This window comes from Mesorhizobium sp. LNHC209A00, assembly GCF_000502915.1.
Taxonomy (GTDB): Bacteria; Pseudomonadota; Alphaproteobacteria; order Rhizobiales; family Rhizobiaceae; genus Mesorhizobium.
Genome location: NZ_AYWT01000007.1, coordinates 55722 through 168010, shown reverse-complemented (window position 1 = coordinate 168010; position 112289 = coordinate 55722). Strand labels below are relative to the sequence as shown.

Annotated in this window: 114 protein-coding genes, 2 tRNA genes and 4 pseudogenes (2 of these 120 cut by a window edge); 55 read left to right on the top strand and 65 right to left on the bottom strand. The window is 62.5% G+C overall.

Annotation, left to right across the window (positions count from 1 at the left end; translation table 11 throughout):
- The 3 genes from X739_RS147050 to X739_RS147060 all read right to left on the bottom strand — a co-directional run.
- Positions 1–708, bottom strand: the 5' portion of a protein-coding gene (locus X739_RS147050; RefSeq protein WP_023773140.1) for an undecaprenyl-diphosphate phosphatase. Its footprint begins 165 nt before the window's first position; 708 of the gene's 873 nt are visible here — the first part of the coding sequence; it begins with the start codon at positions 706–708; the stop codon falls past the left edge of the window.
- A gap of 280 nt (positions 709–988) precedes the next feature.
- Complete coding sequence (locus X739_RS147055) at positions 989–1186, bottom strand: hypothetical protein (protein WP_023773141.1); 198 nt, start codon at positions 1184–1186, stop codon at positions 989–991.
- Between the two features lie 152 nt (positions 1187–1338).
- Positions 1339–1734, bottom strand: coding sequence for a GFA family protein (locus X739_RS147060; RefSeq protein WP_023773142.1), 396 nt, complete (start codon positions 1732–1734; stop codon positions 1339–1341).
- Positions 1735–1848: 114 nt separating this feature from the next.
- Here X739_RS147060 and X739_RS147065 point away from each other — a divergent pair, with 114 nt between their 5' ends.
- Positions 1849–2877, top strand: coding sequence for a 2OG-Fe(II) oxygenase family protein (locus tag X739_RS147065; RefSeq protein WP_023773143.1), 1029 nt, complete (start codon positions 1849–1851; stop codon positions 2875–2877).
- 49 nt (positions 2878–2926) lie between these two features.
- Here X739_RS147065 and X739_RS147070 read toward each other — a convergent pair whose 3' ends face one another.
- From X739_RS147070 to X739_RS147075, 3 genes and pseudogenes are all read right to left on the bottom strand, one after another.
- On the bottom strand, positions 2927–3883 hold the full coding sequence (locus X739_RS147070) for an alpha/beta hydrolase (protein ID WP_023795113.1): 957 nt from the start codon (positions 3881–3883) through the stop codon (positions 2927–2929).
- 25 nt (positions 3884–3908) lie between these two features.
- Positions 3909–4393: pseudogene (locus tag X739_RS01000000166300) on the bottom strand (SRPBCC family protein).
- Positions 4394–4510: 117 nt separating this feature from the next.
- On the bottom strand, positions 4511–4759 hold the full coding sequence (locus X739_RS147075; protein ID WP_023773145.1) for a ParB N-terminal domain-containing protein: 249 nt from the start codon (positions 4757–4759) through the stop codon (positions 4511–4513).
- 155 nt (positions 4760–4914) lie between these two features.
- Between X739_RS147075 and X739_RS147080 the strand changes: the two genes are divergently transcribed.
- From X739_RS147080 to X739_RS147095, 4 genes are read left to right on the top strand one after another with little or no spacing between them, the layout of a single operon-like run.
- Positions 4915–6555 (top strand): N,N-dimethylformamidase beta subunit family domain-containing protein, encoded by a 1641-nt coding sequence (locus X739_RS147080; protein ID WP_031252127.1) that lies wholly within the window; start codon positions 4915–4917, stop codon positions 6553–6555.
- 1 nt (position 6556) lies between these two features.
- Positions 6557–7942 carry an aspartate aminotransferase family protein gene (locus X739_RS147085; RefSeq protein ID WP_023795111.1) on the top strand — a complete coding sequence of 462 codons (1386 nt, stop codon included), beginning with the start codon at positions 6557–6559 and terminating at the stop codon, positions 7940–7942.
- A gap of 4 nt (positions 7943–7946) precedes the next feature.
- A complete protein-coding gene (locus X739_RS147090; protein WP_023773148.1) occupies positions 7947–8876 on the top strand; it encodes a 3-keto-5-aminohexanoate cleavage protein in 930 nt (309 codons plus the stop codon).
- A gap of 37 nt (positions 8877–8913) precedes the next feature.
- Positions 8914–9417: a GNAT family N-acetyltransferase gene (locus tag X739_RS147095; protein ID WP_032922494.1), complete on the top strand. Its 504-nt coding sequence runs from the start codon at positions 8914–8916 to the stop codon at positions 9415–9417.
- 1004 nt (positions 9418–10421) lie between these two features.
- Here the strand turns inward: X739_RS147095 and X739_RS147100 are convergent.
- From X739_RS147100 to X739_RS147110, 3 genes are all read right to left on the bottom strand, one after another.
- Positions 10422–11690, bottom strand: coding sequence for a cysteine desulfurase-like protein (locus X739_RS147100; RefSeq protein WP_031252126.1), 1269 nt, complete (start codon positions 11688–11690; stop codon positions 10422–10424).
- Between the two features lie 45 nt (positions 11691–11735).
- Entirely contained in the window at positions 11736–12803 is a 1068-nt protein-coding gene (locus tag X739_RS147105; protein ID WP_023795109.1) for an aldo/keto reductase, read from the bottom strand.
- Between the two features lie 120 nt (positions 12804–12923).
- Entirely contained in the window at positions 12924–13385 is a 462-nt protein-coding gene (locus X739_RS147110; protein WP_023795108.1) for a hypothetical protein, read from the bottom strand.
- Between the two features lie 215 nt (positions 13386–13600).
- On the opposite strand from X739_RS147110, the gene X739_RS1000000169370 reads away from it, so the two are divergent.
- Both X739_RS1000000169370 and X739_RS1000000168200 read left to right on the top strand, forming a co-directional pair.
- The gene (locus tag X739_RS1000000169370) at positions 13601–13765 is read left to right on the top strand and encodes a hypothetical protein (protein WP_156939400.1); all 165 of its coding nucleotides are present in this window, start codon (positions 13601–13603) and stop codon (positions 13763–13765) included.
- A gap of 3 nt (positions 13766–13768) precedes the next feature.
- Complete coding sequence (locus X739_RS1000000168200; RefSeq protein ID WP_023795107.1) at positions 13769–13933, top strand: hypothetical protein; 165 nt, start codon at positions 13769–13771, stop codon at positions 13931–13933.
- Positions 13934–13985: 52 nt separating this feature from the next.
- On the opposite strand, the pseudogene X739_RS01000000166290 reads toward X739_RS1000000168200, so the two are convergent.
- Positions 13986–14491 (bottom strand): annotated as a pseudogene (locus tag X739_RS01000000166290) (DUF1993 family protein).
- 139 nt (positions 14492–14630) lie between these two features.
- Here X739_RS01000000166290 and X739_RS147115 point away from each other — a divergent pair.
- Complete coding sequence (locus X739_RS147115; RefSeq protein WP_023795106.1) at positions 14631–15680, top strand: DUF1176 domain-containing protein; 1050 nt, start codon at positions 14631–14633, stop codon at positions 15678–15680.
- A gap of 19 nt (positions 15681–15699) precedes the next feature.
- Here the strand turns inward: X739_RS147115 and X739_RS147120 are convergent, their stop codons facing one another.
- The 7 genes from X739_RS147120 to X739_RS147150 all read right to left on the bottom strand — a co-directional run bounded on the left by X739_RS147120 (position 15700) and on the right by X739_RS147150 (position 22038).
- Complete coding sequence (locus X739_RS147120) at positions 15700–16551, bottom strand: phospholipase (RefSeq protein WP_032924301.1); 852 nt, start codon at positions 16549–16551, stop codon at positions 15700–15702.
- Between the two features lie 73 nt (positions 16552–16624).
- On the bottom strand, positions 16625–18235 hold the full coding sequence (locus X739_RS147125) for a molybdopterin-binding/glycosyltransferase family 2 protein (protein WP_023795104.1): 1611 nt from the start codon (positions 18233–18235) through the stop codon (positions 16625–16627).
- Positions 18232–18936, bottom strand: coding sequence for an XdhC family protein (locus X739_RS147130; protein WP_023795103.1), 705 nt, complete (start codon positions 18934–18936; stop codon positions 18232–18234). The genes X739_RS147125 and X739_RS147130 overlap by 4 nt, the downstream gene beginning before the upstream one ends.
- Positions 18937–18942: 6 nt before the next feature.
- Positions 18943–19281 (bottom strand): XdhC family protein, encoded by a 339-nt coding sequence (locus X739_RS147135; protein ID WP_015318120.1) that lies wholly within the window; start codon positions 19279–19281, stop codon positions 18943–18945.
- Positions 19282–19329: 48 nt separating this feature from the next.
- Complete coding sequence (locus X739_RS147140) at positions 19330–20580, bottom strand: VWA domain-containing protein (protein WP_023795102.1); 1251 nt, start codon at positions 20578–20580, stop codon at positions 19330–19332.
- Positions 20581–20584: 4 nt separating this feature from the next.
- The gene (locus tag X739_RS147145) at positions 20585–21514 is read right to left on the bottom strand and encodes a MoxR family ATPase (RefSeq protein WP_023795101.1); all 930 of its coding nucleotides are present in this window, start codon (positions 21512–21514) and stop codon (positions 20585–20587) included.
- The gene (locus X739_RS147150; protein WP_023795100.1) at positions 21511–22038 is read right to left on the bottom strand and encodes a flavin reductase; all 528 of its coding nucleotides are present in this window, start codon (positions 22036–22038) and stop codon (positions 21511–21513) included. The genes X739_RS147145 and X739_RS147150 overlap by 4 nt, the downstream gene beginning before the upstream one ends.
- 178 nt (positions 22039–22216) lie before the next feature.
- Between X739_RS147150 and X739_RS147155 the strand changes: the two genes are divergently transcribed.
- Complete coding sequence (locus tag X739_RS147155) at positions 22217–23290, top strand: ABC transporter substrate-binding protein (RefSeq protein ID WP_023795099.1); 1074 nt, start codon at positions 22217–22219, stop codon at positions 23288–23290.
- Positions 23290–24312: a P1 family peptidase gene (locus X739_RS147160; protein ID WP_023795098.1), complete on the top strand. Its 1023-nt coding sequence runs from the start codon at positions 23290–23292 to the stop codon at positions 24310–24312. The genes X739_RS147155 and X739_RS147160 overlap by 1 nt, the downstream gene beginning before the upstream one ends.
- A 17-nt stretch (positions 24313–24329) precedes the next feature.
- On the opposite strand, the gene X739_RS147165 is transcribed toward X739_RS147160, so the two are convergent.
- Positions 24330–24584, bottom strand: a complete 255-nt coding sequence (locus tag X739_RS147165) for a DUF2171 domain-containing protein (RefSeq protein WP_023773164.1) — start codon at positions 24582–24584, stop codon at positions 24330–24332.
- Positions 24585–24730: 146 nt separating this feature from the next.
- On the opposite strand from X739_RS147165, the gene X739_RS147170 reads away from it, so the two are divergent.
- Genes X739_RS147170 through purB form a run of 3 tightly spaced genes read left to right on the top strand, consistent with a single transcriptional unit; the run spans position 24731 to position 27345 of the window.
- Positions 24731–25453, top strand: coding sequence for a DUF2259 domain-containing protein (locus X739_RS147170; RefSeq protein ID WP_023783876.1), 723 nt, complete (start codon positions 24731–24733; stop codon positions 25451–25453).
- 56 nt (positions 25454–25509) lie between these two features.
- Positions 25510–25974, top strand: coding sequence for a hypothetical protein (locus X739_RS147175; RefSeq protein WP_023783875.1), 465 nt, complete (start codon positions 25510–25512; stop codon positions 25972–25974).
- Between the two features lie 60 nt (positions 25975–26034).
- Positions 26035–27345, top strand: a complete 1311-nt coding sequence (purB, locus tag X739_RS147180; protein WP_023773167.1) for an adenylosuccinate lyase — start codon at positions 26035–26037, stop codon at positions 27343–27345.
- 56 nt (positions 27346–27401) lie between these two features.
- Here the strand turns inward: purB and X739_RS147185 are convergent, their stop codons facing one another.
- Positions 27402–28214, bottom strand: coding sequence for a VOC family protein (locus X739_RS147185; protein WP_023783874.1), 813 nt, complete (start codon positions 28212–28214; stop codon positions 27402–27404).
- 244 nt (positions 28215–28458) lie between these two features.
- On the opposite strand from X739_RS147185, the gene X739_RS147190 reads away from it, so the two are divergent.
- A complete protein-coding gene (locus X739_RS147190) occupies positions 28459–29007 on the top strand; it encodes an alpha/beta hydrolase (RefSeq protein WP_023773169.1) in 549 nt (182 codons plus the stop codon).
- Between the two features lie 172 nt (positions 29008–29179).
- Positions 29180–30478 (top strand): acyltransferase, encoded by a 1299-nt coding sequence (locus X739_RS01000000166285; RefSeq protein WP_245273893.1) that lies wholly within the window; start codon positions 29180–29182, stop codon positions 30476–30478.
- Here the strand turns inward: X739_RS01000000166285 and X739_RS147195 are convergent.
- Positions 30385–31158, bottom strand: coding sequence for an HpcH/HpaI aldolase/citrate lyase family protein (locus X739_RS147195; protein ID WP_023773170.1), 774 nt, complete (start codon positions 31156–31158; stop codon positions 30385–30387). The two genes, X739_RS01000000166285 and X739_RS147195, sit on opposite strands and share 94 nt — an antisense overlap.
- Positions 31159–31268: 110 nt before the next feature.
- Positions 31269–31589 (bottom strand): DUF1476 domain-containing protein, encoded by a 321-nt coding sequence (locus X739_RS147200; RefSeq protein ID WP_015318134.1) that lies wholly within the window; start codon positions 31587–31589, stop codon positions 31269–31271.
- A gap of 275 nt (positions 31590–31864) precedes the next feature.
- On the opposite strand from X739_RS147200, the gene purC reads away from it, so the two are divergent.
- The 7 genes and pseudogenes from purC to X739_RS01000000166280 all read left to right on the top strand — a co-directional run bounded on the left by purC (position 31865) and on the right by X739_RS01000000166280 (position 35680).
- Positions 31865–32659, top strand: a complete 795-nt coding sequence (purC, locus tag X739_RS147205) for a phosphoribosylaminoimidazolesuccinocarboxamide synthase (RefSeq protein WP_013532127.1) — start codon at positions 31865–31867, stop codon at positions 32657–32659.
- Positions 32660–32701: 42 nt separating this feature from the next.
- On the top strand, positions 32702–32944 hold the full coding sequence (purS, locus tag X739_RS147210; RefSeq protein ID WP_023773171.1) for a phosphoribosylformylglycinamidine synthase subunit PurS: 243 nt from the start codon (positions 32702–32704) through the stop codon (positions 32942–32944).
- A gap of 18 nt (positions 32945–32962) precedes the next feature.
- Positions 32963–33157: a hypothetical protein gene (locus tag X739_RS1000000168195; protein ID WP_348625760.1), complete on the top strand. Its 195-nt coding sequence runs from the start codon at positions 32963–32965 to the stop codon at positions 33155–33157.
- Between the two features lie 55 nt (positions 33158–33212).
- Positions 33213–33881 carry a phosphoribosylformylglycinamidine synthase subunit PurQ gene (gene purQ / locus X739_RS147215; RefSeq protein ID WP_023783872.1) on the top strand — a complete coding sequence of 223 codons (669 nt, stop codon included), beginning with the start codon at positions 33213–33215 and terminating at the stop codon, positions 33879–33881.
- A 64-nt stretch (positions 33882–33945) separates the two neighbouring features.
- Positions 33946–34611 (top strand): glutathione S-transferase family protein, encoded by a 666-nt coding sequence (locus X739_RS147220; protein WP_023783871.1) that lies wholly within the window; start codon positions 33946–33948, stop codon positions 34609–34611.
- Entirely contained in the window at positions 34608–35015 is a 408-nt protein-coding gene (locus X739_RS147225) for a hypothetical protein (RefSeq protein ID WP_023773174.1), read from the top strand. The genes X739_RS147220 and X739_RS147225 overlap by 4 nt, the downstream gene beginning before the upstream one ends.
- 7 nt (positions 35016–35022) lie before the next feature.
- Positions 35023–35680: pseudogene (locus X739_RS01000000166280) on the top strand (Pr6Pr family membrane protein).
- A gap of 8 nt (positions 35681–35688) precedes the next feature.
- On the opposite strand, the gene X739_RS147230 reads toward X739_RS01000000166280, so the two are convergent.
- Entirely contained in the window at positions 35689–35940 is a 252-nt protein-coding gene (locus X739_RS147230; RefSeq protein WP_023795097.1) for a DUF1127 domain-containing protein, read from the bottom strand.
- A 94-nt stretch (positions 35941–36034) separates the two neighbouring features.
- On the opposite strand from X739_RS147230, the gene X739_RS147235 reads away from it, so the two are divergent.
- A complete protein-coding gene (locus X739_RS147235) occupies positions 36035–37444 on the top strand; it encodes a PLP-dependent aminotransferase family protein (protein ID WP_023773176.1) in 1410 nt (469 codons plus the stop codon).
- 78 nt (positions 37445–37522) lie between these two features.
- Here X739_RS147235 and X739_RS1000000170005 read toward each other — a convergent pair whose 3' ends face one another.
- Complete coding sequence (locus X739_RS1000000170005) at positions 37523–37687, bottom strand: hypothetical protein (protein ID WP_015318143.1); 165 nt, start codon at positions 37685–37687, stop codon at positions 37523–37525.
- A gap of 246 nt (positions 37688–37933) precedes the next feature.
- Between X739_RS1000000170005 and purL the strand changes: the two genes are divergently transcribed.
- The 5 genes from purL (at position 37934) to X739_RS147260 (ending at position 43036) form a co-directional block, all read left to right on the top strand.
- Positions 37934–40165, top strand: coding sequence for a phosphoribosylformylglycinamidine synthase subunit PurL (purL, locus tag X739_RS147240; protein WP_023773177.1), 2232 nt, complete (start codon positions 37934–37936; stop codon positions 40163–40165).
- Between the two features lie 7 nt (positions 40166–40172).
- A complete protein-coding gene (locus X739_RS147245) occupies positions 40173–40760 on the top strand; it encodes a hypothetical protein (protein WP_031241209.1) in 588 nt (195 codons plus the stop codon).
- A 122-nt stretch (positions 40761–40882) separates the two neighbouring features.
- A complete protein-coding gene (locus X739_RS147250) occupies positions 40883–41116 on the top strand; it encodes a BolA family transcriptional regulator (RefSeq protein WP_015318146.1) in 234 nt (77 codons plus the stop codon).
- Between the two features lie 151 nt (positions 41117–41267).
- The gene (grxD, locus tag X739_RS147255) at positions 41268–41603 is read left to right on the top strand and encodes a Grx4 family monothiol glutaredoxin (protein ID WP_013895877.1); all 336 of its coding nucleotides are present in this window, start codon (positions 41268–41270) and stop codon (positions 41601–41603) included.
- Positions 41604–41812: 209 nt separating this feature from the next.
- Positions 41813–43036 (top strand): multidrug effflux MFS transporter, encoded by a 1224-nt coding sequence (locus X739_RS147260; RefSeq protein WP_181171231.1) that lies wholly within the window; start codon positions 41813–41815, stop codon positions 43034–43036.
- A 19-nt stretch (positions 43037–43055) separates the two neighbouring features.
- On the opposite strand, the gene X739_RS147265 is transcribed toward X739_RS147260, so the two are convergent.
- From X739_RS147265 to rpsD, 4 genes and pseudogenes are all read right to left on the bottom strand, one after another.
- Positions 43056–43463: a cell envelope integrity protein TolA gene (locus X739_RS147265; protein ID WP_023795096.1), complete on the bottom strand. Its 408-nt coding sequence runs from the start codon at positions 43461–43463 to the stop codon at positions 43056–43058.
- A gap of 62 nt (positions 43464–43525) precedes the next feature.
- On the bottom strand, positions 43526–44353 hold the full coding sequence (locus X739_RS147270) for an inositol monophosphatase family protein (protein WP_023795095.1): 828 nt from the start codon (positions 44351–44353) through the stop codon (positions 43526–43528).
- Positions 44343–45306, bottom strand: a pseudogene (ttcA, locus tag X739_RS01000000166275) (tRNA 2-thiocytidine(32) synthetase TtcA). Before ttcA ends, X739_RS147270 begins: the two are co-directional and overlap by 11 nt.
- Before the next feature lie 148 nt (positions 45307–45454).
- A complete protein-coding gene (gene rpsD / locus X739_RS147275; RefSeq protein ID WP_023773182.1) occupies positions 45455–46072 on the bottom strand; it encodes a 30S ribosomal protein S4 in 618 nt (205 codons plus the stop codon).
- 374 nt (positions 46073–46446) lie between these two features.
- On the opposite strand from rpsD, the gene X739_RS147280 reads away from it, so the two are divergent.
- Positions 46447–46641 carry a hypothetical protein gene (locus X739_RS147280; protein ID WP_023773183.1) on the top strand — a complete coding sequence of 65 codons (195 nt, stop codon included), beginning with the start codon at positions 46447–46449 and terminating at the stop codon, positions 46639–46641.
- A gap of 84 nt (positions 46642–46725) precedes the next feature.
- On the opposite strand, the gene X739_RS0134655 is transcribed toward X739_RS147280, so the two are convergent.
- Entirely contained in the window at positions 46726–46908 is a 183-nt protein-coding gene (locus X739_RS0134655; RefSeq protein ID WP_015318153.1) for a DUF3008 family protein, read from the bottom strand.
- Positions 46909–47067: 159 nt separating this feature from the next.
- On the opposite strand from X739_RS0134655, the gene X739_RS147285 reads away from it, so the two are divergent.
- Positions 47068–48450: an RNB domain-containing ribonuclease gene (locus tag X739_RS147285; RefSeq protein ID WP_023795094.1), complete on the top strand. Its 1383-nt coding sequence runs from the start codon at positions 47068–47070 to the stop codon at positions 48448–48450.
- Here X739_RS147285 and murI read toward each other — a convergent pair.
- Together murI and X739_RS147295 are read right to left on the bottom strand one after the other, a co-directional pair.
- Positions 48394–49263, bottom strand: a complete 870-nt coding sequence (gene murI, locus X739_RS147290; RefSeq protein ID WP_023773185.1) for a glutamate racemase — start codon at positions 49261–49263, stop codon at positions 48394–48396. The two genes, X739_RS147285 and murI, sit on opposite strands and share 57 nt — an antisense overlap.
- The gene (locus tag X739_RS147295) at positions 49256–50176 is read right to left on the bottom strand and encodes an RNA methyltransferase (RefSeq protein WP_023773186.1); all 921 of its coding nucleotides are present in this window, start codon (positions 50174–50176) and stop codon (positions 49256–49258) included. Before X739_RS147295 ends, murI begins: the two co-directional genes overlap by 8 nt.
- 211 nt (positions 50177–50387) lie before the next feature.
- Here X739_RS147295 and X739_RS147300 point away from each other — a divergent pair, with 211 nt between their 5' ends.
- Together X739_RS147300 and X739_RS147305 are read left to right on the top strand one after the other, a co-directional pair.
- On the top strand, positions 50388–51599 hold the full coding sequence (locus X739_RS147300; RefSeq protein ID WP_023783864.1) for an NADP-dependent isocitrate dehydrogenase: 1212 nt from the start codon (positions 50388–50390) through the stop codon (positions 51597–51599).
- Between the two features lie 16 nt (positions 51600–51615).
- Positions 51616–52239, top strand: coding sequence for a glutathione S-transferase family protein (locus X739_RS147305; protein ID WP_023795093.1), 624 nt, complete (start codon positions 51616–51618; stop codon positions 52237–52239).
- A 241-nt stretch (positions 52240–52480) separates the two neighbouring features.
- Here the strand turns inward: X739_RS147305 and alaS are convergent, their stop codons facing one another.
- Entirely contained in the window at positions 52481–55084 is a 2604-nt protein-coding gene (gene alaS / locus X739_RS147310) for an alanine--tRNA ligase (RefSeq protein WP_023795092.1), read from the bottom strand.
- A 271-nt stretch (positions 55085–55355) separates the two neighbouring features.
- Positions 55356–56456 (bottom strand): recombinase RecA, encoded by a 1101-nt coding sequence (gene recA / locus X739_RS147315; protein ID WP_013895892.1) that lies wholly within the window; start codon positions 56454–56456, stop codon positions 55356–55358.
- Between the two features lie 281 nt (positions 56457–56737).
- Here recA and X739_RS147320 point away from each other — a divergent pair, with 281 nt between their 5' ends.
- Both X739_RS147320 and X739_RS147325 read left to right on the top strand, forming a co-directional pair.
- Positions 56738–57682: a carbohydrate kinase family protein gene (locus X739_RS147320; RefSeq protein WP_023783862.1), complete on the top strand. Its 945-nt coding sequence runs from the start codon at positions 56738–56740 to the stop codon at positions 57680–57682.
- 77 nt (positions 57683–57759) lie between these two features.
- Entirely contained in the window at positions 57760–58677 is a 918-nt protein-coding gene (locus X739_RS147325) for a pseudouridine-5'-phosphate glycosidase (protein ID WP_023783861.1), read from the top strand.
- 186 nt (positions 58678–58863) lie between these two features.
- Here the strand turns inward: X739_RS147325 and X739_RS147330 are convergent, their stop codons facing one another.
- Positions 58864–59187, bottom strand: coding sequence for a TfoX/Sxy family protein (locus tag X739_RS147330; protein ID WP_023783860.1), 324 nt, complete (start codon positions 59185–59187; stop codon positions 58864–58866).
- Between the two features lie 90 nt (positions 59188–59277).
- On the opposite strand from X739_RS147330, the gene X739_RS147335 reads away from it, so the two are divergent.
- Positions 59278–59775 carry a GFA family protein gene (locus tag X739_RS147335; RefSeq protein WP_023773193.1) on the top strand — a complete coding sequence of 166 codons (498 nt, stop codon included), beginning with the start codon at positions 59278–59280 and terminating at the stop codon, positions 59773–59775.
- A 453-nt stretch (positions 59776–60228) separates the two neighbouring features.
- On the opposite strand, the gene sufA is transcribed toward X739_RS147335, so the two are convergent.
- From sufA to X739_RS147370, 8 genes are all read right to left on the bottom strand, one after another.
- Positions 60229–60609, bottom strand: coding sequence for a Fe-S cluster assembly scaffold SufA (sufA, locus tag X739_RS147340; protein WP_023773196.1), 381 nt, complete (start codon positions 60607–60609; stop codon positions 60229–60231).
- Positions 60610–60709: 100 nt separating this feature from the next.
- Entirely contained in the window at positions 60710–61102 is a 393-nt protein-coding gene (locus tag X739_RS147345; RefSeq protein WP_023795091.1) for an SUF system Fe-S cluster assembly protein, read from the bottom strand.
- A 5-nt stretch (positions 61103–61107) separates the two neighbouring features.
- Positions 61108–62352, bottom strand: coding sequence for a cysteine desulfurase (locus X739_RS147350; protein ID WP_023795090.1), 1245 nt, complete (start codon positions 62350–62352; stop codon positions 61108–61110).
- 5 nt (positions 62353–62357) lie between these two features.
- Positions 62358–63626 carry a Fe-S cluster assembly protein SufD gene (gene sufD, locus X739_RS147355; protein WP_023773199.1) on the bottom strand — a complete coding sequence of 423 codons (1269 nt, stop codon included), beginning with the start codon at positions 63624–63626 and terminating at the stop codon, positions 62358–62360.
- Between the two features lie 40 nt (positions 63627–63666).
- Positions 63667–64422 carry a Fe-S cluster assembly ATPase SufC gene (gene sufC / locus X739_RS147360; RefSeq protein WP_023773200.1) on the bottom strand — a complete coding sequence of 252 codons (756 nt, stop codon included), beginning with the start codon at positions 64420–64422 and terminating at the stop codon, positions 63667–63669.
- 29 nt (positions 64423–64451) lie between these two features.
- Positions 64452–65969, bottom strand: coding sequence for a Fe-S cluster assembly protein SufB (gene sufB / locus X739_RS147365; RefSeq protein WP_023773201.1), 1518 nt, complete (start codon positions 65967–65969; stop codon positions 64452–64454).
- Between the two features lie 41 nt (positions 65970–66010).
- Entirely contained in the window at positions 66011–66160 is a 150-nt protein-coding gene (locus X739_RS1000000169365; RefSeq protein WP_023783858.1) for a hypothetical protein, read from the bottom strand.
- A 24-nt stretch (positions 66161–66184) separates the two neighbouring features.
- A complete protein-coding gene (locus X739_RS147370; protein ID WP_023795089.1) occupies positions 66185–67345 on the bottom strand; it encodes a cysteine desulfurase family protein in 1161 nt (386 codons plus the stop codon).
- Positions 67346–67598: 253 nt separating this feature from the next.
- On the opposite strand from X739_RS147370, the gene X739_RS147375 reads away from it, so the two are divergent.
- Positions 67599–68273: an alpha/beta hydrolase gene (locus tag X739_RS147375; protein ID WP_015318172.1), complete on the top strand. Its 675-nt coding sequence runs from the start codon at positions 67599–67601 to the stop codon at positions 68271–68273.
- An 89-nt stretch (positions 68274–68362) separates the two neighbouring features.
- Here the strand turns inward: X739_RS147375 and X739_RS147380 are convergent, their stop codons facing one another.
- Together X739_RS147380 and X739_RS147385 are read right to left on the bottom strand one after the other, a co-directional pair.
- Entirely contained in the window at positions 68363–68974 is a 612-nt protein-coding gene (locus tag X739_RS147380) for a phosphatase PAP2 family protein (protein ID WP_245273892.1), read from the bottom strand.
- Between the two features lie 241 nt (positions 68975–69215).
- Positions 69216–70799 carry a glycosyltransferase family 39 protein gene (locus X739_RS147385; RefSeq protein WP_023795088.1) on the bottom strand — a complete coding sequence of 528 codons (1584 nt, stop codon included), beginning with the start codon at positions 70797–70799 and terminating at the stop codon, positions 69216–69218.
- A gap of 343 nt (positions 70800–71142) precedes the next feature.
- Between X739_RS147385 and tyrS the strand changes: the two genes are divergently transcribed.
- A complete protein-coding gene (tyrS, locus tag X739_RS147395) occupies positions 71143–72396 on the top strand; it encodes a tyrosine--tRNA ligase (RefSeq protein WP_023795087.1) in 1254 nt (417 codons plus the stop codon).
- Positions 72397–72489: 93 nt separating this feature from the next.
- On the opposite strand, the gene X739_RS147400 is transcribed toward tyrS, so the two are convergent.
- Positions 72490–75870, bottom strand: a complete 3381-nt coding sequence (locus X739_RS147400; protein WP_023795086.1) for a DUF3971 domain-containing protein — start codon at positions 75868–75870, stop codon at positions 72490–72492.
- A 95-nt stretch (positions 75871–75965) separates the two neighbouring features.
- Here X739_RS147400 and X739_RS147405 point away from each other — a divergent pair, with 95 nt between their 5' ends.
- Positions 75966–76433, top strand: a complete 468-nt coding sequence (locus tag X739_RS147405) for a peroxiredoxin (RefSeq protein ID WP_023773208.1) — start codon at positions 75966–75968, stop codon at positions 76431–76433.
- 39 nt (positions 76434–76472) lie between these two features.
- Here X739_RS147405 and X739_RS147410 read toward each other — a convergent pair whose 3' ends face one another.
- On the bottom strand, positions 76473–77612 hold the full coding sequence (locus tag X739_RS147410; RefSeq protein ID WP_023773209.1) for a GNAT family N-acetyltransferase: 1140 nt from the start codon (positions 77610–77612) through the stop codon (positions 76473–76475).
- Positions 77609–78610 carry a sterol desaturase family protein gene (locus X739_RS147415; RefSeq protein ID WP_023773210.1) on the bottom strand — a complete coding sequence of 334 codons (1002 nt, stop codon included), beginning with the start codon at positions 78608–78610 and terminating at the stop codon, positions 77609–77611. Before X739_RS147415 ends, X739_RS147410 begins: the two co-directional genes overlap by 4 nt.
- Before the next feature lie 300 nt (positions 78611–78910).
- On the opposite strand from X739_RS147415, the gene X739_RS147420 reads away from it, so the two are divergent.
- The 6 genes from X739_RS147420 to X739_RS147445 all read left to right on the top strand — a co-directional run bounded on the left by X739_RS147420 (position 78911) and on the right by X739_RS147445 (position 85310).
- Entirely contained in the window at positions 78911–80215 is a 1305-nt protein-coding gene (locus X739_RS147420; RefSeq protein WP_023773211.1) for a M23 family metallopeptidase, read from the top strand.
- Positions 80216–80406: 191 nt separating this feature from the next.
- Complete coding sequence (locus X739_RS147425; protein ID WP_023773212.1) at positions 80407–81573, top strand: ROK family transcriptional regulator; 1167 nt, start codon at positions 80407–80409, stop codon at positions 81571–81573.
- Positions 81570–82343, top strand: a complete 774-nt coding sequence (locus X739_RS147430; RefSeq protein WP_023773213.1) for an ATP-binding cassette domain-containing protein — start codon at positions 81570–81572, stop codon at positions 82341–82343. The genes X739_RS147425 and X739_RS147430 overlap by 4 nt, the downstream gene beginning before the upstream one ends.
- 30 nt (positions 82344–82373) lie before the next feature.
- Positions 82374–83414, top strand: coding sequence for a sugar ABC transporter substrate-binding protein (locus tag X739_RS147435; protein WP_023773214.1), 1041 nt, complete (start codon positions 82374–82376; stop codon positions 83412–83414).
- Between the two features lie 116 nt (positions 83415–83530).
- On the top strand, positions 83531–84526 hold the full coding sequence (locus X739_RS147440; protein WP_023773215.1) for an ABC transporter permease: 996 nt from the start codon (positions 83531–83533) through the stop codon (positions 84524–84526).
- Between the two features lie 13 nt (positions 84527–84539).
- Entirely contained in the window at positions 84540–85310 is a 771-nt protein-coding gene (locus X739_RS147445) for an SDR family NAD(P)-dependent oxidoreductase (protein ID WP_023773216.1), read from the top strand.
- A gap of 52 nt (positions 85311–85362) precedes the next feature.
- On the opposite strand, the gene X739_RS147450 is transcribed toward X739_RS147445, so the two are convergent.
- Positions 85363–85438: transfer RNA gene (locus X739_RS147450), tRNA-Val, on the bottom strand.
- 217 nt (positions 85439–85655) lie between these two features.
- Between X739_RS147450 and X739_RS147455 the strand changes: the two genes are divergently transcribed.
- Both X739_RS147455 and X739_RS147460 read left to right on the top strand, forming a co-directional pair.
- A tRNA-Asp gene (locus tag X739_RS147455) sits at positions 85656–85732 on the top strand.
- Between the two features lie 306 nt (positions 85733–86038).
- A complete protein-coding gene (locus X739_RS147460; RefSeq protein WP_023773217.1) occupies positions 86039–86554 on the top strand; it encodes a hypothetical protein in 516 nt (171 codons plus the stop codon).
- A gap of 77 nt (positions 86555–86631) precedes the next feature.
- Here the strand turns inward: X739_RS147460 and rbsK are convergent, their stop codons facing one another.
- The 3 genes from rbsK to ugpC are packed head-to-tail and all read right to left on the bottom strand — an operon-like array spanning position 86632 to position 89095.
- Positions 86632–87561, bottom strand: coding sequence for a ribokinase (gene rbsK, locus X739_RS147465; protein ID WP_023773218.1), 930 nt, complete (start codon positions 87559–87561; stop codon positions 86632–86634).
- A 4-nt stretch (positions 87562–87565) separates the two neighbouring features.
- Positions 87566–88018, bottom strand: a complete 453-nt coding sequence (locus tag X739_RS147470; protein WP_023773219.1) for an RbsD/FucU family protein — start codon at positions 88016–88018, stop codon at positions 87566–87568.
- A gap of 27 nt (positions 88019–88045) precedes the next feature.
- Complete coding sequence (gene ugpC, locus X739_RS147475; protein WP_023783847.1) at positions 88046–89095, bottom strand: sn-glycerol-3-phosphate ABC transporter ATP-binding protein UgpC; 1050 nt, start codon at positions 89093–89095, stop codon at positions 88046–88048.
- Between the two features lie 276 nt (positions 89096–89371).
- Here ugpC and X739_RS147480 point away from each other — a divergent pair, with 276 nt between their 5' ends.
- The 3 genes from X739_RS147480 to X739_RS147490 all read left to right on the top strand — a co-directional run bounded on the left by X739_RS147480 (position 89372) and on the right by X739_RS147490 (position 93151).
- Positions 89372–91036, top strand: a complete 1665-nt coding sequence (locus X739_RS147480; RefSeq protein WP_023795085.1) for a sugar ABC transporter substrate-binding protein — start codon at positions 89372–89374, stop codon at positions 91034–91036.
- Between the two features lie 69 nt (positions 91037–91105).
- Complete coding sequence (locus tag X739_RS147485; protein ID WP_031248099.1) at positions 91106–92227, top strand: sugar ABC transporter permease; 1122 nt, start codon at positions 91106–91108, stop codon at positions 92225–92227.
- 6 nt (positions 92228–92233) lie between these two features.
- On the top strand, positions 92234–93151 hold the full coding sequence (locus X739_RS147490; protein ID WP_015318192.1) for a carbohydrate ABC transporter permease: 918 nt from the start codon (positions 92234–92236) through the stop codon (positions 93149–93151).
- Between the two features lie 45 nt (positions 93152–93196).
- Here X739_RS147490 and X739_RS147495 read toward each other — a convergent pair whose 3' ends face one another.
- Together X739_RS147495 and X739_RS147500 are read right to left on the bottom strand one after the other, a co-directional pair.
- A complete protein-coding gene (locus X739_RS147495; protein ID WP_023795084.1) occupies positions 93197–93940 on the bottom strand; it encodes a creatininase family protein in 744 nt (247 codons plus the stop codon).
- Between the two features lie 3 nt (positions 93941–93943).
- Positions 93944–94510, bottom strand: coding sequence for an SIS domain-containing protein (locus X739_RS147500; protein ID WP_023773224.1), 567 nt, complete (start codon positions 94508–94510; stop codon positions 93944–93946).
- A gap of 190 nt (positions 94511–94700) precedes the next feature.
- On the opposite strand from X739_RS147500, the gene X739_RS147505 reads away from it, so the two are divergent.
- Entirely contained in the window at positions 94701–95723 is a 1023-nt protein-coding gene (locus tag X739_RS147505) for an aldo/keto reductase (protein ID WP_023795083.1), read from the top strand.
- A gap of 86 nt (positions 95724–95809) precedes the next feature.
- Here X739_RS147505 and X739_RS147510 read toward each other — a convergent pair whose 3' ends face one another.
- The 4 genes from X739_RS147510 to clpP form a co-directional block, all read right to left on the bottom strand.
- Entirely contained in the window at positions 95810–96082 is a 273-nt protein-coding gene (locus tag X739_RS147510) for an HU family DNA-binding protein (protein ID WP_015318196.1), read from the bottom strand.
- A 195-nt stretch (positions 96083–96277) separates the two neighbouring features.
- The gene (lon, locus tag X739_RS147515) at positions 96278–98689 is read right to left on the bottom strand and encodes an endopeptidase La (protein WP_015318197.1); all 2412 of its coding nucleotides are present in this window, start codon (positions 98687–98689) and stop codon (positions 96278–96280) included.
- 273 nt (positions 98690–98962) lie between these two features.
- Complete coding sequence (gene clpX, locus X739_RS147520; RefSeq protein WP_013532190.1) at positions 98963–100237, bottom strand: ATP-dependent Clp protease ATP-binding subunit ClpX; 1275 nt, start codon at positions 100235–100237, stop codon at positions 98963–98965.
- Between the two features lie 295 nt (positions 100238–100532).
- Positions 100533–101162, bottom strand: a complete 630-nt coding sequence (gene clpP, locus X739_RS147525) for an ATP-dependent Clp endopeptidase proteolytic subunit ClpP (RefSeq protein WP_015318198.1) — start codon at positions 101160–101162, stop codon at positions 100533–100535.
- Positions 101163–101494: 332 nt separating this feature from the next.
- Between clpP and X739_RS147530 the strand changes: the two genes are divergently transcribed.
- A complete protein-coding gene (locus tag X739_RS147530; RefSeq protein WP_023795082.1) occupies positions 101495–102088 on the top strand; it encodes a hypothetical protein in 594 nt (197 codons plus the stop codon).
- A 2-nt stretch (positions 102089–102090) separates the two neighbouring features.
- Here X739_RS147530 and X739_RS147535 read toward each other — a convergent pair whose 3' ends face one another.
- Positions 102091–103194, bottom strand: a complete 1104-nt coding sequence (locus X739_RS147535) for an FAD-binding oxidoreductase (protein WP_023773226.1) — start codon at positions 103192–103194, stop codon at positions 102091–102093.
- 104 nt (positions 103195–103298) lie between these two features.
- Here X739_RS147535 and X739_RS147540 point away from each other — a divergent pair, with 104 nt between their 5' ends.
- Entirely contained in the window at positions 103299–104552 is a 1254-nt protein-coding gene (locus X739_RS147540) for a cytochrome P450 (RefSeq protein ID WP_023773227.1), read from the top strand.
- Positions 104553–104596: 44 nt separating this feature from the next.
- Here X739_RS147540 and X739_RS147545 read toward each other — a convergent pair whose 3' ends face one another.
- The 6 genes from X739_RS147545 to X739_RS147570 all read right to left on the bottom strand — a co-directional run bounded on the left by X739_RS147545 (position 104597) and on the right by X739_RS147570 (position 108930).
- On the bottom strand, positions 104597–104941 hold the full coding sequence (locus X739_RS147545) for a cupin domain-containing protein (RefSeq protein WP_023773228.1): 345 nt from the start codon (positions 104939–104941) through the stop codon (positions 104597–104599).
- 6 nt (positions 104942–104947) lie between these two features.
- Positions 104948–106228: an O-acetylhomoserine aminocarboxypropyltransferase gene (locus X739_RS147550; protein WP_023773229.1), complete on the bottom strand. Its 1281-nt coding sequence runs from the start codon at positions 106226–106228 to the stop codon at positions 104948–104950.
- Between the two features lie 156 nt (positions 106229–106384).
- Complete coding sequence (locus X739_RS147555) at positions 106385–106906, bottom strand: CoA-binding protein (protein ID WP_023773230.1); 522 nt, start codon at positions 106904–106906, stop codon at positions 106385–106387.
- A complete protein-coding gene (locus X739_RS147560; protein WP_023773231.1) occupies positions 106903–107679 on the bottom strand; it encodes an AAA family ATPase in 777 nt (258 codons plus the stop codon). Before X739_RS147560 ends, X739_RS147555 begins: the two co-directional genes overlap by 4 nt.
- Positions 107679–108101 carry a VOC family protein gene (locus tag X739_RS147565; protein ID WP_023773232.1) on the bottom strand — a complete coding sequence of 141 codons (423 nt, stop codon included), beginning with the start codon at positions 108099–108101 and terminating at the stop codon, positions 107679–107681. The genes X739_RS147560 and X739_RS147565 overlap by 1 nt, the downstream gene beginning before the upstream one ends.
- A gap of 4 nt (positions 108102–108105) precedes the next feature.
- Positions 108106–108930 carry an enoyl-CoA hydratase gene (locus X739_RS147570; protein WP_023773233.1) on the bottom strand — a complete coding sequence of 275 codons (825 nt, stop codon included), beginning with the start codon at positions 108928–108930 and terminating at the stop codon, positions 108106–108108.
- Between the two features lie 152 nt (positions 108931–109082).
- On the opposite strand from X739_RS147570, the gene X739_RS147575 reads away from it, so the two are divergent.
- The 3 genes from X739_RS147575 (at position 109083) to rpsI (ending at position 110775) form a co-directional block, all read left to right on the top strand.
- On the top strand, positions 109083–109532 hold the full coding sequence (locus tag X739_RS147575) for a PaaI family thioesterase (protein ID WP_023773234.1): 450 nt from the start codon (positions 109083–109085) through the stop codon (positions 109530–109532).
- Positions 109533–109826: 294 nt separating this feature from the next.
- Positions 109827–110291, top strand: coding sequence for a 50S ribosomal protein L13 (rplM, locus tag X739_RS147580; RefSeq protein WP_010915638.1), 465 nt, complete (start codon positions 109827–109829; stop codon positions 110289–110291).
- 1 nt (position 110292) lies between these two features.
- On the top strand, positions 110293–110775 hold the full coding sequence (gene rpsI / locus X739_RS147585; protein WP_015318209.1) for a 30S ribosomal protein S9: 483 nt from the start codon (positions 110293–110295) through the stop codon (positions 110773–110775).
- A gap of 98 nt (positions 110776–110873) precedes the next feature.
- On the opposite strand, the gene X739_RS147590 is transcribed toward rpsI, so the two are convergent.
- The gene (locus tag X739_RS147590) at positions 110874–111932 is read right to left on the bottom strand and encodes a glycerophosphodiester phosphodiesterase family protein (protein ID WP_023773235.1); all 1059 of its coding nucleotides are present in this window, start codon (positions 111930–111932) and stop codon (positions 110874–110876) included.
- Positions 111933–112229: 297 nt separating this feature from the next.
- Positions 112230–112289, bottom strand: partial view of an acyltransferase gene (locus X739_RS147595; RefSeq protein WP_023795081.1) — the end only. 1149 nt of this gene lie beyond the right edge of the window; only the last 60 of its 1209 coding nucleotides appear in the window; the start codon falls outside the window, past its right edge; it ends in the stop codon at positions 112230–112232.

Here is a 112289-nt window from a genome sequence, read left to right as displayed (position 1 = left end):
CCATCCATGGGCATCGAGATGCACCTTGTGCAGTTCCCACAATTCCTTGAGGCCGGCGAGTGCGATCGCCGGCAGCCCCAGCAGGAACGAGAAGCGTGCCGCCTCGGCCCGCTTGAAGCCGAGCCCCAGTGCGGCCGTCAGCGTCGAGCCGGAGCGAGAGACCCCCGGGATCAGCGCGCCAACCTGGGCGACACCGACAAGTAGCGCGTCGGCTAGCGACGCTTCGCCGATGGTGCGCTTGTGGCGGGCGAAAATCTCGGCCAGGGCCAGCAGGATCGCCATGGCTATGCAGGCCCAGCCAATCACGCTCAGGCTACGCAACGGCGAATTGCAGGCGTTGAGAACACCCGAAAGTACCACGCCGGCGATGAGGATGGGGATCGTCGCCAGCACGATCCAGGAAGCCAGTTGGAAATGCCGATCGGCGAAATCGCGCCGTGTGAGAGCGTCGATCGAACCGAACAGGAGATCCCTGACATCGCCCCAGAAATAGCTGACCACGGCGGCAAGGGCGGCAAGCTGCATGGCGGCGGAGAAGGCGGAACCCGGATCCTGCCAGCCAAGCACCGCCGGCACGATGCGCATATGGGCGGTCGAGGAAATCGGCAGCAGTTCGGTGATGCCTTGCACGAGGCCGAGGAATGCGACCTTGGCAAATCCAAGGCCGACAAAGCCCGTGTCGACGCCTTGCGTGCAGATATCAGCCATGTCGGGTTCCATGCGGGAGAAATCGGAGTCGCGAAGACACGATCGGAGGAGATCGGTGCCCGGCAAGGCATACCGTCATGCGGCGGATAATCAATTTACGGATTTGTAAGCTGGCACCGCCGCGTCGGACGCGCACGGCTTCGAAAGCACGTCGCGTCGATACGGATTCAGGCTACGCGCTTCAGATTTGTTTTTTGCATGTCGTCTTCCCAAAGGGCGACATGCATTCACCGGCCCGAAGGGCCAGCGATGCTCGCATGAATCGAGGTTGGCAAGACGATTACGGGCAGAGCCAAAGTTTCTGGCAGGTCCTGGCAATCACATGCGCGGGCGGCACGACAGGCTCCTCCGCGGCTGGCCGGCGAGCCCGCTCGAGCAGCATGCGCACCTGTTCCGGGCGCACACGGTCACGTTCCATCACAAGCAGGACCATCGGATCGCTCAAAAGCTCGTCCAGGGTGCTGATGCTGTCGTTCATCCGTCGTCTCCTCGAATGCCGGGCCCGCGACGCTTAGATAGGGAGACAAAGATGGCCCGCCAATGACGTTTTGCCGGCTATCACGTGTCTCTTTGGATTAATTTTTGGTCATCCTGGGGCACGTCCTTTCCCTTCACGGGGAAGAAGGAACGCTAGGCCGGCGGAGTGCCTTCAAATTGCGGCAGGCCGTCATCCAGCATCACCCAGGGCTGTTTCGAGACGGTCCAGATGTGCATCTGCGGCCGGAACAGCGACGGGTCGTCAAGCGAACCGGTCGTCACGCCGATGATGCCGGCGGAATCGCGCCGCGAAAACAGCGTCGTGCCGCAGGCTGGACAAAACCCCCGCTTGAGGTCCGGCGAAGTGTTGACCGTGGCCAACGGGCCCTCGACCGTCACATCGTCGATGCGAAACAGAACACGCGCATTGAACGCCGCGCCGATCGCCTTCTGGCAAAGCCGGCAATGGCAGATGCGCTCGTTGATGGGGGTAGCATCGGTGCGATAGCGCACCGCCCTGCACAGGCATCCGCCCTCGTATTTTGCCATCGCCTGGATCCATTGGTGGAGTAAACAGGCGGCAAAAGTAACGGCGAGGCCGATTGGGTCAATTGAAAAGCTTTGATACAAGGTCATCGATTATGGTGATGCTGCAGGATTGTCATGACACCCGAGATCGAAACGATCGGCATCGCGGCCCTGTTCGGGCCGCCCTCGCCCGCGCGCGACCGCGCCGACGCTGAGATCATGGCGGGAGCGGCCGGCATCGGCTTTCTGGCGGTCCGGGATTTTCCCGGCGATGACTGGCTGACGCCCAACAAGCGCGCGCGATTGCTGCGCGTCTTCGCGCTTCCCGACGCCGAGAAGCAGGAGTTACTGCGCTGGAATTTCGATCACACCAAGAAGAATTTCTACCGCGGCTGGTTTCCGCTGCAGCCGCAAGCCGTTTCCTACAAGGAAGGCATCGACATGGGGCCGGACCTTGCCGATGCAGCGCGAGTAACGGCCAGCGACGATCCTTTGTGCGAGCCGACACCGTTACCCGCCGAGAATGCCCTGCCCGGCTGGCGCGCTGCCGCAGCCGACTACTATCGCGTGATGGAAACGGTCGGCACCATGCTGATGCGGTCGATCGCCCGCGGGCTTGGCCTGCCTGACATGATCTTCGATAGCTATTTCGACGGCGGCATCTCGACGCTGCGCCTGATCCGCTATCCCCTGCGCGACGCCAGTGCCGGCGTCGATACCAGCGGGCCGGAGTTTTCGGTGACCCACAAAGGCGAGACGCGCACCATCATCGGCCGGGAACACGCCGATTCAGGCTTCGTCACCCTGCTGGCGCAGGACGGCGTCGAGGGCTTGCAGGCGAAGAACCTCACCGGCGAATGGATCGACGTGCCCCCAGCCGATGGCACGCTGGCGGTCAATTTCGGCCAGTTGCTGCAACGCTGGACCGGCGGCCGCGTTCGGGCGACACGGCACCGGGTCATTGCGCCAAAAACCGTGCGGTTCTCGATCCCGTTCTTCTACGAGCCACGTGTCGACGCGGAAATCTCGCCTCTACCGTTGGACGGCTCCGAACCCTTCGCGCCGTTTCTTTACGGCGACTATCTCTGGGAGTCGGCGACGAACTTCGTTGAAATGAGCGGCATCAAGCATCTGAGGCAGCCGCGCCGGGCCAAGGCTTCCTGAACAGCACGCCGGCTGTCTCGCTGGAGACGGCCGGCGGAGATGGCAGGGGTCATTCGGCTTCGCCGACCACCTCGTCCCAGCTCTTCACCCTGGTCTCGCCATCGAGGAACGGCAGTGCGGCGGCCGTCAGTTCCGGAGCGAAGAAGACATCGTAGTGGGTGCGGTTGGGCAGGATGGCCAGCCGGTTCTGCGACAGGTTCTCGCGCATCCAGCCGGCATCCTTCAGGCCGCCGCCGAGCATCTGGTAGAACTTGATCTCGTGCTCGGGCTTGTACATGTCGCTGTCTCCGTAAGCGAGCATGACTGGCATTTTCAGCTTGGGAACGTCGGCCGAGAAGTCGTAGTTCTGGCGCATGAAATTGCCGAGAGCGTCGAGCAGTTTCGGGAAGTCCTCCGGATGCGGGGCGACGGCGACGTAGGATTTGTACATCGGCGTGTCTTTCATGTACGCCGCGGCGGCGGCACTCACCTGTGCCTGCTGCGGACGCATCTCGTCGTAGAAGCCGTCGGCGGCATAGCCGGTCGACACAAGGACCAGCCGGCGCACAGCCTCGGGATGCTGGACCGCCATGCGGAAGGCAACCCCGCCGCCCAGCGAATAGCCCATGACGTCGACCGTGTCGTAGCCGAGTGCCTTGACGATACCAGCCATGTCGTCGCCGATCGCCTGCAGGCTGAATGGCCGGTCGCCAAGGGCGGTGCGGCCATGCCCCTGCAGGTCGACCCCGATGACGGTGCGGTTTTCGGCAAGCTTGGGCAGGATCGGCGCGAACATGTCGGTGGAGCCGAGACCGCCATGCAGCAGAAGCAGCGGCTCACCCTTGCCATAGACGGCGTAATAGTAATTTACGCCGTTGATCGGCAGCAGGCCGGACTTTTGTGGCTTCGGCAGTGTTTTCGTTTCGGTGGTCATGGCAGGCTTTGTCTCCTCTGCATTGATGGTGCCCGGGCAAGCGAGAAACGCAGCGGCCAAGGCAAAAATGGCAAAAAACAGAACTTTGGATATATCGATCTCCTCCGGTGTGGCTCTGTCAGAGCGCCCTGGCGAGATCTTCGAGCTGATCGGTGCACTGGCCCCAACCGGTGTGAAAGCCCATCGCCTCGTGGTGCTCGCGGTCGGTGACGCTCCAGTGCCGGACGCGCGCGATGTAGCGGGTCTTGCCCTCGCCCTCGTCCTCGAAGGTCAGTACGACTGTCATGAACGGTTTTCCGATGGCACCCATGACTGGGTATAAGCATCGGTGAAGACGATCTTCTCGCCGGGAACGACCTCGAGGAAGACGCCGGGGTTGGGGAACTCGTTGCCGTCGGGCCCTGCCATGACGACCAGGCTGTTGCCACCGGTGCGCACATCCATCTCGGCACGCGGCGTCGTCCACGGCTTTGGCGCGAACCATTGCGTGATCAATTTCGGTTCGGTCCAGCAGCGATAGACGTCCCCGCGCGGTGCATCGATGATACGGGCGAGAACCAGTTCGCGGTTGTCGGCGGGGGCGATGTCGAGCTTGGTGGCCACGGTGGTCTCCTTGGTTTGATCTGGCTTCCGTCCCAAGGACGAGCGGACGCAAAGCAAACCGACATTGCCCGCGAGAAATTCTGGAACGGAGGCTGAAAACGGCGAGCGGAGCCCGTGTCAGTGGCGCTTGGCTTGCACCAGATAGGCGTCGATTACGGTCTCGCCCAGCCATTTGGCGGCTTCGAGCCGATGCAGACCTTCGACAAGGATGTGCCGCTTGCCATCGTGGCGGACCTGGATCGGCGTCTTCATGCCGTTCTCAAGTATGTCCTCGGCCAGATGCCGGACGGTCTCGGGGTGCAGCGTCTTCTTCCGCGCCGTGGGCACGTAGATGTCGTCGACCTTGACCTTTTGGACCCTGAGCATGCCTGTCCCCTTGGCGGAACTGCCGCCGTCGTCCTGAGATAGTCGGTTTGGCGAAGGCGGCCAAGGGTGCGGCTAACGAATGCTGGCATGATCGTTTCCATTTGACGCCTGGCGGGCGGATCGCCGAAATGGCGCCTCAGATGGGCTAGGGCTTCATGATCAATCTGCCGACCGAATTCCCCGATTTCGGGCTGACAGCCGAGCAGCGCCGCCACGCGGTGCGCGGTCACTATTACGAGTGGCCAGGCATGGACGGAGAGCGCGGCGAAATCTGGTGCTACGGCGACCGGTTTTCGTATCGCGCCGGTGAGACAGTTACCCTGTACGTCAGTTCGACCGCCCCGTACTTCGGCATGACAATCGTTCGGGACGGCGGTGCCGAGACGAGGGTGTTCGAGAAGTCTGATATCGCATCGCGCTGGCAGGACAGTCCGGAGCAGTGCTCGGTCGAAGGCTGCGGCTGGGAAGCCTCGTTCGAATTTCGCATCGGGGAGGATTGGCCCTCTGGGGCCTATCGCGTGACGCTGGCGGCGGAAGGCCGCGACGGCAGGCCGATCCAAAGTCACCACGTTTTCATCGTCTCTCCCCAGCCCGGCAAGAAAACTGGCCGTGTGCTGCAGGTGGCGGCGACGGGCACCTGGCTTGCCTACAACACCTGGGGCGGCTCCAACCATTATCAGGGCATCACCGGGCCCGACCGCGACCAGTACTCGCCCATCGTGTCGACGCAGCGCCCATGGTGCCGCGGCTTCGTCCTGCTGCCCCGGGATGCACCGCGCGTGCCTTTGGAGGTCGCGGTGCCGCCGAAGACCGTGCCGCGCTATCCGCACATGGAATGGGCGCTCGCCACCGGCCATTCGAAGAAATACGCGTCGTCGGGCTGGGCCAGCTACGATAGCCATTTTTTTCGCTTTGCCGAACGATCAGGCTACGGCGTCGACCTCGCCAGCCAGCATGACCTCCACTTCTCGCCCGAGATTCTCGACGGTTACGACTGCGCGGTCTTCGTCGGCCATGACGAATATTGGACTTGGGAGATGCGCGACGCGGTCGACTTCTATGTCGAACGCGGCGGCCATGTTGCGCGCTTTGCCGGAAATTTCATGTGGCAGACGCGGCTGGAAGATGAGGGCCGTCGGCAGGTCTGCTACAAATACCGCGCCCGCACCGAGGACCCGGCCTATCGCGGCGGCGACGTGACCCGCGCCACCAATTCCTGGGAAGCACCGGAAATCGGCCGGCCGGGTTCGGCGACCTTCGGGCTCAATGCGACACGGGGCGTCTATGCCGGCTGGGGTGGCTGCGCGCCACGCGGCGTACGCGGCTTTCCGGTCTATCGGCCGGAGCACTGGGCCTTTGCCGGCACCGGCATCTACTATGGCGACCTGCTGGGCGCCGACAGCCACGTCTATGGCTATGAGGTCGACGGGCTCGATTTCGAGATTCGCGGCGGGCTGCCCTACCCCACGCCAGACAGCGGCGCGCCTGATGGCCTGCAAGTGCTGGCCGTCGGCATGGCCAGCCAGGTCGAGGAAAGCGCCGACATTCCGGTCGAGGACCAGTTCCTCACCGACGAGGATGGCCGCTTCACCGCCGAGACCTTGTTTGGCGAGGCAAGCGACGCCAATCTTGAAAAGGTCAAACGCGGCAATGGCATGATCGTCAATTTTCCACGCGGCAAGGGCGAGGTGTTCCACGCCGGAAGCTGCGAATGGGTCGCCGGTCTGCTAAGACAAGACCCGATGGTCGAACGGGTCACCCAAAATGTCCTCGACCGCTATCTCGGAAAGTTCTGACATGTCGAAAGCCCAGACCGCCGTCCAAGACACTGATGTCCGGCGCCAATCGCATTTGTTCTACCTCTCCAGCCTGCGCCGGCCACTGATCGACCGCGCCGAAGGCATCTACATGTGGACGCAGGATGGCCGCCGTTTCATCGACGGATCGAGCGGCCCAATGGTCGCCAATATCGGCCATTCCAACCGCAATGTGCTCGATGCGATGAAGCGGCAAATGGACCGCGCCACCTTCGCCTACCGGCTGCATTTCGAGAACGAGCCGGCGGAAGAATTGGCACGCGAACTGGCTGGAAAATTGCCTGAAGGCATGGACCGCATCTTCTTCGTCTCCGGGGGCTCGGAAGCGACGGAATCCTGCATCAAGCTGGCGCGGCAATGGGCTGTGGCCACCGGCCAGGCCAGCCGCTGGAAGGTGATCACGCGGTTTCCTTCCTACCACGGCGGCACGCTCGGTTCGCTTTCGATCACCGGCGACGACGCGTTGGCCGAAACTTTTACGCCGATGATGCGGGTGATGCCGACCGTGCCGGCACCGACCGCCTGGCGCGATCGCGACAATCTCTCGATGGAGCAGCGGGGCGTCCGCTACGCCGACATGCTGGAGGAGAAGATCCTCACTGAAGGTCCCGAAAGCGTCGTCGCCTTCATCATGGAGCCGATCGGCGGCGCGGCGACCGCGGCCCTGGTGGCACCCGACAGCTATTATGCGCGCGTTCGCGAAATCTGCGATCGCCACGGCATCCTGCTCATCCACGACGAAGTGATGAGCGGTGCCGGCCGCACCGGCAAATTCCTCGGCGGCGACCACTGGAACTGCAAGCCTGATATCGTCGCGCTGTCGAAGGGCTTGGGTTCGGGCTATGCGCCGCTTGGCGCGCTGGCCGCACCGATGCGACTGGTCGAGCCGCTTCTCGCCACCGGCGGCTTCCAGCATGGCCACACCTATGCCGGCAATCCGCTCGCCTGCGCCGCCGGCCTTGCAGTGCTGGGCGAAATGGACCGGCTCGACCTGATTGCCAATGCGGCTGCCATGGGCGACGTGCTGATGGACGGATTGGAGGCACTTGCGAGGCGGTTCCCGTTCATTGCCGATGTGCGTGGCAAGGGGCTGCTTACCGGCGCCGAAATGGTCGCCGAGCCCGATACGCTGAAACCGATCGAGCAGAGCAAAAAAGCCACGCAGCGCCTGCTCGATCTCGCCTATGAGCGCGGGCTGATCATCTATGGTCGCAGGGTCAAGGGAGGCGTCGACGGCGACAATTTCATGGTCGCGCCGCCGATGATCGTCACCGGTGAGCAGGTCGGCGAGATCATCTCCATCATCGGCGACTCGCTTGAGGTTCTGGCCACCGAACTCGACCTGCCGGTCGAAGGCCGGGGGTAGCGGAATGGCACCGCGAAAAGTCATCATCACCTGCGCCGTTACAGGCTCGGTACACACGCCGTCGATGTCGCCCTATCTGCCGGTGACGCCGGACCAGATCGCCGCGGACGCCATCGCCGCGGCCGAAGCCGGCGCTTCGATCCTGCATCTACACGCCCGCGATCCCAAGGATGGCCGCCCGACCGCCGACCCCGAAGTGTTCATGCAGTTCCTGCCGCGCATCAAGCAGGCGACCGATGCGGTGATCAACATCACGACAGGCGGCTCCTCGCTGATGACGCTGGACCAGCGGCTGGCGGCGCCGCTTCGGGCTCAGCCCGAAATGTGCTCGCTCAATATGGGCTCGATGAATTTCGCGCTGTTCCCGATGCTCGACAAGCCAAGGGACTGGCAGCACGAATGGGAACCGAAGCTGCTCGAAGCCACCCGCGATACCATCTTCAAGAACACCTTCGCCGACATGGAAGGCGTGATCGAGCGGCTAGGCAAGGGCTGCGGCACCCGCTTCGAGTTCGAGTGCTACGATGTCGGCCATCTCTATTCGCTGGCGCATTTCCGCGATCGGGGGCTGGTTTCGGGGCCGCTGTTCATTCAGTTCGTGCTGGGCATCCTGGGCGGCATCGGCGCCGACCCGGACAATCTCATCCATATGAAGCGCATGGCCGACAAATTGTTCGGCGACAGCTACCAGTTTTCGGTGCTGGCCGCCGGCCGCAACCAGATGCCGCTGATCTCGATCGCCGCGGCCATGGGCGGCAATGTCCGGGTCGGACTGGAGGACAGCCTCTATGATGGCCGCCAGCTGGCGAAGTCCAACGCCGACCAGGTGCGCCGCATCCGTGGCATTCTCGATGGACTGTCGCTGGAGGTCGCGACGCCGGCCGAAGCGCGCGAGATGCTGGCGCTCAAGGGCGGCGACAGGGTGGCGTTTTGACAAGATGACAGCGCCCGGTCCTGCCCCTGTACCTGTCATGAGTGCGGTTATCCTTCGCCCCGGCACCATCGATGACGTCGAAACCATTCACGCGGCGATCCTGAAGCTTGGCACTCATATCGGTGCGCCCGAGGAAATCATCTCGACGGCGGACGATCTCAGAAGCTGGGGCTTTGGCGAAAAACCCGCGTTCACCACCCTGATTGCAGAAGTCGACGGCGAATTCGCCGGGCTGTGTCTGCATTTCCCGATCTTCTCGACCTGGATGGGGCGGCCCGGCGTCTATGTGCAGGACCTCTATGTCGAGGACCGGTTTCGCGGTCGCAAGATCGGCGAACGCCTGCTGCGACGCGTGGCTGCCGAGTGCCGCAAAGAGGGCGGCGTGTATCTGAGGCTGTCGGTCGACACCGACAATGAGGGCGCCAAGGCCTTTTACGAACGGCTAGGCATTGCCTGGTCGAGCTACGAGCAGACGCAGAAGATCATCGGCGAGGCCTTTTTCGCCTTCGCCGAAGCGCCGGAAAATGGGGAGCAGCAATGAAGGCCTTCTATGCGCAGGAGCAGAAGCGCCACAATCCCAAGGCCTTTCTTTCCAGCGGCGCGGCGCAGCCCAACCCTGAAAAACCGGAACGCGTCGAGAGGTTGTTAGGCGGCGCAAAATCCGCCGGTTGCACGATCGAGCGACCGCGCGATCACGGGCTCGGGCCGCTCTCGGCGGTGCACACACCCGAGTATCTCGACTTCCTCGAACATATTTTCGAACGCTGGCAGCGGATCGAAGGGGCGTCGGCCGAGGTCATTCCCAACATCCACCCGATCGCCCGCAACGGCTCCTATCCGGCCTCCGCCGTCGGCCAGGCCGGCTACCATATGGCCGACACCGCCTGCCCGATCTCAGGCGAAACATGGCAGAGCGCGCTGTGGAGCGCCTGGAGCGCGGTGGAGGCAGCCGNGGAGTTCAGACGTGTGCTCTTCCGATCTTTGCCGATGTCGCCGGCGGCTTCTGCTTCATCAACAACTCGGCCGTGGCGGCGCAAGTGCTGCGCAGGCAGGCGGCCCGTGTGGCCATCCTCGATGTCGACCTGCATCACGGCAACGGGACGCAAGGTATCTTCTATGCGCGGCCCGATGTGCTCACCGTTTCGCTGCATGCCGACCCCGTGCGCTTTTACCCGTTTTTCTGGGGTCACGCCGACGAGCGTGGCGAAGGCCCGGGCCTAGGCTACAATTTCAACCTGCCACTGCCGCGCAAATCCGCCGACGTGGCATTCCTCGAAGCGCTCGAGGTGGCGTTCCAGCGTATCCGGTCCTTCTCGCCCGACGCGTTGGTCGTGGCGCTCGGCCTCGACGCCTTCGAGGGCGATCCGTTCGGCGGGCTCTCGGTGACGACGCCAGGTTTTTCGCGTATTGGCGAGGCCATCGCTGGGCTCGGCTTGCCGGCGGTCATCGTCCAGGAAGGCGGCTATCTCTGCGACGAACTCGGCGACAATCTCACCGCATTCCTCACCGGCTTCGGCGGCAAGGCGCGGTGAGTTCAAACCCAAATCAGGAGCGTTGCTGCCTGAGCATGGCAATCACCCTGTGCACGCTCTCCAGCGTCTCGTCGATTTCGGACGCGGTATTGTAATGCGCGATGCCGATGCGCACGACACCTTGCTCAGCCGGAATGCCGAGCTGATGGACGATCTCCCAGGCATAGTTGTGGCCTGACCACACGAAGATGTTCTCGGCGTTCATCTGCCGCACAATCGTTTCGGGGACAATGCCATCGACGGTGAAGGAGACAGTCGGCACACGATCGCCGAGCCGTTTCGGATCGGTGATGCCTCGGACCGTCAGCCCGGAAATGTCGGACAGGCCATCGATCAGCCTTTGCGCCAGCGGGTTTTCATGGCCGATGGAGACCTGGAACGCTCTGGCGATCTTCTGTCTTCTTGAACCACCCTCACCTGCCGCCGCGCCGAGCTCGGCAAAATAGTCGACCGCGGCGGTCAAACCGGCCATCAGTTCGATCTGGGGCGTGCCGAGTTCGAACCGCTCCGGCAGGCCGTTCGAGGAGCAACGGCATTTATAGGCTTGCAGACCTTCGATGACCTCGCGCCGGCCCCACAATATGCCCATATGCGGACCGAAGAATTTATAGGCCGAGCAGATCAGGAAATCGCAGCCGAGCTCCTGCACATCGATGAGCCCATGCGGCGCGAATTGCACGGCATCGACATAAACCAGCGCGCCGGCCTGTTTTGCAAGTTGGGTCAAGGACCTGACCCGGTTGATCGAGCCGGTGAGATTGCTGGCGTAGTTCAACGCCACCAGCCTTGTCTTCCCAGACAGCAAACCGGCGAGCGTCGTCTCCTCAACCTGCCAGGTCTTTTCGTCGAACGGCAACCAGCGCACGACGAGGCCGAGGTCCTCGGCCAGTTGCAGCCAGGGCGAGACATTGCCCTCATGATCCATGCGGGTGAGGATGATCTCGTCGCCTGATTTCATCGTGCGGCCGAGCGTGCGTGACATATGATAGGTCAACGTCGTCATGTTGGCGCCGATGACAATCTCCTGCGGGGTTGCCGCGCCGAGGAAGTCGGCCATGGCCAGATGCGCCTCGTCGACGACCTGCTGCGCCGCGATCGTCGTTTCGAAATAGCCGCCCAGATTGGCGTTGGTGGTAAGCAGGCAGCGCGACACCGCGTCGGCCACGGACCGCGGCACCTGCGTGCCGGCAGGATTGTCGAGATAGATGCGCCGCCGGCCCTTGTCGGTCAGCGCGAGGGCGGGGAATTTCCCACGCACGGCCTCGATCGAAAAGTCCACCATCGTCTCCATCCCTTTGCTGCTACGACAATTCGGCCCCGGGCTCGGTCACGGGCAGGGATTGCCGACCCTCTGGTGAACGGCATCCACCGCCTTCTGCATTTCTTCAGTCCAGACGACATCCACCGACGACAGCGCCATTTTCAGTTGGGAAATGGTTGTCGCGCCAATGATGTTGGAGGTCACGAAGGGCCGGCTCGATACATAGGCATTGGCAAACAGCGCCGGCTCCAGGCCGAAAGAGCGCGCCAGTTCATTGTATTCGAGCTGCGCTTCGGCGGCATTGGGCGTCTCGTAACGCTGGCCGCGATTGAACAGCTGCGAGCGCGAGCCCTGCGGGCGGGCGCCATGATCGTATTTGCCGGTCAGATAACCCTGGGCCAATGGCGAATAGGCAAGCAGCGACACCCCTTCGCGCTCGCAGACCTCGGCGAGGTTCACCTCAAAAGTGCGGTTGAGGAGGTTGTAGGCATTCTGGATCGAGGCGACGCGCGGACCAATCCCTTTGTCGGCCTCCGCAAGGAAGCGCATCAGGCCCCAGGAACTCTCGTTCGAAAGGCCGAAATGGCGGATCTTTCCTGCCTTCACCAGGTCATCGAACACCGCCAGCGTCTCGGCGATCGGGGTTTCACCGACCGGTGCGCCGACAGAATCGGCACGCCGCGCCACGGCGCCGACGCGCGTCGGGTTAGCGCCCCAGGGAATGTCCCGCTCCGGCCAGTGGATCTGATAAAGGTCGAGATAATCCGTGCCAAGCTTCGCCAGCGACTTGTCGATGGCATCGAAGATATCGGCCCGCGCCAATTGCGAGGGCCGGTCGCCGCGAAACCAGCTGTTGGCCGTGCGGCCGACGACCTTGGAGGCCAGGATCACCTTGTCGCGGTTGCCCTTGGCCTTCAGCCAACTGCCGATGATCTTCTCGGTCCGTCCTTGCGTCTCCGCCTTGGGCGGGATCGGATAGAGTTCGGCGGTGTCGATGAAATTGACGCCGCGCGAGAAGGCCAGATCCATCTGGGCATGGCCCTCGGCCTCGGTGTTCTGCTGGCCCCAGGTCATTGAACCAAGGCAGATCTGGGTAACAAGAAGATCGGTCCGACCGAGACGACGTTTGTGCATGGAATTCTGCTCCGGAGGGCATGTATGCGCGGCTGCGCGGGGAGGAGTTCGCATCTTATAGGAAAAGCGGAGGCGCTCTCCAAGCCTTGCCAGGCCGACTTTAGCGTGAGCAGAGCGTGGTTAGCGTCGTGCGGCGGCCACGGCGCGGCGCTTGGCCTCGTCGATCAGCATGTTGGCCACCTGCATGCGGATCATGGCGCGCTGGCGCAAATGCGGGGCGACGCGATCGGGATGGTTGGCGAAAGCAAAGCTGCGGCGCATGCGGCCGAATTCGGCGGCGCTCTTGGACTGCTCCAGCCCCAGTTCGACCGCAATCGATTCGGGATCGATTGGCGGCAATGTTTCTTCCGGCTTCGGCTCTTCGCCAGCCAGCGCCAACCTTGCCTGTTCAAGCACGGCGGCAAATTCGCTGGCCAGATCAGCGCCGGCCTCGCGATATTCCGCAGCGGATACCTTGATGCGGCCGGAATGGAGTTCATCGGCGACCGAGAGATAGTCGAACGGGATGGATGGGAGCGCGCCGGTCTCTGCGCCCTCACTGCCGTTGCCCTTGTCGGTTGCAACGAAGAGGTCGTCGAGCAGTGACGCAAAATCCCGCTTGGCGCCGGTAGCGATGTCAGCCTCCCCTATGCCCGACAGTTCGAGTTGCACACCATAGAAGCGGCTCGTTAAAAATAAATAGCGCCGATCTTAACTCATTTCCGGTCAGGGAATCGTTGCCGGAAGCGCAGGCAAAAAGCCGGACTGCATATTCATGCAGTCCGGAATTTCGCCAGGAGTGGCGAGGAAAACTGGCCATGTACCAGCTTCAAAGCCTACGTTTGGCGCTGCGCAAGAGTTTCACCTTGCTGCAAAAATTTCATCGAAAACCATCCGGACATGGCAGGCATGCATATGCTGCACTGCACAATCTTCACGATTCACCTATATTGCCTGATGTGGAGGACCAATCAGGAGCCTGAATCATGGGTTTCTTCACGGAAATGTTCACCCGGCCGCGCCCGCACGAACATCTGCGGTATCGCGCGGCGCTCGCGCTGCTTTATTCGATGAGCAATGCCGAGCGCGTCGACATCGGCATCAAGCCGGCCGATTTCCCACGCATCGCCCGCGAAATGTCCATCCGCTAAGCAGCTTGCGAGATGTCCCGGATCGACCCGGGACATCTCAAAGTCTGATTTCTCAACGCGATCCGAGGAATGTCGCCTTGCCCAGCGGCACGCCATTGTGGCGCAGGATGTCGTAGGCGGTGGTCAGGTGGAAATAGAAATTGGGCATGGCCACATGCAGCAGATATTGCATGCCGCTCAGCGTCGTTTCCCGCCCGCCCAGCTTCAGTTCGATCATCCTGTCATCCGACCCGTCGATATCGGCTGCGGAAAAAGTCGCCAGATAGGCGACCGTCTTGGCGAGCCTCGCTTCGAGATCGGCGAAGCTTGCTTCATTGTCCTCATATTTAGGCACTTCGCGGCCGGCCAGCCGTGAAGGCGCGCCCTTGGCATGGTCGGTTGCGATCTGTACCTGCCTGGCGAGTGCGAACATGTCGGGCGCCAGCCGCGCCGTCAAAAACACCTGCGGGTCGATCTTTCGGTCAAGCGATTCTGTTCGGCTGCAGCCAGCACACTGGAAAGTGCTTTCAGCCTGGCCGAAAACACGGGCACGGATGCCTCATACATCGATATCGTCACGTCGGATCTCCTGTCCGGCAGGAACGCCGGCGGGAGGACGTAGCGCTCTCAGGCGCGATTCTTCAAGCGGCGGCCGCATGACGTCACCACGTCGCCGCAATCGCTGTGGTAGAATCTTCGTTATCGAGCGGAGATTCCGATGAGACGCGCCCTTTTCGCAGCGACAGCCCTTCTCTCCCTTGCCACTACAGGCCACGCGGCATTGGCCGCAGCGGACACACCCGAAGCGCCTTACGTCGACGATCGGTCGAGCGCGGATGCGGTCGTGCATTCACTCTACAGCGCCATCAACCGGCATGAATTCGCCCGCGCTTGGGGCTACTACGGCGATACAAAGCCGGCAAAGGATTTCGATACATTCGTCAAAGGCTATGACGGCACGGACAAGGTGGAGGTCAAGACCGGTCCGATTTCGGACGAGGGCGCGGCGGGCAGCATCTATTACAACGTCCCGGTCGCTATCCAGGCAATCGACAAGAAGGGCGAGGCGAAGGTTTTTGCCGGCTGCTATACGCTGCGCCAGGTCAACGCCCAAATCCAGGCGCCGCCGTTCCAGCCTATTTTCATCGACAAAGGGGCGCTGAAGCCCTCCACCGCCGATTTCGACGACGCGTTGCCGCCAAGCTGCGGCGACGGCCCGCCGCCGCCCAAAAAGGACACCGCACTGGAACAGGCCAAGAAGGCCTTTCTGGCGACCTATGGCGACCAATGCGACAAGGACCGTCTGGCCAATGAGCCGGAGGTCTTTTCGATCAAATACAAGGACAGGAATGCTCAACCGAACGATCCTGACAAGGAGACCCGGCTGTTCCACTTTTCCTGCTCGGCCGCCGCCTACAATGAAAGCTCGGTCTATTACATGACCGACGAGGTGGACGGTGTCAGGCAATTGCAGTTCGCCGAGCCGGAGACCGATATACGCTACGAGAACAACGACAGCGACGGCAAGCTGTTGAGTGTAACGGTGATCGGCTTCCGGACCACAGGGTGGGCTGTCAATTCCGATTATGACCAGGACGCTCACACCATCACCACGTTCAACAAATGGCGCGGCGTCGGCGATGCTTCGGATGCCGGGACCTATCTGTTCCGCAACGGCGATTTCTCGCTGGTCCAGTATGACGTCGACGCGTCCTATGACGGCGAGGAGAACCCGCAGACGATCGTCGACTACAACACCGCGCCTTAGATCCTCTAGCGCATCAGGCTTAGGGTGCCTTCGACAGCATCCAGTTGAGCGTGCCGCGCCAGTCTACCATGCGGATCGGCGTGCCGTGCGTGCCGGTCTCGAAGCGGACGAAGCGGGTCGGATAGTTTTTGGATTTCGCAAGGATAGAGCGGAAAAACACTTCCTGGTTGGCCACGGGAAAGACCACGTCATGGCTGCCCTGGCCGAAGAACACCGGCACGCGACGCTTGAAGGCGGGACTTGCAAGAAAGCCCTCGTCCCACAACGATCCGAGCAGCAACAGTCCATTCACGCGGCCACCAGTATCCTCGCGTGCTGCAAGTTTCCAGCACAGCGCGCCGCCCATCGAGCCGCAGGCGACGAAGATTTTCGCGTCCGGAGACTGTTCGGCATAATGGTCGATCAGGGCCGCGACCAGTGCCGCGCCCTTGTCGCCGAAATCAGGAAAATCCGGAGAAATATAGAGCCCGCCATTGCCGGCCATCAGGTTCTTGAGCCGGTTGAAATTGCCACCGAAGGTGAAATCGTCGATGCCTTGCTTGCGGCTGCCGCCCTGCCCATGCAGGTAAAGCACGATGACGGTGGCTCCTTGCGTCTTGCCGACGGCGACATGCCTGACATCGCCGGCGTCGGTCTTCAGCATCAGATCCTGCTGCACCTTGCGTACGCCGGTGTCGGTGTACGGGGTATGCACGCGCTTTTCGGGCACCTCGTCGCGCTGGTTGATGTCGCGCATCTCACGGTAGTCGAGGACCGTGTAGGCGCCGTTGCTGTCGGACGAGAGCGTCGCCGGATAGGCGAAGAGATCGTCCTTGAAAGGTTTCAGGGACAACGTGTCGGCGCTGGCGGCCGAGCCAAACAAGAAAAGCATTGCCGTGAGGAAAGCGCGGCACGCGAAGGTACGAATAGCCATACCGCAGGCATGCTAATGCCGCCTCTGTTTGTCAATCCTGCAGCACGCCGCCAGCGCCTTCCAGTGCCTCTCGGGTGTCGACATCGACGGACGCGCCCTCGCCGATCTCGACATCGATGACATCGAGCCCTTCGGCCTCGACCAGATAGCGAGCGCCGGTGTCGCCTTCGAGATGGGCGATTGCCGCGAATAACGAGCGCGGCAAAAGCACCGGGTTGCCGCGTTTGCCTTGGTGCGTGGCACGGATCACGGAGTTGCCGCCGGCCCTGCGGAAGGCATCGATAAGCCTGTCGAGGTCGTCGGATGCGACACCCGGCATGTCTCCCAGAACGATCATCGCACCAGCGGCGTCTTCGGGCAGATAGGCAGTGCCGGCCTTAAGCGAGGTCGACAGACCATCGGCAAAATCGGGATTGTCGGCGAAGGTGACGTCCAGACCTGACAATGCCGCGCGCACCCGCTCGCGCTGATGACCGGTGACGACGATCGTGCCCGAAGCCTTCGAGGCGAGCGCGCGTTCGGCGGTGCGGCGCACCAGCGGCTGGCCGTCGAACAGCGCCATCAGCTTGTTCGGCCCGCCCATGCGGCTCGACCGGCCCGCCGCCAGAAGCACGATCCCGACCTTGAGCCGACTTTTGGGCGGCAGCGGCTCGCGCGGCTGCGGCCGCGTCGGTATCTCCATCAGCAGGCCGCCGACGCCCATGCCGGCAATGTCGCGCGCGGTAACGTCCAGGCCGGCAATCAATCGATCGAGCACCCAGTCGAAGCCGTTCTCCTTGGGGCTGCGGGCGCAGCCAGGCGCGCCGATGATGCGCTTGCCGCCGAGTGTGCCGAGCACCAGCAGATTGCCGGGATCGACCGGCATGCCCGCGCGGATGACGGTACCGCCCGCCCTCTCGATCGCCGCCGGAACGACGTCGGCGAAATCGCTCATGGCGGAAGCCCCGAAGATCACCACCATATCGTTGTCGCGCGCAAGCGCGATGGCGGCCTCGGCGACAGGGGCGATCTCATGCGGCGTACGGCGCTCCGCCGTCAGCCAGCCACCGGAGCGCGCCAGCCGGGCTTCGGTGACGCGCAACGTCTTGTCGAGCACGGTCGGTTTGGTGCCCGGCAGCACCGTCTGGATGACGCCGACACGCATCGACCGATAGGCGTTGACGGCAAAAATCTCACCGCTGGCGCAGATCTCCGCCACGGCGGCCACCAACGAGGAAGAGACCGCGAAAGGGATGATCTTCACCGTCGCGACCATCTGGCCCTTTTCGACCGGCGCGTGCTGGGCCAGCGTCGCGATGGTGATGGCAGGATCGACGGCATTGATGGCATCGATGACAGCTTCACTGACGGTGAAGATGCCAGCCGCCTTGGCGTGGAGATTGACCCGGCCGGTGGCGGCGGGCTTCGCCTCGATGCCGCCTAAGGTCATGCTTTCGGCAATTTTTTGCGCCGCGGCGTCCTCGCCGAGATCGTCCGGCGCCAGCACGGCAGCAACGACCCGCGAAACACCTGCCCCCTTGAGCATGGAGATATCTTCGGCGCTCAGCCTGTGCGCCTTGCGAAATCGCTTTTCGCCGGCCGCAGTGGCATGCGCCAGCACCGCCCCTTCGGCCGCGTCGATCGGGATCGGACCGAATTTCACGCCGCCGCGCCCTTCGCATCGAGGCCCCGTGAGCGGAAGGCAAGAATGGTCTGCGCGAGAATGGCGACGGCGATCTCGGCGGGGCTTGCCGCCCCGATGTCGAGCCCGATCGGCGCGTGGATACGCGCGATCTGGTCTGCACTCGCGCCCAGCGACAGCAGGCGCTCGACGCGCTTGGCATGCGTCTTTCGGCTGCCGAGCGCTCCGACATAGAAACAGTTGGCGTCGAGTGCCGCCTTCAGCGCGAAATCGTCGATCTTCGGGTCATGGGTAACGGCGGCCAGCGCGGTGTAAGCGTCGAGCGGCTGGCGTTCCAGCACATCCTGTGGCCAGTCGGCATGCAAGGCGACATCGGGAAAGCGGTCCGATGTGGCGAACGCGGTGCGCGGATCGATGATCTCCAAGGGATAGCCGGCGATCCGGGCCATAGGCGCGAGCGCCTGACTGATATGCACGGCGCCGATCACCACCAGACGCGGCCGCGGCAGATGCGCATTGAGGAAGAAGGTCCGCCCTTCCGACTCGACGGACCCCGAATTGCCGGATCGAAACGCCTTGGTGATCGCCGCTCCGAGATCGCCGGCGACCTGATCGCCCTCCCGCACGATACGGTCGCGACCATCGCCGAGATCGGTGACGAGGATCGCCGCGCGGCGGGCGCGCCGCTCGGCATTGAGCGTCTTCAGCGCATAAGGATCCATCGCAGGTCAGCCCAATCGCTCAACATAAACCTTGATGCGGCCGCCGCAGGACAGGCCGACTTGCCAGGCGGTCTCATCGGCAACACCGAACTCCAGCATCCTGGCCTTGCCGGAGCCGATCACGTCGACCGCCTCGGTCACGACAGCGCCCTCGACGCAACCGCCCGAAACAGAGCCGTGGAAATTGCCATCGGCATCGATGACAAGGTGGCTGCCGACCGGGCGCGGCGCTGAACCCCAGGTCTCGACCACCGTCGCGACAGCGACATCCTTGCCGTCCTTCATCCAGGCTTCCGCGATGATCAGCGGGTCGCGGGCCTCATCGAGATAAAGACTGTCACTCATCGTTGCTTCTCTCAGGGTCTGTTTTTCAAAAAGCCGGAAAATATATGGCTATGCGGCGCGCCTTGCGCCAGCATCCATCCACCGCCGTGGATCGACGGAACGAACCGATTTCTTGTCCAGCGAGGCGCAGAGATCGGCGAGCGCGTCGAGATTATGCACCGAGCGGAATTCGTCGACATGCGGCAGCATCGCCTTGACGCCGCGGGCGCGCGCCTGAAAACCATCGAAGCGCAACAACGGATTGAGCCAGATCAGCCGTCGGCAGGATTTGTGCAGCCGCTCCATTTCTTCCGCCAAGCCCCCTATATCGTCGCGCTCCAGCCCATCGGTGATCAGAAGCACCACCGCGCCCTGTCCCAGCACACGTCGCGACCATACAAGGTTGAACTCGGCTAGCGTATCGCCGATGCGCGTGCCACCCGACCAGTCCTTGACCGCCGCCGAGCAATCGGCAAGGGCGGCATCGGGATCGCGGTGGCGCATCTGCCGGGTCAGGTTGGTCAGCCGTGTTCCGAAAACGAAAGTGTGCACGCGCCGGCGCTTTTCCGTCAGCGCATGCAGGAAATGCAGGAAGATGCGCGTGTATTGGCTCATCGAACCGGAAATATCGGCCAGTACCACCAGGGGCGGATGAACTTCGCGGACCGAGCGGAATTTCGGCAGGATCAATTCACCGCCGGTGCGTGCCGCCGAGCGCATCATGGCGCGTGGATCGATGCGGCGGCCATGCGCATCGGCCTTGAAGCGTCTGGTCCGCACCATGTCGACAGGCAGCCGCAACGCCGCGATCGCCTTCCTGGCGTCAGCCATTTCGACTGCGTTCATCTGCGCGAAATCCTTGCCCCGCAACAGCTCGTTGCCGGAAAAGGTGAAGCGGGCGTCGACCTCGATCTCAGGGCCTGCCTGAGGCGTCTGGTTTTTCTGATGACCCTCGAACATCGCCTGACTGACGCGATTTTCAGCCGCGCGCGGCTTCTGCTTCTGCCTGACATCCGGCGCCACCGGCGAAAACATCGCCAGCAGCTTCTCGATCAATTCGCGCGATTTCCAGAACAGCCGGAAAGCTTCGTCGAAGGTGGCATGATCCTCATGCCGCGAGACCAGAACGGCGTGCAAGGTCCAGTAAAAGTCATCACGCGAGCCGATGCCGGCGACGAGCACCGCCTCGATCGCGTCCTTGACCGAAGCGGGCCCGACGCGCATGCCGGCCTTGCGCAAGGTGCGGGCGAAATAGACGATGTTGTCGGCGATCCGGCCGTCCGCCGTCGCCTCTCCAGGGTCGGGTCGGGACGCCTTCACCACCCTACTCCGCCGCCGCGAGCTCGGTCTTGACCTCGTCGAGGATGCGCCGGCCCTCGCCCGCGCCGATGCGGGCAATGTCGTCCTGGTATTTCAGCAGCACCCCGATCGTGTCGGACACGGTCTCCGGATCGAGCGCCACCTTGTCGAGTTCGGTCAGCGCGCCGGCCCAGTCGATGGTTTCGGCGACGCCCGGCACCTTGAACAGCTCGATCTGGCGCAGCTTCTGGATGAAGGACACCACTTCGGCCGAAAGCCGCTGGTTGGCCCGAGGCACCTTGCGGCGCACGATCTCCAGTTCGCGCTCGGCATTGGGGTAGTCGACCCAGTGATAAAGGCAGCGCCGCTTCAGCGCATCGTGGATTTCGCGGGTGCGGTTGGTGGTGATGATGACGATCGGCGGCTCTTCCGCCTTGATCGTGCCGAGTTCAGGCACAGTCACCTGGAAGTCGGAGAGGATTTCGAGCAGGAAGGCTTCGAAGGCTTCGTCGGTGCGGTCGAGTTCGTCGATCAGGAAAACCGGGGCTGCGCCCGCCTTGCCGGTCAGCGCATCGAGCACCGGCCGGCGGATCAGGTACTTTTCGGAGAAAACGTTACGCTCCATTGCGGAGCGGTCGACCTTGCCGGCGGCCTCCTCCATGCGGATTTCGATCATCTGCGCGGCGTAATTCCACTCATAAACGGCGGAGGAGACGTCAAGCCCTTCATAACACTGCAGACGGATCAGCCGGCGGCCAAGCGCCTCGGCCAACACCTTGGCGATCTCGGTCTTGCCGACGCCGGCCTCGCCTTCGAGGAAAAGCGGCCGTCTCATGCGCAGAGACAGGAAAAGCACCGTTGCCAGCGACCGGTCCGCGATGTAGTCCGCGCCGGTCAGGAGATCGAGCGTTTCGTCGATCGTCCGCGGCACGGGGCGCGGGTTCAAGTCGCTCATTCCTTCTCCGTGGGTGCGGCGGCCCCACTTTCCAGGATGTGGTAGCCGCGGGCGTGATAGATCAGAGGCCGCAAATTATCGCCCATACGCAGACCTGTCACCTTGCCAAAAAGCACACGATGGGTGGCCAGGTCCTTGGTGTCGATCAGTTCACAGTCGAACACGGCGAGCGCGCCCTTCAGCGTCGGCGCGCCGGTGGAAATCGCATCCCATTCGCCGAGCGCGAAGCGCTCTTCGACCAGCAGTCCAGTCATGCCGGAAAATCCAATAGACAGCGGCTCCTGGTGCGAAGCTAGCGTGTTCAGGGCAAATTTGCCGTTCTTCACGAACAGCTCATTCTTGGCATTTTCACGATTGAGGCAGACCAGGATGGTCGGCGGCGTATCCGACACAGAACATGCCGCGATCACGGTCGTCCCGCGCTTTCCGGCGGGTCCGTCGGTGGTCACCACATGGACATGACCGGCAAAATGGCTCATCGCGTCGCGATAGGCTTGCGGTCCAATATCGTTCTTCTTCAGCACTTGAAGATTCCATGGCCATTGTTCACCTGACATATATGGCCAGACATCACATGCCACAAGCAAAGTGCTTGGCCCATATCCCGAATTCGCGTGTTGCACCAAGGCCGGGCAGCCTTTAGGTCTTGGCGGGAATTTGACGCCTGCGCGACGTCGCCGGCTTGGAGGATTCTTCGGCAGCATGCGATCCGTGGCAACTATTACCGCAGCGCTGGCCTGGCTGTTCATGGCCGGCGCCGCCAGCGCACAGACGCTCACGATCGGTGTCGCAGCACCCCTGTCGGGACCATCGGCCATACTCGGCAAGCAGATCGAGGCTGGCGCCGGGGTCGCGGCAGAGGTGGACGGCATCCAACTCAAGACCGTTGATGACGCTTGCACCGGAGACGGCGGCGCCGCGGCGGCCAGGGAATTCGTGGCAGCCAAGGTCAATGTCGTGATCGGCTTCCTCTGCACGGAGGCGATCGAGGCGGCGATGCCTGTCCTTAAGGACGCCAATATTCCTGTCATCACCGTTGGTGTGCGAACCGAAAGCCTGACCGACCGACGCGCCAAGACCGGCTGGCCGGTTTATCGCCTCGGCCCGCGCGGCGACGACGAGCGCAACGCCGTCGCCTCTACCCTCACCCGCCTATGGCAGAACGAGCTGTTCGCGATCATCGACGACGGCACCATCTATGGCCGTGAGATGGCGGAGACATTTCGTGCCGCTGCCGAGGAGGCGGCACTGAAACCGGTCTTCGTCGACACGTTCCGGCCGCAGCTCGACAACCAGATCGGCCTGGTGGGACGGTTGAAAAAGGCCGGCGCCACGCATGTCTTTGCCGGCGGCGACGGCGACGACATCGCCATTATGGGGCGCGATGCCGCCCAGCTCCAGACGGGCATCATCCTTGCCGGCGGCGAAAACCTGCGCACGCCACCCGGCGACGTGCCTTACGCGACCGGCACCCTGATGATCGCGCCACCCGAATGGGCCGATGTCGCGGATCCCAAAGTGCTGGAAAGCTTCTCCGCGCACAAGATCGTGCCGGACGGCTACACCCTGCCGGCCTATGCGGCGGTCGAGATCGCCAAGGCGGCATCCTCGGACGCAGCAGGCTCCGGCGGGCCGCTGGCCGAGGCACTCACCGGGCATGATTTCACGACGGCGATCGGACCGGTCCGCTTCGACGACAAGGGCGATCTCAGCCAGAGTCTCTACCGTGTCTTCCGCTTCGACGGCACCCGCTTCGTGCCCTTGGAAAACAACTGATGTTCCGCACCGGTCCACGCAATCTCATCACCGATGTCATGGGCCTGCGCGTTGGCAATGCTTCCGACGCCAGGGTGAAGTCCGGCGTGACGACGGTCCTTTGCGACGAGCCGGCGGTCGCGGGAGTCCAGATTCTTGGCGGCGCGCCTGGCACCCGCGAGACCGATCTGCTGGAACCGCACAATTTGGTGGAGACGATCCATGCCGTGGTGCTGTCAGGCGGTTCGGCTTTCGGCCTCGATGCTGCCTCCGGCGTGCAGGCCGCATTGCGCGAACGCGGCATCGGCTTCGAGGTTGGCGGCTTCCGCGTACCGATCGTACCGGCGGCGATCCTCTTCGACCTGCGGAACGGCGGCGACAAGGACTGGGGCCGCTATCCCCCCTATCGCGACCTCGGCTACGAGTCGGTGCAGGCTGCCGCAGTCGATTTCCAATTTGGCACGGCGGGCGCGGGGACGGGTGCACTGACATCGGGGCTGAAGGGTGGCCTGGGTTCGGCCTCGACACTGCTGGACAATGGGATCACCATCGGCGCGCTGGCCGCCGTCAACCCGACCGGCTCGGTAACCGTCGGCCGCACCCGTCATTTCTGGGCGGCACCCTTCGAAATCGGCGATGAATTAGGCGGGCTTGGTTATCCCTCGCCGATGCCCGCGGACGCGAAGCGGATTTTGCTAAAATACCGCGACAAGGATCACGGTCGGAAGATGGACAGCGGCGGCAACACGACGATCGCGGTCATTGCCACGGACGCGGTTCTCACCAAGGCCGCCGCCAAACGCCTGGCGATTTCGGCGCATGACGGCTTCGTGCGCGCCATCTGGCCGACCCATACGCCGGCCGACGGGGATCTGGTGTTCGCACTGGCCACCGGCAAGAGCGGGGTCGAACTGACCGCCGACGCGGCAATCGACCTCTACGCCGCCGCCGGCGCCACTATGGCGCGCGCCATCAGCCGTGGTGTGTTTGCCGCGACGCCAGCCGACAACGACCTGTTTCCCGTCTGGTCGTCACGTCACTAGGCTGGCTAGAGCTTTGATCAAACCGGATCGGATTTTTCTTCCTCGAACGTCACCGCGACATCGGAATTCGCGGACAGCCACACCTTCTTGCCATCGACCTCGGCAACCAGGGCCAGGGAAATATAATGGTGATGGCCCTTGTGAGCCCCCTCGCCACTGTCGGCCTTGGTCAGCTTGATGCGCTGGCCATCGACCTTGTCGACGGTGCCGATATGCACGCCATCGGCGCCGACGACTTCCATGTGCTCACGAATTTTGCTGGTGTCGGTCATGTTAGCTTCTCCGTTGGGGTGGGTCTCCATGGGACTGCCGACAATAACAAATGACGAGCGGTTTGGATGCATCGGCCTTGGTCCGCACGACGTTTTGATCTCGTCGTGCTAGGGATCGAAGCGATCAGGCCGAAGGAGCGATGACAATGCGGACGCTTTTCCTGTTTGCCGTTTGCCTAGCCACGCAGTTCGCGGCGTCGATCGCCCAGGCCGGCGATGTCGCGGAGCTCGAAATCCTGGGCTTCACCCGAGATGGCGGCGTGTTCGCCTTCGAGGAGTACGGCATCCAGGACGGGTCGGGCTTTCCCTATGCCAACCGCTATTACATCGACACGAGCAACGACAGCTTTGTCAAGGGCACGCCGGTCAGGATCCGGCTCGACGACGAGAACGCAACGCTCGACGCTGCCCGCCTTCAGGCCCGGCAAAAGGGCGAGGCCATTGTCAGCCAGGCCGAGTTGAGTGCCAACCGCGGCATCACCGCCGGCTCCAACCCGGTGACCGAGCTTTCGGCCGATCCGCATCGCATAGTGGTCAATCCGCGGCCGATCTTCTCCCTTGTCGACCAGCCGCTCGAGTTCCGGCTCGACGAGATCGGCATGAATGACACCGAAGGTTGCGCCAGTCAGGGCGAGATCAATGGCTTCCGGCTGCTGCGTATCGAGGCGCGGGATGGCGGCACCACCAAATTGCTGCACGAGGACAAAGCGATCCCCAAGAGCCGGGGCTGCCCGAACGGCTACCGCATCGGCGCGGTGCAGACGTTCTCGATGGACAGCCTCAGCGCTTACGCGGTGCTGATCGCGGTGCGCCAGTATGGCTTCGAAGGGCCGGACTTTCGCTGGATCGCCGTGACCGGCCGCCTGTGACAGAGCTTGTCCAACCCGTCAGGCGCAATCGCGCCCTGCACCACCTTCGCGATGCCATGCCGACACTGCGTGCAGCGCTTCTCGGCGCCCTGCTGTGGGCCGCCACCACGGGCGCCAGCGCACTCGTCAACCTGGTGCTGGACAATTGGGTGACGCCGGGCAAGATCGGCACCGTGTTCCTGCTGTTTGCCGTCGGCGGCGCCCTGGCCTTTCCGGTTGGCCTGTTTGCCGCACGACTGGTTTCGCTCGGAAGGGGCCGGGAGGTCGCCTTCGCGGCGACATTCGTAGGGCTTGCTGCCGCAACGATCGGCCTCACCGCCCTGCTGTATGCCCTACAATACCGCTCCTATTATGCCGAATGGCATGCGCCCGTATTCACCCTCACCTGGGGCTTTCAGCTCGCCTTCACGATGGCGGTGGCGTCCTACCAGTTCGTTGTGCTGGGCATCCGGCTCTATTTCCCGCTTGGTTTCATCGCCTTGTTCGCCGTCAGCTTCTGGTTTGCACGGCAGCAGCGTTGAGCATTTGGTCCGCCTCTGTTAGGACGCGGACAGATCCCTCCGATACATCAGGAATGACCGATGATCCCTCGCTATTCCCGGCCGGAAATGGTCGCCATCTGGTCGCCCGAAACCCGGTTTCGCATCTGGTTCGAAATCGAGGCCCATGCCTGCGACGCGCTGGCCGAACTGGGTGTCATCCCCAAGGAAGCGGCCAAAACGATCTGGGAAAAGGGAAGCGCGGCCGAATTCGATGTCGAGAAGATCGACGCGATCGAGCGCGTCACCAAGCATGACGTTATCGCCTTCCTCACCCATCTTGCCGAATTCGTCGGGCCCGACGCGCGCTTCATCCATCAGGGCATGACGTCTTCGGACGTGCTCGACACCTGCTTTGCTGTGCAACTCACCCGCGCCAGCGACATTTTGCTGGCCGACATCGATACGTTGCTTGCAGCGCTCAAGCGCCGCGCCTTCGAGCACAAGGACACCGTCACCATCGGCCGCAGCCACGGCATTCATGCCGAGCCGACGACCTTCGGCATCAAGCTGGCGCAGGCCTATGCCGAATTCTCGCGCTGCCGCGAGCGGCTGGTGCACGCGCGCGAAGACATTGCCACCTGTGCGATTTCGGGCGCGGTCGGCACCTTCGCCAACATCGAGCCCTATGTCGAGGAACATGTGGCGGCAAAGCTCGGACTGAAGCCGGAACCGGTGTCGACGCAGGTGATTCCGCGCGACCGCCACGCCATGTTCTTCGCGACCCTCGGCGTCGTCGCCTCCTCGATCGAGCGGCTGGCGACCGAGGTCCGGCATCTGCAGCGCACCGAAGTGCTGGAAGCGGAAGAGTATTTTTCGCCGGGCCAGAAAGGCTCGTCGGCGATGCCGCACAAACGCAACCCGGTGCTGACCGAAAACCTCACCGGCCTTGCCCGCATGGTGCGCTCCATGGCGCTGCCGGCGATGGAGAACGTGGCGCTCTGGCACGAGCGCGACATCTCGCACTCCTCGGTCGAGCGCATGATTGGCCCGGACGCCACCGTGACGCTCGATTTCGCGCTGTCACGCCTGACCAGCGTGGTCGACAAGCTGGTCGTCTATCCCGAGAACATGCTGAACAACATGAACAAGTTTCGCGGTCTTGTGCATTCGCAACGCGTCATGCTGGCGCTGACGCAGGCCGGCCTGTCACGCGAGGACTCCTACCGGCTGGTGCAGCGCAACGCCATGAAGGTGTGGGAACAAGGCGCTGATTTTCTTGAGGAACTTCTGGCCGACAAGGAAGTGACAGCCGCGCTGCCGGAGGCGCAAATCCGCGAGAAATTCGACCTAGGCTACCACACCAAGCACGTCGACACGATCTTCAAGCGGGTGTTCGGAGGGGTGAGTTAGCTTCTTCTCCCGTCACCATACGGGGAGAAAAACGCTCCCGCAGACGCCTCCGCCAATCAAGCCTTACCCGGCACGGTCCTGATCACCGTGCCCCAAGGATCCTCACGGGTCGTTTCGCTGCTCACATTGTCCGAACGCATCTCGACCCAGGCAAGGCCCGAGCGGGAGGGGTCGCGGCGGCCGGCGCCGGCGCTTTGCCAGGCATTGGCGCCGATGTGGTGGTGATAATGCCCCGACGACAGGAACACCGCCTGGCCGCGATATTTGGCGACTGTGTCGAAGCCGAATTCCTGGTTCCACCAGGCTTCTGCCTCTTCCGGCCTGCCGACGCGCAGGTGGACATGGCCGACAATGCTGTTTTCCGGCGCGCCTTGCCATCCCGCATCGCCGGCCGGCACTTCGGCAACGACAGACGGAATGTTCATCCGCTCGGTCGCCATGGCGATCTTGTCGCCGTTCCATTTCCAATCCTGCGGGCGGCGGTCGGCATAGATTTCGATGCCGTTGCCCTCGGGGTCGGTCAGGTAGAGCGCTTCGCTGACCAGATGGTCCGAAGCGCCCTCGATAATGATCTTGTCTGAGATGGCGTGGTTGATCCAGCGTCCGAGATCGGCACGGCTGGGCAGCAGGAAAGCCGTATGGAACAGGCCGGCGCTGCGCGGATCGTCCGGTTTGGCAGAGCTGTCCGGCTCAAGGACCAGCAGTGGACGGCTGCCGGCGCCGAGCGTGATCGCGCCGTCGGCGCGGCTCAATTCCCGCAGTCCGACGACTTTACGATAATAGGCGGCAAGACTGTCGGCATCGCGCGCCTTCAGTCCGACGCGGGCGACGCTCACCGGCGTGGTGGCGGCAAATGGCAGTTCGCTCATCATTGTCTCCGTTGCGGCGACGTCTCGCGAAGCTCCCAAAGCCAGGAGCCCGGCGGCGCCGATCATTTTACGTCGTGTCAGCCCCAAAGTCCCGGTCCTCCACGGCTGTTTCTCTCCTAGAAGAGATCGTCGATCTTCATCGTTCACACAAGACAGCGAAAAGCGAACATGTTGTTCACCGTTACGACCGGAAGCCTGCCCATCGAAGGTTGCATGAGGCAATCGCGCTCGCTATCTGAGCGCCATGAAAGTCAAGGACGCAGATATTCTGATCATTCCCGGATACACCAATTCGGGGCCTGAGCATTGGCAGACCCGCTGGCAATCCAAACTGTCGACGGCGCGTCGCGTGGAGCAGGCCGAATGGTCGAAGCCGCTGCGCGAGGACTGGACGGCGAGCGTCGCCAAGGCAGTCAACGAGGCCGAAAGACCTGTTGTTCTCGTAGCCCATTCGCTGGGTGTGGCCGCGGCCGTGCAAGCCATTCCGCAGTTCCGGAAGCCGGTCGCCGGCGCCTTCTTCGTGGCACCGCCGGACGTCGCGAATCCCAAGATCAAGCCGAGACATCTGATGACCTTCGGCCCCTATCCTCGCGAACCGCTGCCGTTTCCCTCCATCGTGATCGCCAGCCGCAACGACCCCTTCTGCCCTTTCGATGTCGCCGAGGACATCGCCGGTGCCTGGGGCTCGCTGTTCATCGATGCCGGAGAAACCGGCCATCTCAGCGAGGATTCAGGCTTTGGCCCCTGGCCCGAGGGATCCATGACCTTCGCCAAATTCCTGACGGACCTGTGAGGCGCGCCAAAATCAACGCACGATGGCATTCGATCAAACTGCGGGACTCGAATAAATGATAATTTAAGAGGGCTAGCATTAATTATTCAGAGGCAGCGGAAAGTGCTTCCGAATGATGATCTGTGCTTGAACCGGGCTGCCAATTCTTCGCTCTTGAAACAGAGGCCAATGCTTGCGCAAGGACGCTTCACTCGAATTTCTGAGAGGTGTCGCGGCGCTCGTCGTTCTGAACGGCCATCTTTTGAGAGCTTTTGCGCCGTTAGCGGAAGGTGACGGAGACCAGGCTGCGCAATCCCTGAAGAGGGGTCTTGCTTTCGTTGCTTTCAATGGCGGCTCTGCCGTCTATTTGTTCTTCGTCCTGTCCTCGTACGTGCTTGTGAAACGCTATTTTCAATCCCGCAAAGCAGAAGATTTGTTGCTAGGAGCGATAAAGCGCCTACCTCGTCTGGCCGGCCCCGTGCTGGTTGCGGTTCTGTCATCCTGTATCCTCTTCAAGCTCGATCTGTATTTTTTCAGCGATGCCGCCGCCGTTACCCAATCCACGTGGCTGAGCAGATTCGGCAATGCTCCAAAGCTGCTTTCACCGGAGACCGCGAGCTTCGCCGACGCGTTCATGGAAGGGGCGTGGCGGACATTCATCTATGGCGACAAATCCTATGACAGTAGCCTGTGGACCATGACGGTCGAGTTCTGGGGGAGCATGATGACCTTCGCCCTCGCCCCGATCATCTTCTCCCTCCAGGGCCGCTGGATGCTGCTGTCATGGTTCGGCGTGGCCGCAGGCACATTCCTGGCATTGCAATTCAGCTTCCTCGTTTGCGCCTTTCCGGCCAGTCTCCTGCTCTATTCTCTTCTCGCCATGGAGTTTCGTCCCAATCGGTGGGTGAGAGGTGCGATGGTGACGGTTTCCGTGGCGCTGCTGGGCTATGCAGGAGATGCTGTCGGAATATACCGGCCCTTCGCCGTGCTCGATTTTGCAGCTTCCGATATCGGTTTGCGGCTAGCTTGCGTGGCCATCCCGGCAAGCATCATGCTGGTTTACGCCATGCTGAGCATGGATGACCCACCGTCATGGCTCTCCGGCAAGGCCGCACGTTTCCTGGGCGACCTGTCTTTCCCGCTCTACCTCGTGCATGTACCCGTTATCTGCTCGTTGGGATCATGGGTCCTGTTGGCAAGCGACTCCGCCGCACTCGGCGCTGCCGCCGCGATATCTGGGTCGATCCTCGCGGCATTGCCGCTGATGGCTTTCAACAACTGGTGGGTCCAGGCGCTCGGCGCTCTGTTCGACAAAAATCAGACGCGGCGGATCGGCCGCCACGGCGCTCGCCGTGGCAAAGGCCTGAGCAAACACGCTGGCGACAACAGTCCGCTGCTTCAGGATCCGATCGAGTCCCGCATGTCCTTGAGCAGGGTCTTTGCTCCCAATGAAATCAGCGCGTGCTCGGAGCCCGTGGCGAGCAGGCGGTAGCCCATCGACACGACGCGGCCGGCGATAGCCGGTTCGACGACGTAGATCGCCGCATGCTTGCCGGCCTTGCGGGTGCGCTCGGCAACCGAGGCCACCGTCTCCATCATGCTTTCCAGCGTGGAATTGACCGTGGCACCGTTGGTCCAAGCGATTGAGAAGTCGGACGGCCCGAGGAAAATGCCGTCGATGCCGGGCGTGTCGAGGATGCCGCCAAGCGCGTCGAGCGCAGCGCGCGTCTCGACCATCGCAAAAGCCATGGTGCGCTGATTGGTGTCGCGCAGCCATTCGGCATAGTCGCCCTTGCCATGGCGGGGAAAGGCATAGGTCGGACCCCACGAGCGCTCGCCGAGTGGGGGATATTTCATGGCCGCTGCGAACAGCTTTGCATCTGCCACGGAGTTGACCATCGGCGCAATGACCGCCTCGGCGCCGAAATCGAGAGCACGGCTGGCCATGTCGAAACGGCCAACGGGAATGCGCACCAGCGCCGGCTTGCCCAGGGCTAGTACCGGTGCCAGGCCGCGCAGGACGCTGTCCTCGTGATGGCCGCCATGCTGCATGTCGAGGGTGACGGCATCGAAGTCCTGCCTGGCAAGGATCTCCACGGTCAAGGCGTCCGGCACGCCCGACCAGGCGGTTACCAGCGTTTCATCCGCGGCAAGACGGGACTTTAGGGACATCTGATCTCTTTCCTCGTTAACGTCGGCAGTTTCAGCCGGAAACCGCAGCAAAGGCAAAGAAAAACCGCCCGGATCGGCCGGGCGGTTCATTGGTCCAGATAAGGGCCGGATCAGGTGTTCTTGATCTGCTCGATCGCCTGCGCCATCATTTCGTCCATGGTGCGGCGGATCTGGTGATCGGACTGCTCGACGCCGGCGGCATCGAAATCCTTGCGGATCTTGCGGAACACGTCGTGGTCGCCGGCTTCCTCGATGTCGGAAACAACGACTTCCTTGGCGTAGGCGTCGGCATCGGCGCCGGATTTTCCGAGCTTTTCGGCGGCCCACAGACCAAGCGCCTTGTTCCGCCGCGCCGAAGCCTTGAACCGAAGCTCCTCGTCGAATGCGAATTTGCGTTCGAAGCCCTCTTCGCGGTCTTTCATGCTGCTCATGGCGTCCCTCCGGGTCAAATCCGATTCGTTGGCAATGGATATGTGTGTTGCCGAAGCACAAACCAAAAGGTCGCGGGCCGGTCAATATGCTTCGTCATATGCTGCGCTGCGGCATTTCAGTCCCGAAAGCGGTTGATTGGAAGGAATTGCCGATTGAGCAAACGGTGTGATTGGGATAGACCCGGCATTGAACGTCACCGTCGCCGCATTAGTTCAGGCGGACGGACAGGAAGTGGTCGCTTGCCGCCTGCCCGCAAATCCAGAGAAAAATTCAAATGAAAAATCGCCGCCGCATTTATGAAGGCAAGGCCAAGATCCTCTATGAAGGTCCCGAGCCGGGCACGCTGATCCAATTCTTCAAGGATGACGCAACCGCGTTCAACAAGAAGAAGCACGAGGTCATCGACGGCAAGGGTGTGCTCAACAACCGCATTTCCGAATACATCTTCAACCATTTGAACCGCATGGGCATCCCGACCCACTTCATCCGCCGGCTCAACATGCGCGAGCAGCTGATCAAGGAAGTCGAGATCATCCCGCTCGAGGTGGTGGTGCGCAATGTCGCCGCCGGTTCGCTGTCCAAGCGCCTCGGCATCGAGGAAGGCACCGTCCTGCCGCGTTCGATCATCGAATTCTACTACAAGGCCGACGCGCTCGACGATCCGATGGTTTCGGAAGAACACATCACGGCGTTCGGCTGGGCAAGCCCGCAGGAGATCGACGATGTCATGGCGCTGGCCATCCGCGTCAACGATTTCCTCTCCGGCCTGTTCATGGGGGTCGGCATCCAGCTCGTCGACTTCAAGATCGAGTGCGGTCGCCTGTTCGAGGGCGACATGATGCGCATCGTCGTGGCCGACGAGATTTCGCCGGATTCCTGCCGCCTGTGGGACGTGGCGACGCAGGACAAGCTCGATAAGGACCGTTTCCGCCGCGACATGGGCGGTCTCGTCGAGGCCTATCAGGAAGTCGCCCGTCGCCTCGGTATCATGAACGAGAACGAGCCGCCGCGTCCCACCGGTCCGGTGCTTGTCGCCTCGACCGACGGCCTCAAAGGCAAGCCGCACTGACAGCGGCTTGCGCCTCAACTTCAGAACAGGAGCATGTCCAGCGTGATCAAGGCCCGCATTACCGTCACCCTCAAGAATGGTGTGCTCGACCCGCAAGGCAAGGCGATCGAACATGCGCTGTCGGGGCTGGGCTTCGATGGCGTCGGCGCGGTACGGCAGGGCAAGGTGTTTGACGTCGAACTGGCGGAAAGCGACAAGGCCAAGGCCGAAGCCGATCTGAATGCCATGTGCGACAAGCTGCTGGCCAACACGGTGATCGAGAATTATAGTGTGACACTTACCTGAGGTTGTCTCGGAGGCAGTATGCCTGAAGTCACCAATGAGTTGATGTTCGAGCTGCTGGAGCCCGTGCATCACGACATTGGTGAGCTTCGTCAGGACGTTTCCGAGACAAAACGGGAATTGAATGTGATGCGGGTCACATGGTGGCAACGCAAAGTGACATCCATAACATCCATGGCATTCTCACCCGCCAGGACGATCGACTTGAACGCATAGAACGCCGTCTCGGCCCGCGCGAGCTTGCCGAAGCACAAAGGCCTTACGAACCAAAATGAAATCAGCTGTCGTCCTTCTCCCTGGCCTCAACCGCGACCGCGACATGATCGCGGCGCTGACCAAGATTTCCGGACAGGCGCCGGCAACCGTCTGGCAGACCGACACCGAAATTCCCGATGTCGACCTGATCGCCATCCCCGGCGGCTTTTCCTTCGGCGACTATCTGCGCTGCGGCGCGATCGCGGCACGCATGCCGGTCATGCGGGCGGTCGCCGAAAAGGCTGCGAAGGGCGTCATGGTCATCGGCGTCTGCAACGGTTTCCAGATTCTCGTCGAAGCCGGTCTGCTGCCAGGTGCGCTGATGCGCAACACCTCGCTGAAATTCGTCTGCCGGCAGGTCAAGCTCGAGATCGCCAACGCCAACACCATGTTCACGCGTCGCTACCAGCCGGGCCAGATCATCCGCTCACCGGTGGCGCATCACGACGGGAATTACTTTGCCGACGCGGAAACCCTCGCCCGCCTCGAAGGCGAAGGCCAGGTGGTGTTCCGTTATGCCGAAGGCACCAACCCGAACGGCTCGATCAACGACATCGCCGGCATCGTCAACGAACAAGGCAATGTGCTCGGCCTGATGCCGCATCCCGAGAATCTGATAGAAGCAGCACACGGCGGCAATGACGGCAGAGCGCTGTTCGAAGGCGCCTTGGGCATTGCCGCTTGAAGTTTGCAACCGCAACCTTAAGAATTGCGGCAATTCAAGATCATAGCGTGAGGGAGAGACGGTCATGAAACTCTATTCGCGGCCGTTGTCGCCCTACTCTTCGATCGTGCGGGCGCTGGCCTATGTCAAGGACGTGCCGATCAAGATCATCGCGCCGCCGCCCGGTTTTCCGATCCCCGAGGCGTTTCGCGCCATCTCGCCAATGAACCGGATTCCGGTTCTGATCACCGGCTCGGGCGAAACGATCGTCGAATCGGTGGTCATCGCCGAATACCTCGAGGAACGGTTTCCCGAACCGGCGCTGTTGCCGTCCGATTCGAAGGACCGCGCGCTGGTGCGCATGTTTGCCCGCATCGTCGATCTCGACGTGCTCACACCGACGATGAAGCTTTTCGAACTGCATTTCGTGCCGAAGGGCAACACTGCCGAGATCGACGCCCAATTCGTCCGTCTACACCATGGGCTGGCCGCCATCGAGGCACGCATGGCGCAAGGCCCCTTCGCGCTCGGCAGCGACATCAGTTTCGCCGATGCCTGGCTGACGCCGACGCGGTTCATCTTCAACAATTTCCGAGCCATGACCGGCCGCCACGACCTGCTCGACGCCTATCCCAGATTCGATGCCTATGAGCAGATCGCCTCGCAGCATCCGGCATTGTCCAGGGTGTGGGGCGAGATGACCGACGGCCTGAAGAACTTTCTGTCCGAACTCGAAATGGGTGCCGCTTGATCAAGAACAGGACGATCGCCCTGATCGCCGTGTCAGGCTTTGCCTTGGCATCTTGTCAATCGAGCCCCAAGATTACCCCCGTGCCGTCGGGCAAGAGCGCCGCGCTGCTGTCCATGGAACAGGTGGCGATATCGGCCCACAAATGCTGGATCGCCAGCAAGGATCCGGCCTTCAAGCAATATCAGATGGCCAATGAGCTGAACTCGTTCAGCGGCACGCCGCGCTTCCTTCTGGTGCCGGCCAAGCACTATGGCGGCAAACCGTTGCTGGTCGTGCAGGCACAGGGCAATTCAAGCCGTGTCGACGTCTTCGGACCGTTGATGAACGACCCGCTTGGCGCACGCATCAGCTCTGATATCGCGCGCTGGCAGGCGGGCAATCCGGCCTGCGCGGCCACCGCCTGAGCCAGCCATGGGCCGGTTCCTGCAGATCGCGGGATTGGCTGTTGGCCTGATAGCGCTCGCTTTGCAGTTCTCGATCACCATTCCGGCTTCGATGGAAGCGGGCCGCGGCGTTCTCGGCTCAATCGTGTTCTATTTCAGCTTCTTCGCCATTCTGACCAACATTGGCGCCGTGCTGGTGCACGCCTCGCTGTTGTCGTCCAGCTTCCATGCATGGCTGCCGGCCTTTGCCGGACCGCGGATGCGCGCGGGCGTCGCGGCTTCGATCACCCTGGTCTTCATTGTCTATGCCACGGTTCTGGCGCGGCTCTGTTCCTGCTCTGCGACGTCCTGCTGCACTACGTGACGCCGGTGGTGTTCGTGCTGTGGTGGCTGATATCGGGCGTCGATGGCAGGACGCGATGGAGCGACATCTCCTGGTGGGTGCTCTATCCCATCGCCTATCTGGCCCATCGCCTATCTGGCCCATCGCCTATCTGGCCTATGCGCTGATGCGCGCGCCGCTGGCGGGCGAAATGCCCTACCCCTTCCTCGATGTCACCAGGAACGGCGTTGAGAGCGTCGCCGTGGCCGCGCTCGCCATAACCATACTTTTCCTGGTGATATGCGTCGTCGCCGTTTTCGTCGACCATGCGATCGGGCGCCTCGGGAGCAAAGACGCCCGATAGATTGGCCACTATTCCCAGAGCGGCTTGATGCCTTCGCGGTGAGCGTCGCAGCGTGAGATGCCGATGTCCTTGAGTTGATCGTCGGTCATCTCCAGCAGCGCCAGCCGGCCGCGCTGGCGCTCAAGCAGATGGTCGATCCATTTCGCCAGCGTGCTGACCACTTGTACAACCCGGCCGGCGAAGCCGCGCTGCCCGGAGGGGCGAGCAGGCTGGCCGAGCAATTGGGTTCCGGAGCGGCGAAATGTTTCGATTGTATTCATTTTCTTTCTGCCCAAATGTCAATTGCACCCTTGGTTTGGTGCGCTACTGATATGTATTGACTCCCAATACGGTGCAATATAGAAAATTGTCACCATGACAAATTGGATTCCAGATCTCACCGGTTCAGGACCGCTGTATCAGCGTCTCGCGGATTCCATCGAGACCGATATCGACCGAGGAGTGATCGGCGCGGGGGCGAAGCTGCCGCCGCAGCGCGACCTTGCCTACGACATCGGCGCCACGGTCGGCACTGTCGGGCGGGCCTATCAATTGCTGCGCGAGCGCGGTCTCGTCAGCGGCGAAGTCGGACGCGGTACCTATGTGCTCAGTCAAAACATCGGGGTTACGAAGCCGGAGGCGCCCGACACAAGCGTGGAGGGCACGCGCTATGTCGATGCCCCCAAGGGCAAGTTGCGGTTCGACAGCACGGCCGCCCCAGATATTGGCCAGGGCGCCGTTGTAGCCGACGTCCTGTCGCGCACCGCACAGGACCATCCGCATGAGATTTCAAGTTACACACGCGACTTCCCGGATCGCTGGTACGAAGCCGGCGCCCGGTGGCTGTCCCGGAATGCCTTCCGGCCAACGATCGATACAATCGTCCCCACCCTTGGTACCCATGCCGCGGTGATGGCGGCGATCGCGGCCCTGACCACGCCCGGCGACTACGTCGCCTTCGAGCACCTCACCTACTCCCAGATTTCCCGCAGCGCCGGCCTGATCGGCCGGCGCACCGCGCTGGTGGCATCGGACGATGAAGGCCTCGACCCGGCGGATTTCGAACGCGTCTGCGCGCAAAAGCACCCCAAGATGATCTTCCTGATACCGACGGCGCAGAATCCGACCTTGGTGACCTTGTCGTCGGCGCGACGCGAGGCGATTGCGCGTGTCGCCCGTGATTACAACGTCATCCTGATCGAGGATGACCTCTACGGCCATTTGACCGACGACCCGACACCGCTGCTTGCCGAATTCGCGCCCGAACGCACCATCATCGCCGGCGGCCTGTCGAAATCGGTCGCCGCCGGACTGCGTGGCGGCTGGCTCTCCTGCCCACCCGCCTATCGCCATCGCATCCGGGTCGCCCATAAAATGATGACAGGCGGCATGCCATTCCTGCTGGCGGAGGTGAATGCCCGGCTGGTGCTTTCCGGTCAGGCCAGCGAAATCCGCAAGCGCAGCATCGCGGAGATCAGCGCCCGCATGTCCATAGTGCGCGAAAGTTTGGCGGGCTTCTCATTCAAATCGCACGACAAAGTGCCGTTCGTCTGGCTCACCCTGCCCGACCCATGGCTTTCCGGTACGTTCAAGAATGCCTGCCTGGAGCATGGCGTGCTGATCGACGATGAGGATGAGTTCAAGGCGGGGCGCTCGGAGCGGGTTTTCCATGGGGTTCGCTTCGGCGTCTCGCAGCCGAACCGGCGCGAGGATATTGCCGGCGGCGTCGGCGTGATCAGGCGGCTGCTGGATGAGGGCCGCGCGGGCTACGACAGTTTTTCCTGAACCGTTCGCGGCCACGCTTCCCTGCTTGCCTCGAGACGCCGCCGTGTGAAACCGGGACTTGTCGGAACCGGACCCGGATCAGCCTTCGGCCTTGAAGTTCTTGGCTTCCTTCTCGGCTTTTTCCTTGCCGTGCTTCTCAGCCAATTCCTTGGCCTGCCGCGGCGAAACGTCGGTGGTCTCCGCGATATGGAGAGCTTCCTTGTCCGAGAGGCGATTGTCGTTCTTGCCTTGCTTGGTAGCCATGGTCTGTCTCCTCGGGTGATAGCGACCTAACGACCGGGGCATCAGAGCGTTCCCAATTTTGGTTTTGCGGGCAATTGAAAGCTGGGGGACGCCTTTCGCTGTTCACCAAAAGGCCCGCTGCGGTCTGTCGCGGTCGTCACCCCTGTTGCTTTCTGCCTTTTTCCTCAGCCGACGGGTGTATCGGCCGCAAGGCTTGCGATAAGAGGAGACTCAAAATCCCCGCTCCATGGACATAAATCGCCGCCCATGACCATTTCCAATTCCGTCCCGATCACACCAGACCTTATCGCCTCGCACGGCCTGAAGCCGGACGAGTATCAGCGCATCCTCGATCTGGTCGGGCGCGAGCCGAGCTTCACCGAACTCGGCATCTTCTCGGCGATGTGGAACGAGCACTGCTCCTACAAATCCTCGAAGAAATGGCTGCGCACCTTGCCGACGACCGGGCCGCAGGTCATCCAGGGCCCAGGCGAGAATGCCGGCGTGGTCGACATCGGTGACGGCGACTGCGTCGTCTTCAAGATGGAAAGCCACAACCACCCCTCCTTCATCGAACCCTATCAGGGTGCGGCGACCGGCGTCGGCGGCATCTTGCGCGACGTCTTCACCATGGGCGCGCGGCCGATCGCGGCGATGAACGCGCTGCGCTTTGGCGCGCCCGACCACCCCAAGACGAGGCATCTGGTCGCGGGCGTGGTTTCCGGCGTCGGCGGCTACGGCAATGCATTCGGCGTGCCGACGGTCGGCGGCGAAGTCAATTTCGACGCCCGCTACAATGGCAACATCCTGGTCAACGCCTTTGCCGCGGGCCTTGCCAAGACCGATGCCATCTTCCTGTCCGAGGCAAAGGGCGTCGGCCTGCCGGTGGTCTATCTCGGCGCCAAGACCGGCCGTGATGGCGTCGGCGGCGCCACCATGGCCTCGGCCGAATTCGACGACAAGATCGACGAGAAGCGCCCGACCGTGCAGGTCGGCGATCCCTTCACCGAAAAATGCCTGCTGGAGGCCTCTCTCGAATTGATGGCTTCGGGCGCCGTTATCGCCATCCAGGACATGGGTGCTGCCGGCCTCACCTGTTCGGCGGTCGAAATGGGCGCCAAGGGCGACCTCGGCATCGAACTCGACCTCGACAAGGTGCCGGTGCGCGAGGAGCGCATGAGCGCCTACGAGATGATGCTGTCGGAAAGCCAGGAGCGCATGCTGATGGTGCTGCGCCCCGAAAAAGAGAAGGAAGCCCAGGCGATCTTCCACAAATGGGGCCTCGACTTCGCCATCGTCGGCAAGACCACCGACGATCTGCGCTTCCGCGTGCGGCACCAGGGGAACGAGGTCGCCAACCTGCCGATCAAGGATCTCGGTGACAAGGCTCCCGAATACGATCGCCCTTGGGTCGAGCCGAAGAAGCCGGCGCCGCTTGCCGCCAACGATATCCCGCGGGCCGACCTCGCCGATGCGCTGCTGAAGCTGCTTGGCGGACCAGACCTGTCTTCGCGCCGCTGGGTGTGGGAACAGTACGACACGCTGATCCAGGGCAATTCGCTGCAGCTTCCGGGCGGTGATGCCGGCGTGGTGCGGGTCGAGGGCCATCCGACCAAGGCGCTGGCCTTCTCCTCCGACGTGACGCCGCGCTATTGCGAGGCCGACCCCTATGAGGGCGGCAAGCAGGCGGTGGCCGAATGCTGGCGCAACCTGACCGCCACCGGCGCGCTGCCGCTCGCCGCCACCGACAATCTCAATTTCGGCAATCCCGAACGGCCTGAGATCATGGGCCAACTGGTCGGCGCGGTGAAAGGCATCGGCGACGCCTGCCGGGCGCTTGGTTTCCCGATCGTGTCGGGCAATGTCTCGCTCTACAACGAGACCAACGGCCAGGGCATCCTACCGACACCGACCATCGGCGGCGTCGGCCTGATATCAGACTGGTCGAAGATGGCGCGGATCGGTTTCGCCGCGGAGGGCCAGATGATCCTGCTGGTCGGCGCACCGGCTTCCTGGGGAACGCATCTTGGCCAGTCCGTCTATTTCAGGGATGTCCACGGCCGAACCGACGGCCCGCCGCCGCCGGTCGACCTCGAACACGAGAAGCGCGTCGGCGACCATGTACGCTCGTTGATCGCATCCGGCATCGTCACTGCCGCGCATGACGTCTCCGATGGCGGCATTGCGGTGGCGCTAGCCGAAATGGCGATGGCGTCGGGCATCGGCGCGACCGTTCCCGGGCTTGTCGGTACCGATCCGATCCCGGTCTGGTTCGGCGAAGACCAGGGCCGCTATCTGCTGACGCTATCGATCGATCCGCATGGCGATGAATGGGACGCCATCCGCAAGCAGCAGGGCGAACTCGGCATTTTCGCGCCGTGGATCGGCTCGACCGGGGGCGCCGCGCTGAAGCTGGGCGATGCCAGGGCAATCCCTGTCAGCGACTTGACCGCCGCCCATGAAGGCTGGTTCCCGCGCTTCATGGATCAGGCCAATTGACCAGAGCATGATCCCGAAAAGTGGAACCCCGTTTTCTCGGACAAACGGAAAACCGTTTTGTCCAGAGATCCCGCTCAATCACAAGAAACTGGCCCTCCGGGCGCTGCTTGCAGTCGTATTCTGGCCGTCGCTGTTCTTCTTCTGGTGCCTCGGGCCATTCGTCTTCTTCCTGCTCTCGACGACATCGAGCGAGGTTTGTCCCAGGCTGGAAACGCGCGGAGAATTCCTCGCCGCGGCCAACGGCACGCTTCCGATGCTTGTCCTGCAGAACCTCATCTATGCGGTTCCGATCGTCTGCCTGGTGCTCTGGAATCGGCTTCTGCCGGACCAGGCGCGGACAAGACACGTCGTCACCTGCATCAAGCTTTTCGCCGTCTCGGCCGTCTTGGGGGCCTTGTGGGAGTACGGCTCTTCGCTTGTCTGCGATGGTTATGGCCAGCCGTTCTTCTCGCCTGCCTGGCGAATGACCAGCTATCTGCCGATCGCCAACATGGCGGTCAACATCCCGCTCTACGTGCTGGTCTTCAGCCTTGGCCGCGCCTTCTCGATGCGCGAGGATGAGCCGGCGCAGGGGCCGGGTGAAAGCATCGCCTGAACACCAGCAGAACGGACACTGGACAGAACCGCTTCAATCCGGATTGGAAAGGCTCTAGGCTTGCCCGACTCTCATCGCAGGGGCCGCCGCGCCGCCGCCCTCCCGAAACAGGAATTTCCGCAATGGCAATGGATGCCCACGACATCGAGAAACTGATCAAGGACGGCATACCGGATGCCCGTGTGACGATTCGCGACCTCGCCGGTGACGGCGACCACTACGCCGCTGAGGTCGTGGCCGAGAGCTTTCGCGGAAAAAGCCGCGTCCAGCAGCATCAGATGGTCTATGACGCATTGAAGGGCAATATGGGCGGCGTGCTGCACGCGCTGGCGCTGCAGACCAGCGTTCCCGACTGAGGCATTTCCACCCGACACGCTTGGCCCAAAACCGGCCATTCTTTGCGCCATTCGGGTGACGGCACGGCTAAAGTCTTGTTTCGGGCAACCTATGGGTTTATTTGAGGGACATGTTTCGAGCCTGACTCCCACAGGCGTGAAAGGATATTCCATGAGCGGCATCAACGACTACATCGATAATGAAGTGAAGGGCAACGACGTCGTCCTTTTCATGAAGGGCACGCCGGGCTTCCCCCAATGCGGATTTTCCGGCCAGGTGGTCCAGATCCTCGACTATATCGGCGCCGACTACAAAGGCGTGAACGTTCTGGACTCCGCCGAACTGCGCCAGGGCATCAAGGACTATTCCAACTGGCCGACAATCCCGCAACTCTACGTCAAGGGCGAATTCGTCGGCGGCTGCGATATCATTCGCGAAATGTTCCAGGCCGGCGAGTTGCAGACCTTCCTGGTCGAGAAGGGCGTGAGCGTCAAAGGCGCCGCCTGACTTCCGTTCAGGCATGTCGATTTCGACATGCCCAGGCCACCGAGGCGGCCCCACCTCGGCAACTTTACAAGCCCGGATCCCGGGACCAGGACGAGCCAAATGCGCCGGCCCGCCGGCGCGTTTTCGTTTGAGAGATCGGACTTGCCGTGGACCAGCAGAAATCAGCGCCGCAAGGGGCAAGCACCTTGCCTCGGGCAGGCCAATTGCCGATTCCGCGCTGGGAGTTCATTGCGCTCTGCGCCGCGCTGATGGCGCTCAATTCGCTAGCCATCGACATCATGCTGCCGGCGCTGCAGCAGATCGGCGCTTCGCTCGGGGTCGAGAACGAGAATCATCGGCAATATGTTGTCACCGCCTACATACTGGGTTTCGGCGGCGGACAACTGTTCTTCGGGCCGATCTCGGACCGGTTCGGGCGCCGCTCGCCGCTTGTCGCCGGCCTGATTATCTATGTGGCGGCGGCCGCCGCGGCCGCCATCGCGCCGAGCTTTGAAACGCTCTTGATATGCCGCGCCGTGCAAGGCCTTGGCGCGGCAGCCACGCGCGTCATAGCGGTTTCGATCGTGCGTGATACATTCGACGGCCGGCGTATGGCCGAGGTCATGTCGCTGATCTTCATGGTGTTCATGGCGATCCCGGTCGTGGCTCCAGGCATCGGCCAGTTCATCATGCTGTTCGCGACCTGGCATTGGATATTCGTCACCATGGCTGTCGGAGCTATGATCGTCTCGGCTTGGTCGCTGCTGCGCCTGCCCGAGACGCTGCATCCCGAATATCGCCGGCCACTGACGGTTTCATCCATCCTCGGCGGTTTCCGCATCGTGCTCACCAACCGCATCGCGCTCTGCTATGCCTTCGCCAGCACGTTCATCTTCGGCGCCATGTTCGGCTTCATCGCCTCGGCGCAGCAGATCTACGTCAACATCTTCGACGTCGGCGAGATGTTTCCCGTCATCTTCGCCGGTGTCGCGGGCGTACTCGCCTTCTCCAACTATCTGAACTCGCGCCTCGTCGGCCGCGTCGGCATGCGCCGCCTGTCGCAAAGCGCGCTACTGCTGTTTCTGGTGATCAGCCTGGCCTGGCTGGTGGTTTCACTGGAAACGAAGATGCCGCTCTGGCTGTTCATCACCTTCTTTGCCAGTGCCATGCTGCCGTTTGGCTGTCTTGGAGCCAATTTCAATGCGTTGGCCATGGAGCCGCTTGGCCAGTTGGCCGGCACGGCGTCGTCCATCCTGGGTTTCATGCAGACTTTTCTCGGCGGCATTCTCGGCACGCTGATCGGCCAGGCTTTCAACGGCACGGTGACGCCGCTGGCCGCCGGTTTCTGCAGCGTCTCGGTCGCCGCGCTGCTGATGATCCTGTTTGCCGAGCGCGGCAAGATGTTCCAGCCGCAGAACGCCCCCGTTTCAGGCCACGTCACCGACCTGCACTGATTTTCGTTTGCTGGTGGTGTCAGGATGCGCCTTCAAGCGCCGCGGTGAAGCGAGGAGAGAGCATTCGCCCCGCGATCGCTCTGCCCATGCCATCCGAAAAGGGCAATGGCAGAGCGTCGTCGAGCGCCTTGAGGATGGACGCCACGAAGGCTCGGCTGAGCCGCGGATCGGCCCCCAGATCGGAATAGGTGGCGCGAGGCGTCCCGATCAGGGTGCCATCGCGACGAAGCGAGAACCGCATCGTCAAGGACATGCCCGCGGTTCCGGGTGGCGGCTTCCAACAGGCATGGATAGCGTCCGACATCTCCTTGATGGTGTCGATGGAATCGTGACTGTGACAGGGGCGTTCTTGCGCGATTGCCGCGCTGGAGTTCGCAAACAGCACTCCGGCAAGAGCCGCCGCAAAAATTGCGAACCGAGGTTTCATCCGGGAGCCTCCGCCAAAACGCCCGGCTCGATCATACAAGGGTTCAAGCCACAGGAATTGTCCTATTCCGCCCACAGCTCGCGGCGCAGTTCCTGCCAGCTGTCCTGGTCCGGCGCGACAAGGAGACCGCCATCGACATGCGAAGGCAGATAAGCGCTGCCGTCGATCCGAGCGGCATGGCCGCCGGCCTCCTGATGGATCAGCACGCCGGGCAGATGATCCCAGGGCATCAGCTTGTTGTAGACGACAAAATGCGCATGCCCGCTCGCCAGCAGGCGATATTCGTGAGCAGCGCAGCGGTAGGCGAACTGCGACAGTGCCTTGGTCTGGTTGCGCGCCAGGCGCGAGCGCTCCGGTTCGTCGAGATATTGCCAGGAGACCGCGCCGGTCATCCGCGAGATCGGCACGGGCGGCGCCACATGCACTTTCTCCAGGCTGCCATTGGAATGGCTGATATGGCTTCCGGCGCCCCTGGCGGCGATAAGCCAGTCCTTGCCCACCGGATCATGGATGATGCCCGCGATCGTCTCCCCCCTGACCACGACCGCCAGCATGACCCCAAACAGCGGCACGCCGGACGCGAAATTGAAGGTCCCGTCGACCGGGTCGACGGTGAACGCCAGTTCGGCATCGCCCAAGCCGTCGAGCAGCGCCGGAACTTCGGAGCAGGCCTCCTCGCCCACCACCATGGCAGAGGGATAACGCTCGCGCAGCCTGGCGGTGATCAGCCGCTCGGCGTTGACATCGGCCTCCGTCACCAGGTCGGCGGCGGAAGTCTTCTGCCTGATGTCGCCGTCGCCCAGTCGGCGAAAGCGCGGCATGATTTCTGCTTGGGCTGCCTCGGCCAGAATGCCGGCCAGCCAGTCGATCGCGGTGTCGTCAAATGTCATCGGAAATGTCTTGCCTGATCGCGAGGGTTTCATTGAGGGCGGCGAAATCGAACAGCTTTCGGTCGAGCAAATGCGACGGCCTGGTGTTGGACAGAGCGCGAATCATGGTGTCCTTGCGGCCGGGCATGCGCTTTTCGATGTCCTCGAGCATCGCCTTCATGGCGTTGCGCTGCAGCCCTTCCTGGCTGCCGCAGAGATCGCAAGGGATGATCGGGAACCTCATCGCGGCAGCGAATTTCTCCAGATCGATTTCGGCACAGTAGCTCAGCGGCCGCAACACCATGACGTCGCCTTCGTCGTTGAGCAGTTTTGGCGGCATGGCGGCAAGCCGGCCGCCATGGAACAGGTTCATGAAGAAGGTTTCGAGGATGTCCTCGCGATGATGGCCGAGGACCAGGGCCGAGCAGCCTTCCTCGCGAGCGATCCTATAGAGATGGCCGCGCCGCAGCCGCGAGCAGAGCGAGCAATAGGTGCTGCCTTCAGGGAGCTTGTCGGTGACGACCGAATAGGTGTCCCGGTATTCGATGCGGTGCGCTATGCCGTTGGTGTGGAGATATTCGGGCAGGATATGCTTGGGGAAATTCGGCTGGCCCTGGTCGAGATTGCAGGCCAGCAACTCGACTGGCAGCATCCCGCGCCAATTGAGATCAAGCAACATGGCCAGCAGACCGTAGGAATCCTTGCCGCCCGATAGCGCGACCAGCCAGCGCTCGCCCGGCTTCACCATCGAAAAATCCTCGATCGCCTGGCGGGTCNTTGCCGCCCGATAGCGCGACCAGCCAGCGCTCGCCCGGCTTCACCATCGAAAAATCCTCGATCGCCTGGCGGGTCAGCCGCAGCAGTCGCTTGCGCAGCTTGTTGAACTCGACCGAGGACGGTACATCGGCGAACAGCGGGTGAGAGCCGCCTTCGGCGGCCGGTTCAAGTGTTTCGATGTCAGGCTGCATGTTCATGGCGCGACGCCCCGGATGTGACTTGCGCCCGGCTTAGCGCATTGTCCGGAAAATCGAAATTGATTTTAGCGACACACCGCAAAGCGGGTGCCCAAAACAAAAGGCCGCCTACGAGGGCGGCCTTCCGGTATCGCAAAAAAGCGTTCGCTTAGCGCGAGTAGAATTCGACGACCAGGTTCGGTTCCATCTGCACGGCGAACGGAACGTCCGCCAGGCCCGGGATGCGCGAGAAGGTCGCGACCATCTTGTTGTGATCGGCTTCGATGTAGTCCGGCACGTCGCGCTCGGCGAGGCCGACCGATTCAAGGACGATCACCAGCTGCTTCGACTTTTCGCGCACTTCGACGACATCGCCCGGCTTGCAGCGATACGAGCCGATGTTGACGCGCTTGCCGTTGACGTTGACGTGGCCGTGGTTGACGAACTGACGGGCGGCAAAAATGGTCGGCACGAACTTGGAGCGGTAGACGACCGCGTCGAGACGCGATTCGAGCAGGCCGATCAGGTTCTCCGAAGTGTCGCCCTTGCGGCGATCGGCCTCTTCATAGACCTTGCGGAACTGCTTTTCCGACACGTCGCCGTAGTGGCCCTTCAGCTTCTGCTTGGCACGGAGCTGCAGGCCGAAGTCGGAAAGCTTGCCCTTGCGGCGCTGGCCATGCTGGCCGGGGCCGTATTCACGCTTGTTGACCGGGGACTTAGGGCGGCCCCAGATATTTTCGCCGAGACGGCGGTCGATCTTGTATTTCGCGGATTCGCGCTTGCTCATCGCATTCCCTTTCAAAAACAACACACCCGGCACCTCATGGTCCGGGTGAAGGAAACGCGCCCTCCTCTGGCCTCCGTTTTCGAGACCTGACAGGGTTTTCCCACGCAACGCGGCGGAAAACCCACGGGACACGTCAGTTCAAACAGGATCGGAAACGATTGTCGTGACAGATCTTGCGTATACAAAACAAACACCGGACATCGCTGCCCGGCGTTGGCGGCTGGTTAAACCGAGATTTAACCGATGTCAAGCTTGTGAGTGGCGCGGCACAACGCAACCCTATAGCGTCCAAGGCGTTGATGCGATGCCGATGCGGCGGGAGGTTTTGCGCCAGCGGCACCAGGAAGGGACTGGAGCTAGAGGAGCTTAATTGCATGAAGAAGTTTTTCCTTACCCTGGCAGGCGCCGCGGTGCTTGCTGGGTCGATGGCGGTGGCGCCTGAGCCGGCCATGGCGCGTCATTGGCACGGCCACAAGCAGGTTTGCCGCGTCATCGTGAAGAAGCGCGTGGTGTGGCGGCATGGCCATCGCAGAGTGATCGTCGAGAGAGTACGGCGCTGCCGCTGGTAAGGATGTTCAACGCCACAATCCCGGGCCAGCGAACGTCGCTGGCCCTTTTTCATTCCAGGATAGTCTGGCTCGAAGCGCTCAATCCTAGGATTTTTTCTCCGGTAGTCCCTTGCGCTTCGTCTCGGCGAATTCCTCGAGCTGCTTTTCATTCATCGATTCATACATGCCCTTGGAAGCGCCCTTGAGTTCGCTTTTCTTGGTCTCGCCGCGTTTGGCGGAGAGTGCGGCGCCGGCGGCTTTCTGCTGGGCTTTCGAAGTGGCTGGCATGGCGGGTCTCCTTTGCTGTCAGGAGAAACGCCATGCTTCGGCAGCGGTTCCAGCGCCAGCGGCGCGGCTCCCGGTCCGCTTGGTGCCAGTCCGAGGCCACGCTCGGCGATTTTCGTCAGCAGCCTTCCCGTGTCCGGAGCCCCAGTGTAGGACGGCTAAATGAAATCCCTGACCGATCCCTCACAGGTTCTCGCCACTGGACTGACGAAAATACGCGCCGAATTCCACGTGCCGGACGGATTTCCGGCTGATGTGCTTGCGGCGGCGGAGGCGGCGGCCAAACGTGTGCCCAACCAGCATGCCGATCGGACTGATATCCTGTTCGTCACGCTCGATCCGGCTGCTTCCACCGATCTTGACCAGGCGTTCTCGATCGAGGCGAGCGGTGGCGATCTTCTGCTGCATTACGCCATCGCCGACGTGGCCTGGTTCGTCGAGGACGGCGACGCGATTGATCGCGAAGCCTGGACGCGGGGCGAGACGCTTTACTTGCCGGACGGCAAGGCCGGGCTCTACCCGCCGGTGATTGCCGAGGGCGCGGCAAGCCTGTTGCCGGATGGACCCCGTCCGGCTGTCATCTTCACGGTTCGGGTTGCGCAGGACGGCGCGACGAAGCTGGACGGCGCGGAGCGGGCAATCATTCAAAGCCGCGCGAAGCTCGCCTATGACAGGGTGAAGGCCTCGGATGTCCCGGCCGACTTCGCCGAAATGGCGCGGCGCATGGCCACGAACGAACAGCGCCGTGGGGCTTCCCGCGTCGACCCACCCGAGCAGGAGGTGGAAAGGCTCGCCGACGGCACATTCCGGCTTTCGTTCAGACCACTGCTGCAATCCGAGCAGGACAACGCCGCGCTTTCGCTGGCCGCCAACATGGCGATTGCCGATGCCATGCTTGCGCATCATACCGGCCTGTTTCGGGTGATGTCGGGGCCGGATGCCTTCAAGGTTCAAAGGCTGCGCAACGCCGCACAGGCTCTCGGATTGTCCTGGCCGGCTTCCACCAGTTTGAGGGACTATCAGCGAACCCTCGATCCGACCGATCCGCATCAGGCGGCGCTGATGCTGGAAATCCGCCATGCGAGCCCCGGCGCATCTTATCAACCGTATCAGGACGGCGTTGTCCCCTGGCATGAGGCGATGGCCGCGACCTATGCCCACGCAACGGCGCCTCTAAGGCGCCTTGGCGACCGCTATGTCGTTCGCTGCGCGCTGGCTATCGCCAACGGCCAGCCCGTGCCCCAGCCTGTCACCGAGGCGTTCGCCAGATTGCCGAAGGCGATGGGACGTGCGGATAGTCGCGCTTCGCAGATCAACCACGCGGCCATCGACCTTGCCGAGGCGGTAATGCTGGAGGGGCGCGAGGGCGAGACGTTCAAAGCCGTCGTCACCGACTTCGTCGACCATGGCATGCGCATTCAGCTTGCCGACATGGCTGTCGTTGCCACCGTGAAGGCCTCGGGGCTCAGACAGGGCGATGGTCTGACGCTAAGGCTGGTCCTGGCCGATCCGGATCAACGCAGCATCGTCTTCGAACCTGTTTGAGTGGTGGGCGGTTTTGCCACTGTCCAAGTGCACGGTCAGCCCGAACCCCTGCATCAGGCGGCTGACTGCAAAGTCCGCCTTGCCCGAGGTGAAAACCGCGATGTCAGGCTCGGTTTGCGGCAGCGCGCCATCGATGGGCGGCAGCAGCGAAAGGGCGCGCCGTGCGATCGCCTCGGCCGGATCGATCCAGTCGACCGGCCAGGGGGCGGTCTTGCGCATGCGATTGACCAGAAAGGGATAGTGCGTGCAGGCCAGCACGACGATGTCGGTGCGCCTGCCGTCCCGCTCGATGAAGCATGGCGCGATCTCGGCGCGCACGACCTCCTCGTCGACGAAGCCCTCGCGCATATAGGCTTCGGACAGGCCAGCCAGCCTGTCGCTGCCGACCAGGCGGACATGGCATTTCTGCGCCCATTTGCTGATCAGGTCGCGCGTGTACTGGCGCTTCACCGTGCCCGGCGTCGCCAGCACCGAGACCAGCCCGGAGCGCGTGCGCTCGGCCGCCGGCTTGACCGCTGGCACCGTGCCGACGAAGGGATGGCCGGGAAATCTTTCGCGCAGCGCGTCGATCACCAGTGTCGAGGCGGTGTTGCAGGCGATAACGGAGATAGCGGGCGCAAACCGGTCGAGCAGTTTGGCGAATAGGCCGAGTATATGCTCCTTTAGGGCCGGCTCCTCCCAGGCGCCAAAAGGAAAAGCGGCATCGTCGGCGACATAGATGAAGCGCCGGTCGGGCATCAGGACGCGTGCCTCGCGCAACACGGTCAGACCGCCGACGCCGGAATCGAACATCAGGATCGGCTGGTCAGTCATTGTCGGTTCCCTTGCCGCCCAGCGGCGGCGTGTCCGTGTCGTCGCCGCCAGCGTGCGGTGCCCGGCCAGCCGCCTCCGCCTTGCGGGCGCGCGCGGCGGCCGCTGGCAAACGCCTCGGGTCATCGCCAGGTGACCCATCGCCGCGCGGCATCGCCGGTGAGAACCGGTCGAGCGAAGAGATTATGCCGCGCAGCACCTTGAGCTCCGGTTCCGCAAAGCCTGCCCGCGTCAGCACGGCGCGGAGATTGTCGACCATTTTCGGCTTCTTCGGCGCCGGCCTGAAATAGCCGCGCGCCTCGAGCGCGCCTTCGAGATAGGCGAACAGGCCGTGCAATTCTTCCTTGCTGGCCGGCTTCATGTCAGGGCCGGTAAAGTTCGTCCTGGTCTCGTCCTCCAGGCCCGACTTCATCCACTCGTAGGACATCAGCAAGGCCGCCTGGGCGATGTTGAGGGAGGAGAAATCAGGATCGACCGGGAAAGTGACGATCTCGTCGGCGAGGCCAACCTCGTCATTGTAGAGGCCGAAGCGCTCGCGACCGAACAGGATGCCGGTGCGCTGCCCCATTCCGTGACGGGCGCGCAGCATCCTGCCCGCTTCCACTGGGCCGCGCACGGATTTGAAGCCGTCGCGTTGCCTGGCGGTGGTGGCGAAGACGAAGTTCAGGTCGGCAAGTGCCGAGGCCAGATCGTCGAAAACCTTGACGGCATCGATGACGTGGTCGGCACGGCTGGCGGCGGCACGCGCCTTCTCGCTCGGCCAGCCATCGCGCGGATTGACCAGACGCAGTTCCGACAGTCCGAAATTGGCCATGGCGCGGGCGACCATGCCGATATTCTCGCCGAGCTGCGGCTCGACAAGGATGATCGCCGGGCCGGCGGCTGCGGTGCTATCGGGGTCTTTGGTAATGGGCATGGTTGTCAATGAACTGCTGTTTGCGGCATTTCAGCGTCCCCTGCCATATTCGGCCGCGAAAATGAAGCATTCGCAAATGACGGCGCCGTGGCCTCACATTCGTGACCGTCGCCGTTTGCGTGGCCAAAAGCGCTTTGATATACGGGCGGCATCCCCGGCCGACGCCACGCGGGCAAGGCCGTCCCATTCCCAGCAACGAGGCATTCTTTCCATGGCGAAGATCAAGGTGGCGAACCCGGTCGTCGAACTCGACGGCGACGAGATGACCCGCATCATCTGGCAGTTCATCAAGGACAAGCTGATCCACCCTTATCTCGACCTCAAGCTCGAATATTACGACCTGGGCGTCGAGCATCGCGACGCCACCAACGACCAGGTGACCATCGATTCGGCCAACGCCATCAAGAAATACGGTGTCGGCGTGAAATGCGCGACCATCACCCCCGACGAGCAGCGCGTCGAGGAATTCAAGCTGAAGAAGATGTGGAAATCGCCGAACGGCACCATCCGCAACATTTTGGGCGGCACCATCTTTCGCGAGCCGATCATCATGAAGAACGTGCCGCGCCTGGTGCCCGGCTGGACCAAGCCGATCATCGTCGGCCGCCACGCCTTCGGCGATCAGTATCGCGCCACTGATTTCCGCTTTCCCGGCAAGGGCAAGCTGACGATCAAGTTCGTCGGCGAGGACGGCCAGGTCATCGAGCACGACGTGTTCGACGCGCCCGGCGCCGGTGTCGCCATGGCCATGTACAATCTCGACGAGTCCATCCGCGAATTCGCCCGGGCGTCGCTGAACTACGGCCTGCTGCGCAACTATCCGGTCTACCTGTCGACCAAGAACACCATCCTCAAGGCCTATGACGGCCGCTTCAAGGATATTTTCCAGGAAGTTTACGAGGCTGAATTCGAGGCCGAGTTCAAGTCGAAGAAGCTTTGGTACGAGCACCGCCTGATCGACGACATGGTGGCCTCGAGCCTGAAATGGTCGGGCGGCTATGTCTGGGCCTGCAAGAACTATGACGGCGACGTCCAGTCCGACACGGTGGCGCAAGGGTTCGGTTCGCTCGGCCTGATGACCTCGGTGCTGATGACGCCCGATGGCAAGACCGTCGAAGCGGAAGCCGCGCACGGCACCGTGACGCGCCACTATCGCCAGCATCAGAAGGGCGAGGAAACCTCGACCAATTCGATCGCGTCGATCTTCGCCTGGACGCGAGGCCTCGCGCACCGCGCCAAGCTCGACGACAACATCGAACTGAAGCGTTTTTCCGAGACGCTGGAAAAGGTCTGCATCCAGACTGTCGAGAGCGGCTTCATGACCAAGGACCTGTCGCTCTTGATCGGCCCCGATCAGCCTTGGCTCTCGACCACCGGCTTCCTCGACAAGATCGACGAGAATTTGCAGAAAGCGATGGCCTAACCCACCTCGAGGACAAATGGGCAAGCCGGTCGTCTACGGCGCGGACTACAGCGTCTATGTACGCATCGTCCGGCTTGCGCTCGAGGAGAAAGGCATTGCCTACGACATAGTGCCGGTCGACATCTTTGCAGAAGGTGGCGCGCCGGCATGGTACGGCAAACACCATCCCTTCGGCCGCATCCCGGCCTTCGAGCATGATAATTTCCGCCTGTTCGAGGCGAGCGCGATCGCTCGCTACGTCGACGAGGGTTTTGCGGGCCCTGCTCTCCAGCCGACCGATCCGCGCGCCCGCGCAACCATGAACCAGATCATCGGCATGCTCGACGCCTATGCTTACAGGGCGATGGTATGGGAAGTCGCCGTCGAGCGGCTGGAGAAGGCGGAGCCGGACGTGGCTTTGATCGCCAATGGCCTTCGGCAAGCCGAGACGGTGCTCAAGGTGTTGACGTCACTGAAGGCACAAGGCCCATGGTTGCTCGGCAACCAGCTGACGCTTGCCGATCTGCACGCGGCGCCGATCATCGCCTACTTCGTCAAGGTTCCAGAAGGGCACAACTTGCTGACGCAGTTTGCAGGCATCTGGGATTTGTATTTGCGAATGGCTGGCCGCCTGAGCTTCGTGCGTACCGAAAAAGCGTAATTCGAGGTGAGCTTCCTCCACGTCAGCGCCGCCCCTCATTGCCCTGCCGGGCCTTTCTCTCCGTGAACGGGGAGAAAGAGGCTGGTCGCGTTGCCGGCGCTCTCCTGCAACGAGGGCGATTGGCGAAGGCCGCGACGAAAGCGCCCTTCTCCCCGTTCAACAGGGAGAAGATGGCGGCAGCCAGATGAGGGGCGGCGCTGCCCTAAGAGAAAGGATTTCGCCTAGCCCCACGCGTGGGTAGCTACGCTGCTTCCAGCGCCGCCCTCACTGCCGCGATCGCATCATCGGCCTTCGACGCATCCGGGCCGCCGGCCTGGGCCATGTCGGGGCGGCCGCCGCCGCCCTGCCCGCCCAATGCGGCGGAGGCCACGCGAACAAGGTCGACGGCGCTGAAGCGGCTGACGAGATCATCGGTGACTGCGACCACGACGCTCGCCTTGTTGTCCTCGCCGGCGCCAACGAACACGACGACGCCAGAGCCCAACGAAGTCTTGCCCGCGTCGGCCAACGGTTTCAGGTCCTTCGGCGAGACACCTGACACCGCCTTGCCGAGGAAGCCGACNGTGTGCTCTTCCGATCTGTCCTTCTCGAGCTTCTTGCGCTCCTCGAGCAGCGCTTCGACGCGCGCTGGCACATCCGCGGGCGATATCTTAAGCGTCGCCGCCGTGGTCTTCAGGCGTCGGTCCTGCTCATCGAGATGCCTGCGCGCGGCTTCGCCGGTCAACGCCTCGATGCGGCGCACGCCGGCGGCGACAGCACCATCCGAGACGATGCGCACCAGGCCGATATCGCCGGTCGCCCTGACATGCGTGCCGCCGCAGAGCTCGACCGAATAAGGCCGGTTGGCCTTGGCGCCATGCAAGCCCGTGCCCATCGACACGACGCGCACCTCATCGCCATACTTCTCGCCGAACAGCGCCATCGCGCCCTCTGCAATGGCGTCGTCGACTGACATCAGGCGCGTGGTCACCGGGCCATTCTGCACGACGATCTCGTTGGCCATGCGCTCGACCTCTTCCAGCTCCTGCGCGGAGATCGGCTTGTTGTGCGAGATGTCGAAGCGCAGACGCTCGGGTGCGACCAGCGAGCCCTTCTGCGCGACATGGGTGCCCAGCACCTCGCGCAACGCCTCGTGGATCAGGTGCGTCGCGGAGTGGTTGGCGCGCAGCCTGGAGCGCCTGGCATGATCGACCTTCAGTTCGACCGCGGCACCCGCCCTGACCATGCCTGCGACCACCTTGCCGAGATGCACGAAAAGGCCATCGGCCTTCTTCTGCGTGTCGGAAACCTCGATCGAGAAGCCCTCGCCCGAGATCATGCCGGTGTCACCCATCTGGCCGCCGGACTCGCCATAGAAGGGCGTCTGGTTGACGACCACGGCGACCGCATCGCCCTTGCCGGCGCTGTCGACGGTCTTGCCATCCTTGACCAGCGCCTCGATGAGGCCTTCCGCCTGCTCGGTTTCGTAGCCGAGGAATTCGGTGGCGCCGGTCTTTTCACGCACGGAAAACCAAACCGTCTCGGTGGCGGCCTCGCCGGACCCGGCCCAGTGCTTGCGCGCCTCCGCCTTCTGCTGCTCCATCGCATTGGTGAAACCGGCAAGGTCGACCGAGATGCCGCGCTGCCGCAGCGCATCCTGCGTCAGGTCGAGCGGGAAACCATAGGTGTCGTAGAGCTTGAACGCCGTTTCGCCATCGAGCATGTCGCCGGCGCCGAGCTTCTCCGTCGCCTCGGAGAGCAGCCCGAGGCCACGCACCAGCGTCTTGCGGAAGCGGGTCTCCTCGAGTTTCAGGGTCTCGGCAATCATCGTTTCGCCGCGTGCCAGTTCGGGATAGGCCTGGCCCATCTCGCGCACCAGCGCCGGCACCAGCTTGCACATCAGCGGCTCGTTCGCCCCCAGCAACTGCGCATGGCGCATGGCGCGGCGCATGATGCGGCGCAGCACATAGCCGCGGCCTTCGTTCGACGGCAGCACGCCGTCGGCGACCAGGAAGGAGGACGAGCGCAGATGGTCGGCAATGACGCGGTAGGACGCGACCGTTTCGGCGTCGGGCGCGCGCCCAAGTGCCGAGGACGCCGCATCGATCAAATGACGAAACAGGTCGGTCTCGAAGACGCTCTCCACCCCTTGCAGGATGGATGCCATGCGCTCCAGGCCCATCCCTGTGTCGATCGACGGGCGCGGCAGGTCGACCCGCTCCTCTTTCGTCACCTGCTCGTACTGCATGAACACCAGGTTCCAGAATTCAAGGAAGCGATCGCCGTCTTCCTCGGGACTGCCGGGAGGCCCACCCCAGATGTGCTCGCCACGATCGATGAAGATTTCCGAGCATGGTCCGCAAGGACCGGTGTCGCCCATCGCCCAGAAATTGTCGGAGGTCGGGATGCGGATGATGCGATCGTCGGAGAAACCAGCGATCTTCTTCCAGAAGCCGGCTGCCTCGTCGTCCGTGTGATAGACGGTGACCAGCAGCTTGTCCTTCTTCAGCCCGAACTCCCTGGTGATGAGGTTCCAGGCAAGCTCGATGGCACGCTCCTTGAAGTAATCGCCGAAAGAGAAATTGCCCAGCATCTCGAAGAAGGTCAGGTGGCGCGCGGTATAGCCGACATTGTCGAGATCGTTGTGCTTGCCGCCGGCGCGAACGCTTTTCTGAGCTGTGGTGGCACGCGAATAGGGTCGCTTCTCCAAACCGGTGAAGACGTTCTTGAACTGCACCATGCCGGCATTGGTGAACATCAATGTCGGATCGTTGCGCGGCACGAGCGGGCTCGAGGCCACGACCTCGTGGCCCTCCTTGCGGAAATAGTCGAGAAAGGTCGACCGGATCTCGTTGACGCCACTCATGGATACTGCCTTTTCAAGAGAGCCGCCGGCCGGACCGGCGGGAGATGGCTCTGTATTTTCTAGAAGATGGAGTTGGCCTTTTAGCCGTAGCTCTTGACCCTGTCCAGAAACACGGAATTAAGCCAATTCGCGCTTTGCACTGGCACTTGCGGGGCCGCCCAAACGAAAACCGCCAGCGCGATGGCCGGCGGTTTGGAACGCGTTACTACAGAACTCTGTTACTTAAGCATTGGGTAATAGGCTGGATTTATGGCCAAACTCCGGCCGTTACCTACATCGCGCCGGCTTCGTCCTCAAAACCGTCGTCGCCATTGCCCTCGGAGCCACCATTTTCGAGGAATTTTTCGGCGATCAATCCGGCATTCTGCCTGAGCGCCAGCTCGATCTCGCGCGCGGTGTCGGGATTGTCGCGCAGGAACAGTTTCGCATTCTCGCGGCCCTGGCCGAGACGTTGCGAATTGTAGGAGAACCAGGCGCCCGATTTCTCGACCACGCCGGCCTTGACGCCAAGATCGACCAGTTCGCCGGTCTTGGAGACGCCCTCGCCATACATGATGTCGAACTCGACCACCTTGAAGGGCGGCGCCAGTTTGTTCTTGACCACCTTGACGCGGGTCTGGTTGCCGACGACCTCGTCGCGATCCTTGACCGAGCCGATACGGCGGATGTCGAGGCGAACCGAAGCGTAGAATTTCAGTGCGTTGCCGCCGGTCGTGGTTTCGGGCGAACCGAACATGACGCCGATCTTCATGCGAATCTGATTGATGAAGATGACCATGGTGTTGGAGCGCGAGATCGAGGCGGTCAGCTTGCGCAGCGCCTGGCTCATCAGGCGGGCCTGCAGGCCCGGCAGCGAATCGCCCATCTCGCCCTCGATCTCGGCACGCGGCGTCAGCGCCGCCACCGAATCGACCACCAGCACGTCGATGGCGCCGGAACGCACCAGCGTGTCGCAAATCTCCAGCGCCTGCTCGCCGGTGTCGGGCTGCGAGATCAGCAGGTTTTCAAGATCGACGCCGAGCTTGCGGGCGTAGACCGGATCGAGCGCGTGTTCGGCATCGACGAAGGCGCAGATGCCGCCCTTCTTCTGGGCTTCGGCCACGGTGTGCAGGGCCAGGGTCGTCTTACCCGAGCTTTCCGGCCCATAGATCTCGATGATACGGCCGCGCGGCAGGCCACCGACGCCGAGCGCGATGTCGAGACCGAGCGAGCCGGTCGGCACCGTTTCGATCTCGACGACCTGCTCGTTGGCGCCGAGCCGCATGATCGAGCCCTTGCCGAAAGCCCGCTCGATTTGCGACAGCGCCGCATCCAGAGCCTTTGATTTGTCCACTGCCTTATCCTCTACCAGCCGCAAAGAATTCTGAGCCATGATACATCACCCCTTGGTCGTCAATGAAGGCCGGACAATCCGTAATCCCTGCCATTTTGTACCTTTTTTGTTCTCATTTGGCAAGGGGTGACAACCGACTGAAAAACAATCGATATTGCGATTTGTTCTTTTTTTGTCTCGCAATTCCGGGCATGAACGGGCTGCGCATTGGGCCAGACGGCTCGATCGTATCGCCCGGCCGAATCGCCGACCCGCATGCGGAGCTCTGTCGCGCACTCTAGCGCTTGTGCGGCTGCAACAACAAAGGTCATATCGCCGCCATGGTGAAATCCCCGAAGATACTAGCCGTGGGCGGCGCCCATATCGACCGGCGTGGCCAGGTGTACGGTCCCTACGTGCCGGCCGCCTCCAACCCCGGCACGATGCGCGAGGATGTCGGCGGGGGCGTCTTCAATGCGTTGCGCAGCATGGTGCGGCGCGGCGTGTCGGCCTCCCTGTTGTCGATGCGGGGCGGCGATGCGTCGGCCGATACGGTTTCACGGGCCATCGCCGAGGCAGGCATCGCTGATCTTTCGGCGGTGTTCCTCGACCGTACCACGCCGAGCTACACGGCATTGATCGATCGCGAGGGCGAATTGATCGTCGGCTTTGCCGACATGGCGCTGTATGACCTGGCTTTTCCCAAACAGATCAGGCGTTCCAAGATACGCCAGGAGGTGGCCGCCGCCGATGCCATCCTGTGCGACGCCAATTTGCCGTCGGCCGCCCTGGAGCGGCTGCTGTCGCTCGCCGCCGGCAAACCGGTTTTCGCCATCGCGATTTCGCCGGCGAAGGTAACGCGGCTGATACCGGTTCTCGGCGGGCTGGCCCAGCTCTTCATGAACCGGCGAGAGGCCGTCGTGCTGGCAGGCGTCAATGCAGGGGCCGCCGAGCGGGAAATGGTCGATGGGTTGCGGTGCAGCGGCCTTGCCCGCGGCGTGGTCACGGCCGGTAACGGCCCTGTGCTGGGTTTCGACGAGGCAGGCGCCTTTTCGATCCTGCCGCCTGTCCCCAGAAAAGTCGCCGATGTCACCGGCGCCGGCGACGCGCTGGCAGGTGCGACGGTCGCAGCACTGCTGCGCGGCCTGCCACTGCGCCAGGCCGTGCGCGAGGGCGTCGCCGCGGCAACGCTGGCCATCGAAAGCGCCAATGCAGTGCCCGAATTCACCGCGGCGAGCTTCGCGGAAGCGCTGGCCCTTGTGCCGGATGCCAGGGAAGTGGCATGAGACCGGCAAATTCATAACGCGCATCGAAGCCACGCTTTCCTGATGGATGCGCCGCACTCCGGATTGGAGATCAGAGAATGACGCCAGAGACCGCTCGCCCCTTCATCGATATCCACGTACCGGTGGCGCAGGCCCTGGCCGCCGGGCGCCCGGTGGTGGCGCTCGAAAGTACCATCATCACCCATGGCATGCCCTACCCCGACAATGGCGCCATGGCGGCCAATGTCGAAAAGATCATCTCTGACGGCGGCGCGGTGCCTGCAACCATCGCGGTGGTCAACGGCCGCATCAAGATCGGGCTTTCGGACGGCGAACGCGAATCGCTGGCGATGACCGGTGACGCCATGAAGCTGTCGCGCGCCGATCTCGGCTTCGCCGTCGCGCAAGGCCGCACCGGTGGCACCACCGTCGCTGCTACCATGATCGCCGCTGATATGGTCGGGATAAAGGTGTTCGCCACCGGCGGCATTGGCGGCGTGCACAAGGGGGCGGAAAAGAGCTTCGACATCTCGGCCGACCTCGATGAATTGGCGCGTACACCGGTCATCGTCGTCTCGGCCGGCGCCAAGGCGATCCTCGACATCGAAAAGACGCTGGAAGTGTTGGAGACCCGCGGCGTGCCCGTGGTCGGCCATGGCTGCGAGACGATGCCGGCCTTCTGGTCGCGGCAGTCACCGTTCCGGGCGCCATTGACCTTGCACAGACCGGAAGATATCGCGCATTTCTACCGGACACGCCTCGCTCTGGGCTCGGGCGGCGGCATGCTGATTGCCAATCCCGTGCCGGAATCCCACGAAATCCCCGCTGAAGAAATGGCGGGCTACATCGAAGCCGCCCAAAAGGCGGCCGAAGCCCTCAACGTCACCGGCAAGGCCGTGACGCCGTTCCTGCTGGGAAAAATCCTCGAACTCACCGGCGGCCGCAGCCTGAAGACCAACATCGCGCTGGTCGAGAACAATGCAAGGCTGGCGGCTGAGATCGCCAAGGCGCTGTAGGGTCTGCCAAGAAAGTCCCCCCTCATCCGGTTTGCCAAGGTCGAATTACCGGGAGCAATTCGGGGCAATCCGACCTCTCCCCGAGGGGAGAGGAGCTTGCAGCTTCAACGCAAACCTCTTCTCCCGGCGGGGAGAAGGTGGCCGCGAAGCGGCCGGATGAGGGGGTGGCCTCGCGCTGGCGGGAGCCTACTTCCCCGCCCGCCGCCCAGCCTCATAGGCGCGTCGCGCCCACACCGTCATTTCGTCGGGATCGTCGAAAGCGCTGTCGGGAATGCTCCAATAGGGCATGGCGACAAGCTTGCCGTGGCGAGAGCCGGTGTAGGTCCATTGCCGGCAGCCCGCGGCTTGGAACTCCGATGCGCTCTGCTCGTCGGCTTTCAGCAGCAATTCGCCGCGCAGCACGATGGCGACGATGACGCCGTCGAAATAGATGCCCTTGCCGCCGAATAGTTTTCGGATGCTGACCGGACCGAGGCCGTCGAACAGTTCTGCTATGCGCTCATTGTCCATGCCGCGATCATGTCACCGGCATTTGGCCTTGTCATCGCCGCAACCAAAATCATGCTGACAGGTTGTGACTATCCTGTCGGAGTTTTTGCCATGCCTGTGCTGCTCAAGGGGTCCTGTCGCTGCGGCGCCGTGCGTTTCGAGGTGGAAAGCCACACACCCGTGCCATTCATGCTGTGCTACTGCTCGATCTGTCGCAAGCAGCAGGGCGGCGGCGGCTTCGCCATCAATCTCGGCGCCGTCAACGACACGCTGAACATCAGAGGCAAGAGCAATCTCGGCGTCTATCGCGCCGAGATCGAGGATGACGAGCATCCCCACTGCGAGATCTCGACCGGGGAGCGCAATTTTTGCCGCAAATGCGGGTCGGCGCTCTGGCTCTACGACCCAACCTGGCCAGAGCTGGTGCATCCCTTCGCGTCGGCGATCGACATCGACCTGCCCAAGCCGCCGGAGAAGGTGCATCTGATGCTGAAATACAAGGCGAACTGGGTCGAGCCTGATGTCGGACCGAGCGACAAGGTGTTCGAGGTCTATCCCGAGGAATCGATCGCCGACTGGCACAAGCGGACCGGCATGTGGGTTGAGTAGCGATTTCCACTACAAGAAGAATCATGTTCCTAGAGCGCTTTGATCATCCTGTAGAGCCCGCCAAAAGCGGCTATCAAACCAAAAATGGTTGAAATTCCAAGCAGTACAGCCATATCGATTCTATCTGCCTTGAACGCGTAAATTCCAAACAAACCGGTAACGGCTGGAATACACAACTCGAACGCAACGTACATGAGCATAATATTAACGGTATAGGTTTACACAATATATGTAAATCAAGAGACATCCGTATCTCTCTGTTACTCAAATTCATGTCCAAAAATAGATTACGCTTAGCGTATCGGTAAACACGGTGGTATGCGAAATAGGCAAACGCCATTATTAATAGCGATGCGAAAACCAGTGGTACGATTTGGCTGTCCATGGAAATTCGCCTCAAAAGCCATCAAATTCTGACACCGGCAAATTATACAATGGTGCGCTGGCCGCGCTTCAGGCCGTGGCGCGCGCCTCGGCCAGCGCTTTGAGATCGGCCGGCTTCAGTTCGACGGATTCGCCGCAGCCGCAGGCCGAACTCTGGTTAGGGTTGTGGAAGGTGAAGCCGGTGCGCAACGTCGTCTGCTCGAAATCCATCTCGGTGCCGAACAGGAAAAGGGCGGCTTCCGGCGCCACATAGACATGGGCGCCATCGCGCTCGATATGGTCGTCCTTGGTGTTGGGGTCGGTCACCAGGTCGACCGTATATTCCATGCCGGCGCAGCCGCCCTTCTTGATGCCAAGGCGGATGCCATGCGCGTTTTCGCGCGTGGCGACGATCTCGCGCACCCGGTCGGCGGCCTTATCGGTCATCGTGATGACGGCAAAGCGTCCCATGTTTTCCTTCTCCATTCCATGCAGGTTCAAGGCCTGCCGAATGATTCCTCACCTAAAATGGTGAAGTTTTACCACTGGCGCAAGTGTGCCAGGTTCGGCGCTAGTACCAGCCCACCGCCACCTGCGCCTCTTCCGACATGCGGTCGGGCGTCCAGGGCGGGTCGAAGGTCATATTGACCTCGACGCCGGAGACGCCCTCGACGGCGCCGATGGCATTTTCCACCCAGCCAGGCATTTCGCCGGCCACAGGGCAGCCGGGCGCGGTCAGCGTCATGTCGATCTTGACCGAGCGGTCGTCCTCGACGTCGATCTTGTAGACGAGGCCAAGCTCGTAGATATCGGCCGGGATTTCCGGGTCGTAGACCGTCTTCAGCGCCGAGACGATGTCGTCGGTCAGCCGTGCCAGCTCATCGGCGGGGATGGCCGAGGCGGAAACGACGCTGTTGCCGGCGGCTTCCGGCGTAGCTTCGGTGGTGGTGCTCACATCATCCATGGTCGTCATCCGAAGAATTTGCGCGCTTTTTCAAGCGCCTCGGCCAAAGCGTCGACTTCGGCCCTGGTATTATACATGCCGAACGATGCCCTGCATGTGGAGGTTACGCCAAAGCGTTTCAACAGCGGCTGGGCGCAATGGGTGCCGGCACGGACCGCCACGCCTTGCCTATCTATCACCATCGACACGTCATGAGCATGAATACCCCTTAGTTCGAAGGAGATGATGGCGCCCTTGCCGGGTGCGTCGCCAAAGATGCGCAGCGAGTTGATGGCGCGCAGGCGTTCGTGGGCGTAGGTCTTGAGGTCTTCCTCATGCGCGGCGATGCGCTCACGACCGACAGAGTCCATGTAGTCGAGCGCGGCGCCCAACCCGATCGCCTGGACGATCGGCGGCGTGCCGGCCTCGAAGCGATGCGGCGGGTCGTTGTAGGTGACGATGTCTTCCGTCACCTCCTCGATCATCTCGCCGCCGCCCATGAAGGGCCGCATGCCGGCGAGACTATCCTTCTTGCCGTAGAGCACACCGATGCCCGAGGGACCATAGACCTTGTGGCCGGTGAAGACGAAGAAATCGCAATCGAGATCCTGGACGTCCACGGCCATGTGCACCGCGCTCTGGCTGCCGTCGACAAGCACCGGAATTCCACGCGCATGCGCGATGCGCACGATCTCCTTGATCGGTGTCACCGTGCCCAGCGCGTTCGACATTTGCGTGATGGCGACGAGCTTGGTGCGGCTGGTCAGCCGTTTCTCGAATTCCTCGATATGGAAGACGCCGAGATCGTCAACCGGCACCCAGACCAGCTTGGCGCCCTGCCGCTCGCGGATGAAGTGCCAGGGCACGATGTTGGAATGGTGCTCCATGATCGACAGCACGATCTCATCGCCCTCGGCGATATTGGGCATGCCATAGCCATAGGCGACGGTGTTGATGGCCGACGTCGTGTTGGAGGTGAAGACGATGTTATCGGTGCTTGGCGCGTTGAGGAAACGGCGCACCGTTTCCCGCGCCTTTTCGTACGCGTCGGTGGCGGCATTGGACAGGAAATGCAGGCCGCGGTGGACGTTGGCGTATTCCTGGCTGTAGGCGTGCTGGATCGTGTCGAGCACTACCCGCGGCTTTTGTGCGGAGGCGCCATTGTCTAGATAGACCAGTGGCTTGCCATAGACTTCCCGCGACAGGATCGGGAAGTCGCGGCGGATCGCCTCGACGTCGTAGAAATCTCCAATCTTGCCCGGTGCGTTCATCAGCTTCACCCGTGCGTCACAAACCACTCATCGAGCTTCGCTTCCAGCGCCTCGACAATCGTCTCGTCGTCCAGTTCCTCGATCACCTCGGCGACGAAGGCTTTGACCAGCAGACCGCGCGCGCTCTTTTCGTCGACACCGCGCGCCATCAGGTAGAACAGATGGTCGTGGTCGATCTCGGTCACCGTCGCGCCGTGGCCGCAGACGACGTCGTCGGCGAAAATCTCGAGTTCGGGCTTGGTCGAGAACTCGCCGTCGTCCGACAGCAACAGCGTGTTGCAGGCCATCTTAGCGTTGGTCTTCTGCGCATATTGATGGACGTTGATGCGGCCCTGGAAGACGCCACGCGCCTTGCCGGTCACCACATTGCGGACGATCTCCGTCGAGGTCGTGTGCGGCACGGCGTGGTCGAGCACCATGGTCACGTCGGTGTGGGTGTCGCCGGCGAGCAGGTTGATGCCGCGCAATTGGAAGTCGGCGCCTTCGCCTGTCGTCCTGACCATGATCTCCTGGCGCACAAGCTTGCCGCCGGCGTTCATGACGAACAGCGTCAGTTTCGCGTTCTTGCCGATATGGGCCTTGAACTGTGCCAGATGCGTCGCCGTCTCCGGCTGCTCCTGCACGATCAGCCACGTTACCTCGGCGCCTTCGCCGAGCACGAGTTGGCTGACAGAACTGACCAGCGCCGCGCCATCGCCCGCCTGACGCTCGACGATCACGGCCTTGGCGCCGGCGCCGGCGCGAACGGCCAAGCGCACATGGGTCTGGCCGCCGGCCTGCAAATTCTGCAGCTCGAACGGCTTTTCCAGTTCGGCGCCATCGGCGATGTCGATGAAGTAACCGTCGGCGACGAAAGCCGTGTTCAGCGCACCGATGGCATCGTCATTGCCATAGGGATCCAGGCCCGGCGCGATGCTGCCGTCAATCAGCTTTTCCGACAGGCGCTGGACGCTGACGCCCTCGACAACCGGCGCCTTGGCGCTCGATACGCCGTTCAACAGGCTCAGAACCGTCGAACCTTCAACGATTGGCGCAATCGCTTTCGCCGCCGCGGCCGGGTCGAACTCCGGCACCGCGCTCAAAAGGCGGCGCAGGTCGGTATAATGCCAGGATTCGATGCGTCTCGTCGGCAAGCCGTGCTTGATCGTTTCGATGGCGTCGTCGCGCTTCAGCATTACCGCGCCGTCGCCCGGCAACAGCGACAGCCTGTCGCCGAACGCGTCGATCAACGCGGTCTCGGCCGGTGTGCGCTGCGGTTGTGAATGCATATTCATCAGCTTTGCCCCGTCTTTTGGCACAAAATGACCTGGCATCTCACGCGGCTTCGCCGATCACACCGGCATAGCCATTGGCTTCGAGGTCGAGCGCCAGGGACTTGTCGCCCGACTTGATGACCTGGCCCTTGTAGAGCACGTGCACGCTGTCGGGCACGATGTGCTCGAGCAGGCGCTGGTAGTGGGTGATGACCAGGAACGCACGGTCGGGCGCGCGCAGCGCATTGACGCCGTCGGAGACGATCTTCAGCGCATCGATGTCGAGGCCGGAATCGGTCTCGTCGAGCACGCAGAGTTTCGGCTCCAGAAGCTTCATCTGCAGGATCTCGGCACGCTTCTTCTCCCCGCCGGAAAAACCGACATTGAGCGGCCGCTTCAGCATCGCCATGTCCATGTTGAGCGAGGCGGCGGCTTCCTTCACGCGCTTGAGGAATTCCGGGATTTTCAGCGGCTCTTCACCACGCGCCTTGCGCTGCTCGTTCATGGCCACCTTGAGAAATTCCATGGTCGCGACGCCCGGTATCTCCATCGGATACTGGAAGGCGAGGAAAATTCCCGATGTAGCGCGCTCGGCCGGATCCATTTCGAGGATCGACTGGCCGTTGTAGAGGATGTCGCCTTCGGTCACCTCATAGTCCTCGCGGCCGGCGAGGATGTACGACAGCGTCGACTTGCCGGAGCCGTTCGGGCCCATGATCGCGGCGACCTCGCCGGCTTTCACCGTCAGGTTCAGGCCGCGGATGATCTCGGTGCCGTCATCGACGATGCGGGCGTGCAGGTTCTTGATCTCAAGCATTCTTTGTTTCCTGAATATTTATCTGGGCGTCAGCCCACGGAACCTTCCAGCGAGATGCCGATCAGCTTCTGCGCCTCGACGGCGAACTCCATCGGCAGCTGCTGGATGACGTCCTTGACGAAGCCGTTGACGATCAGCGCAATGGCTTCCTCCTCGGGAATGCCGCGCTGCATGACGTAGAATTTCTGGTCCTCGGAAATCTTCGACGTCGTCGCTTCGTGCTCGAACTGCGCCGTCGAGTTCTTGGCTTCCATGTAGGGCACGGTGTGGGCGCCGCACTGGTCGCCGATCAGCAATGAATCGCAGTTGGTGAAGTTGCGGGCATTGGTCGCCTTGCGGTGCGCCGAGACCTGGCCGCGATAGGTGTTCTGCGAAAAGCCGGCGGCGATGCCCTTGGAGATGATGCGGCTCGACGTGTTCTTGCCGAGATGGATCATCTTGGTGCCGCTGTCGACCTGCTGGTAGCCGTTCGACACGGCGATCGAATAGAATTCGCCTGAGGAATCGTCGCCGCGCAGGATGCAGCTCGGATACTTCCAGGTGATTGCCGAGCCGGTCTCGACCTGCGTCCACGAAATCTTCGAACGGTCGCCACGGCAGTCACCGCGCTTGGTGACGAAATTGTAGATGCCGCCCTTGCCCTCGGCGTCGCCGGGGTACCAGTTCTGCACCGTCGAATATTTGATTTCGGCATCGTCGAGCGCGACCAGTTCGACCACCGCCGCATGAAGCTGGTTCTCGTCGCGTTGCGGCGCCGTGCAGCCCTCGAGATAGGAGACGTAAGCCCCCTCCTCGGCGATGATCAGCGTGCGCTCGAACTGTCCGGTGTTCTTCTCGTTCATGCGGAAATAGGTCGATAGCTCCATCGGGCAGCGCACCCCCTTCGGCACGAAGACGAAGGACCCATCCGTGAACACGGCCGAATTCAGTGTGGCGTAGTAATTGTCGGAGGTCGGCACGACCGAGCCGAGATATTTCCGCACCAGTTCAGGATGCTCGCGGACGGCTTCGGAGATCGAGCAGAAGATGACTCCGGCCTGTGCCAGTTCCTTTTTGAAGGTGGTGACGACGGACACGGAATCGAACACAGCGTCGACGGCAACCCGGCCCGACTTGTAGACATTGTCGCTCGCTTCCTCGAACTCCGAGGCGTCGGTCTTCTGGACGCCTGCGAGGATCTCCTGCTCCTTCAATGGAATGCCGAGTTTCTCGTACACCTTCAAGATCTCAGGATCGACGTCGCTGAGCGAAGTCGGTCCGGGCGTGCTCTTGGGCGCCGCGTAATAGTAGATGTCCTGGAAATCGATCTTGGGATAGTTGACGCGCGCCCAGGTCGGCTCTTCCAGCGTCAGCCAGCGCCGATAGGCTTCGAGGCGCCATTCCAGCATCCAGGACGGTTCGTCCTTCTTGGCCGAAATGAAACGGATGATGTCTTCGCTCAGGCCCTTGGGAGCCTTGTCGACGGCGATCTCGGTCTGGAATCCGTATTTGTATTGGTCGACGTCGATCTTTCGGACCCGATCGATCGTGTCCTGCACAGCAGGCATATGCGTTCTCCATCCACGCCGGGGTCAAGGCCCGACAGTCTTCAAACTATGGCACCGCCAAAAGGACGCCCGAGCAGCATCCGCGGCAGCGTAAGTTCAATATAGTGCGCCTCGACCGGAAATTCACCCGGCCAGCATGAAACGCACGGCTCGACCGGGCCAAAGGGCCCAAATCCTTTTTTCTCAAGCATCGGATTTTCCGGTCCGATGCCCCGCTAGGCGGCCTTCTCTCTACCCGCCCGACGCGCGGCAATGCTTGCCAGCGCGGTGCGGAACAGTTCGATGTCCTCGGCGCCGGTCGCGGCACCGACCGAGACGCGCATGGCGCCAAGGCTGTCGCCGTGCCCCATGGCTTTCAACACATGGCTCGGCCCGACCTTGCCCGACGAGCAGGCGGAGCCGGCGGAAACCGCTACGCCTGCCAGATCGAAGGCGATCTGGGCGGTTTCGGCTTTGATGCCGGGAATAGCGAAGAATGTCGTGTTGGCAAGCCTTGGCGCGCCCGTTCCGAAGATTTCCACGTCCGGCACCAGCGTCTTGAGGATGGCTTCGGCCTCGTCGCGACGCTGACGCACGGCACCGATGGCCTTCAGTCCGGCCAGGGATTCTCGTGCAGCGGCGCCAAACCCGGCAATGCCAAGCAGGTTCTCGGTGCCGCCACGGTGGCCTTTTTCCTGGCCGCCGCCATTGATCAGCGGCGTCGGCATCATCAGGTCGGCCGCGGCAACGATGGCGCCCGCGCCCTTGGGGCCGCCGATCTTGTGTGAGGACACAATCGCATAGTCGGCGTATCCAGCCGCCATGTCGACCGAAACGCGGCCAGCGGCCTGCACGGCATCGACGACAAGAATGCCGCCCGCCGACTTGACGATTTCGGCAATGCGATCGATCGGCTGAATAACGCCGGTTTCGTTGTTGGCGGCGTGGATCGCGACCAACGGCAAGCCATCGGCCTTGTCGTGACCGGCGAGCGCCGACGTCAAGGCGTCGAGGTTGAGGATGCCATCGGCGTCGACACCGATCCGCGTTACCTGGCTTGGCGGGAAACGTCCGCCATTCAGCAGGCACGGATGGTCGGCCTCGCACACGTAGAGCCGGCTCATGCGAATGGCGCCGCGCCCCATCCGCCAGTCCGGCGTCAGAAGCGTCGAGGCGGCCTCGGTCGCACCTGAAGTGAAGACGACATGTTCGGCCTTGCCGTTGACCAGTGCCGCCACGTCGCGCCTGGCATTGTCGACAAGCCTGCGCGCGGCGCGCCCCTCGGCATGCACCGAAGAAGGGTTGGCCGCATCAAACGCCGCGACCATGGCCTCGCGCGCCGCTGAAAGCAGCGGCGCACTGGCATTATAGTCGAGATAGGCGCGTGTCGCGGCCATTTTTGTCCAGTTCTTCCCGTCAGAAGCCATTCCGCCGACGTATGGCGTTATTTCCTTGAAATTCCAAGGCAAGCCGTCCTATTTACGCGGCTTGCGGCGAGCGCGACCGGGCGATTGCGTTTCGGCCAGCCAGTTTTGAACAGTTCTAAACTAGCTTCTATGAAGACGCTCGCCCTACGTCAAGGTCTGTGCAAGCGGGGCCAGAGGAAGAGTTTCCCGGCACCGCGCACTTGTATGTCACGTGGAGTATTTCATGCCTGAGGTCATTTTCACCGGTCCGGCCGGCCGCCTGGAGGGACGCTACCAGCCCTCGCGGGAAAAGAGCGCGCCGATTGCCATCGTGTTGCATCCGCACCCGCAGTTCGGCGGCACGATGAACAACAAGATCGTCTACGACCTCTTCTACATGTTCCAGAAGCGTGATTTCACCACGCTGCGCTTCAATTTCCGTGGCATCGGCCGCAGCCAGGGCGAGTTCGACCATGGTACCGGAGAGTTGTCGGACGCGGCGGCGGCGCTCGACTGGGTGCAGTCGCTGCATCCGGATTCCAAGAGCTGCTGGGTCGCCGGCTATTCCTTCGGTTCGTGGATCGGCATGCAGCTCCTGATGCGCCGGCCCGAGATCGAGGGCTTCATCTCGATCGCGCCGCAGCCCAACACCTATGATTTTTCCTTCCTGGCGCCCTGCCCGTCTTCGGGCCTGATCATTCATGGCGACGCCGACAAGGTGGCGCCGCCGAAGGATGTGCAAGGACTGGTCGACAAGCTGCATACGCAGAAGGGCATCACCATCACGCAGAAGACCCTGCCCGGCGCCAACCACTTTTTCGCCAACGACGCCGATCTCTTGATCGAGGAATGCTCCGATTATCTCGATCGACGGCTGGCGGGAGAATTGTCCGATCCGAGGCCGAAGCGGCTGCGTTAAGACGTCAGGCCGGGCGTATTCGCGGGGGTATGGGCGGGCGGTCAATATCCGCCTCCTCGCCACATGGCGTGCCGCGGTCCGGCAGCGACTTATTTTTCTGGAGCAATAAGCCGGAACGATGATTTGCGGACCGGCAAACCTGAAGTTGTCGGCCGGAAGATGAAACCGAGCCTGGCAAAGACCAGTCCGCACGCCAGCGCGAAGGCACAGCCGAGGCCGAAGCCGGCGACGGTGTCGCTCGGATAGTGCGCGCCGACGAAGATCCTGGTCGAGGCGATGCAGCCGGTGACCACCAGGGCGATGTACCAACGCCGCGGAAACAAAAGCAGCAGGATACCGAAGACGGCGCCCATCGTCGTGGCATGGCCGGACGGAAAGCCAGCAAAGCGCGCATCGAAGGCAAAGGGGTGCAGTGCAAGGACGCCAAAATCCTGGAAGTAGAGCGGGCGCGCCCTGCCAATGGCATATTTCAGGACATTGACGGTCAGGCCCGACAGGCCAACGGCGCTCAGCACCAGAAAAGCCAGACAAGTCCAGCTGTAGACCAGCATCTGCGCGCGCCGCGGAAGGCTTCGCCAATCCGTCAGATTGGCCGCGACAAGCAGAAGCGCGGACGGGATGAGATACCAGCCGCCCAGCCCGAACTGCGTGAAGAATTCGGCAAGCCTGGCGGCACCCGCCGACCATTGGCCATGAGCCACCCCCGCCGGCGTATCGAGACGAACAAAGGCCGCTGCCGTCAGAAAGACCCAGACCAGTCCCCACGCCCACCATGAGATGTTTGGATAGCGAGCGGGCCGAACGGCGAGGCGCCGCCTTGCGATCCGTAGGGTGTCGCGAAAATTGCCGAGGGACCGGCGTCCTATCCCGAGGGGGGAGTTGGTAACTGGTGGGCGTGATTTCACGAGCATTGGAAACTGGACTCTGTCATCGACCCAGCCGTCATTGGGCTACACGATAAAGGCCGAGCGACAGTTTGTCTCCCGACGAATAGTTGAGGCCATCGATTTCAGCGACGCGGTTCACCGATTTGCCTCGCACCGACAGCATGCCATTGAGCTTCTGCTCATCCCCGATGGGGGCCAGCCCCAAGGCACAGGCAGGATCGGCGAGCAGGTGCTCCGCCACGCCTCCGACATCGGTCAGCACCGTTTTCGTGCCGACCAGAAACACCAGGCTCGGCTCCTGATATCGCGCCGAGGCCAGCACCGTTGTGTCGCATGCCTGGTTGGCAAGCACGGCTTGCCTGATCGCCGGGCTCAGCCACATCGGTTTCAGCGACGGCGCGATGACCCCGAACAGCAAGGCATAGGTGATGCCCGCGCAGGCGGCGGTGGCTCCGATGCGAGGCAGCGGCACCTGTAACTGCCTGGAGAATGCGAGATAGCCGGCGCCGAGTGCTGACGCTGCCGCAGGAATGCTCCACCACGAGAAGCTGTGCGTAATGTAGATCGGTGCCCCGACACAAACCGCCGCCAGCCCGAGGCTGACCACCACCAGACCGAACGCGGTCGACCACNCCCAGCCGATCAGCAGCGCCATGCCGGGATAGGCCGGCAGGACGTAATGCGGCAGTTTGGTCGGGATGAGTTCGAACACCAGCCAGAACGGAATGTACCATGCCAGGCAAAAGCGCAGCCTGAAATCGTCGCGCACTCGGTTGAGGGCCTGCAGGCCAGCGCCGACCGCGATCAGGCCGAACGGCCACATGAACAGCGAATAGGTCAGCATGTAGAAGCCAGGCGGCAGGCCGTGCGATTCCTCGCCCGACGCGACCTTGTTCAGCATATCCTTGCCGACGGCTTCCTGAAAAAAGGCGCCGCCGCTCTTCCAGCCGATAAAAGCGACCCAGGGCAGCACGATGAGCAAAACGAGCGCGACGCCGCGCACCAGCTTCAGCTTCAAAAGCCAGCGCCAGTCGCGTTCGAAAGCAAACAGCGCGGCCGCCGTCAGCAGTGACAGAAGCGGGGCCACGGGCCCCTTGATGAGGATCCCGACGCCTTGCGCGAACCAGAATATCCACGGCAGATGGCCGGCCACCGGCTCGTTGCGGCGCGACGCAAGGTAGACTTGTGCCATCGCGCCCTGCGCGGCCACGCAACAGGCCAGAAGCATGGCATCGGTTTTGGCGTCGCGTCCCTCGAACGCGGTTGCGAAGATCGCCGCCATCATCAGGCCGGCGGCAAGGCCGGCATTGGCGCCGAACAATTTTGTGCCCGTCCAGCCGATGCCCAGGACAGCGAGCGCGATTCCGAGCATCGAGACAAGGCGGTACACCCAGATCGGCGCGGCCGCGCCCTCGCCGCTCAATGCGACAGCAGCCGATTGCAGCCAGTAGATGCCGATCGGCTTCTTGTAGCGCGAGACATCCTGGAAGCGGATGTCGATATAGTCGCCGGTTTCGACCATCTGCTTGGTCGCCTGGACAAAGCGGGATTCATCGCGGTCGATCGGCGGAAGGCTCGCCAAGCCGCTGATACTCATGACCAAGCTGAACAGGAAGAGGAAGAGGTAGTTTCTGTTCATCGCGGGAGCTTTCCGGATCTGATCTGCGGGATGACCCCGTCGCGGCGTGCGGGCGCTGCCCTTGCGCGGCGCCTCATTACGCCAGCGGCATGGATGAGGCAAGGATTGGCAAATTCCCTCCGCGCCGGCCGCAAAACAGGATTCCACTTTTGCTGATCGCGGGCTCCTTGTTGGCGCGCGATCCGACGCAAAACAGGATTCCACTTTTGCTGATCGCGGGCTCCTTGTTGGCGCGCGATCCGACGCAAAACCGGATTCCACTTTTGCTGATCGCGCTTGGGTGCTAAACGCGCGCGTTCACATATGCCCGGCTGGACCGGGCATACGCTTTCGGGAAAAAACCATGCCTGCCTTCAAATCCGATTTCCTGCGCACCATGAGCGAGCGCGGTTTCATCCACCAGACCTCGGATGATGCCGGTCTCGACCAACTCTTCGCCAAGGAAACGGTGACGGCCTATATCGGCTTCGACGCCACCGCCAGAAGCCTGCATGCCGGCTCGCTGATCCAGATCATGATGCTGCATTGGCTGCAGCAGACCGGCCATCGGCCGATCGCCCTGATGGGCGGCGGCACGTCGATGATCGGCGATCCCTCCTTCAAGGACGAGGCGCGCAAGCTGCTCACGCCGCAAGACATCGACGACAATCTTGCCGGCATCCGCCGCAACTTCATGCCCTACCTCAAATTCGGCATTGGTCCGAACGATGCGGTCATGGTCAACAATGCCGACTGGCTGATGGAGATCAACTACGTCAATTTCCTGCGCGATGTCGGCCGGCACTTTTCCGTCAACCGCATGCTTGCGTTCGATTCCGTCAAGTTGCGGCTCGATCGCGAGCAATCGCTGTCGTTCCTCGAATTCAACTACATGATCCTGCAGGCCTATGATTTCGTCGAACTCTACAAGCGCCTCGGCTGCCGCCTGCAGATGGGCGGCTCCGACCAATGGGGCAACATCATCAACGGGATCGATCTCGGTCGCCGTATGGAAGATGCGCAACTCTATGCGCTGACCACGCCGCTGCTCACCACCTCGTCCGGCGCCAAGATGGGCAAGTCGGCGTCGGGTGCGGTCTGGCTCGATCCGCAGATGCTGAGCCCTTACGAGTTCTGGCAGTACTGGCGCAACACCGAGGATGCCGACGTTGCCCGGTTCCTGAAACTCTACACCACATTGCCGCTGGACGAGGTCGCAGGGCTCGAGCGACTGGGCGGCTCCGAGATCAACGAGGCAAAGAAGATCCTCGCGACCGAGATCACCGCCCATCTGCATGGCCGCGCGGCCGCCGAACAGGCCAGCGAGACGGCGCGAAAGACTTTCGAGGAAGGCGCTCTGGCCGACACTTTGCCGACCGTCGAGGCGGACAAGGCCGCGCTCGAAGCCGGTGTCGGCATCCTGTCGCTACTGGTCAGCGCCGGGCTGGCATCATCCAATGGCGAGGCACGGCGGCATATCCAAGGCGGCGCCGTGCGCCTGAACGACCAGCCGGTCAGCGACGATCGCCGCATGGTGACGCTTCAGGATCTGAGTCCGGAAAACGTCATAAAGCTTTCATTGGGCAGGAAAAAACACATCCTGGTCAGGCCGGCATGAGGCCCTTGGAGCCGTTTCCTGGAAACGGCTCCCACTATTTGTCTTGGCGCAGTTCCGGACGGAAAACCGGTTCACACTTTTCCTGGAATTACTCTAGCGGTACTCGAAGATCGACCTGAATATCCCCGGCGCGATCACCGACAGCGGATTGACGTCGAGCACCGGCTTGTTCGCATTTCCCCTGAGGCGGTAGGTGACGCCGATTAGGCCGCGGTCGCGGCCGTTGCCCAGAAGCGCGCCGACGATGGGCAGCTCGCCAAAGATGCGGTTGAGGCCGTAGACCGGCATGAAAGTGCCGGTCATATCCATATTGTTGTTCTGGTCGTAGAGGATGCCTTGGAAGGTCGTGCCGATGCGCGGGCCGCGCAGCACGCCATTGGTCAGCCGGAGATAGCCGCTGCCCTTGTCGATTTCGGCGTAGCCGCGCTCGAACTTCACCCGCGACGTGTCGAGCTTGCCCTTTACCGCCTGGTTGAGGCTGCGGCTGTCGCCGGCCGGCGTGGTCGAGACGATGGAGGCGAGCTTGGGTTCGTTGACGACAAAGAAGTTGGTGGTGTCGACCTTGCCCTTCATCGGCCCGTCGCTGGCCCCGGTCAGCGCCAGCGTGATCGATCCGCCTTCCATGTGCTCATAGATGTTGAGGAACCGCAGGATGGCGCCGGCGTCCGCCGACTGCACATTGAGCGAACGCCTGCCGTCGCCGGTGGTGTTGCTGATGGCGATGGCGGCGCCCGAACTCGCCGTCGCGCTGACCTTCAGTCCGTTCACCCGCGAACCGGCCGCACTGTAGTCGAGCTTCAGGTTGGAGAGTTGCTCGTCGTGGAAACCGGTGAGCTGATTGACGTCCGCACTGACCGAAATGTTGTCAGTTCCTGTCGTTTTGGTCGCGGTGTCCACATCGGATGTGAACTGCTTGATCAGCGAACGAGCATCAAGCGCATTGCCATTGATGCCGACCGCATAGCCCTTGCCCGATCGCTTCACCGACACGGAAACATCATCGCCCCGGTTCAGGGTGACCCTGCTGAACTTGGCCGACGACAGCGCGCCGTTGACCAGCACGATGCCGCCATCGATGGAGAATGTCTTGCCACCGAGGTCGAAGTCGGACAGCGTCGTGGTGTCGCCGGACTTGGTCATGACGAAGTTGGCGCTGGCGGGAACCCCCGCCCCCTTGCTCCAGCCAGCCCAGGGAATGTCCAGCCTGGCATTGGTCAGGTCGACCGAAACGTTCTGGTTGCCGTTGCCGCTCTTGTCGATCGCGACCTTCACCGTTCCGCCAAGCAGCGGCGTCAGGCCGGGCATGGCGGCGGCGCGGATCTTGTCGTCGAGCACAAGGGCGACTTTGCGGCTGCGCGCCGGTCCATCATCCGCCAACGGCTCGACGAGATCGAGTTCGGCCGGAATGCCGTTCAGCGATGCCTTGGCCGAAATGACGGCCTTTTGCGGGTCGACCGTGATCGAGCCGTCCGCGTCCGTCACGGCCTGCCCCTCGAACGGCTTGGCCAGGGACAGGCCGGTGTAGTCGAGCGACACCAGCCAATCGAGCTTCGCGGTATCAACGCCCGACTGCAGCGGAATGTCCGCCTTGACGTGGCCGGTGACGCTGCCGGAAAGATCCTCAGGCAGGATGCCGACATGGCGCATGGCGTTGATCGGTTCGTAGGAGGCAAGCTCGGCGACGGCCGGCGCCTCCCCCTCGACATCGATGTCAAGTGCGCCGATGACCGGCGGACGGTTGGCGGCCTTGACCGTCAGCGTGCCGTTGCTGGCCGCCACCGTGCGGCCACTCGGCATGAAGACGGTGCCCGAAGACAAGGATACGTCGACATCGTTGCCGTGGAATCCGACCACGCCCACCGCGTCGCGGATCGGCGGAATGCGGCCGGCAGTGTCGAAACGCGCGCCTTCGATCTGGAAGCGGCCGAAGACCTCGTCGGCGGAAAGCGGCACGCCATTGCCGAGGCGATCCGGCACCACCTGGAACTGCAGGCTGCCGTCGACCACGCGGCCGCCGAACAGATTGTTCAGCACCCAGAGCCGCGCATTGCGCGCCGAAAACCACGGCCACAGCTGTTTGACGTGCGAGACCGGCATGTCATGGATGTTGAGCGCCAGATTGATCCCGGGAGCCTTGCCCTCCGCGAATTCCACGGCCGCGGTGCCAAGCACCTCGCCGGACCCGGCGGACCGAACCGCGATCTGCTCGGCCACCAGTTTATGGCTTTGCGGCTGGTAGATGCCGGCGATGCGCGCCAGGAACATCAGCGCGGGCTCAGGAGATTCCGATGGAGCCAGGGTCGAACCGTCGCTGGTCAGATCGTAACGGTAGGAGGGTTCCTCACCAGCCACCCCGGTTGCTGGTTTTGGCCCGATCGAGCCGCCGAAATCGAATGAAGACCTGCCGGTTTTCAAGAGCAGCCTGTCCACCTGGATCTTGTTGGAGCCATGGACAAGCGTCGCATTGACATCGGCATCCGCCGGCAGCAGCCCGCGTGTGCCGAGATCCAGCACGGACCCGGTGGACGAAAGGGCGGCCGTCAAGCGTGATGCGGTGGCACCTGACCCTTCCGATCCTGTCAACTTCAGCGCGACGGCACCAAGCTTGCCGGAGCCGGCAGCGGTGGCGCCGGCATCCGCCAGATTGATGCTGGCATCCAACGCCGTCACCCGGTGCGCCGCGATATTACGGGTGGCGGAGGCTACAACGGTGACTGTCCTGCCGTCGACGTCGGCTTCGGAGGTGAACTCCATGCCGCCCGGCCCCGACTGAACCACGGTGGCGTCGGCGATCTTGATCAGCTTGATCGATCCAGCGTCGGGCAGCACGAACTCGACATTGCTGAGATCGATCCGGCGCATCGAATCTTCCCGCACGGCGTCGAGCGCACGATGGATGTAGCCGAACACCGCGTCCGACAGCTTCTCCGGATCGACGAGGCCGCTCTCGTTGCGCAGCGCCGCGGTCCAGTCGCCGCCGGACGGCATCGCGGCCATGACGATGCGGGCATCGGATATCCTGGCACTGGTCAGCCGCACCTCGCCCCACAAAAGCGGCACCAGGCGGATACCGAAGCGCACACGCCCGGCATCGGCCATGGGTTTGCCGTCCGATGTCTTCAGGCTGACATCGCTCACCTGCAGCGCCACGAAGCTCGAACTGTCGAGCGTGATGCGGGCGGGCCCGACCGCGACATCGACGTCGACGCCCGCCAGCCTCTCGATGGCGCTCTCCGCCTCGACGCGGAGCCGGTCCGAACCAATGCCGGAAAGGCCGACGAGATAGACCGCCGTCGCGGCCAGCAGCATGAACGCGACCACGCCGGCAAACACGCGCGAAAGGATGCGAAAACCGCGGCCGATCGCCGCCTGGCCAAGGGGCGGGACGCGGCACGCGGACGGCAGGGCCCCCAGGTCGGTGATTTCGTCCCGCCTGAACCGGATTTTCTCGTGCTGCGGTTGCTCCTGATCCACGCAATCTTCCGTTGTACAAACTCGCTCGTGGACGAATCCCCGGTCGACACTATATCGGTGTGGCTTCGCGCGTAACCTCAAACAAGGGCATCGATATGGCTGACCTGGAAGTAGCCGATCCCGCGCCGCAATTCGATCTGCCGCGGGACGGCGGCGGATCGCTCAGCCTGGCCGCATCCGCCGGCAAGCCAGTCGTGCTCTATTTCTATCCGCAGGACGATACGACAAGCTGCACGCAAGAGGCGATCAGCTTCTCGCGGTTGAAGCCGGAATTCGAGAAGGCCGGCGCTGTCGTCATCGGCCTGTCGCCCGACAGCGCCAAGAAGCACGACAAGTTCAAGTCGAAATATGATCTCACCATCGATCTTGCCGCCGACGAGGAGCGCAAGGTGATCGAGGCTTACAATCTGTGGGTCGAGAAATCGATGTACGGCCGCAGATACATGGGTGTCGAGCGCGCGACATTCTTGATCGGCAGTGACGGACGGATTGCCAAGATCTGGCGCAAGGTCCGGGTCAAGGGCCATGCCGAGGCCGTTCTGGAAGCCGTTCGCGCGCTTTGAGCGTCGCCAAAGCCCGCGACGCAAAAGACGATCATGGGGCTATTCGTCAGGCACCGCGTCGGCTTTCGGCTGCCGCCGCGTCTTCCAGGATTTCGAAACATGGTCCACATGGTCGGCCAGTGCGGCGAGATGACCGCGCAAGCCGCGCGCACCCATCATCGACGACAGCGCGACCGATTGCGTGGCGAAGCGGCGCTTGAAATCCTCGCCGCCGCAGAGAAAATCAATCGTGGCAAGGCCACGGTCGAGCGACCACTGGATATAGTCCATCATCAGCACCATACCCGGCGAGGCGCGCTCGTGTTCGGGGTCGTAGGTGGTGACGAAAGCCATCATCGTGCCGTGCTGCTCGAAGTTGATCGAGACAGCGATGATCGTGTCGTCAAGCTCAAGCACGAAGATGCGCAACAGCCCGAGGTCGGCCAGCACGGAAATAAGCGCGGTGAGAACCGGCGAGCCCTCATCGAACAGATCCGAAGCGCGGCCATGCCGAACGAGCCAGAGCCGCTTCAGCGTCGCCACCCGCTCGAGCACCGGCTCGCGCGGATCATCCGCATCCAGCAAGCGGAAACGCAATGCGCCGCTCTCTTCCATGAACTTGCGGCCACGACGATAGTTCTGCCGGCCCTTTTTCGACAACGTCTCGAACCATTCCGCCCCACTCCGCCAGGGACCAGTGACACGATAGCTGATTTCACCGCGGTGGTTGGGCCGAAGCGCCTTGCCATGGGCCGGGCGCAGCAGGGCATGAACACCGGCATCCGGCAGCAGACGGTTGAGGTAGATCAGGTCGAAGCCGCCCTGATCGAAAACATACTGCCAAAGGCGGGAGATCGCCTGCGGGTCGCTGTCGGGTGCAACCAGCGCGTCACCATAGTCACTGTGGTCCTTCGCCGCCCATTCGAGCATGCGGATGCCGGAGCGCCTGAAGGTCGCGAGCGCTATCACGCCCTCGAGCCGGTCGCCGTTCCAGGCAAGCCCAATCCTGAGTGCGCGCCGCTCCTGATGCGGGGTGGTGCGCCACCAGGCCGCGATCCAGTCGGGATGCTGGAAGACAAACCCGCCAGCCCGCTGCCAGAGCGTGCTCCAGGCCGGTGCGATCTCGGCCAGGCGCCCCGCCGATGTCACGATTTCGAAGGTGTGTGTCCGCTGGATGGAAAGCGTGACGGGGGCGTTCATGGCCGTGTCCCTTCCGATGGTCGCGCGGTCCGTGGCTGTCGCTTTCCAGGCCGGATACGCCTGGCAATATGACCCCACATCCGCTTCAGCGGCATGACATAAAGGCCGGCGAGCGACTGGTAGTCGCGCACATCGCGGTCGACCAGTCCGAACTTGAAGTCCTCGTCGGGCCTCGGCACACACAATGTTCCAAAGAGCCGGTCCCAGAACGAGAAGAGCAGCCCGAAATTCTTGTCGTAGTGGCGTGGATCGACGCTGTGATGCAGCTGGTGCCAATGAGGACACAGGATCAAGTTGTTGAGCGGGCCGAACGAGATCTTGAAATGCGTGTGCCTGACAAAATCCATCATCAAGATGTTCCGCATCACATAGACGTTGACGCCAAAGACCGTCAGTTCGACAAGGTTAAGCGAAATCAACGACCAGAGGCCGAAGCACAGCCCCACGATGAGCCCGTCCCAGGCTCGGTTCATCAGCTCGTCGAGCGGATGGACCCTATCCTTGGTGATCCCGACCATCACCTCGGCCGAGTGATGCACCTTGTGCAGCTCCCAAAGCATCGGATAGCGATGCTGGGCGACGTGATAGAGATAATAGGAAATGTCGTAGGCGAGCAGCATGCTGATGGTGAAGATCAGCACCGTCACCGGTCCTGCCGGCCCCTCGATCAGAGGCGGCTGAAACTGGAACAGTGTCGAAAACAGCCAGTTGGTCCCGTAGCCCACCGCCGTGACGAAGACAATTCCGGCGGGCAGCATCAGGAAAGGCATCAGGGCCTTCTTGGTGACCCAGAACAGCAGGTCGGCTTTCGCGGAGGGATGGGTGATGACCTCATGGGGGACGACGAACTCGAAAAACTCCTTCCAGCTCTTCTCCTCGACCGTGCGCCAATAGGCCACGAGCGCGCTGACAAAGGCCGTCAGCAGCAAAAGCCCGGTCGCCAGCAGACTGGCGCCCGAAATCTTGTCGACGATCTTGCCAATCAGGTCGTCCAGCATTCCTACCGCCACGATGAATCCGAAATACCGGCAAGCCTTTACTCGAAAAAAGTCAATTAAACGCAATCGAATACAGTTAAGAAACCTGGACCTTGCTCAGCGCGTGACTGACCGCTGCTGGTGGAACATTGGGGCTCTTCGCCAACGATTTCGCGACGTAGCGCCGTCCCTGGCGATTCCCATGCAACCTCTTGCCTGCATTGCGGGCGTTCGGCGTGGCGCAGCTGATACGGCAAGCCTTTGTTAACCCTAATAATGTGTAATCAGGCTGTCGTGGTGTCGTAACGAAAGCTTGGTCCCGTGAACGCAACCGGTCAGTCCGCAGTCTTCGGCAGGCGCAAGGAACCGCATACGATCATCATCGCCCGGGGCGACCAGATCAGGCACTTCACGATCCGCCCCTGGTTGGCGGCATTCATTGGTTCAGCACTCGCCGCCATTGCCATCGGCTACCTCCTGGCCACATCCTATCTGGTTCTGCGTGACGACCTGATCGGCGCCACCACGGCGCGCCAGGCTCGCATGCAGCAGGCTTACGAGGACCGCATTTCGGCGCTTCGCGCCCAGGTCGACCGCATTACGAGCAGGCAGTTGCTCGACCAGCAATTGATGGAAACCAAAGTCAGCGAACTGCTCGAGCGCCAGACGCAGCTGAGCCAGCGGCATGGCCGTCTCGGCCCACTGCTCGAACGTGCCGAAGGTGAGGTCGGAACGGTGCCCGCCGAAGATCCGGCCGCGGCCGCCAAGCCGGACAAAGGCGCCGAGGTGACCGGCAGCATCGGCCAGCCAGCGCAGAACTACGCGATTGCCAGCTTGGGCGCAGACCTCGGCACCGCCGACACAAGGCCCTTCTCCTTGTGGTCGACCCGCACCGATCCGCTGCCCAGCGACTCAGCCGCCGATCACGCCGACAGGCTGTTCGTTTCGATTAACCAGTCGCTGAAATCCATCGAGAATGAACAGCTCAGCCGCATCAACACGCTCGCTGACAATGCCTATAAAAGCGCCGATGCCATCCAGCAGGCGCTGCGGACGGCCGGGCTGCCGGTCGACAGTGATTTCGGCAAGAACGAAAGCGATGTCGGCGGACCGCTGATTCCGCTCGACTCGTCGATGATCTTCGACAGCAAGGTCAAGGAACTGGACGAGGCGCTGGATGCGCTCGATCACCTAAAGAAGGAAGCGCGCCGGTTGCCGCTTGAAAACCCTGCCCCTGGCCACTCCGTCACCAGTCCGTTCGGCGTGCGCACCGATCCCATTCTCGGGACGGCCGCTTTGCATTCGGGCATGGATTTCAGGGCCCCGATCGGCATGGCGGCCAAGGTCACCGCGCCCGGCATCGTAACCAAGGCCGGCTGGAATGGCGGCTATGGCCGCATGGTCGAGATCGACCATGGCAATGGCTTTGCCACGCGCTACGGACATCTCAGCGAGATCGACGTGACGGTGGGCGAGAAGGTGGACGCCGGCGCCGTCATCGGCAAGACCGGCAGCAGCGGGCGCTCGACCGGCCCGCATCTGCACTATGAAGTGCGTCACAATGGCGAGGCGATCGATCCGCTGCGCTTCCTGACTGTCGGCAGGAAAGTCGCCCAGTATCTCTAACAAGATCGACCGCTGGCTTGCTGAATCCGGAGCCGCCGGTGCCGGTCAGGCACACCTCTCCTCGTCATGCGGTATCCCGCACCGCCGTAAACCGTCATATCCGCGGCTCCCCGCGTTCCGAATCATTTTTGAATTCCATTTGACTGAATAAATATTTGATGCGAACCTTACGTCAGGTGGAGGCGCAAGGCATGGCATTGCGGGGGACCAATCAGGAGTTCGGGCGGCCGTACAACCGGCGCATCGTGCTTGAGTCCATCCGCCGTCATGGCCCGATTGCACGTGGCGACATCGCCAGGCACGTCGGGCTCACCGTGCAGACCGTGTCGACCATCGTTCGCGAACTGGAGGAACAGGGCTACATCCTGTCCTTGCGCGAAGAGCCGAAGGGGCGTGGCCTGCCACCGGCGACGCTGCGCATCAACCCGGAAGGCGGCTATGCCGTCGGCATCCACCTGACGCCGCTTGGAATAGACGCCGCGCTGATCAATCTCAGCGGCGACGTCATCGAGAGTTCACGCCGCGAGGCGTCCAACGCGACGCCCGATCACGCGTTCGACCAGATTGGCGCCATGGTCCGCGACCTGACGGGCAAGCGGCCAGGCGGCCGCGTCATCGGCGTCGGCATGGCGCTTCCCGGCCCGTTCGATGTGGACTCCATGAGCTTTGTCGGCCCGACCACGATGACCGGCTGGAAGCATGTGGCGCTGCGTGAGCGGCTGACGGCCGCGACAAGATTGCCGGCGTTCTTCGAGAGCGACATGGCCGCCGCCGCGATGGGCGAGCGGCTTTATGGCATCGGAGCCCGCCATTCCGACTATTACTATCTCTATTTCGGCGTCGGACTTGGCGGCGCGATGATGCATGACGGCAGCGTTCTGCGCGGCGCCTGGGGCAATGCGGGCGAGATCGGCCACATTCCCGTGGTCCCCGATGGCGAGCTTTGCCCCTGCGGCAACCGAGGCTGCCTCGAGCGCTACCTGTCGCTCGAGGCGCGAGGCCGCCGGGCCGGCAACGACGCCGATTGGGTGGCGCAAGTCGGCCCGATCTTCCGCAACACCATCGCCATTATCGAAAACCTCTTCGATCCAGAGACGGTCGTGCTCGGCGGCCTGGCGGCATCGGAACTGCTCGAGCGCCTGGCGGACGCGGCCGAACCGCTGCACAATTCGGTTTCGGCACGCGCGGACCGCAAGACGCCGCGTGTCGTCGTCGCCGGCGGCGGCCAGCATGCCGTGCTGCGCGGTGCGGCGGCGCTCGCCGTTTCAGGGGTGTTGTCGCCACGCTTCGGCCAGATGTTCGCCGCCGAACGCGAGCGCGGCCGCGACATACTTTCGGCCAGGGAGATTGCCGCATGAGCGAACCTCTGCTGGTGCTCGACAACGTGACCAAGAACTACGGCGCGATCGAAGCGCTGAAGGGGATCAGCTTTTCCATCGGCAAGGGCGAAGTGGTGGCGTTGCTCGGCGACAATGGCGCCGGCAAGTCGACGCTGGTCAAGATCATATCTGGCGGTCTCGAACCGACCTCCGGCCGCATGCTGTTCGAGGGCAAGGAATTCCTGGCCCGGTCGCCGGCGGAAGCCAAGGCGGCGGGCATCGAGACCGTCTACCAGGACCTGTCGCTGTGCACAAATGTCGATGTGGTGGCCAATTTCTTCATGGGCCGCGAGATCACCAGGAAGGTGCTTGGCATTCCGGTGCTCGATGAGCGCGCCATGGAAGCCGTGGTCGGCAAGGCGCTGGCCAGCGCCGGGACCCGCATTCCTTCGCTGCGCACCAATGTCGAGCATCTCTCGGGCGGCCAGCGGCAGGCCATCGAGTTGAACCGCTTCGTGCATTGGGGCGGCAAGCTGGTGCTGCTCGACGAGCCGTTCGCCGCGCTTGGCGTCGAGCAGACGCGGCGCGGTCTCGACATGATCCGCCAGGTGGCGAGCCAGGGCATCGGCGTCGTCATCATCACCCATATCATGCAGCAGGCTTTTCAGGTCGCCGACCGGATCGTGGTCATCCGGCAAGGCGTCGTGGCAGGCGATGTCGCACGCAACAAGACAAGTCCCGATGCGGTGATCAACATGATCACCGGAGAGACGCTTGCCGGTGCCGGACCGGCGGGCCGAGGGACATAGAGGGGTCCGGCTTAACAGGGAGCCAACGACATGAAGCGAATACTTCTTGCTGTCTTCGGTATCCTGGCACTGGCCTTTGCCACGCTCACGCCGGCATTCGCCCAGTCCAAGGGTATTGTCTACTACATGGTGCCGACATTGCTCGACGAGTTCCAGACCGGCTCGGTGAGCGCGCTGGAGCTGTTCCTGAAACAGACCGGCTACGAGATGAAGACGCTGAACGCCGACAACAAGACCGACGCGCAGCAATCGCAGATGAACGACGTCATCGCGCTGAAGCCGGCGGCGATCATCCTGGCCGCCGTCGATTTTAATGCGCTGAAACCATCGATCGAGGCAGCGCGCGCCGCCGGCATTCCGGTGGTCGAGTTCGACCGCCAGATCACGTCGACACCGTCCGACTTCACGTCGGTCGCGGGCACTGTCGAGATCGGCTACGTCGCCGCAGAGCAGGCCGAAAAGCTTCTGAAAGCCAAGAACGGCTCGGTGAAGGGCAAGGTCCTGCAGGTGCTTGGCGATCCCGGCGATCCCTACACGCTGGACATCCAGAAGGGTTTCGAGGAGAAGATGAAGGCGTTCCCGGACGTCAAGATCATCTCGCTGCCGGCCATGCAATGGGAGGCCAGCAACGCCGGCACCATCGTTGCCGACCAGATGTTGGCCAACCCCGACATCGACCTGATCTTCAGCCATGCCGCACACTTGTCGGTCGCCGCCGTCGCCTCGCTCGAGGCCGCCGGCAAGAAGCCTGGCGACGTCATGCTGATGAGCTCGAACGGCGCACCGGTCGGCCTCGACCTGATCCGCAAGGGCTGGCTCAACGTCGAGGTCGAGCAGCCGCTTTACGCACAGGCCGCTGCCGTCGCCATGTTCATGGACAAGGTCGTCAAGAAGGAAGAGATCAAGCCCGGCGAATACGATGTGCTTGGCCTGAAATCGACCCTCACCAAGGAAGCCTGGGGCCCCAACATCAAGATTCCGGGTGCCGCGATCACCAAGGAAAACGTCGACAACCCGGCTTTCTGGGGCAACCAGAAGCCGCCGACGGATACCGTCAAGTCGGTCGAATAGACAGATGGCCCGACCGCTCCGGGCCATACCCGGCCCGGAGCCCTTCCCTGCCCGAATGAAACGAGACGCAGGCAACCTGCCGCGGCCTTGATCCCGCGCGCCAACCGGATCGACACATGAACCCTCGCACACGCCATGCCCTGGAGTTCGTCCTCGACAATCTCGTCTGGTTCATGCTGCTTTTTGTCCTGGTCGTCTTCTCGCTCTTCATCCCGAACTATTTCCAGCTCGGCATCTTCGCCAACATCATCGAGGCGTCGAGCGTGCTCGGCGTCATGTCGATCGGCCTGGCGCTGGTCATCATTGCCGGGCACATGGACCTGTCGGTCGAATCCGTCGCCGCGCTCAGCGCCATGGTGGTGGGCATCCTGTTTTGTTCCTCGGGCATCGGCCTCGGCGTGCGGTTGCACCCGGAATGGCTGATGGTTCCGGTCTCGCTGCTGCTGGCGCTGGCCGTCGGCGGCCTCATCGGCGCCTTCAACGGCTATCTCGTGGTCAAGGTCAAGATGAGCGCCTTCATCATCACGCTCGCCTCCTACATCTGGGTGCGCGGCCTGGTGCTGGTCATTTCGGGCGGCCGCTCGGCACAGGACCTGGCACCCGCCATCCGCTGGTTCGGCATCCAACGCCTGGTCGGCCTGCCGCTTACCGCCTGGATCGCGGTGGCCTGTTTCGTGGTGTTCTCGCTGATCATGGCCAAGACCCCGTTCGGCAGGCACCTGGTGATGATCGGCGGCAATGAAACCGCGACCTTCCGTGCCGGCATCCGGGTGAACCGCAACCTGATCATCGCCTTCGTGCTCGCCGGCGCCATCGCAGGGCTGGCCGGCTGGCTGCTGGCGATCCGCACCTCGGGCGCCACCGCCAATCTGGGCGTCGGCCTTCTGTTCAACGCCTTCGCGGCCGTGGTTATCGGCGGCGTCAGCCTGAAGGGCGGCGTCGGCACCTTGCCTGGCGTCTATGCCGGAGTGCTCCTGCTGTCGGCCATCAACACGGCGATCAACCTGATGGGCCTGCCCGCCAACTTCACCCAGGTCATCCATGGCCTCTTGGTGCTGGCCGCCGTGCTGCTCGACGCATTCAAGCAAACCATTCGCCAAAGACTGGCGTGACAGGACGGCTCGCATGACCGGACGATTGAACGACAAGGTGGCGCTGATCATCGGTGGCGCGCGCGGCATCGGCAAGGGCATCGCGCTGCGCTTCGCCGAGGAAGGTGCGAGGCTGGTGCTCGCCGACTCCGAGACCGAGGCCGGGCAGGCAAGTGCGGATGAGCTCGGCGTCCCCTTCATCCGCACCGATATCTCGCGAATGAGCGACGCCGAGGCCGCCGTGGCGCTTTCGTTGCAACACCATGGCCGCCTCGACATCATCGTCCAGAATGCCGGCATCTATCCCTGGCAGTTGATCGAGAATACCAGCGCCGACGACTGGGACCGCGTCATGGCGGTCAATTTGCGCGGCACCTTCAACGCCAGCCGCGCGGCCCTGGTGCCGATGAAGGCGCAGCGCTTTGGCCGCATGCTCTACACCTCCTCCATCACCGGCCCGCACGTCACCAGCCCCGGCCACGGCCACTATTCGGCTACGAAAGCAGGCATCAACGGCTTCATTCGCGCGGCAGCGCTTGAATTCTCCGGCTATGGCATAACCGTCAACGGCGTCGAACCCGGCAACATCCTCACCGAAGCCATCCAGGAGCACCGCGGCGCCGCCTATATCAAGAACATGGAGGATTCGATCCCGCTCGGCCGGCTCGGCAGCCCGCGCGACGTGGCCAACGCCTTCCTGTTCCTCGCCTCGGACGACGCCAGCTACATCACCGGGACGACCATCGTGGTCGACGGCGGGCAATTGCTGCCCGAGGGGAAGGATTTCCGTATGGTGCCGCCGTGATACCGCATTCGCCAGCGGCCGGCTCTCAGCTGACTTGAAATGCGGGTTTGAATGGTGGGCGATGACGGGCTCGAACCGCCGACATCTTCGGTGTAAACGAAGCGCTCTACCAACTGAGCTAATCGCCCGCTCCGGGCCGGACCTTTAAGCGGTCGGGACTTGCTTCGCAAGGCCAAATGAGTGCGGGATGCCCTGTTCGCAGGCCGGATTTGCGAACAAAATGCCGGCTGTCAAAAAACCTTCTCCTGTTTGGCGTTATGATGGTTTGGTGCGCTTGACACCCGGTAGCGAACCCCTTATCCAGCGCCCCAACGACGAACACGGCTGACACGTGCTCGTCAATGCGCGGGTGTAGCTCAGTTGGTTAGAGTGCCGGCCTGTCACGCCGGAGGTCGCGGGTTCGAGCCCCGTCACTCGCGCCATTTCCCTCAAGGATGATGATCCTTGGCTCCGGGGAAATGCCGACAAATTGTCAAAATTCTCTCCAGGAACAGCGTTCCGAAGGCCTTCTTCGGCAGGTTTTTCTTGGGTCTAAAAGCACCCATGCATGAGCGATGCCGTAACCACGACGCGATTCCTGTGGGTCGACAAGCAACGGACCAAGCGGCCCTGCAGACGCGACCGAATTGGTCGTTGCGAATCTGCTTGCGCAATCGCCCACAAAAGGCTCGATTCATGCCGCAGGCAGCCAGATTGGAGTATGCTGCCGGAATGGCATGGAGGACGTAATGTCAATTGCACCGAACATTTCCACGCGAACGATATTCACGCTGCTTTGCCTGGGCGGCGCGACGGCGGCCGCATCCGTCCTTTTTCCCGCCGCCGCGTCGGCCGACCGGCTGCAGCGATGCGCTCGCGAGGGGGAGATCTGCCGCCTGCCCTATCCCGCCGAGGTCGTCTACGGCGCCAGGGGCCGCACGACCTCGCGTTACATCGAGCGCAACGCGATACCCTGTTCGAACCGCATTTTCGGCGATCCCGCGCCAGGCAGGGAAAAGTTCTGCTTCATTGTGAAGCGCGACCGTGACGAGTCGAACGACGACTACGATCAGCCTCGCCGCGAGCAGTGGGCGGTCTGCGCCGAGGAAGGCGAATTCTGCGACTTCTATGGCCGCAAGGTGGTCAGGTATGGCGCCCGCGGCCGGTTCACGCAGGACGTGTTCCGCAATGGCGTTCAATGCGACAACGATGCATTCGGTGATCCCGCTCCCGACCAGGGAAAGCGCTGCTACGTCATGCAGTAGCTTCTCAATGCCCACTGGCACGGGACCCGGAGGCCAGAACGGTCTGGCTCCGGGGACCCCGCGAGCCCTGAGCAGCCTCAGCGCTTGGCCAGCAACGCCTCGACCTCCTGCAATGTCGGCATCGACGGTGCCGTGCCTGGTCGGGTCACCGAAATGCCAGCGACGGCGCAGGCGAAGCGCACCGCCTCCAGCGGCTCCACGCCTCGTGAGAGTGCTGCGGCCAGTCCGCCATTGAAGGCGTCCCCCGCGCCGGTGGTTTCGACGACAGGGCCGGCACTGATGGCGGAAATATGCTCGGAGCGATCCTTCGTGTGCAGGAGCGCGCCCTTGTCGCCCAGCGTGACGATGACCGTGCCGACGCCCTTTTCGAGCAGCTTGCCGGCGGCGGAGCGGGCCTCGTCGACCGACGAAACTTTCAGCCCCGTCAATTCCTCCGTCTCTGTCTCGTTCGGTGTAAGATAGTCGCACAGTGTGTAGATGCGGTCGGGAAGCTTTGCCGCCGGTGCCGGGTTGAGGATGGTCGTCACCCCGGCCCCGCGCGCGATCTCCAACGCCCGCATCGCGGCATCGATCGGCTGTTCGAGCTGCGTCACGAAAACTCCGGCGCCCCTGATAAGGTCGGCATTGGCTTCGATGTCCTCGGGCGTGATCAGCATGGCAGCGCCGGGGCTGACGATGATGGCATTGTTGCCGCTTCCCTCCTCGACGAAGATATAGGCGGCACCGGTGTAGCTGTCCGGCGTGTCGATGGCGGCGCTCTTCACGCCGGCATCCTTCCAAGTCCGCTTGGCCATGTCGGCGAAGGCATCGACACCGAGGCGGGTCAGGAAAGCGACGCCGGCCCCCAGCTTGCCAGCGGCCACGGCCTGGTTCGACCCCTTGCCGCCTGGCCCCAGCTTGAAGGAATTGCCAAGGATCGTTTCGCCCATGCGCGGCTGGCGCTCGGCCCTGTAGGCAGTGTCGGCGACAAACACACCGAGGATGACGACCGGCTTGCCCGAGGCCATGCCGCTACTCCGCATCCGGCGGCACGACGCCCTTGCGGAAGGCAAAGCAGCCGTAGAAGCGGCGTTCGCCGGTCTGGATGACGCAATAGGCCTGCTTGGCGCGCTCGTAGAAGGCGTAACGCTCGACCGGCACCATCGGCCAGGACTTGCCCTCCGCGGCGTCAATCTCTTTCTGGACTTCCTTCTGCACGGCTGGGATCTCGCCCGGCTTTCCGACGATCTCCATCCGGGCGGCGGAATCATCGACGAAGGTGTCCAGCGGGTAGAGCGACAGAACCGCCTTGACCACTTTCGCGGCCGGCGCATCGATGCGCAGCACCCGACCGAGCGCCGTCTGGCGCGCCACCGAATCGGACGGGAAGTTGGTGTCGGCGATGATCAGGTCGTCGCCATGCCCCATCGCCCGCAATGCCTGGAGCACGTCGGCATTGAGCAACGGATCGATCCCTTTGAGCATGATGGTCCTCGTGAAGTGCGTTTGAGATCAGAGACGCTTGCCGGTCTCGGCGTCGAACAGATGGATATGGTCGAGCCTTGGCCGAAGCTTCAGCGTATCGCCGGGCTTGAAGTCATGACGCTCACGGAACAGCGCCACCATCTCGCCGTCGCCGAAGCGGAGGAACACCAGGGTTTCCGAGCCGGTCGGCTCGACCACGGAAATCTTCGCCGGCACGCCATCGGGATGGATTTCGAGATGTTCGGGGCGCACGCCATAGACGACGGAGCGCCCTTCCTCGACGGTGTTGTTCGGAGCCACCGGGAATAGCGTTCCGGCAATCTCGACGCCGCCCTTGCGCCCGATACCCTTGAGCAGGTTCATCGACGGCGAGCCGATGAAGCCGGCAACGAAAAGGTTCGCCGGCCTGTCGAAAAGCTCCAGCGGCGCGCCGACCTGTTCGATGCGGCCATCGCGCATGACGACGATCTTGTCGGCCATCGTCATGGCTTCGATCTGGTCGTGGGTGACATAGATGGTGGTGGTCTTCAGCCGCTGGTGCAGTTCCTTGATCTCGGTGCGCATCTGCACGCGCAGCTTGGCGTCGAGGTTCGAAAGCGGCTCGTCGAACAGGAATACCTGCGGATTGCGCACGATGGCGCGCCCCATGGCGACGCGCTGACGCTGGCCGCCGGAAAGCTGGCGCGGGTAGCGCTTCAGATAGGGGCTGAGGTCGAGGATGTCGGCGGCGCGCTTGACCCGCTCGGCAACCACGGCCGGATCGGTCTTGCGCAGTTTGAGGGCGAAGGCCATGTTCTGCTCGACCGTCTTGTGCGGGTAGAGCGCATAGTTCTGGAACACCATGGCGATGTCGCGTTTTGCGGGTGGCAGGTGATTGACGACACGGTCACCGATGGCGATCGTGCCGCCGGATACGGTCTCCAGCCCCGCCACCATCCTGAGCAGCGTGGACTTTCCGCAACCGGACGGGCCGACAAGCACGACGAACTGGCCATCGGCGATGTCGACGCTGACTTCGTGCAGAACCTTGACGGTTCCAAACGCCTTGGCCACATTGCTGATCGCGACTTGAGCCATCGTTCCCCCATCGGCTCCACTGGCCGTAGGCGCAGAAGCTAACCAACGCGACCGGTCAGGGCAAGTCGGTCTCTTATAGATAAAAACCCGTCGTCGTTGACACGGCGTTTGGTTGTGAGAATAGTGGCGAGCGCCAATCCGAACGCCGGTTCTCTACCCGAAAAAACGGAACGCGAAGCGACGCAGGTTGGGGTCCTGATTTCGCTTCTAAAAGGCCAGCGCCCGGCACGATTGGCACTTTCGATTCACGACTAACGTTCTGGGAGGAAATAGTCCATGCGAGTAGGTCTTTACGACAAACTGGTACGTGCCGGCGCCACAAGGCGTGACATATTGAAGGGCGCGGCCTCGATGGCCGCGATCGCGGCCGCATCTGGCGCCGGACTTGGCGCGCTGACGCGCCCGGCTTCCGCCGCAAGCGAACTGCGCTCGAAAATCCTGCAGATCCCCGGGGTTGGCAAAGGCCAACCGACAGACGCCGATTTCCAGAAGGTCGGCGAGCTTTGCCTGGAGGCGACCAAGGCCAATGTCAAGGAAGGCGAGTTCGCCGGCGTCGAGCTCACCTTCATGGGCCTCAATAACCAGAACCTGCACAACGTCCTGTTCCGTGGTTTCCTGAAGCCGTGGGAAACCTATACCGGCGCCAAGATCAGCTGGATCGACCTGGCGCAGGCCGACTACAACGCCCGCCTGCAGCAGTCGATCGCCACCGGCACCGTCGACTTCGACATCATCGAGATGGGCGCGCCGTTCGAGGGCGACGTCTGCGGCAAGGGCCTGACTTCGGAGATGCCCGACTGGGTCAAGAAGCAGATCGACTTCGACGATCTCGTCAACTACCTCAAGCCGCCCGTCGGCACCTGGGATGGCAAGCAGTACCGGGTCACCATCGACGGCGACGCGCACAATTTCAACTACCGCACCGACGTGTTTGCCGACGCCGACCTCGCCAAGCAGTGGAAGGATGGCGGGGCGACGAGCGAATGGGGCGTGCCTAAGACCTGGCAAGAGGTTCAGGCAGTGACCAAGTTCCTGAAAGGCAAGAAGTTCAAGGGTCAGGACGTCTACGGCTATCTCGACGCGCCCAAGCCCTGGGGCGGGTTCGGCTTCTACTTCCTTGGCAGCCGTGCCACCGCCTACGCCAAGCACCCCGACGACAAGGCCTGGCTGTTCGACGCCGACACGATGAAGCCACGCGTCAACAATCCGGCCTGGGTACGCGCCATCCAGGACGTCATCGACGCCTTGCCGTCGGAGCCGGCCGACCAGATCAATGCCGACCCGAACACCACCGCCTTTCAGCAGTTCCTGGCCGGCACCGGCTCGATGATCCCCTGGTGGGGTGACGTCGGCTCGAACGTCAAGACCAATGACAGCTCGGTCATCGGCGATGTCACCGGCTTCTCGATCCTGCCGGGCTCCGACGATGTCTACAACTCCAAGACCGGCAAGTGGGAGAAGCTCGCCAGCGGCCCGAACTATGCGCCCAACTGCGCCTATCTCGGCTGGGGCGTCTATGTCATGGCGCGCGTCGATAGCGACGAAAAGAAAAAGAAGGCGGCATGGTCGGCTGCCGCCCATCTCGGCGGCAAGGACCTGTCGATCTGGACGGCGATGTATCCGTCGGGCTTCCAGCCCTATCGCAATTCGCACTTCGACATTCCGGAGTGGGTGGCGGCCGGCTACGACGAGGCGTTCATCACCTCGTATCTGAAGTCGGAAGGCGACAGCTACAACCACCCCAACGCGGCGATCGAGCCGCGCATCCCCGGCATCTTCCAGTATTACAGCGCCGCCGAGGATATCCTGGCCAACACCTTCGCCGGCAAGATGAAGGCGCAGGAAGGCGCCGATGCCATCGCAGCCGCCTGGGAGAAGCTGACCGACCAGATCGGCCGCGACAAGCAGATCAAGCTCTACAAGGCTTCGCTCGGCATGTAGGCTACGCTATGAACCGTGGTCCGGCGGCAACGCCGGCCCACAGCCTTCCCTTCCAAACGGGCGAGATTTGTGGCTGACCAGACTTCGACCGCGACCCGGTGGCCGGCAGACGCCACCCCCTATGATCTGATCCCGCCGGGCCGCAGGCGTCTGGGCTGGGCGCTGATGGCGATTGCCACGCTTGGCCTGCTGGCCACGATCGTGCTGCAGATTCTCTACAAGACCGAGGTCGATCCGATCGGCTTCGAGACATGGCGGCCCGTGGTCTACGCCTATGTGCTGTGGGGTGTGGCGATCGGCATCGGCCAGGTTCTGACACGTGGCGAGGACGGCCAGCGCGCGCTGTTCCTGCTGCCGGCCCTGTTGTTCACCATTGCGATGGTGATCTTCCCGACCCTGTTCGGCTTCTACATCGCGCTTACCGACTGGAATCTCTCCTCCTTCAGCGGCCGCCGGTTCAACGGGCTCGACAATTTCTGGCAGATGCTCGCCGATCCCTACTACCGCAACGCCCTGTTCAACATGGTGCTCTATGTCCTGGCGGTGCTGGTCGAATATGTCATCGCCTTTGGTCTGGCGCTGCTGCTCAACGCGCAGATCCGGGCTCGAAAATTCTTCCGGGTGGTGTTCCTGATGCCGCTCATGCTATCGCCGGTCGCGGTCTCGTGGATGATCGGCAAGTCGCTGATGGAATACCGCTTTGGACCGGCAGCCACGCTGGCGCGCCATCTCGGCTGGGAAGACCCCGCCTTCTTCTCGAACCCGATCACCGCCCGCATCTCGATCATGCTGCTGGACGCCTGGACCTTCATTCCATTCATGATGATCATGCTGCTGGCGGGGCTGCAGGCGATGTCGCGCGAGGTGCTGGAGGCGGCACGTGTCGACGGCGCCACGCCCTGGCAAACCTTCTGGCAGGTCACGTTCCCGCTGATGCTGCCGGTGTCGGTGACGGCGGTGATCCTGCGCATCATCTTCAAGCTGAAGCTTGCCGACATCATCATCACGGTCACCTCGGGCGGTCCGGGCGGCGCCACCGATTCGGTCTCGAGCTTCATCTATCGCGAGTACCGCGACCGCTCGAATGTCGGCTATGGCACCATGCTGGCGATGGCGTATCTCGTCATCATCGTGGTGTTCGTGACCTGGCTGTTAAAGTTCGCCAGCCGTTTCGTCCGCAATGTGAATTAGGTAGAGATGAGCGTTCAGACCACCGACTACGTCGCATCCGAAATCCGCTCGCCGGCGAGCTTCCTCGCCAGCCGCGTCTTCATCTATGGCGCGCTCGCCTGCTGGGGCTTCATCTGCCTGTTTCCGATCTATTGGACCATCACCACATCGTTCAAGACGGCGGTGGATGTCACGCAGGGCCACCTGATCCCGTTCGTCGACTTCCAGCCGGATTGGAAAGGCTGGCGATCGCTTGGCCTATCGCCGGACTCGATCCTCCAGACATCGACGGTGCGCGACGAGTTCCTCAAGCGCTTCATGAATTCGGTCATCACCTCGGTTGGCGCGTCGAGCCTGGCGATCATCATCGGCAGCCTCGCCGCCTATGGCCTGACCCGCTACCGCTACCATTTCGCCTGGTTCAAGAACGAAGACATCTCCTTCTTCTTCCTGTCGCAGCTCATCCTGCCGCCGGTGGTGCTGGCCCTGCCTTTCCTGGTGCTCTACCGCGAAGTCGGATTGCTCGATACCCGCGTCGGGCTGATCCTGCTCTACACGCTGATGGTGCTGCCGATCGTGATCTGGATCATGCGCGACCAGTTCAATTCCATCCCCGTCGAACTAGAGGAAGCAGCCCTCGTCGACGGCCTGTCGATCTGGGGCGCCTTTTTCCGTATCGTCATGCCGATCGCGCTGCCGGGCATGGTGGCCGCCTTCATCCTGGCGATGGTGCTGTGCTGGAACGAGTACTTCTTCGCCGCTCTTTTGACCTCGACGGACGCCAAGACTATCCCCGTCATGGTTGCCAGCCAGACGGGCTCGCAAGGCATCAACTGGTGGTCGATGGCGGCGCTTGCCACCGCGGCCATCGCGCCGCTTGCCGTTATCGGCATCGCGCTGGAGCGCTACCTGATCATGGGCATGACCGCTGGCGCGGTGAAGTGACCGGGCGTCTTCACCCTCCCCTCCCGGGGAGAAGGTCGCGCTAGTCTAGGACTTCAGGATCGCGCGCAGATGATCCATGATCATGGCGACGCCCTTCTGTCCAAGTGCTGCCGAACCATGCGCCGCAGTCGCCGTATACCAGCTTTTGTTGTCCGCGAAATGCGCGGCGTCCACCGCTTCCGGGCATAGCGCCAGCATCAGCGATGTCTCGCCGATGCCGGCATGGTCGAATGGATATTTGCCGTTCATGGCGGCAGGCATGAGCGGATGCACCTGCACCCAGTTGAAGAAGTTCTCGCCCTCGGCATGTCCGGCATAGTAGTCGGCCATCGTCTCGGAGCCCCACCAGCCCTCGCCACGCTGCTTCTCGAGGAAGCGGAAGATCGCCTGCCTGCCAGCTGTCTTGAAGGCGAGGTCCGTCGGCATGCCGGCGGCGAAATTCTCGGTCTGGTGATGAAGGATGGCGTGGATGTTGCGAAACCCAATGCGCAGCAGGCTGTAGAACAGCGCCTCGCCGAATGGCGCCAGTTGATTGCCGCCGACCTGGACGGAGCCGCTGCCTTCCGGCGGTGCCACCGCGTAACTCGCCGCGCCATAGTAGAAGGGCGGCAGGATGACGACATCGCTTTCTTTTTCGAACAACTCTAGCGTCTTGACGACCGCCAGCGTGTCCATGCCGACGGCCATGTGCTCGCCATGGTATTCGAGCACGCCGAGCGGCAGCGCGACTGGCCAATTCTGGGCGATCGCCTTGCGGATCTGGTGCGGCAGCATCAGTTCATAGCGCATGATCTATTCCATGTTGGTGTGGCGGGCGCGCATGGCTTCCGGCAACGCCGCGGTCATGTCCCTGAGTTTCAGCACCATGATCTCGAACAGCAGGAACAACGCGCCCTCGAACACCGAGCCCATCGGCAGCACCGACGTCTTTTGCGGCCCCTGATCGTCGGCCATGGTCTGCGCCGGGATCAGCAGCGTCAAATCGGCCAGCCCTGCGGCGCTGCCGCCTGCCTGGGCGGTCAGGAGCAGGACGGTCGCGCCTGCCTGGCGCGCGATTCGCATCAGGGTGAGTACGGTCGAGGTTTCGCCGGGCCCGGAACTGACAAGCAGGACATCGCCCTGCCCTACAGGCGGGGTGGTCATGTCGCCGACGACCGAAACCGGCAGGCCCAGATGATAAAGCCGCATGGCGAAGCCCTTCACCTGCAAGGCCTCGCGGCCGCAGCCATGGACGACAATTTGTCTGGCACCGACCAGCATCCCACAGGCGGCGTCGATCCGATCGCCATCGACGCGCGCCAGCACCGCGCCAAGCTCGTCGAGCGCGGTCTTGAACATCTCCGAGCTGGAGTTGCTCACGGCCACGCCGCCTGCGCGCCGGCAATCGAATTGGATTGGCAATTCCTGATCACGCTTTTCCCCGGAACAGCTTGATTTCGTTCATGCTAGCAACCGGGAAAATGCGTGTCCAACGCTCAGCGGCGCTTTTGCGAAGCCACGAGCGTGATAGTGTCATGTCAGACAAAGCAATCCGGGAAAATTTCAAGACATGAAGACACGGCATTTCGACCGCATCGGCAATGGCGGCATCACCTTCACGGAGCTGGGTTTCGGTACCGCGCCGCTCGGCAATCTTTACCGCCCCGTCTCGGACGAGGACGCCAATGCGACGCTAGAGGCCGCCTGGGCGACCGGCTGCCGCTACTATGACACCGCGCCCCTCTATGGGCTCGGCCTGTCGGAAACACGTCTCAACCCGTTCCTGCGCTCCAGGAGGCGCGACGACTACGTGCTGTCGAGCAAGGTCGGCCGCATCATGCGCGCCTGCCCGCCAGAAGAGCGCACCGGCATCGGCAAGTTCTTCGACACGCCGTCGCGCAAGGAGGTCTACGATTACAGCTATGACGGCGTCATGCGCTCGTTCGAGGCCTCGCTGGAGCGGCTTGGCGTCGACCGCATCGACATCCTGTTCGTGCACGATGTCGATATCTTCACCCACGGCAGCAAGGAGGCGTCCGACCGGCGCGTCGAGGAGTTCATGCGCTCGGGCTATTATGGCCTGCTCGCCTTGCGCGACCAAGGCGTCATCAAGGCGTTCGGCGGCGGCATCAACGAATGGCAGGTGGCCCAGACCCTGGCCGAGCGCGGCGATTTCGACCTGTTCCTGCTTGCCGGCCGCTATACGCTATTGGAACAGGAGGCGCTGACATCGTTCCTGCCGCTTTGCCAGAAACGCGGCATCGGCATCGTTCTCGGCGGACCATACAATTCCGGCATCCTGGCCACCGGACCGAAGCCCGGCGCTTACTACAATTATTCCGAGGCGCCGCAGGATGTGCTCGATCGCGTGACGCGCATCGAGGCCGTCTGCAAGCGCCATGGGGTCGGGTTGATCGAAGCCGCCCTGCAGTTCCCGCTATTGCACCCGTCTGTGGTTTCGGTCATCCCCGGCGGTCAGCGGCCCGAAGAAGTCGAGAGCAATCGCTCGCTGCTGGACGCGAAACTCCCTGCATCGCTCTGGGCCGATCTCAAGAACGAAGGCCTCATGCGCGCCGACGCCCCGGCAGCTTGAGGAGCTACCGTCCGGCCCAATACGGATCCGAAAAAGAAAAGCCGGGCAAGCCCGGCTTTTCTGGTTTTTCAAAAATCAAAACGCGCTTAGTTGACGGCGTCCTTGAGACCTTTGCCGGCCGAGAACTTCGGCACGGTGCGCGCCGGGATCTTCACTTCGGCGCCGGTCTGCGGGTTGCGGCCGGTGGATGCGGCGCGCTTTGACACGGTGAAATTGCCAAAGCCGACAAGCCGGACATCGCCGCCCTTCTTCAGTTCGCCGGAGATGACAGAAAACACTGCATCGACCGCGGACTGCGCGTCACCCTTCGAAATGCTCGCGGCGTCGGCGACAGCGGACACCAGTTCGTTCTTGTTCATAAAAATTCCCTTCCATGAGAACACCGGAACTCACGACTCATCCGGCAGGAAACGGACTTTAGAAAGAAGCGTTCCCGCAACCAAGTCGAAAAGGCAGGAAAAAAGCGGAAAAGCCCGGAATTCCGGGGTTTTTCACATGAAAAAGCCGGGCGCGAGGCCCGGCTTTCTGTTTGTGCGCTGCAACCTTAGAAAAAACTAATGCGCAAGCGACTTTCCAGCGTCATCGCTCGTGTCCGTGGAAGCCGGCGGATTGACCGGTTCGACCCATTCGATCGGCTCCGGCATCCGCACCAGCGCGTGGCGCAACACCTCACCGACGCGTGAGACCGGAATGATTTCCATGCCGTTCTTCACGTTATCCGGGATCTCCGCCAGATCCTTGGCGTTGTCTTCCGGGATCAGCACCTTCTTGATGCCGCCGCGCAACGCGGCGAGCAGCTTCTCCTTGAGGCCGCCGATCGGCAAGATACGACCGCGAAGCGTTATCTCGCCAGTCATCGCCACATCGGCCCGCACCGGAATGCCCGTCAGCACCGACACGATAGCCGTGGCCATGGCGGCACCGGCGGACGGACCGTCCTTCGGCGTGGCGCCTTCCGGCAAGTGCACGTGGATGTCGCGCTTGTCGAACAGCGGCGGCTCGATGCCGAAATCGATGGCGCGCGAGCGGACATAGGAGGCCGCCGCCGAGATCGATTCCTTCATCACGTCACGCAGATTGCCGGTCACCGTCATGCGGCCCTTGCCAGGCATCATGACGCCTTCGACCGTCAGCAGCTCGCCGCCGACTTCCGTCCAGGCAAGACCGGTGACGACACCGACCTGATCGTCAGCCTCGACCTGGCCGAAGCGGTAGCGCTGAACACCGAGATAGTCGGCGAGGTTCGCGGCCGTGATGCTCACCGTTTTCTTCTTCGTCTTCAGGATCTCGGTCACCGCCTTGCGCCCAAGCTTCATCAGCTCGCGCTCCAGGCTTCTGACGCCCGCTTCACGGGTGTAGGTCTGGATGATGGCGCGGATCGCGTCCTCACCGACGGAGAACTCCTTTGGCTGCAGCGCGTGATCGCGGATCACCTTCGGCATCAGGTGCCGCTTGGCGATTTCGATCTTCTCGTCCTCGGTGTAGCCGGCGATACGGATGATCTCCATACGGTCCATCAGGGGCGCAGGGATGTTCAGCGTGTTCGCCGTCGTCACGAACATCACGCTCGACAGGTCGTATTCGACCTCGAGGTAGTGGTCCATGAACGTCGAGTTCTGTTCGGGGTCGAGCACCTCGAGCAGCGCGGACGACGGGTCGCCACGGAAGTCCTGGCCCATCTTGTCGATCTCGTCGAGCAGGAACAGCGGGTTGGACTTCTTGGCCTTCTTCATCGACTGGATGACCTTGCCGGGCATCGAGCCGATATAGGTGCGCCGGTGGCCACGGATCTCGGCCTCGTCACGCACGCCGCCAAGCGCCATGCGGATGAATTCGCGACCGGTCGCCTTGGCGATCGACTTGCCGAGCGAGGTCTTGCCGACGCCGGGAGGGCCGACGAGGCACAGGATCGGCCCCTTCAGCTTCTTCTGGCGGCTTTGCACGGCAAGGTACTCGACGATGCGGTCCTTGACCTTGTCGAGGCCGAAGTGATCGGTATCGAGCACGTTCTGCGCATAGGCCAGGTCCTGCTTGACCTTGGAGTTCTTGCCCCACGGGATCGACAGCAGCCAATCGAGATAGTTGCGCACGACAGTCGATTCGGCCGACATCGGCGACATCGTCCTGAGCTTCTTCAATTCGGCGTCCGCCTTTTCGCGGGCCTCCTTGGAGAGCTTGGTCTTCTTGATGCGAGCCTCGATCTCGGCGGCCTCGTCGCGGCCGTCCTCGCCCTCGCCGAGCTCCTTCTGGATCGCCTTCATTTGCTCGTTGAGGTAGTATTCGCGCTGCGTCTTCTCCATCTGGCGCTTGACGCGCGAGCGGATGCGCTTCTCCACCTGCAGGACAGAGATTTCGGCTTCCATGAAGCCCATCGCCTTTTCCAGCCGCTCCTTGACGGAAAGCGTAGCCAGCATTTCCTGCTTTTCAGGGATCTTGATGGCAAGATGCGAGGCAACCGTGTCGGCGAGCTTGGAATAGTCGTCGATCTGGCTGGCGGCACCCACCACTTCGGGCGAGATCTTCTTGTTCAGCTTGACGTAGTTCTCGAAGTCGGTGACGACCGAGCGGGCCAGGGCCTCGACCTCGACCTCTTCCTCTTCCGGTTCGACCAGAGCCGTGGCCTTGGCCTCGTGGAAATCGGGACGGTCGGTGAAGGAGACGATTTTCGCACGCGAAGCGCCTTCGACCAGAACCTTGACGGTGCCGTCGGGCAGCTTCAACAATTGCAGCACATTGGCGAGCGTGCCGATGTCGAAGATCGCATCGGGCTCGGGATCGTCATCGGCGGCATTCATCTGGGTGGCAAGCAGGATCTGCTTTTCCTGACCCATCACCTCTTCCAGCGCCTTGATCGACTTTTCGCGCCCGACGAAGAGCGGAACGATCATATGCGGGAACACCACGATGTCGCGCAGTGGGAGGACCGCGAAGACGCCGTCGCTGGGAGCCTTGGATATTTTGGCCATTGTCCAACCTTTCATGTCGCGGCCACCATCAGGCCAACCGCGAATCTCATATTAACGACCGGGGATCGTTCCGCCTACCACCGTTTATGACGGGAGTTTTACAGCACAGAAATCGGGCACCTCGGCCTTCTCGTGTTAGGTGGAGGCAGGCGGGCCAAAGATCAAGAGTTAACATCGTCCGCAATCCACTCCATCCCGAAGGTTTGCCGGTCCCTCACAGCAAAACGGCGCCGCAGGGGCGCCGTTCCACAAAATATTGGGCCAGGTGCCATATCAGGCGCTGACATTGCCCTTCTTTTCCTTCTGTTCGGAATAGATGTAGAGCGGCCGGGCGCTGCCGGTCACCACCTCTTCCGAAATCACAACCTCGCGCACGCCTTCGAGCGCGGGCAATTCGAACATCGTGTCGAGCAGGATCGCTTCCATGATCGAACGCAGGCCGCGCGCGCCGGTCTTGCGCTCGATGGCGCGCTTGGCGATCGCCGAAAGCGCGTTCTCGTGGAAGGTCAGATCGACATTTTCCATCTCGAACAGGCGCTGGTACTGCTTGACCAGCGCATTCTTCGGCTCGGTCAGGATTTGGATCAGTGCTGGCTCGTCGAGATCCTCCAGCGTCGCCAGGACCGGCAGACGGCCGACGAACTCCGGAATGAGGCCGAATTTCAACAGATCCTCGGGCTCGACGAGGCGGAAAACATCACCCGTGCGGCGATCCTCCGGCGAGGCGACGACAGCTCCGAAGCCGATCGAGGTTTTCCTGCCGCGATCCGAAATGATCTTGTCCAGCCCGGCGAAGGCGCCGCCGCAGATGAACAGGATGTTGGCGGTGTCGACCTGCAGGAACTCCTGCTGTGGGTGCTTGCGGCCGCCTTGCGGCGGCACGGAGGCGACCGTGCCTTCCATGATCTTGAGCAGCGCCTGTTGCACGCCCTCGCCCGACACGTCGCGGGTGATCGAAGGATTGTCGGACTTGCGTGAAATCTTGTCGATCTCGTCGATGTAGACGATGCCGCGCTGGGCGCGCTCGACATTGTAGTCGGCCGACTGCAGCAGCTTCAGGATGATGTTCTCGACGTCTTCGCCGACGTAACCGGCCTCGGTCAGCGTCGTGGCGTCGGCCATGGTGAAGGGTACGTCGATGATACGGGCCAGCGTCTGTGCCAGCAGCGTCTTGCCGCAGCCGGTCGGGCCGATCAGCAGGATGTTGGACTTGGCCAGCTCGACATCGTTGTTCTTGCCGGCATGCGCGAGGCGCTTGTAGTGGTTGTGGACGGCCACCGACAGCACGCGCTTGGCGTAGGGCTGGCCGATGACATAGTCGTCGAGGACCTTGAGGATCTCCTGCGGGGTCGGCACGCCCTCGCGCGACTTCACCATCGAGGTCTTGTTCTCCTCGCGGATGATATCCATGCACAGCTCGACGCACTCGTCGCAGATGAACACCGTCGGGCCGGCGATCAGCTTGCGCACCTCGTGCTGGCTCTTGCCGCAAAACGAGCAATAAAGCGTGTTCTTGGAATCACCGCTGTTGTTGCCGACCTTGCTCATTTTCATGTCCTTTCATGGCCGCCCGCCGATGGTCTGGCTGAAAGGGCGCATACTCTATTTATCGCGGGAATCCGCCGCCGCCAGTCTTCCGGCCCCCGCAACGTATTCCGTACGAAACACAAATCAGAAAACGTGGCAATGATTCGCAGCTTCCCCTCGCAAAGCTAAGCCGTCGAAAATCAACATAGCCTTAACGTAGGCAATCCCGACCTCCGAGGGAACAGCCAATTGTGGCCGAAATGACGCAAGACACGCCAAAAGCGCGTGATGGTGCCATCCAACTGCCAACTAGCCTTTATGCCAACGCCCCCTCGGCCGCCTCGCGCGACGAAATGACCTTGTCGATCAGGCCAAAATCCTTGGCCTCGTCGGCGGTCATGAAATGGTCCCGGTCGAGCGTCTTCTCGATGTCCTCATAGCTCTTGCCGGTGTGCTTGACATAGACCTCGTTGAGGCGACGCTTCAGCTTGATGATGTCCTGGGCGTGACGCTCGATATCGGACGCCTGCCCCTGGAAGCCGCCGGACGGCTGGTGAACCATGATGCGGGCGTTGGGCGTGGCGAAACGCATGTCCTTGTGGCCGGCGGTCAGCAGCAGCGAGCCCATCGAGGCCGCCTGGCCGATGCACAGCGTCGACACGGCCGGCTTGATGAACTGCATGGTGTCGTAGATCGCCATGCCCGAGGTGACGACGCCGCCCGGCGAATTGATGTAGAGGTTGATTTCCTTCTTCGGGTTCTCGGCTTCGAGGAACAGGAGTTGCGCGCAGACCAGCGTCGCCATGCCGTCCTCGACCGGACCGGTGATGAAAATGATGCGCTCCTTGAGGAGGCGCGAGAAAATGTCGTAGGCCCGCTCGCCGCGATTGGTCTGTTCGACCACCATCGGAACGAGGTTCATGTAGGTTTCGACAGGATTCTTCATCAGTTATCTCTTGTCTCGCGTGGGATTCCGGCGCCGGACAGGCTGGCAGCTCGGGCAGAATCGGTTCTGGATCGTTAAGATGTAAATAGGATGCCGGCTCATCCTTGTGCAAGGCCGACCCGTCCTAGCCATCTGGGTAAGTCGAATCAAGCTTCCGGGCAACATTTAGCAGCAGCTGACGCCAGCCCGACCCAAATACCGAGCCGGCTCCGCCAGGGTAGCAGTTTCTTAACCTCGTGGCTTAAGGAAATGCGCCAAAACGCTTTTCTCGGCAACGGCGTCCCCTACAATTCAATGTTGAACTTGTGCCTACAGTTCATACGGGGAGTGCCATGTCCGGGAAAACCGCATGCTTTACCATTGCCGGGCTGACCATGCTCGGCTCGATTTCGCAAACGGCGGCCGGCGGTCGCGCCCTCGAATGCTACGAGCCCGTCCACACACCGGCCGTTTACGACACCGTCTACGAAAACGTCATGGTCAGCCCTCCCGGCCAGCAGATCGTCGACTACGATCCGCCGATCCATGGCACGCGCGAGCGTGTGGTGATGACTGTGCCGGCCCAGGTTCGGTATGAGGTGGTGCCTGCGGTCACCAGGACCGTCTACCATACAGTGAGGGTCGATGGCGGCAGCTATTCCTGGGAATGGCGCGTCATCCATGGCCGCCGCGTGTTGTGCAAGGTTTGGCACAAGGCACGCTATGAACGCGTCGCCGAGACGGCGGTGATCCAGCCCGAGCGCACGCGGCGCGTCGTCATTCCGGCGCAATATGACAGCATCGCCGAGGAGGTGCTGGTGCGGCCCGAGCAAAGGCGCGTCATCGATATTCCCGCCGCCTACCAGACCGTCCCGCGCCGCGTGCTGGTGCGCGAAGGCTCATCCAGCTGGCGGCGGGTGCATATTCCAAGGCACTGCCAGGACTAGGCTTAGGCCACCTCGGCCCGCAGCCAGGCCTTAAGACCGGCGACATCGCCATCGCCAATGGCTTTGGCCACGCGACGCCCGACCGCCGCGCCGAACTTGTAGCCATGGCCCGAGCAAGCCGAGACGACCAGGCACTTGCCGGTCTCATGTGCCAGGAATTTCTCGTCCTCGGTGAACGTGTAGGCGCAGGTGACCACTTCGGTCACCTTGTACTCCTCGATGCGGGCGATCGGCGGCGAAAACAGGTTGCGTATCGCCTCGCCCTCGCCGGGCACCGGCTCGCGGTTCCAGTCGGCGTCGCTGGTCGGCACCTTATGCAGGCCCGAGCCGAATTTCATGCCGGCACCCCGCGTAAGCGGGATCATATAGCCGTCGGTCGTGCCGCCGACATCGAGAATGACGGGCGCCGCCTCCCAAGCGGCCCTGAGATCGGCTGGCGGGTCGACATAGGCGAGCGCGGTGCGAAAGGTTTTCAATTCGCCGCCGAGTTCGGGAAATAGCTTCAGCACCCAAGCGCCAGCGGCAACGACGATGCGGTCGGCCTGCATCGTCTCGCCGGATTCGAGCACGATATGGCCGGCCTCGGCATCGATCTCCGTCACCTTGCTGTGGTCGTAGACGTTGGCTCCATTGGTACGCAGCCATTTAGCCAGCCCAGCCGCTATTTCGCGGCAATGCAGCGCGCCGCCCTCGGGCGAAAAATAGGCGTAGCGGAACGAGCCGGTCTCAAGGAACGGCCAGCGCTCCACGGCTGCGTCCGGTCCCAGCAATTCGTAAGGGAATTTTCCTTCTTCAAGGCCCTCGCGGTATTCCTCGGCCTCGTCGCCGGGCTCGCGCGAAACGCAGACGAAGCCCCGCGCGTCGAGGTGGTTCTCGCCGAGATCAGCCCACATCTCGTCCCAGGCCTCGTAGGCTTCAGTGATCAGCAGCCCATAGCCGGTTCCAGCGCGGTAGGCGCGGCGGATGATGCGGTGATGGTCGCCCGACGCCGCCAGCGGATTGGGGATCGGTCCCTGCTCGACGACCGACACGGCGTGGCCCGCCTTTACCAGCGACCATGCCGTGGACAGACCGGCGATACCCGCGCCGACAACGATCACATTCATCCGTTCAGACCTTCCGCAACCCTACTGGCTGGCTCAATGCATCGGGCTGTCGGACGCAACATACGGTCTGGAACCGGGCTGGCAAGCCGCGCTATGGGTCTGGCATGACCATATCGACGCTCTCCTATCTGGCCTTCGATCCAGCCACCCGCCGGCTCAGACTCGACCCCCGCGAACCGGCTTTCTTCCTGGATCCTTACGAGGCCTACGGCTTCCTGCACGAAGCTTCGAATGCTTTTTTCTGGGAAGAATTCGGCTTCTGGTGCTTTGGCGGCTTCGGCGATGTCAACCGGCTGTTGCGCGACCGCCGTTTCGGCCGCCAGAACCCGGCCGGCATCCCCGACAGCCGCGGTGTCGGCCGAGACAGGACCCATCTCGAGGCATTCGACGGCATCGAAGCCAATTCGATGCTGGAGCTGGAGCCGCCGGTGCATACGCGCCTGAGAACACTGGTCAACCGTGCTTTCGTCTCCCGTCAGGTCGAACGGTTGCGGCCGCGCGTCGAGGCGCTTGCCAACGAATTGATCGATCGTTTCGAACCTGGCAAGGCCGTCGACCTCCTGCCGGCCTTCGCGTCCCCGCTGCCGATCACCATCATCGCCGAAATGCTTGGGGTGCCGGTGGAGATGGGGCCGCGACTGCTCGACTGGTCACATCAAATGGTCGCGATGTATATCCATGGCCGCACCCGTGAGACCGAGGAGACGGCCAACCGTGCCGCGGGCGAATTTTCCGATTTCCTGCGCGGCTACGTGACCGAGCGGCGCAAAAAGCCGGGCGATGACCTGCTGTCGCTGCTGATCTCGGCTCAGGAGGACGGCCAGAAACTGTCAGAGGACGAGCTGGTCTCCTCGGCCATCCTGCTGCTCAACGCTGGCCATGAAGCAACCGTGCACCAGACAGGCAATGCCGTCCACTCCATCCTGGCACAAGGCGGCGACCCGCGCCGCTTCTTTACCTCGCCGGAGGCGACGGCAGCCACGGTCGAGGAATGCCTGCGTTTCGACGCGCCGCTGCACATGTTCATGCGCTATGCCTACGAGGAAATCGAAATCGCGCCCGGCATCGTCGTGCGGCCGGGCCAGACGATCGGACTTTTGCTTGGCATGGCCAATCATGATCCGCACGCCTTCGCCGGACCTCGGGCCTTCCGGCCGGAGCGGACCGACCAGAAGAATGTATCATTCGGCGCCGGTATCCATTTCTGCATCGGTGCGCCGCTGGCCCGCCTCGAACTGCAGGTTTCGCTGAGGACCTTGTTCGAGCGGCACCCACAACTGCATCTCGCCGAACAGCCACGCTTCCGCGACACTTACCACTTCCATGGGCTGGAACGACTTGCCGTCGATCTTGGCTAGCGAGTGCCCGGAAATCCGACGGGATTCTCGAATATGATCAAGCTTCAAAGCTTGATCACATACTCCTTGCGAGTCGTTTCAAGCACTTCCCAGCTGCCCTTGAAGCCCGGCCGCAGCACGAAGCTGTCACCGGCTTTGACGGTGCGCGCTTCGCCGCCCTCTTCGGCGATTACCGAAACACCTGAGAGAATGTGGCAGAACTCCCATTCGTCATAGACGATGCGCCACTTGCCGGGGGTCGATTCCCAGATGCCGGCATAGAGGCCGCCGTCGCGCTCCTCGACATTCCAGGTGCGGAATTTCGGATCGCCCGAGATCAGGCGATCCGGCGCCGGCGCACCGGATTCGGGCTCGACGCTTTTGGCGTCGACGGAAAGAAACGCGGTCATATCAGGTCAGACCTTGGCGAGTGCCTGTTCGAGGTCGGCGACAATGTCGGTGACATCCTCGATGCCGATGGACAGCCGCACCGTGTCCGGCCCGGCACCAGCCTTGACCTTCTGTTCGTCGGAAAGCTGCCTATGCGTGGTCGAGGCCGGATGGATGACCAGCGACTTGGTGTCGCCGACATTGGCCAGGTGCGAGAACAGTTCGAGTGCCTCGACGAATTTGATGCCGGCCTCGTAGCCGCCCTTCAGACCGAAGGTGAACACGGCGCCAGAGCCCAGCGGCGAATATTTCTTCTGTAGCGCGTTGTTCTTGTCGCTGGGCAGGCCGGGATAATTCACCCAGGCGACCTTGGGGTGATTGGACAGCCAGCCAGCGACGGTGATCGCATTGTCGCAATGGCGCTGCATGCGCAGCGGCAAGGTCTCGAGGCCGGTAAGGATAAGGAAAGCATTGAACGGCGAGATCGCCGGGCCGAGATCGCGCAGACCGAGCACGCGCGCGGCGATGGCAAAAGCGAAATTGCCGAAGGTCTCGTGCAGCACGAGGCCACCGTATTCGGGGCGCGGTTCCGACAGCATCGGGTATTTGCCCGACTTCGACCAGTCGAAGGTGCCACCGTCGACAATGACGCCGCCAATCGAATTGCCGTGGCCGCCCATGAACTTGGTCAGTGAATGCACGACGATGTCGGCGCCATGCTCGATCGGCCGGATGAGATAGGGGGAGGCCAGCGTGTTGTCGACGATCAGCGGCAATCCGTGCTTGCGGGCGATGTCGCCGATCTTCTCGATATCGACGAAGGTGCCGCCCGGATTGGCCAGGCTCTCGATGAAGATCGCCTTGGTCCTGTCGTCGATCTGGCTCTCGAAGGTCGAGATGTCGTTGGTTTCGGCCCAGCGCACCTCCCAGCCATAATTCTTGAAGGCATGGCCGAACTGGTTGATCGAACCACCGTAAAGCTTGTTGGCGGCGACGAAGTTGTCACCGGGCTGCATCAGATTGTGGAACACGATGACCTGCGCGGCATGGCCGGAGGCGACCGCAAGGGCGGCCGTGCCGCCCTCGAGGGCCGCGACGCGCTCTTCGAGCACTGCCTGGGTCGGGTTCATGATGCGGGTGTAGATGTTGCCGAACGCCTTTAGCCCGAACAGCGAAGCGGCGTGGTCGGCGTCATCGAAAACAAAGGAGGTCGTCTGGTAGATCGGCGTGGCGCGTGCGCCGGTCGCCGGATCGGGCTTGGCGCCGGCATGGACGGCGAGCGTGTTGAAACCGGGCGAACGGGTCACTGAAACCTCCCTTTGAACTTCTTAAATTAGCCGTGCATTCTTGGCGAAGGCGGCGTGCGAATGCAAAGAAGAAAATACCTTTCGGCGCCGGTCCTCCGATCACACCGCAAGATAATGCGGCATTCAGCGGAATAATTTTGCGCCTCTGCGCCGCGCCTATTTCTGACGCACGCCGAAACTCTGGAAGCCCTGGCGCATCAGCGGCTTCTTGGACGACAGGACGCCGGAGTTGACGCCGGTCCAGCCGATCTCGCCGGAGAGCTTGCCATACTCGATCTTGGGGCAGCGGTTCATCACCACCCTGATGCCGGCCGCTTCGCCACGGGCGGCTGTCTCGTCATGGCGCACGCCAAGCTGCATCCAGATGACTTTCGGCAAGGGATCGAGTTGCAACACCTCCTCGAGGACGCCAGGGACCGCCGCGGCATTGCGGAAAATATCGACCATGTCGATCGGCTCCGGTATGTCGGCCAGCCTGGCATAGGTCATTCGGCCGAGGATTTCCTTGCCGGCCTGGCCAGGATTGATCGGGAACACCGAAAACCCTTTGGCCAGCAGGTATTTCAGGACGAAATAGCTCGGCCTGACATCATTGGCCGACGCCCCGACCATAGCGATCGTCTTCACCGAATTGAGGATGCCACCGATATAGGCGTTGTCGTAGCTATCGTGATTCATGTCTCGCCCTCATACAACGCCTCGGCGAGAAAACCATCCGGGTCATTGCTGAAATCGCGCAGCATGCGGAAGTGGTCCGTATCACGAAAGTCGGCAGGCTCGAGCCCGAAGCGGCTGATGCGGAACAATTGCGCGCCGGGACAGGCCATCAATAGCGGCGAATGGGTCGCCATGATCACCTGCGCGGTGCCCGATTGGTCCATGCGCCGCAGCATCTTCAGCAATTCGATCTGGCGCGTCGGCGAAAGCGCGCTCTCGGGCTCGTCGAGAATATAGATGCCTTGCCTGCGGCAGCGCTCCTCGAAGAAGTGGATAAAGCCTTCGCCATGCGACCAGGACAGAAAGTCGGGCGGTATTCCGCCGGATTCCCTGGCCGCCTCGTCGAGGTAACGGGCAACGGAATAGAAGGATTCGGCGCGGAAGAACCAACCGGCAGTAACCTTCGGCAGCCAGTGGCAACGAAACGCATCAGCTAGCGCGGCCCCGCTCTTGTCGACAGCGCGGGAGTGGTCGACCGGCCGGTAGCCCTTGCCGCCTCCAGCTTCGTCATAACCGGCCAGCGCGCCGATGGCCTCCAGCAGCGTGGATTTACCGGTGCCGTTCTCGCCGACGATGATGGTGATGGGCGTGGTGAATTCGAGCTCGAACGCGTGGCGGCGAAACAGCGGCAGGTTCCAGGGATATTTTTCCCAGTCAGCCGCCCGCTCGGCATCGAGCAAAATCCGTTTGAGGTACGGTGCCTTGAGCCGTGTCAGTTGCTTGCGGTAGGCCATCAATCAGGCAGCGAAATCGTGCCGTCGTCCGCGATCGGAAAGGCCGGATTGTGCGCCACCTCCCAAACATGCCCGTCGGCATCGGCGAAATAGCCGTACCAGCCGCCCCAGAAGGCGCGGCCAGCCGGCTTGACGATATGGCCGCCAGCCTTCTCGGCCATGGCGAGCACTTCGTCGACCTCGGCGTCGGAGCGGGTGTTGTAGGCGAGATAGACCGCCGAGGGCGCCTGGGCGAAGGTGGTGCCGGAGTCCTCCTCGGCGCTGGGGCGCGGGAACAGGCCGAGGATGGCGCCGCCCATCTGGAAGAAGGCAACGCCGTCGGTAATTCCTGCGTGGCGCTTCAGACCCATCGCCTCGTAGAAGCGCACGGCGCGATCCAGATTGTCGGTGGCGATGGTGATGATGGAAATGCGCGGTTCCATGATCCTATTCGTCCGTCCATTCCGCCTTGCGCTTGCCGATGAAGGCGCCGATGCCCTCTTCCGCGTCCCGCGCCAGCATGTTCTCGACCATGACCCGGCCGGTATAGGCATAGGCATCGGCCAAGCCCATCTCGGCCTGCGCGTAAAAAGCTTCCTTGCCGGTCTTGATCACCAAAGACGATTTGGAAGCAATGGTTTGCGCGTATTTGGTGACTATCTGATTCAGGTACTCGCGTGGCACGACGCGGTTCACGAGGCCGAACTCCTTGGCGGTCGCGGCGTCGATCGTCTCGCCGGTCAAGAGCATTTCCATCGCCTGCTTGCGCGAGACGTTGCGCGACAGCGCCACCATCGGCGTCGAACAGAACAGGCCGATGTTGACGCCCGGCGTGCAGAAGGTCGCCTCGTGCGAGGCGATCGCCAGGTCGCAGCTGGCGACCAATTGCAGGCCGGCGGCTGTCGCCAGACCATCCACCTCGGCGATGACAGGCAAGGGATGGCGCACGATCGTCTGCATCAGCATGGCGCAAGCGGCAAAGGTCTCTTCGAAGAAGGCCTTGCCGCGATCGGCATCGGCACGCCGCGCGGTCATTTCCTTGAGGTCGTGGCCGGCGCAGAACACCTTGCCGGCCGCCGACAGCACAATCACGCGAACGGCCTTGTCCGCCTTGGCGCGTTCCAACTCAGCCACGAGCGCCGCCATCACCGAAAGCGACAGGGCATTGGCGGGCGGATTGGCGAGCGTCAGGCGCAGCACGCCCTTCTCCTGTCTTGTCGTGACCGGGCCCTCGTCGGCGGCAGCAGGCTTGATGGCAAGGATTTCGGCCATGGCTAAGGTCTCCGCGATTCCGGTCGTGCTGGCAGTATCTAATATCGGATCGGGTTTCGTCCAACACCCATCGCTTGCGCCAGGGTGATGTATATGTTGCCAGAAACACCCGGCAGCGCCCATACAGGCTTGGCGCAGAACGAGAGACCGACATGCCCGCCCACACCAACCTCAAGCCGGTGCTGACCGCTGCGCAGATCAATTTGTTGATGGAAACCGTCTTTCCCCAACTCAATGAGAGTGCCGCCGCCTACGAGGCGATCGACGTGTTTCCAGGCGGCTGCATCGTACGGCTCAATGCCGGCGAACGGCATTTGCGTCCCGGCGGCACGGTGTCCGGCCCCGCCCTGTTCACGCTGGCCGACATTGGCGGCTATGTCTGCGTGCTCAGCCATGCCGGGCCGGACGCGCTCTCGGTCACCACGAACCTCAACATCAATTTCGTGCGAAAGGCCGAGGCCGGACCGATCGATGGCCATTGCCGCATCCTGAAGCTCGGCAAGAGCCTGATGGTGTTCGATATTGACATCGTCGCCGGCCCGGAAGGACACACGATCGCGCATGCCACGGGCACCTACTCGATCCCGCCGCGGCAATCGTAACGATTGAACGTCTCGGCGATGTCGCAAAATAAGCTGGCGTTGACAGCGCGTTTGGTACGCCGGCAAGCGTGGTAAAATGATACCTTTTATACAAATAGCTGTATTTGCTTAGTTTTCTTGGCTATCTGCTTTTGCTATCGCCTTGACGCGATCCCTCCCCTCGCCTATAAGCCCTCACGAAACAGCGGCCCGCAAAGGCCGCCGTTTTATTATTGGCACCGGGCAAACGCTTTTCGCCAATCCAAGCAACAAGAAACGCCTTCGCTTTGAAGGTCAGAACCGAGAGCAGAAAACATGACAACCTTTTCGCAGAAGCCTGCGGATGTGGTGAAGAAGTGGATCCTGATCGACGCCGAAGGTCTCGTCGTTGGTCGTCTCGCCACTGTCATCGCCAATCATCTTCGCGGCAAGCACAAGCCGACCTTCACCCCGCATGTCGACGACGGCGACAATGTCATCGTCATCAATGCCGACAAGGTGGTGTTCACCGGCAAGAAGTTCACCGACAAGGTCTATTACTGGCACACCGGCCACCCCGGCGGCATCAAGGAGCGCACCGCGCGCCAGCTGCTCGAGGGCCGCTTCCCCGAGCGTGTCGTCGAGAAGGCCGTTGAGCGCATGGTTCCGCGTGGCCCGCTCGGCCGCCGCCAGATGAAGAACCTGCGCGTCTATGCAGGTGCCGAGCATCCGCATGTCGCCCAGCAGCCAGAAGTCCTCGACGTGGCCAAGCTGAATTCCAAGAACAAGAAGGTCGCATAAGATGGCTGAGCTTTCCTCGCTCGCAGAACTGGGCGCCGCCACCGGCAATACCAACACGCAGGCCGCCGCCCCCGTCCACGTCCAGAAGCTCGACAAGTCGGGCCGCGCCTACGCCACCGGCAAGCGCAAGAACGCCATCGCGCGCGTCTGGGTGAAGCCGGGTTCCGGCAAGATCGTCGTCAACGACAAGGAATTCGCGACCTATTTCGCGCGTCCGGTCCTGCAGATGATCCTCAACCAGCCGATCATCGCGTCCAACCGTTCGGGCCAGTACGACATCATCGCCACCGTCGTCGGCGGCGGGCTTTCCGGCCAGGCCGGCGCGGTGCGTCACGGCATCTCGAAGGCGCTGACCTATTACGAGCCGGCGCTGCGCGCCGTGCTCAAGAAGGGCGGCTTCCTGACCCGCGACAGCCGCGTCGTCGAGCGCAAGAAATACGGCAAGGCGAAGGCCCGCCGCTCCTTCCAGTTTTCCAAGCGCTAAGGCGCGCTTGGGGCGAAGTTCTCGAAGCGCTAAGCGTTTCGACGTTCCAGACAATCGAAAAGGCCGCCTCCGGGCGGCCTTTTGCTTGATGCGACGGATCAATTGATGCTGGCGGTCGCGGCCGGCTCGATGCGTTCGCCCGTGCCGGCATAGGGCACCCGACAACCATTCGCCGCAAGCCAGCCGATCGCCGCTTTCGGCTCGTCGGTCTGGATGATGGTGGCGCCACGATCGGCCCAGAAGCCCCAGGTTTCGCGCGGCAAGCTGGCCTGGACCGCCAGTTCGTCGCCACGGCCGCCGGCGAGGAAGCCGCCTGGTTTGTTGACGATGGCATAGGTGTCGGCCCAGATGTGCCAGTCACCCCTTACCGCCTCGGCGCGCATGCGCGTGCTGAACAGCGGCCCGCCGGTTTCGGTCAACGTCTCGGCGCCCGCCCGCCAGTTGATCAGTTCGATCGCGCGCGGCGCGAAAGCGTGGTCGACCGTCGAGGCGAAGCCGGCATCATGCACCGCGTCGTCGGCGATGATCGGCATGAACTGGAAGCCACCGCCTGCCGCGGCCATGGCCGCCTTCACCGTGCTGATCCTGTTCTGGTTCCAAAGGTTTTCCTTGACGATAACCTGCTCGGCCATGCCGAGGTCGCGCGTTACCGCGATCATGCCCGGGAGGTCGCCGACTTCGAGCTTGTTGTCGAGATTGATGAGGATCCTGTCCCGTGTCGCCATCAGCATCTCGCGCAACGTCGAGACGGTCTCGTTGGTGACGGCATGGGTGCCCTCGATCACCAGCCGGCATCTCTTCAATTCGGCCAGCGTGTAGTTGATGACCTCGCCCTTGCACGTCGTCGTGCGGTCGAGCCAGCTGTCATGCATGACGATGAACGCGCCGTCCTTCGAGCGCCGGATGTCGACCTCGACGATTTCGGCGCCGATCGCGATCGAGCCTTCCACGGCGGCAAGCGAGTTTTCCGCATAGAGCGTCTTGCCGGCCTGCATGCTGCCGGCGCGATGGGCGGCCACCATGATATGGTCGCGCCACTGATTGGCATGTTCGAAACGGTCGAGGATCTGCCTGGCGCGGGTTTCGCCGGCCAAGGCCTGACCGGAGGCTGCAGAAAGTGCCGTGGAAAGCAGAAGGCTCAGCCAGATCGTCCGCATCGAGAATCGCTCCTTGCCGGATCGAGCCGGGGATAGGCGACATCGGTGACACCCCCGTGAACGAAGCCGGCTAAAGCGCGTCGCGTCGAACGGTTTCAGGCGATGCGCTTTACAGCACGTCGCGGCGAATCGGATTGGCCCGACCTGCTGTAAGCTTCTGATTTATGCATGTCGTTGTCCCGGAACCGGGGATACTTCCGGGCAAGATGCATTAGGTCTTGTTTCTATGCCTGCCGTCTTGCCAAAACCGACCTCACTTTTGGGCGACATGCATTGGCGGTCGGCCGGCGACGCGAGTCAGATACGCTTCGACAGCCTGCGGAACCAGGCCATTGCAGGCATTTCGATCAGGCGCCA

Excerpts from the sequence above, each read along its gene's own strand:
- X739_RS147055 (WP_023773141.1), bottom strand. The coding sequence starts at position 1,186 with ATGAACGACAGCATCAGCACCCTGGACGAGCTTTTGAGCGATCCGATG.
- X739_RS147060 (WP_023773142.1), bottom strand. The coding sequence starts at position 1,734 with ATGGCAAAATACGAGGGCGGATGCCTGTGCAGGGCGGTGCGCTATCGC.
- X739_RS147065 (WP_023773143.1), top strand. The coding sequence starts at position 1,849 with ATGACACCCGAGATCGAAACGATCGGCATCGCGGCCCTGTTCGGGCCG.
- X739_RS147075 (WP_023773145.1), bottom strand. The coding sequence starts at position 4,759 with ATGCTCAGGGTCCAAAAGGTCAAGGTCGACGACATCTACGTGCCCACG.
- X739_RS147080 (WP_031252127.1), top strand. The coding sequence starts at position 4,915 with ATGATCAATCTGCCGACCGAATTCCCCGATTTCGGGCTGACAGCCGAG.
- X739_RS147085 (WP_023795111.1), top strand. The coding sequence starts at position 6,557 with ATGTCGAAAGCCCAGACCGCCGTCCAAGACACTGATGTCCGGCGCCAA.
- X739_RS147090 (WP_023773148.1), top strand. The coding sequence starts at position 7,947 with ATGGCACCGCGAAAAGTCATCATCACCTGCGCCGTTACAGGCTCGGTA.
- X739_RS147095 (WP_032922494.1), top strand. The coding sequence starts at position 8,914 with ATGAGTGCGGTTATCCTTCGCCCCGGCACCATCGATGACGTCGAAACC.
- X739_RS147100 (WP_031252126.1), bottom strand. The coding sequence starts at position 11,690 with ATGGTGGACTTTTCGATCGAGGCCGTGCGTGGGAAATTCCCCGCCCTC.
- X739_RS147105 (WP_023795109.1), bottom strand. The coding sequence starts at position 12,803 with ATGCACAAACGTCGTCTCGGTCGGACCGATCTTCTTGTTACCCAGATC.
- X739_RS1000000169370 (WP_156939400.1), top strand. The coding sequence starts at position 13,601 with ATGTACCAGCTTCAAAGCCTACGTTTGGCGCTGCGCAAGAGTTTCACC.
- X739_RS1000000168200 (WP_023795107.1), top strand. The coding sequence starts at position 13,769 with ATGGGTTTCTTCACGGAAATGTTCACCCGGCCGCGCCCGCACGAACAT.
- X739_RS147115 (WP_023795106.1), top strand. The coding sequence starts at position 14,631 with ATGAGACGCGCCCTTTTCGCAGCGACAGCCCTTCTCTCCCTTGCCACT.
- X739_RS147120 (WP_032924301.1), bottom strand. The coding sequence starts at position 16,551 with ATGCTTTTCTTGTTTGGCTCGGCCGCCAGCGCCGACACGTTGTCCCTG.
- X739_RS147130 (WP_023795103.1), bottom strand. The coding sequence starts at position 18,936 with ATGGATCCTTATGCGCTGAAGACGCTCAATGCCGAGCGGCGCGCCCGC.
- X739_RS147135 (WP_015318120.1), bottom strand. The coding sequence starts at position 19,281 with ATGAGTGACAGTCTTTATCTCGATGAGGCCCGCGACCCGCTGATCATC.
- X739_RS147145 (WP_023795101.1), bottom strand. The coding sequence starts at position 21,514 with ATGAGCGACTTGAACCCGCGCCCCGTGCCGCGGACGATCGACGAAACG.
- X739_RS147155 (WP_023795099.1), top strand. The coding sequence starts at position 22,217 with ATGCGATCCGTGGCAACTATTACCGCAGCGCTGGCCTGGCTGTTCATG.
- X739_RS147160 (WP_023795098.1), top strand. The coding sequence starts at position 23,290 with ATGTTCCGCACCGGTCCACGCAATCTCATCACCGATGTCATGGGCCTG.
- X739_RS147165 (WP_023773164.1), bottom strand. The coding sequence starts at position 24,584 with ATGACCGACACCAGCAAAATTCGTGAGCACATGGAAGTCGTCGGCGCC.
- X739_RS147170 (WP_023783876.1), top strand. The coding sequence starts at position 24,731 with ATGCGGACGCTTTTCCTGTTTGCCGTTTGCCTAGCCACGCAGTTCGCG.
- X739_RS147175 (WP_023783875.1), top strand. The coding sequence starts at position 25,510 with ATGCCGACACTGCGTGCAGCGCTTCTCGGCGCCCTGCTGTGGGCCGCC.
- purB (WP_023773167.1), top strand. The coding sequence starts at position 26,035 with ATGATCCCTCGCTATTCCCGGCCGGAAATGGTCGCCATCTGGTCGCCC.
- X739_RS147185 (WP_023783874.1), bottom strand. The coding sequence starts at position 28,214 with ATGAGCGAACTGCCATTTGCCGCCACCACGCCGGTGAGCGTCGCCCGC.
- X739_RS147190 (WP_023773169.1), top strand. The coding sequence starts at position 28,459 with ATGAAAGTCAAGGACGCAGATATTCTGATCATTCCCGGATACACCAAT.
- X739_RS147195 (WP_023773170.1), bottom strand. The coding sequence starts at position 31,158 with ATGTCCCTAAAGTCCCGTCTTGCCGCGGATGAAACGCTGGTAACCGCC.
- X739_RS147200 (WP_015318134.1), bottom strand. The coding sequence starts at position 31,589 with ATGAGCAGCATGAAAGACCGCGAAGAGGGCTTCGAACGCAAATTCGCA.
- purC (WP_013532127.1), top strand. The coding sequence starts at position 31,865 with ATGAAAAATCGCCGCCGCATTTATGAAGGCAAGGCCAAGATCCTCTAT.
- X739_RS1000000168195 (WP_348625760.1), top strand. The coding sequence starts at position 32,963 with ATGCCTGAAGTCACCAATGAGTTGATGTTCGAGCTGCTGGAGCCCGTG.
- purQ (WP_023783872.1), top strand. The coding sequence starts at position 33,213 with ATGAAATCAGCTGTCGTCCTTCTCCCTGGCCTCAACCGCGACCGCGAC.
- X739_RS147220 (WP_023783871.1), top strand. The coding sequence starts at position 33,946 with ATGAAACTCTATTCGCGGCCGTTGTCGCCCTACTCTTCGATCGTGCGG.
- X739_RS147230 (WP_023795097.1), bottom strand. The coding sequence starts at position 35,940 with ATGAATACAATCGAAACATTTCGCCGCTCCGGAACCCAATTGCTCGGC.
- X739_RS147235 (WP_023773176.1), top strand. The coding sequence starts at position 36,035 with ATGACAAATTGGATTCCAGATCTCACCGGTTCAGGACCGCTGTATCAG.
- X739_RS1000000170005 (WP_015318143.1), bottom strand. The coding sequence starts at position 37,687 with ATGGCTACCAAGCAAGGCAAGAACGACAATCGCCTCTCGGACAAGGAA.
- purL (WP_023773177.1), top strand. The coding sequence starts at position 37,934 with ATGACCATTTCCAATTCCGTCCCGATCACACCAGACCTTATCGCCTCG.
- X739_RS147245 (WP_031241209.1), top strand. The coding sequence starts at position 40,173 with ATGATCCCGAAAAGTGGAACCCCGTTTTCTCGGACAAACGGAAAACCG.
- X739_RS147250 (WP_015318146.1), top strand. The coding sequence starts at position 40,883 with ATGGCAATGGATGCCCACGACATCGAGAAACTGATCAAGGACGGCATA.
- grxD (WP_013895877.1), top strand. The coding sequence starts at position 41,268 with ATGAGCGGCATCAACGACTACATCGATAATGAAGTGAAGGGCAACGAC.
- X739_RS147265 (WP_023795096.1), bottom strand. The coding sequence starts at position 43,463 with ATGAAACCTCGGTTCGCAATTTTTGCGGCGGCTCTTGCCGGAGTGCTG.
- X739_RS147270 (WP_023795095.1), bottom strand. The coding sequence starts at position 44,353 with ATGACATTTGACGACACCGCGATCGACTGGCTGGCCGGCATTCTGGCC.
- rpsD (WP_023773182.1), bottom strand. The coding sequence starts at position 46,072 with ATGAGCAAGCGCGAATCCGCGAAATACAAGATCGACCGCCGTCTCGGC.
- X739_RS147280 (WP_023773183.1), top strand. The coding sequence starts at position 46,447 with ATGAAGAAGTTTTTCCTTACCCTGGCAGGCGCCGCGGTGCTTGCTGGG.
- X739_RS0134655 (WP_015318153.1), bottom strand. The coding sequence starts at position 46,908 with ATGCCAGCCACTTCGAAAGCCCAGCAGAAAGCCGCCGGCGCCGCACTC.
- X739_RS147285 (WP_023795094.1), top strand. The coding sequence starts at position 47,068 with ATGAAATCCCTGACCGATCCCTCACAGGTTCTCGCCACTGGACTGACG.
- murI (WP_023773185.1), bottom strand. The coding sequence starts at position 49,263 with ATGACTGACCAGCCGATCCTGATGTTCGATTCCGGCGTCGGCGGTCTG.
- X739_RS147295 (WP_023773186.1), bottom strand. The coding sequence starts at position 50,176 with ATGCCCATTACCAAAGACCCCGATAGCACCGCAGCCGCCGGCCCGGCG.
- X739_RS147300 (WP_023783864.1), top strand. The coding sequence starts at position 50,388 with ATGGCGAAGATCAAGGTGGCGAACCCGGTCGTCGAACTCGACGGCGAC.
- X739_RS147305 (WP_023795093.1), top strand. The coding sequence starts at position 51,616 with ATGGGCAAGCCGGTCGTCTACGGCGCGGACTACAGCGTCTATGTACGC.
- recA (WP_013895892.1), bottom strand. The coding sequence starts at position 56,456 with ATGGCTCAGAATTCTTTGCGGCTGGTAGAGGATAAGGCAGTGGACAAA.
- X739_RS147320 (WP_023783862.1), top strand. The coding sequence starts at position 56,738 with ATGGTGAAATCCCCGAAGATACTAGCCGTGGGCGGCGCCCATATCGAC.
- X739_RS147325 (WP_023783861.1), top strand. The coding sequence starts at position 57,760 with ATGACGCCAGAGACCGCTCGCCCCTTCATCGATATCCACGTACCGGTG.
- X739_RS147330 (WP_023783860.1), bottom strand. The coding sequence starts at position 59,187 with ATGGACAATGAGCGCATAGCAGAACTGTTCGACGGCCTCGGTCCGGTC.
- X739_RS147335 (WP_023773193.1), top strand. The coding sequence starts at position 59,278 with ATGCCTGTGCTGCTCAAGGGGTCCTGTCGCTGCGGCGCCGTGCGTTTC.
- sufA (WP_023773196.1), bottom strand. The coding sequence starts at position 60,609 with ATGGGACGCTTTGCCGTCATCACGATGACCGATAAGGCCGCCGACCGG.
- X739_RS147345 (WP_023795091.1), bottom strand. The coding sequence starts at position 61,102 with ATGGATGATGTGAGCACCACCACCGAAGCTACGCCGGAAGCCGCCGGC.
- X739_RS147350 (WP_023795090.1), bottom strand. The coding sequence starts at position 62,352 with ATGAACGCACCGGGCAAGATTGGAGATTTCTACGACGTCGAGGCGATC.
- sufD (WP_023773199.1), bottom strand. The coding sequence starts at position 63,626 with ATGAATATGCATTCACAACCGCAGCGCACACCGGCCGAGACCGCGTTG.
- sufC (WP_023773200.1), bottom strand. The coding sequence starts at position 64,422 with ATGCTTGAGATCAAGAACCTGCACGCCCGCATCGTCGATGACGGCACC.
- sufB (WP_023773201.1), bottom strand. The coding sequence starts at position 65,969 with ATGCCTGCTGTGCAGGACACGATCGATCGGGTCCGAAAGATCGACGTC.
- X739_RS1000000169365 (WP_023783858.1), bottom strand. The coding sequence starts at position 66,160 with ATGCTTGAGAAAAAAGGATTTGGGCCCTTTGGCCCGGTCGAGCCGTGC.
- X739_RS147370 (WP_023795089.1), bottom strand. The coding sequence starts at position 67,345 with ATGGCCGCGACACGCGCCTATCTCGACTATAATGCCAGTGCGCCGCTG.
- X739_RS147375 (WP_015318172.1), top strand. The coding sequence starts at position 67,599 with ATGCCTGAGGTCATTTTCACCGGTCCGGCCGGCCGCCTGGAGGGACGC.
- tyrS (WP_023795087.1), top strand. The coding sequence starts at position 71,143 with ATGCCTGCCTTCAAATCCGATTTCCTGCGCACCATGAGCGAGCGCGGT.
- X739_RS147405 (WP_023773208.1), top strand. The coding sequence starts at position 75,966 with ATGGCTGACCTGGAAGTAGCCGATCCCGCGCCGCAATTCGATCTGCCG.
- X739_RS147410 (WP_023773209.1), bottom strand. The coding sequence starts at position 77,612 with ATGAACGCCCCCGTCACGCTTTCCATCCAGCGGACACACACCTTCGAA.
- X739_RS147415 (WP_023773210.1), bottom strand. The coding sequence starts at position 78,610 with ATGCTGGACGACCTGATTGGCAAGATCGTCGACAAGATTTCGGGCGCC.
- X739_RS147425 (WP_023773212.1), top strand. The coding sequence starts at position 80,407 with ATGGCATTGCGGGGGACCAATCAGGAGTTCGGGCGGCCGTACAACCGG.
- X739_RS147430 (WP_023773213.1), top strand. The coding sequence starts at position 81,570 with ATGAGCGAACCTCTGCTGGTGCTCGACAACGTGACCAAGAACTACGGC.
- X739_RS147435 (WP_023773214.1), top strand. The coding sequence starts at position 82,374 with ATGAAGCGAATACTTCTTGCTGTCTTCGGTATCCTGGCACTGGCCTTT.
- X739_RS147440 (WP_023773215.1), top strand. The coding sequence starts at position 83,531 with ATGAACCCTCGCACACGCCATGCCCTGGAGTTCGTCCTCGACAATCTC.
- X739_RS147445 (WP_023773216.1), top strand. The coding sequence starts at position 84,540 with ATGACCGGACGATTGAACGACAAGGTGGCGCTGATCATCGGTGGCGCG.
- X739_RS147460 (WP_023773217.1), top strand. The coding sequence starts at position 86,039 with ATGTCAATTGCACCGAACATTTCCACGCGAACGATATTCACGCTGCTT.
- rbsK (WP_023773218.1), bottom strand. The coding sequence starts at position 87,561 with ATGGCCTCGGGCAAGCCGGTCGTCATCCTCGGTGTGTTTGTCGCCGAC.
- X739_RS147470 (WP_023773219.1), bottom strand. The coding sequence starts at position 88,018 with ATGCTCAAAGGGATCGATCCGTTGCTCAATGCCGACGTGCTCCAGGCA.
- ugpC (WP_023783847.1), bottom strand. The coding sequence starts at position 89,095 with ATGGCTCAAGTCGCGATCAGCAATGTGGCCAAGGCGTTTGGAACCGTC.
- X739_RS147480 (WP_023795085.1), top strand. The coding sequence starts at position 89,372 with ATGCGAGTAGGTCTTTACGACAAACTGGTACGTGCCGGCGCCACAAGG.
- X739_RS147490 (WP_015318192.1), top strand. The coding sequence starts at position 92,234 with ATGAGCGTTCAGACCACCGACTACGTCGCATCCGAAATCCGCTCGCCG.
- X739_RS147495 (WP_023795084.1), bottom strand. The coding sequence starts at position 93,940 with ATGCGCTATGAACTGATGCTGCCGCACCAGATCCGCAAGGCGATCGCC.
- X739_RS147505 (WP_023795083.1), top strand. The coding sequence starts at position 94,701 with ATGAAGACACGGCATTTCGACCGCATCGGCAATGGCGGCATCACCTTC.
- X739_RS147510 (WP_015318196.1), bottom strand. The coding sequence starts at position 96,082 with ATGAACAAGAACGAACTGGTGTCCGCTGTCGCCGACGCCGCGAGCATT.
- lon (WP_015318197.1), bottom strand. The coding sequence starts at position 98,689 with ATGGCCAAAATATCCAAGGCTCCCAGCGACGGCGTCTTCGCGGTCCTC.
- clpX (WP_013532190.1), bottom strand. The coding sequence starts at position 100,237 with ATGAGCAAGGTCGGCAACAACAGCGGTGATTCCAAGAACACGCTTTAT.
- clpP (WP_015318198.1), bottom strand. The coding sequence starts at position 101,162 with ATGAAGAATCCTGTCGAAACCTACATGAACCTCGTTCCGATGGTGGTC.
- X739_RS147530 (WP_023795082.1), top strand. The coding sequence starts at position 101,495 with ATGTCCGGGAAAACCGCATGCTTTACCATTGCCGGGCTGACCATGCTC.
- X739_RS147535 (WP_023773226.1), bottom strand. The coding sequence starts at position 103,194 with ATGAATGTGATCGTTGTCGGCGCGGGTATCGCCGGTCTGTCCACGGCA.
- X739_RS147540 (WP_023773227.1), top strand. The coding sequence starts at position 103,299 with ATGACCATATCGACGCTCTCCTATCTGGCCTTCGATCCAGCCACCCGC.
- X739_RS147545 (WP_023773228.1), bottom strand. The coding sequence starts at position 104,941 with ATGACCGCGTTTCTTTCCGTCGACGCCAAAAGCGTCGAGCCCGAATCC.
- X739_RS147555 (WP_023773230.1), bottom strand. The coding sequence starts at position 106,906 with ATGAATCACGATAGCTACGACAACGCCTATATCGGTGGCATCCTCAAT.
- X739_RS147560 (WP_023773231.1), bottom strand. The coding sequence starts at position 107,679 with ATGGCCTACCGCAAGCAACTGACACGGCTCAAGGCACCGTACCTCAAA.
- X739_RS147565 (WP_023773232.1), bottom strand. The coding sequence starts at position 108,101 with ATGGAACCGCGCATTTCCATCATCACCATCGCCACCGACAATCTGGAT.
- X739_RS147570 (WP_023773233.1), bottom strand. The coding sequence starts at position 108,930 with ATGGCCGAAATCCTTGCCATCAAGCCTGCTGCCGCCGACGAGGGCCCG.
- X739_RS147575 (WP_023773234.1), top strand. The coding sequence starts at position 109,083 with ATGCCCGCCCACACCAACCTCAAGCCGGTGCTGACCGCTGCGCAGATC.
- rplM (WP_010915638.1), top strand. The coding sequence starts at position 109,827 with ATGACAACCTTTTCGCAGAAGCCTGCGGATGTGGTGAAGAAGTGGATC.
- rpsI (WP_015318209.1), top strand. The coding sequence starts at position 110,293 with ATGGCTGAGCTTTCCTCGCTCGCAGAACTGGGCGCCGCCACCGGCAAT.
- X739_RS147590 (WP_023773235.1), bottom strand. The coding sequence starts at position 111,932 with ATGCGGACGATCTGGCTGAGCCTTCTGCTTTCCACGGCACTTTCTGCA.